Origin of the sequence: Prevotella koreensis (genome assembly GCF_003977605.1) — a bacterium.
GTDB lineage: Bacteria > Bacteroidota > Bacteroidia > Bacteroidales > Bacteroidaceae > Prevotella > Prevotella koreensis.
The window spans coordinates 2,465,286-2,580,628 of sequence record NZ_RYYU01000001.1 but is presented as its reverse complement, the minus strand read 5'-3'; the positions used below and the strand labels follow the sequence as shown (position 1 = coordinate 2,580,628).

At 45.1% G+C, this 115,343-nt stretch carries 87 protein-coding genes, 4 tRNA genes, 3 rRNA genes and 1 pseudogene (2 of these 95 cut by a window edge); 41 read left to right on the top strand and 54 right to left on the bottom strand.

The annotated features are described in order from the left end of the window. From rfbD to EHV08_RS10920, 3 genes are all read right to left on the bottom strand, one after another. On the bottom strand, window positions 1-801 hold the 5' portion of the coding sequence (gene rfbD / locus EHV08_RS10930) for a dTDP-4-dehydrorhamnose reductase (RefSeq protein WP_126679295.1). Its footprint begins 57 nt before the window's first position; only the first 801 of its 858 coding nucleotides appear in the window; the start codon lies at window positions 799-801; its stop codon lies off the left edge, out of view. 37 nt (window positions 802-838) lie between these two features. After that, entirely contained in the window at window positions 839-1,417 is a 579-nt protein-coding gene (locus EHV08_RS10925; RefSeq protein WP_126679294.1) for a DUF4924 family protein, read from the bottom strand. A 77-nt stretch (window positions 1,418-1,494) separates the two neighbouring features. Further along, window positions 1,495-2,163 carry a LysE family translocator gene (locus tag EHV08_RS10920; RefSeq protein ID WP_126679493.1) on the bottom strand — a complete coding sequence of 223 codons (669 nt, stop codon included), beginning with the start codon at window positions 2,161-2,163 and terminating at the stop codon, window positions 1,495-1,497. Between the two features lie 251 nt (window positions 2,164-2,414). On the opposite strand from EHV08_RS10920, the gene EHV08_RS10915 reads away from it, so the two are divergent. Continuing rightward, entirely contained in the window at window positions 2,415-3,395 is a 981-nt protein-coding gene (locus EHV08_RS10915; protein ID WP_126679293.1) for an ROK family protein, read from the top strand. Between the two features lie 192 nt (window positions 3,396-3,587). Here EHV08_RS10915 and EHV08_RS10910 read toward each other — a convergent pair whose 3' ends face one another. After that, entirely contained in the window at window positions 3,588-4,106 is a 519-nt protein-coding gene (locus EHV08_RS10910) for a hypothetical protein (protein ID WP_126679292.1), read from the bottom strand. 263 nt (window positions 4,107-4,369) lie between these two features. Here EHV08_RS10910 and porE point away from each other — a divergent pair, with 263 nt between their 5' ends. Continuing rightward, on the top strand, window positions 4,370-6,436 hold the full coding sequence (gene porE / locus EHV08_RS10905) for a PorE family type IX secretion system protein (protein WP_126679492.1): 2,067 nt from the start codon (window positions 4,370-4,372) through the stop codon (window positions 6,434-6,436). A 72-nt stretch (window positions 6,437-6,508) separates the two neighbouring features. Here porE and EHV08_RS10900 read toward each other — a convergent pair whose 3' ends face one another. From EHV08_RS10900 to EHV08_RS10885, 4 genes are all read right to left on the bottom strand, one after another. Then, entirely contained in the window at window positions 6,509-6,868 is a 360-nt protein-coding gene (locus tag EHV08_RS10900) for a DUF5056 domain-containing protein (RefSeq protein WP_126679291.1), read from the bottom strand. Continuing rightward, window positions 6,855-7,397, bottom strand: a complete 543-nt coding sequence (locus EHV08_RS10895; protein ID WP_126679290.1) for an RNA polymerase sigma factor — start codon at window positions 7,395-7,397, stop codon at window positions 6,855-6,857. The genes EHV08_RS10900 and EHV08_RS10895 overlap by 14 nt, the downstream gene beginning before the upstream one ends. A 1-nt stretch (window position 7,398) precedes the next feature. After that, window positions 7,399-7,584, bottom strand: coding sequence for a PspC domain-containing protein (locus EHV08_RS10890; protein ID WP_126679289.1), 186 nt, complete (start codon window positions 7,582-7,584; stop codon window positions 7,399-7,401). Window positions 7,585-7,761: 177 nt separating this feature from the next. After that, window positions 7,762-8,457, bottom strand: coding sequence for a DUF6249 domain-containing protein (locus EHV08_RS10885; protein ID WP_148108154.1), 696 nt, complete (start codon window positions 8,455-8,457; stop codon window positions 7,762-7,764). A 140-nt stretch (window positions 8,458-8,597) separates the two neighbouring features. On the opposite strand from EHV08_RS10885, the gene EHV08_RS10880 reads away from it, so the two are divergent. The 3 genes from EHV08_RS10880 to EHV08_RS10870 are packed head-to-tail and all read left to right on the top strand — an operon-like array spanning window position 8,598 to window position 11,304. Beyond that, window positions 8,598-10,007, top strand: a complete 1,410-nt coding sequence (locus EHV08_RS10880) for a methyltransferase RsmF C-terminal domain-like protein (protein ID WP_126679287.1) — start codon at window positions 8,598-8,600, stop codon at window positions 10,005-10,007. Then, complete coding sequence (locus EHV08_RS10875; protein ID WP_126679286.1) at window positions 10,004-10,798, top strand: thymidylate synthase; 795 nt, start codon at window positions 10,004-10,006, stop codon at window positions 10,796-10,798. The genes EHV08_RS10880 and EHV08_RS10875 overlap by 4 nt, the downstream gene beginning before the upstream one ends. 20 nt (window positions 10,799-10,818) lie before the next feature. Continuing rightward, a complete protein-coding gene (locus EHV08_RS10870) occupies window positions 10,819-11,304 on the top strand; it encodes a dihydrofolate reductase (RefSeq protein WP_126679285.1) in 486 nt (161 codons plus the stop codon). Between the two features lie 86 nt (window positions 11,305-11,390). Here EHV08_RS10870 and EHV08_RS10865 read toward each other — a convergent pair whose 3' ends face one another. Then, window positions 11,391-11,876, bottom strand: coding sequence for an Lrp/AsnC family transcriptional regulator (locus EHV08_RS10865; protein WP_126679284.1), 486 nt, complete (start codon window positions 11,874-11,876; stop codon window positions 11,391-11,393). A gap of 229 nt (window positions 11,877-12,105) precedes the next feature. Here EHV08_RS10865 and EHV08_RS10860 point away from each other — a divergent pair, with 229 nt between their 5' ends. The 6 genes from EHV08_RS10860 to EHV08_RS10835 all read left to right on the top strand — a co-directional run bounded on the left by EHV08_RS10860 (window position 12,106) and on the right by EHV08_RS10835 (window position 15,759). Next, window positions 12,106-12,912, top strand: a complete 807-nt coding sequence (locus EHV08_RS10860; RefSeq protein ID WP_126679283.1) for a MotA/TolQ/ExbB proton channel family protein — start codon at window positions 12,106-12,108, stop codon at window positions 12,910-12,912. 9 nt (window positions 12,913-12,921) lie between these two features. After that, window positions 12,922-13,398: a hypothetical protein gene (locus EHV08_RS10855; protein ID WP_126679282.1), complete on the top strand. Its 477-nt coding sequence runs from the start codon at window positions 12,922-12,924 to the stop codon at window positions 13,396-13,398. After that, on the top strand, window positions 13,299-13,994 hold the full coding sequence (locus EHV08_RS10850; protein WP_238988075.1) for an ExbD/TolR family protein: 696 nt from the start codon (window positions 13,299-13,301) through the stop codon (window positions 13,992-13,994). Before EHV08_RS10855 ends, EHV08_RS10850 begins: the two co-directional genes overlap by 100 nt. Continuing rightward, window positions 13,991-14,473 (top strand): ExbD/TolR family protein, encoded by a 483-nt coding sequence (locus EHV08_RS10845; RefSeq protein ID WP_126679280.1) that lies wholly within the window; start codon window positions 13,991-13,993, stop codon window positions 14,471-14,473. The genes EHV08_RS10850 and EHV08_RS10845 overlap by 4 nt, the downstream gene beginning before the upstream one ends. A 160-nt stretch (window positions 14,474-14,633) precedes the next feature. After that, entirely contained in the window at window positions 14,634-15,185 is a 552-nt protein-coding gene (locus tag EHV08_RS10840; protein ID WP_126679279.1) for a sugar O-acetyltransferase, read from the top strand. A 19-nt stretch (window positions 15,186-15,204) separates the two neighbouring features. Further along, on the top strand, window positions 15,205-15,759 hold the full coding sequence (locus EHV08_RS10835) for a TlpA family protein disulfide reductase (protein WP_126679491.1): 555 nt from the start codon (window positions 15,205-15,207) through the stop codon (window positions 15,757-15,759). 196 nt (window positions 15,760-15,955) lie between these two features. On the opposite strand, the gene EHV08_RS10830 is transcribed toward EHV08_RS10835, so the two are convergent. From EHV08_RS10830 to EHV08_RS10795, 8 genes are all read right to left on the bottom strand, one after another. Further along, window positions 15,956-17,407: a T9SS type A sorting domain-containing protein gene (locus tag EHV08_RS10830; protein WP_126679278.1), complete on the bottom strand. Its 1,452-nt coding sequence runs from the start codon at window positions 17,405-17,407 to the stop codon at window positions 15,956-15,958. Window positions 17,408-17,626: 219 nt separating this feature from the next. After that, entirely contained in the window at window positions 17,627-18,067 is a 441-nt protein-coding gene (locus EHV08_RS10825) for a DUF4348 domain-containing protein (protein WP_126679277.1), read from the bottom strand. Between the two features lie 335 nt (window positions 18,068-18,402). Beyond that, complete coding sequence (locus tag EHV08_RS10820) at window positions 18,403-18,843, bottom strand: hypothetical protein (RefSeq protein WP_148108153.1); 441 nt, start codon at window positions 18,841-18,843, stop codon at window positions 18,403-18,405. Window positions 18,844-19,136: 293 nt separating this feature from the next. Further along, window positions 19,137-19,224 (bottom strand) — tRNA-Ser (locus EHV08_RS10815). An 83-nt stretch (window positions 19,225-19,307) separates the two neighbouring features. Continuing rightward, window positions 19,308-20,210 (bottom strand): TatD family hydrolase, encoded by a 903-nt coding sequence (locus EHV08_RS10810; RefSeq protein ID WP_126679275.1) that lies wholly within the window; start codon window positions 20,208-20,210, stop codon window positions 19,308-19,310. A 33-nt stretch (window positions 20,211-20,243) separates the two neighbouring features. Next, window positions 20,244-20,942, bottom strand: coding sequence for a hypothetical protein (locus tag EHV08_RS10805; RefSeq protein ID WP_126679274.1), 699 nt, complete (start codon window positions 20,940-20,942; stop codon window positions 20,244-20,246). 144 nt (window positions 20,943-21,086) lie between these two features. Beyond that, entirely contained in the window at window positions 21,087-22,061 is a 975-nt protein-coding gene (locus EHV08_RS10800; RefSeq protein WP_126679273.1) for a polyprenyl synthetase family protein, read from the bottom strand. A gap of 59 nt (window positions 22,062-22,120) precedes the next feature. Then, window positions 22,121-22,840 (bottom strand): energy transducer TonB, encoded by a 720-nt coding sequence (locus EHV08_RS10795; protein WP_126679272.1) that lies wholly within the window; start codon window positions 22,838-22,840, stop codon window positions 22,121-22,123. A gap of 269 nt (window positions 22,841-23,109) precedes the next feature. Here EHV08_RS10795 and porQ point away from each other — a divergent pair, with 269 nt between their 5' ends. The 6 genes and pseudogenes from porQ (at window position 23,110) to EHV08_RS10765 (ending at window position 29,892) form a co-directional block, all read left to right on the top strand. Continuing rightward, on the top strand, window positions 23,110-24,060 hold the full coding sequence (gene porQ, locus EHV08_RS10790) for a type IX secretion system protein PorQ (protein WP_126679271.1): 951 nt from the start codon (window positions 23,110-23,112) through the stop codon (window positions 24,058-24,060). Window positions 24,061-24,320: 260 nt separating this feature from the next. After that, window positions 24,321-27,002, top strand: coding sequence for a DNA gyrase/topoisomerase IV subunit A (locus tag EHV08_RS10785; protein ID WP_126679270.1), 2,682 nt, complete (start codon window positions 24,321-24,323; stop codon window positions 27,000-27,002). After that, window positions 26,992-27,852: a DUF3316 domain-containing protein gene (locus EHV08_RS10780; protein WP_126679269.1), complete on the top strand. Its 861-nt coding sequence runs from the start codon at window positions 26,992-26,994 to the stop codon at window positions 27,850-27,852. Before EHV08_RS10785 ends, EHV08_RS10780 begins: the two co-directional genes overlap by 11 nt. A 4-nt stretch (window positions 27,853-27,856) precedes the next feature. Next, the gene (locus tag EHV08_RS10775) at window positions 27,857-28,861 is read left to right on the top strand and encodes a S41 family peptidase (RefSeq protein ID WP_126679268.1); all 1,005 of its coding nucleotides are present in this window, start codon (window positions 27,857-27,859) and stop codon (window positions 28,859-28,861) included. Between the two features lie 45 nt (window positions 28,862-28,906). Beyond that, window positions 28,907-29,728: pseudogene (locus EHV08_RS10770) on the top strand (ABC transporter ATP-binding protein); the annotation flags it as partial. Between the two features lie 82 nt (window positions 29,729-29,810). Next, window positions 29,811-29,892, top strand: a tRNA-Leu gene (locus EHV08_RS10765). A 172-nt stretch (window positions 29,893-30,064) separates the two neighbouring features. Here EHV08_RS10765 and EHV08_RS10760 read toward each other — a convergent pair. The 4 genes from EHV08_RS10760 to EHV08_RS10745 form a co-directional block, all read right to left on the bottom strand. Continuing rightward, entirely contained in the window at window positions 30,065-30,925 is an 861-nt protein-coding gene (locus EHV08_RS10760) for a 4-hydroxy-3-methylbut-2-enyl diphosphate reductase (protein ID WP_126679266.1), read from the bottom strand. A 75-nt stretch (window positions 30,926-31,000) separates the two neighbouring features. Continuing rightward, window positions 31,001-32,107 carry a methylmalonyl Co-A mutase-associated GTPase MeaB gene (meaB, locus tag EHV08_RS10755; protein ID WP_126679265.1) on the bottom strand — a complete coding sequence of 369 codons (1,107 nt, stop codon included), beginning with the start codon at window positions 32,105-32,107 and terminating at the stop codon, window positions 31,001-31,003. 114 nt (window positions 32,108-32,221) lie between these two features. Next, window positions 32,222-33,286, bottom strand: a complete 1,065-nt coding sequence (locus EHV08_RS10750) for a DUF1573 domain-containing protein (protein ID WP_126679264.1) — start codon at window positions 33,284-33,286, stop codon at window positions 32,222-32,224. A gap of 7 nt (window positions 33,287-33,293) precedes the next feature. Beyond that, window positions 33,294-38,798: an alpha-2-macroglobulin family protein gene (locus EHV08_RS10745; RefSeq protein WP_158676084.1), complete on the bottom strand. Its 5,505-nt coding sequence runs from the start codon at window positions 38,796-38,798 to the stop codon at window positions 33,294-33,296. 238 nt (window positions 38,799-39,036) lie between these two features. Here EHV08_RS10745 and bcp point away from each other — a divergent pair, with 238 nt between their 5' ends. Next, window positions 39,037-39,489 carry a thioredoxin-dependent thiol peroxidase gene (gene bcp, locus EHV08_RS10740; RefSeq protein WP_126679262.1) on the top strand — a complete coding sequence of 151 codons (453 nt, stop codon included), beginning with the start codon at window positions 39,037-39,039 and terminating at the stop codon, window positions 39,487-39,489. Between the two features lie 70 nt (window positions 39,490-39,559). On the opposite strand, the gene EHV08_RS10735 is transcribed toward bcp, so the two are convergent. After that, window positions 39,560-41,587 (bottom strand): TonB-dependent receptor, encoded by a 2,028-nt coding sequence (locus EHV08_RS10735; RefSeq protein ID WP_126679261.1) that lies wholly within the window; start codon window positions 41,585-41,587, stop codon window positions 39,560-39,562. Between the two features lie 342 nt (window positions 41,588-41,929). Between EHV08_RS10735 and EHV08_RS10730 the strand changes: the two genes are divergently transcribed. Together EHV08_RS10730 and EHV08_RS10725 are read left to right on the top strand one after the other, a co-directional pair. Further along, a complete protein-coding gene (locus tag EHV08_RS10730) occupies window positions 41,930-44,035 on the top strand; it encodes a prolyl oligopeptidase family serine peptidase (RefSeq protein WP_126679260.1) in 2,106 nt (701 codons plus the stop codon). An 826-nt stretch (window positions 44,036-44,861) separates the two neighbouring features. Beyond that, window positions 44,862-45,626 (top strand): hypothetical protein, encoded by a 765-nt coding sequence (locus EHV08_RS10725; protein ID WP_126679259.1) that lies wholly within the window; start codon window positions 44,862-44,864, stop codon window positions 45,624-45,626. 385 nt (window positions 45,627-46,011) lie between these two features. Here EHV08_RS10725 and EHV08_RS10720 read toward each other — a convergent pair whose 3' ends face one another. Continuing rightward, on the bottom strand, window positions 46,012-46,755 hold the full coding sequence (locus tag EHV08_RS10720; RefSeq protein ID WP_126679258.1) for a helix-turn-helix domain-containing protein: 744 nt from the start codon (window positions 46,753-46,755) through the stop codon (window positions 46,012-46,014). Window positions 46,756-47,011: 256 nt separating this feature from the next. Here EHV08_RS10720 and clpB point away from each other — a divergent pair, with 256 nt between their 5' ends. Continuing rightward, a complete protein-coding gene (gene clpB / locus EHV08_RS10715; protein ID WP_126679257.1) occupies window positions 47,012-49,612 on the top strand; it encodes an ATP-dependent chaperone ClpB in 2,601 nt (866 codons plus the stop codon). Between the two features lie 133 nt (window positions 49,613-49,745). On the opposite strand, the gene EHV08_RS10710 is transcribed toward clpB, so the two are convergent. The 12 genes from EHV08_RS10710 to EHV08_RS10660 form a co-directional block, all read right to left on the bottom strand. Then, the gene (locus EHV08_RS10710) at window positions 49,746-51,002 is read right to left on the bottom strand and encodes an acyloxyacyl hydrolase (RefSeq protein ID WP_238988074.1); all 1,257 of its coding nucleotides are present in this window, start codon (window positions 51,000-51,002) and stop codon (window positions 49,746-49,748) included. Window position 51,003: 1 nt separating this feature from the next. Then, window positions 51,004-53,184: a DNA helicase RecQ gene (recQ, locus tag EHV08_RS10705; protein ID WP_126679256.1), complete on the bottom strand. Its 2,181-nt coding sequence runs from the start codon at window positions 53,182-53,184 to the stop codon at window positions 51,004-51,006. Window positions 53,185-53,214: 30 nt separating this feature from the next. After that, window positions 53,215-54,444 (bottom strand): ATP-dependent Clp protease ATP-binding subunit ClpX, encoded by a 1,230-nt coding sequence (clpX, locus tag EHV08_RS10700; RefSeq protein ID WP_126679255.1) that lies wholly within the window; start codon window positions 54,442-54,444, stop codon window positions 53,215-53,217. Then, window positions 54,441-55,106: an ATP-dependent Clp endopeptidase proteolytic subunit ClpP gene (clpP, locus tag EHV08_RS10695; RefSeq protein ID WP_126679254.1), complete on the bottom strand. Its 666-nt coding sequence runs from the start codon at window positions 55,104-55,106 to the stop codon at window positions 54,441-54,443. The genes clpX and clpP overlap by 4 nt, the downstream gene beginning before the upstream one ends. Before the next feature lie 162 nt (window positions 55,107-55,268). After that, entirely contained in the window at window positions 55,269-56,624 is a 1,356-nt protein-coding gene (gene tig, locus EHV08_RS10690) for a trigger factor (protein WP_126679253.1), read from the bottom strand. A gap of 217 nt (window positions 56,625-56,841) precedes the next feature. Beyond that, window positions 56,842-59,940, bottom strand: coding sequence for a choice-of-anchor Q domain-containing protein (locus tag EHV08_RS10685; protein WP_126679252.1), 3,099 nt, complete (start codon window positions 59,938-59,940; stop codon window positions 56,842-56,844). 151 nt (window positions 59,941-60,091) lie between these two features. Then, window positions 60,092-60,673: a TlpA family protein disulfide reductase gene (locus tag EHV08_RS10680; RefSeq protein ID WP_126679251.1), complete on the bottom strand. Its 582-nt coding sequence runs from the start codon at window positions 60,671-60,673 to the stop codon at window positions 60,092-60,094. 16 nt (window positions 60,674-60,689) lie between these two features. Continuing rightward, window positions 60,690-61,628: a ribose-phosphate pyrophosphokinase gene (locus EHV08_RS10675; RefSeq protein ID WP_126679250.1), complete on the bottom strand. Its 939-nt coding sequence runs from the start codon at window positions 61,626-61,628 to the stop codon at window positions 60,690-60,692. A gap of 42 nt (window positions 61,629-61,670) precedes the next feature. Continuing rightward, window positions 61,671-62,279, bottom strand: a complete 609-nt coding sequence (locus EHV08_RS10670; RefSeq protein ID WP_126679249.1) for a thiamine phosphate synthase — start codon at window positions 62,277-62,279, stop codon at window positions 61,671-61,673. A 211-nt stretch (window positions 62,280-62,490) separates the two neighbouring features. Continuing rightward, window positions 62,491-62,628: a hypothetical protein gene (locus EHV08_RS11490; RefSeq protein ID WP_158676083.1), complete on the bottom strand. Its 138-nt coding sequence runs from the start codon at window positions 62,626-62,628 to the stop codon at window positions 62,491-62,493. A gap of 3 nt (window positions 62,629-62,631) precedes the next feature. Further along, on the bottom strand, window positions 62,632-63,456 hold the full coding sequence (gene lptB, locus EHV08_RS10665) for an LPS export ABC transporter ATP-binding protein (protein ID WP_126679248.1): 825 nt from the start codon (window positions 63,454-63,456) through the stop codon (window positions 62,632-62,634). A gap of 267 nt (window positions 63,457-63,723) precedes the next feature. Then, the gene (locus tag EHV08_RS10660) at window positions 63,724-64,287 is read right to left on the bottom strand and encodes a porin family protein (protein ID WP_126679247.1); all 564 of its coding nucleotides are present in this window, start codon (window positions 64,285-64,287) and stop codon (window positions 63,724-63,726) included. Between the two features lie 238 nt (window positions 64,288-64,525). Here EHV08_RS10660 and EHV08_RS10655 point away from each other — a divergent pair, with 238 nt between their 5' ends. Both EHV08_RS10655 and EHV08_RS10650 read left to right on the top strand, forming a co-directional pair. Further along, the gene (locus tag EHV08_RS10655) at window positions 64,526-65,272 is read left to right on the top strand and encodes an MlaE family ABC transporter permease (protein ID WP_126679246.1); all 747 of its coding nucleotides are present in this window, start codon (window positions 64,526-64,528) and stop codon (window positions 65,270-65,272) included. An 81-nt stretch (window positions 65,273-65,353) separates the two neighbouring features. Then, window positions 65,354-66,130 carry an ABC transporter ATP-binding protein gene (locus EHV08_RS10650; protein WP_126679245.1) on the top strand — a complete coding sequence of 259 codons (777 nt, stop codon included), beginning with the start codon at window positions 65,354-65,356 and terminating at the stop codon, window positions 66,128-66,130. 143 nt (window positions 66,131-66,273) lie between these two features. Here EHV08_RS10650 and EHV08_RS10645 read toward each other — a convergent pair whose 3' ends face one another. The 9 genes from EHV08_RS10645 to EHV08_RS10605 form a co-directional block, all read right to left on the bottom strand. Next, entirely contained in the window at window positions 66,274-66,672 is a 399-nt protein-coding gene (locus EHV08_RS10645; RefSeq protein ID WP_126679244.1) for a hypothetical protein, read from the bottom strand. Window positions 66,673-66,684: 12 nt separating this feature from the next. Continuing rightward, window positions 66,685-68,001: a ribosome biogenesis GTPase Der gene (gene der / locus EHV08_RS10640; protein WP_126679243.1), complete on the bottom strand. Its 1,317-nt coding sequence runs from the start codon at window positions 67,999-68,001 to the stop codon at window positions 66,685-66,687. Between the two features lie 47 nt (window positions 68,002-68,048). Further along, a complete protein-coding gene (era, locus tag EHV08_RS10635) occupies window positions 68,049-69,104 on the bottom strand; it encodes a GTPase Era (protein WP_126679242.1) in 1,056 nt (351 codons plus the stop codon). Between the two features lie 198 nt (window positions 69,105-69,302). Further along, window positions 69,303-70,313 carry a beta-ketoacyl-ACP synthase III gene (locus EHV08_RS10630; RefSeq protein ID WP_126679241.1) on the bottom strand — a complete coding sequence of 337 codons (1,011 nt, stop codon included), beginning with the start codon at window positions 70,311-70,313 and terminating at the stop codon, window positions 69,303-69,305. A 3-nt stretch (window positions 70,314-70,316) separates the two neighbouring features. Further along, complete coding sequence (gene rpmF / locus EHV08_RS10625) at window positions 70,317-70,505, bottom strand: 50S ribosomal protein L32 (RefSeq protein ID WP_126679240.1); 189 nt, start codon at window positions 70,503-70,505, stop codon at window positions 70,317-70,319. 21 nt (window positions 70,506-70,526) lie between these two features. After that, window positions 70,527-71,048, bottom strand: a complete 522-nt coding sequence (locus tag EHV08_RS10620; RefSeq protein ID WP_126679239.1) for a YceD family protein — start codon at window positions 71,046-71,048, stop codon at window positions 70,527-70,529. 378 nt (window positions 71,049-71,426) lie between these two features. Continuing rightward, window positions 71,427-72,866 carry a M56 family metallopeptidase gene (locus tag EHV08_RS10615; RefSeq protein WP_126679238.1) on the bottom strand — a complete coding sequence of 480 codons (1,440 nt, stop codon included), beginning with the start codon at window positions 72,864-72,866 and terminating at the stop codon, window positions 71,427-71,429. A gap of 1 nt (window position 72,867) precedes the next feature. Continuing rightward, a complete protein-coding gene (locus EHV08_RS10610) occupies window positions 72,868-73,227 on the bottom strand; it encodes a BlaI/MecI/CopY family transcriptional regulator (protein ID WP_126679237.1) in 360 nt (119 codons plus the stop codon). A gap of 245 nt (window positions 73,228-73,472) precedes the next feature. Beyond that, window positions 73,473-74,636 carry a sensor histidine kinase gene (locus tag EHV08_RS10605; RefSeq protein WP_126679236.1) on the bottom strand — a complete coding sequence of 388 codons (1,164 nt, stop codon included), beginning with the start codon at window positions 74,634-74,636 and terminating at the stop codon, window positions 73,473-73,475. A 211-nt stretch (window positions 74,637-74,847) separates the two neighbouring features. Between EHV08_RS10605 and EHV08_RS10600 the strand changes: the two genes are divergently transcribed. After that, window positions 74,848-75,402 carry a hypothetical protein gene (locus EHV08_RS10600; protein WP_126679235.1) on the top strand — a complete coding sequence of 185 codons (555 nt, stop codon included), beginning with the start codon at window positions 74,848-74,850 and terminating at the stop codon, window positions 75,400-75,402. Next, on the top strand, window positions 75,393-75,938 hold the full coding sequence (locus EHV08_RS10595; protein ID WP_126679234.1) for a hypothetical protein: 546 nt from the start codon (window positions 75,393-75,395) through the stop codon (window positions 75,936-75,938). Before EHV08_RS10600 ends, EHV08_RS10595 begins: the two co-directional genes overlap by 10 nt. A gap of 222 nt (window positions 75,939-76,160) precedes the next feature. Here EHV08_RS10595 and rrf read toward each other — a convergent pair. From rrf to EHV08_RS10570, 5 genes are all read right to left on the bottom strand, one after another. After that, a 5S ribosomal RNA gene (gene rrf / locus EHV08_RS10590) occupies window positions 76,161-76,273 on the bottom strand. Between the two features lie 286 nt (window positions 76,274-76,559). Next, window positions 76,560-79,465, bottom strand: a 23S ribosomal RNA gene (locus EHV08_RS10585). 224 nt (window positions 79,466-79,689) lie between these two features. Then, a tRNA-Ala gene (locus tag EHV08_RS10580) sits at window positions 79,690-79,763 on the bottom strand. A 31-nt stretch (window positions 79,764-79,794) separates the two neighbouring features. Beyond that, window positions 79,795-79,868 (bottom strand) — tRNA-Ile (locus EHV08_RS10575). A 145-nt stretch (window positions 79,869-80,013) separates the two neighbouring features. Next, window positions 80,014-81,544, bottom strand: a 16S ribosomal RNA gene (locus tag EHV08_RS10570). Together the 16S, 23S and 5S rRNA genes with 2 tRNA genes alongside form the textbook arrangement of a ribosomal RNA operon. A gap of 910 nt (window positions 81,545-82,454) precedes the next feature. On the opposite strand from EHV08_RS10570, the gene EHV08_RS11485 reads away from it, so the two are divergent. From EHV08_RS11485 to EHV08_RS10525, 9 genes are all read left to right on the top strand, one after another. After that, complete coding sequence (locus EHV08_RS11485; RefSeq protein ID WP_158676082.1) at window positions 82,455-84,071, top strand: AraC family transcriptional regulator; 1,617 nt, start codon at window positions 82,455-82,457, stop codon at window positions 84,069-84,071. Window positions 84,072-84,241: 170 nt separating this feature from the next. Beyond that, entirely contained in the window at window positions 84,242-87,316 is a 3,075-nt protein-coding gene (locus EHV08_RS10560) for a SusC/RagA family TonB-linked outer membrane protein (RefSeq protein WP_238988073.1), read from the top strand. Window positions 87,317-87,346: 30 nt separating this feature from the next. Then, window positions 87,347-89,059, top strand: a complete 1,713-nt coding sequence (locus EHV08_RS10555) for a RagB/SusD family nutrient uptake outer membrane protein (protein WP_238988072.1) — start codon at window positions 87,347-87,349, stop codon at window positions 89,057-89,059. A 33-nt stretch (window positions 89,060-89,092) separates the two neighbouring features. Beyond that, on the top strand, window positions 89,093-90,277 hold the full coding sequence (locus EHV08_RS10550) for a DUF4960 domain-containing protein (RefSeq protein ID WP_126679233.1): 1,185 nt from the start codon (window positions 89,093-89,095) through the stop codon (window positions 90,275-90,277). 84 nt (window positions 90,278-90,361) lie between these two features. After that, entirely contained in the window at window positions 90,362-92,704 is a 2,343-nt protein-coding gene (locus EHV08_RS10545) for a LamG-like jellyroll fold domain-containing protein (RefSeq protein ID WP_126679232.1), read from the top strand. Further along, window positions 92,691-93,314, top strand: coding sequence for a DUF1573 domain-containing protein (locus EHV08_RS10540; protein ID WP_126679231.1), 624 nt, complete (start codon window positions 92,691-92,693; stop codon window positions 93,312-93,314). Before EHV08_RS10545 ends, EHV08_RS10540 begins: the two co-directional genes overlap by 14 nt. A gap of 154 nt (window positions 93,315-93,468) precedes the next feature. After that, window positions 93,469-95,106 carry a DUF4980 domain-containing protein gene (locus tag EHV08_RS10535; RefSeq protein ID WP_238988071.1) on the top strand — a complete coding sequence of 546 codons (1,638 nt, stop codon included), beginning with the start codon at window positions 93,469-93,471 and terminating at the stop codon, window positions 95,104-95,106. Window positions 95,107-95,143: 37 nt separating this feature from the next. Then, entirely contained in the window at window positions 95,144-96,304 is a 1,161-nt protein-coding gene (locus tag EHV08_RS10530) for an MFS transporter (protein ID WP_126679229.1), read from the top strand. 4 nt (window positions 96,305-96,308) lie between these two features. After that, a complete protein-coding gene (locus EHV08_RS10525) occupies window positions 96,309-97,193 on the top strand; it encodes a carbohydrate kinase family protein (protein ID WP_126679228.1) in 885 nt (294 codons plus the stop codon). A gap of 183 nt (window positions 97,194-97,376) precedes the next feature. Here EHV08_RS10525 and EHV08_RS10520 read toward each other — a convergent pair whose 3' ends face one another. From EHV08_RS10520 to EHV08_RS10515, 3 genes are all read right to left on the bottom strand, one after another. Further along, on the bottom strand, window positions 97,377-98,567 hold the full coding sequence (locus tag EHV08_RS10520; protein WP_126679227.1) for a leucine-rich repeat domain-containing protein: 1,191 nt from the start codon (window positions 98,565-98,567) through the stop codon (window positions 97,377-97,379). A gap of 422 nt (window positions 98,568-98,989) precedes the next feature. Beyond that, a complete protein-coding gene (locus EHV08_RS11480) occupies window positions 98,990-99,166 on the bottom strand; it encodes a hypothetical protein (protein WP_158676081.1) in 177 nt (58 codons plus the stop codon). Window positions 99,167-99,180: 14 nt separating this feature from the next. Further along, the gene (locus EHV08_RS10515; protein WP_126679226.1) at window positions 99,181-102,771 is read right to left on the bottom strand and encodes a hypothetical protein; all 3,591 of its coding nucleotides are present in this window, start codon (window positions 102,769-102,771) and stop codon (window positions 99,181-99,183) included. Between the two features lie 645 nt (window positions 102,772-103,416). Between EHV08_RS10515 and EHV08_RS10510 the strand changes: the two genes are divergently transcribed. Next, entirely contained in the window at window positions 103,417-104,418 is a 1,002-nt protein-coding gene (locus tag EHV08_RS10510; protein WP_126679225.1) for a helix-turn-helix transcriptional regulator, read from the top strand. Window positions 104,419-104,668: 250 nt separating this feature from the next. On the opposite strand, the gene EHV08_RS10505 is transcribed toward EHV08_RS10510, so the two are convergent. Together EHV08_RS10505 and EHV08_RS10500 are read right to left on the bottom strand one after the other, a co-directional pair. Then, the gene (locus EHV08_RS10505) at window positions 104,669-106,684 is read right to left on the bottom strand and encodes a helix-hairpin-helix domain-containing protein (RefSeq protein WP_238988070.1); all 2,016 of its coding nucleotides are present in this window, start codon (window positions 106,682-106,684) and stop codon (window positions 104,669-104,671) included. An 82-nt stretch (window positions 106,685-106,766) separates the two neighbouring features. Further along, window positions 106,767-107,507, bottom strand: coding sequence for a M15 family metallopeptidase (locus EHV08_RS10500; protein ID WP_126679224.1), 741 nt, complete (start codon window positions 107,505-107,507; stop codon window positions 106,767-106,769). 169 nt (window positions 107,508-107,676) lie between these two features. On the opposite strand from EHV08_RS10500, the gene EHV08_RS10495 reads away from it, so the two are divergent. The 6 genes from EHV08_RS10495 to trkA form a co-directional block, all read left to right on the top strand. Beyond that, entirely contained in the window at window positions 107,677-109,362 is a 1,686-nt protein-coding gene (locus EHV08_RS10495) for a Na/Pi cotransporter family protein (RefSeq protein WP_126679223.1), read from the top strand. A gap of 62 nt (window positions 109,363-109,424) precedes the next feature. Next, window positions 109,425-110,102, top strand: coding sequence for a response regulator (locus EHV08_RS10490; RefSeq protein WP_126679222.1), 678 nt, complete (start codon window positions 109,425-109,427; stop codon window positions 110,100-110,102). 58 nt (window positions 110,103-110,160) lie between these two features. Further along, window positions 110,161-110,931: a DNA alkylation repair protein gene (locus EHV08_RS10485; protein ID WP_126679221.1), complete on the top strand. Its 771-nt coding sequence runs from the start codon at window positions 110,161-110,163 to the stop codon at window positions 110,929-110,931. A gap of 130 nt (window positions 110,932-111,061) precedes the next feature. Then, window positions 111,062-112,159, top strand: coding sequence for an Mrp/NBP35 family ATP-binding protein (locus EHV08_RS10480; protein WP_126679220.1), 1,098 nt, complete (start codon window positions 111,062-111,064; stop codon window positions 112,157-112,159). 170 nt (window positions 112,160-112,329) lie between these two features. Then, window positions 112,330-114,432, top strand: coding sequence for a 1-deoxy-D-xylulose-5-phosphate synthase (locus EHV08_RS10475; RefSeq protein WP_126679219.1), 2,103 nt, complete (start codon window positions 112,330-112,332; stop codon window positions 114,430-114,432). Between the two features lie 41 nt (window positions 114,433-114,473). Continuing rightward, a protein-coding gene (trkA, locus tag EHV08_RS10470) for a Trk system potassium transporter TrkA (protein WP_126679218.1) crosses the window boundary here: on the top strand, window positions 114,474-115,343 show its 5' portion. The gene runs 483 nt beyond the window's last position; the window shows 870 of its 1,353 coding nt (coding positions 1-870); it begins with the start codon at window positions 114,474-114,476; its stop codon lies off the right edge, out of view.

Genomic DNA, 115,343 nt, shown 5'->3' with positions numbered 1-115,343 from the left:
TTCGATGCTATATGCTTGCTTTATCTTGGTCTTGTCGAGCACCGAATATGCCGGACGTTTCGCCGCAGTGGGATATTCCGCAGTGTGTATCGGCAGCACCCGACACCCGTTTATTCCCGCGATGCGGTGTATCGCCTTAGTAAAATCATACCAAGAAATCACTCCCTCGTTAGAGAAATGGAACACACCGGGAACCACGCCCTTACTTATTGCAGTCATTATCACCTTGGCAAGATCTCGGGCACAGGTCGGAGTGCCTATCTGGTCGAATATAACCCCAAGTTGTTCCTTCTCCCTGCCGAGCCTCATCATTGTCTTAACGAAGTTGTTTCCATAAACGGAATAGAGCCACGCCGTGCGTATTATCATCGCCTTAGGGCAAAATATCCTCACGGCTTCTTCGCCTGCCAGTTTCGTTGTACCATACACTCCGGTCGGCATTGGTGTGTCGGTCTCCACGTATGGCGTATGTTTCGTACCGTCGAACACATAGTCCGTGCTCACCTGTATAATCCAACCGCCGCGCATTCCAACCGCTCCGGCAAGATAAGCCGGTGCTATCGAGTTCAGCAACTCGCACAGCTCCTTGTCGCTCTCGGCCTTGTCCACTGCGGTGTATGCGGCACAGTTCACTATTCCGTCAATCTCTCTCTCCTCCACCAACTTCTCTATCGCTGCCTGGTCGGTTATGTCAAGTTCGGCAACGTCTGTGTTTATCCAGTTATGTTCGGGATATTCTGCCTGCAATCGCTTCATCTCATTCCCTAATTGTCCGTTGCATCCGGTAATAAGTATATTCATATTCAAGTCGTAAATTCTAATTTTCAATACTCCATTTTCAACTGTCCATTTCCAGTCCTTCTTCCCTATCTTTCTTATAATAATCGGAAAGCATACCGATAAATGTAGTTATTTCCCTTATGGCATGCAGCGTATTCTGGCTTATCTCTTTCTTTTGCAAGCGCAGCATCATCGTTCCGTAAAGGGCGTTGAAGCATGTTTCTATCTCGTTTTCTTCACGTTCCTTTCCCGTCAGATGTCCCTCGTCTGTGTTTGCACCACGGTTACGCAGTTCCACGATAAATGGCAACACCTTGTAATATTCTGCGTTGTAGAAAGCAAATTTCGGACTTTCGAGCAGTTGCTCGTGGAGTTCTATGAGTTGCATCATCACCACCTTGTTTATTTGCAGGTGTCCGCTGTCCCTACAACCCTCTTGGTTTATCATCCTTATCAGGTCGCCATACCAGTCGGTCAGTTCTTCTTTCTTCTCCTCGTCATAGTCGAACTGCGATATATAATCGCGCCGCAAAGCGGTGAGCGAACAGCCATACGCACGTATGATATCCTCTACCTGCCACATATATAGCAGGTATTCGGCAATATTATCCTTTCTTAATTGTTGGGAAATAAACATTTGTATAAAAGAATTATATATAAAAGAATGTCCTCACCCCACTACCGACCGACTATAACCCACGCTCGGTCGTCAATTCATAAGTGCAGGTGATAGATATTGAAAATAGTCCCGAGCAGTATAAGTATCGAGAAAACGATTACGGCAGCACCAATTACGCGGTTGATGATGACAATCCCGCCGGTGGTGAAATTACCGCGTATCTTGTCAATAAGCCATGTCAGTCCGAACCACCACAGCAATGCTCCAAGCACTATACTCACATAGCCCACACACATCTCAAGCGGATGGTTGGGGACAACGAAGGCAAGTTGGGCATAACATCCCATGAACAGGAAGATAATCAATGGGTTGGAGAATGTCACGAAGAATGCCGTCACACCATTATGAACCAACGATCCTTTCTGTTTTCCGCTCAAATGCATCTTCTTTGTGGGATTGCTCTTAAAGCAATATAGTCCGAACGCTAACAGCATTATGCTACCGCTTATCTGCAAATAGAAAAGATTGCTGCCACGCTCTATGAACTCCATTACGAAACTCATGCCGAGACCGGTGATAAGGGCGTATATGATGTCGCTGACTGATGCACCGATTCCGGTAACAAAACCATACCAACGCCCTTTGTTCAAAGTGCGCTGAATGCAGAGAACTCCGACAGGTCCCATCGGGGCTGAAGCCAAGATGCCAATTAATATACCCTTGAACATCAAGCTCAAGATGTCTATATGGAAAGGTAATTGCATAATGGCTGCAAAGGTAAACATTTTTATTCAGAAATAGAAGATGAACAATAATTTTTTTATAAGCAGGCATTCAAAATCGCTGCAATTAATAATGAACAACTGCTTAATTGCAAGTTTTTTCTGTCGGAATAGCCAAAAGATGTTAACCCACGCGATTTAACACTACGTTAACCCTTATTATTTATCTTTTCTTTATTAACTTTGCCTTCAAGAAAGTGAAATAAGAAAAAAAACAATAATAGGATTCGATTATGAACGCACAGACAGACATCAAGCCGTATGTGATAGGCTTGGATTTAGGAGGCACAAACTCAGTTTTCGGTATAGTTGACGCAAGAGGCGAAATAAAAGCCACAACAGCCATAAAGACACAGGGCTATGACAGCGTTGAGGCATACGTTGACGCATGCGTTGAAACATTACATGTTATCATAGACCAAGTGGGAGGAATAGAACTCATCAAGGCTATGGGAATAGGTGCTCCTAACGCCAATTTCTATAAAGGCACAATAGAATTTGCTCCAAACCTTACTTGGGCACACGAGAGCATTGTTCCTCTCGGACAGATGTTCTCCGAGCGTCTCGGAGGGATGCCGGTTGGACTGACCAACGATGCCAATGCCGCAGCCGTGGGCGAAATGATATACGGAGTGGCACGAGGAATGAAGAATTTCATCGTGATAACTCTCGGAACGGGAGTAGGCTCCGGAATAGTAATCAACGGACAGGTGGTATATGGCAGCGACGGCTTCGCAGGCGAACTCGGCCACGTAACAATGGTTAGAGAGAACGGTCGTATGTGCGGTTGCGGTCGTTTAGGCTGTCTTGAGGCTTATTGCTCGGCTACCGGTGTGGCACGTTCGGCACGCGAAATCCTCGCCAAGACCGAAGAGCCTTCGCTGCTTCGCGAAATTGACCCCGAAACAATCACCTCGCTCGATGTTTCTCTGGCTGCCAACAAAGGTGATACCGTAGCAAAACGCATCTACGAGTTTACCGGCGAAATGCTCGGTAAGGCATGTGCCGACTTTGCCGCTTTCGCAAGCCCCGAAGCATTTATTTTCTTCGGAGGAATGACAAAGGCGGGCGACCTTATTATGGAACCGATAAAGCGGGCATACGAAGAGAACGTCATGAAGATTTTCCGCGGCAAGGCGAAATTCCTCATCAGCGGCCTTGATGGTTCCTCGGCAGCAGTACTCGGAGCATCTGCCATCGGTTGGGAGATATGATACCGCACCACGATGAATATCCTTTAGAAAAACAATTCATATCATTTTAGAAAGTAAAATGGGCGAGATTGCAAATCAATTTCGCCCATTTTGCTTTTCAAATTCGCCCATTTTGCTTTTCAAATTCGCCCATTTTGCAGACCAAAATCGGCCATATCACTTTTCATAACACAATAATGGAAGAGTGAAATACTAAATAAGTCTATACCATACGTAGTACTTACCATTCTTATACTCTGTATGAATCTCAAAACTTTGCTCATCTCCAATCTTTTTAGCAATTTCATTTGCCAATTTAAAAGCACTCCATTTATTAGTACAAGTCCCGGCAAATGTCCATCCCTGATTAGGCTTTGGGGCTTTATTAATTGTTTTATGATAAGTATTTTTTGTATTAGAATTCAGATATTCGAACGCCTCTCCAATTCCGGCAGCAAAAATGTACTCATCTTCTGACAATACCAATACTTCATTATTTTCCGAAAAAAAAAGGATATATCCACCATTGGAATACTTTCCATTTACATTCTCAATAATTTCAGTAAGAGCATCACACAATAGTTTTTCCATGACAGATGTATTGACACCATCTACATCTTCAGAAATTCTCTCAACATCTTCTGAATATGTATCATCCAAATCAGAAGAGCAACCAGTAATACATAGACCAAATACAAAAAGAACAATTGGTACTAATAAAAATTTTTTCATAGTTTTAAAAATTTATATTTTGCCTACTCTTTATGCTTTTCGGCATCTGCATATTATCATTATAAATTTGTCCCAAATATATAAAAAAACAAATACGAAACAATAACAATATCGCATTTTTAACTTTTATTGTACATAATAAATAATTACGGTGCTTTTTCAGCCTATCAATGCAGCAAGAGAAAAGTGGTATCGCAATGTAATATTCTACTGTTTCGCTCGTTAAATAAGTAATGAATAATAATATAACGAAGAGAAAGCGAATGGCGTGGAGCACGACAAAGTGTGTCGTGACGGTTCTCTTGTGCATGATTACGGTGTCATGCGGAGTGGAGCATGCCATGAAGAAAGGCGACAAATACTTCGCAGTGGGCGAATATTTCGATGCCGCAACGCAATATAAGAAAGCATACCAGATGACACCGCCCAAGGAAAGGGAGGCAAGAGGAATGAGGGCGAAAAGACTCGCAGAATGTTACGACCGCATTAACAGCACACAGAAGGCTATCGCGGCTTACCGAAATGTGATAAGATATAAACAAGACGAACTGCAAACACATATTGACCTCGGGCGACAACTGTTGGCGAACGGCAACTACAAGGAGGCGGCAGAAGAGTTGCGAATGGTGCTCGATTCGGTGCCCGACAACACTTTGGTACGCAGCCGACTGAAAAGTGCTACCACGGCGGCCGACGAGAAGAAGCGCGGTTCGCGCTACACGGTGAAGAAAATGGAGGTGTTCAACTCGCGAAGGGCGGAATATAGTCCGATGCTCTTCGGCGACCAATACGAATATCTGTATTTCACATCGACGCGCAACGAGGCCGAAGGCAACGAACTGAGCGGAATAACAGGTACCAAACCGGCTGACATATTCATGTCGAAGAAGGACGACAAGGGCAAGTGGAGCAAGCCGGAATCGGTAGCGGGAGGTCTGAACAGCGAGTTTGACGAGGGTGCATGCTGTTTCTCGGTTGACCAACGCATGATGTATCTCACGCAATGCGCCGTTGACCCGACATATCCGAGATATGCAACCATCATGACAAGCAACCGCGCCGATGCCGCATGGGGAAAGCCTTCGGTGCTGAACCTTACACACGATACGCTCTCAAGTTATGCCCACCCTGCCCTGTCGCCCGATGGCAACTGGCTGTATTTCACAAGCGACATGCCCGGAGGTAAAGGCGGATTTGATATTTGGAGGGTACGACTTACACCGTCAGGACCCGCCGGAGTAGAGAATTTGGGCGAGCCTATAAACACTGCGGGCAACGAGATGTTCCCAACCTTCCGACCCAATGGCGACCTGTATTTCTCGTCAGACGGGCATACCGGCATGGGAGGGCTCGACATTTTCATAGCAACAATGAAGAACCGACGCATCGTATTGGAACATCCGGGCTACCCGTTGAACTCGCAGGGCGACGACTTCGGAATGACATTCGAAGGTCCTCACAACCGTGGTTTCTTCTCATCTAACCGCGGTGACGGTCGCGGTTGGGATCATATCTACAGTTTCGAGAAACCGGAGATTGTGCAGACGGTGAAAGGCTGGGTTTATGAAATGGACGGATACGAACTTCCTGCGGCAGAAGTCTATCTCGTAGGTGACGACGGTACGAACAAAAAAATCAATGTAAAGGGCGACGGATCGTTCACGGAAGTGATAGAACCGAACGTGCAGTACATGTTGCTTGCCGCCTGCAAGGGTTTCCTTAACCATAAAGAGGAACTGAAAGTTGCGCCGGTGGAGAAATCGGAAGAATACACCCTGCAATTCCCACTGGCATCAATACGCGTACCGGTGCTCATCGACAATATCTTCTATGACTTCGACAAGGCCACACTGCGACCGGAATCCACGGCGGCACTTGACGAACTTGTGAAGATGCTCAACGAGAACCGCAACGTGACAATAGAACTGAGTTCCCACTGCGACTACCGCGGCAGCGCGGCATACAACAAGACATTGTCACAGCGGAGAGCAGAGGCGGTGGTCAACTATCTCATCGCACACGGAATACCCAAAGACCGACTGACACCGATGGGATATGGAAAGGAAAAACCGAAGACCATTAGGAAGAAACTAACGGAGAAATATACGTGGCTGAAAGAGGGCGATGTGCTGAACGAGGCGTTCATAAAGAGCCGTAACGAAAAGGAACAGGAGGTGTGCAATCAACTTAATCGTCGCACCGAGTTCATCGTACTGCGCACCACTTACGGAATGTTCGACGAGAAAGGAAACTTGAAAAATCCGCCGCAACCTAAACAGAAAGAAGAAATAGAAGACGGTGATGACGGATTTGAGATCATAATGGACTGAAACCGGATTTTCGGAAAAGACATAAATAAATATTCCGGCATATATGTTGATACACGATATATGCCGGAATATTTATTTCCTTTGTTCTGCCAAGGAATAGCCGAGAAACATGCTTATCACGAGCATTGCAACGATGTATGGAACAAAGTTTGTTTCGGCAAACTGCTTCAAGTCTATGCTCAAAAGCATACTCTTGGCAAGCGCGTAGAGCGTTACCCAACTCTTGGTAACGACCAAGAATGTCACGCCTGCGACCACACAAATACACGTCCAGATGCGGTTGAGCCTGTTGCTGCGCTCCGGCAGTCGCTGCATCACCCGCTCCGTGAAGCCGTCATCGGCAACTTCGATGGTATTCTCGGCGAAGAACGCACCCAGCAGGCGGCTGTCATCGTCAAGGTCTATGCTGTTGTTTTTCTTATCTTTTTCCATATCCGTTCTGTCTTAGATAACTTGCGAGTTTCGTTTTTCCACGCGAAAGATGCGACTTCACCGTACCTTCCGCCATATTCGTTATGTGAGCTATCTCGTCTATCCGATAGCCATCAATGAGTTGCAGGGCAACACACGTGCGCTCGGTGGGCTTCAGCAGACTCATCGCATCATATATATCAAGGTTCAACTGCATATCGCGTTCTGACGAAGCAGTGCCCGAAACAGTGCAATTGTCTATATCGTCGGTGATGCGATTAGCACGCCGGTAGTCGTACATAACATTGTATGCAATTCTGAACAGCCATGTTTTGAACGACGATTTACCTTGAAAAGAAGATATTTTCATGTATGCCTTGACGAAAGTATCTTGTGCAAGGTCGTCGCATAGTTGGCTGTCGCCGAGCGTCTGGGCGAGGAAAAAACGCCTCACGGGCGACTGATATTTCCTCACAAGCGCATCGAAAGCACGCTTGTCTTGAAATACAGCCACCCGAGACACGAGTGTTATGTCGCCCATTCTGTTCATATCAGGGTTTCTCCGGCATTATAATCCACAATATCGGATAGAGAAGAACACCACTGAAAGCAGTGAACACGGTCAACCCTGCATATATCAGACGCACCACCGTGGGATCCATATCAGCATATTCGGCTAATCCTGCGCATACGCCGCCCAACATTCTGTCGTTAGATCGATAGAGTTTCTTTACCATAGTCTTATTTTTATATATTGAGATTATTATTATTTGATTGTGAAACAGGGTAAATAAGAAAGGAGGAAAAGAGGGAGTGGTAATTTACCAAAATCAACATTTATTATTCCAAAGACAAGTACACAAAACACCGCTCTCCCTCGTCTCTCCTCTATTATCGTTCCTTAATACGGCCTATCAGCCGATATTCTCTCCATTCTTCGGGTCATTATCCTCTTTCTTCTTATTCGAAGTCTTGGATATAACTGCCAATCCCGAACCATATATCAGCACTAACCAGCCGATTCCTGCAAGTCGATAGGCTCCGAGGCAGTAGCAAAGCACCGCTATACCGAGACCGATGAAAACGTTCTTCAATCCTCGCTGCCATTGCTCGTCGGCAGTCTCCACCGTTTTCTTAATGATGTTCTGCGGTATCGGTTGTCCCGACATCAGTGCCATGCGGGCAAGTCTTTGTTTCTCATTGTGATGATTAATGATAAGATATACCATAAAACCAAAGAACACGAAAGGTGCAATGATAGAGATGACGGCCACAATCGCTATCAGAATTGCAACCACAATTCCCAATGCTCCTACACCGAAAAGTCCGGTGAGTATTTTCGCCAGAGCTTCCACATCATTGTCACCCAATTCGAAATGCATGTTTTGCGAATACGCATCATCATCGTCTATAGAGTCGGCATAAAGCGAATCGGCCTGCGCAAGCGATGTGGTGTCGCTATAGGCAATAACACCTGCCGTGTCTTTATCAATCATGTCGATTGGATGATTACGTACCTTGGCATAGTGACTTCGTTTTGCCGACAACGGCATTGCAAACATCAACGCCGCGAATAAAAAAACTATCAGTCTGTTCATTTCCTTTTTCATTTTGTTTGTTATACATCTGTTAGACGCAAGTCGGAACAGAAAAGTTGCAGCAAAGATAAACTTTTTTAGGCAAAATAGCATAAAAGTTTCATTATTAGCGCGATTATACGTAACTTTGAAGCCCAAAAGAGCAAGCACCGATGCTACCCGAAGATTTCATAAACATAACACGCACCACGTTTGGCGAAGACCTCTGGCAGATTTATCTCAGGGCTTTCGACGAACCGGCACCTGCAAGCATCAGACTGAACACCGATAAAATAGCGGTCGATGGCATTGCCTGCGGAGCGGAGAGAGTGGCATGGTGTGACAACGGATATTATCTGAAAGAACGCCCGCAGTTCACTTTCGATCCGCTGATGCACGCCGGAGCATATTATGTTCAGGAGGCATCGTCGATGTTTCTGCACCATGTAATGAAGCATATCGTAGGCACGGAGCCGGTGGTTATGATTGATATGTGTGCCGCTCCGGGTGGTAAATCTACTGCGGCGAGCACCGTTTTGCCAAAGGGCAGCCTGCTTGTAAGCAACGAACCGGTGCCACAACGCGCAAGCATACTTGCCGAAAACATACAGAAATGGGGCATTGAAAATGTCGTTGTGACAAACAACCTACCGCAAAACCTGAGCCGAACGGGCATCATGGCAGACATTGTGCTTTGCGATGTGCCGTGCTCGGGCGAGGGAATGTTCCGCAAAGACGAGGGCGCGATTGCCGAATGGAGCTTGAGAAACGTGGAAAAATGCTGTTCGTTACAACGCGAAATAGTGAGCGAGGCGTGGCAATGCCTGAAACAAGGGGGCACGATGATATACTCTACATGCACCTTCAACACCCGCGAAAACGAAGAAAACGTGAAGTGGATTTGTGAAAACCTTGATGCCGAGATTGTGGATATTCCTACCGAAAAGAAATGGAACATCACCGGCTCTCTGCTCGCAGGCTTCGACAACAGCGTCTATCGCTTCATTCCGGGCATGACACGTGGCGAGGGTTTGTTCATGGCCGTGCTAAGGAAAAACGGTGATTGTACCCAAAGATTACCAAAAATGAAACTGCCGGCAACCAACGAAAGACTGCCGGAAGAATGGATAGAGCACCCGGAAAACTATATAATCGAGAACTCGAAACAATGCCTTACGGCAATGCCAAAACAATGGTATGGATTGATGAAGCATCTTTCAAGCACGCTCAAAGTGGTGCATCAAGGCGTCAGACTCGGCACAATGAAAGGCCGAGACATAATTCCCGACCAGTGCCTCGCATTATCCACGGCATTGCGTCGCGATGCTTTCACACAGGTAGAGATTGACCGTAAAACGGCAACTGACTATCTGCGCAAGGAGGCTGTGACGCTGCCTGCCGACATAGAGCGCGGCTTCGTGCTATTGACATACATGCAAATGCCACTCGGTTTCGTAAAGAACTTGGGCAACAGAGCCAATAACCTGTATCCTGCCGAGTGGAGAATAAAGACAACACACATTCCCGAAAACGTGACAGACGTTATCGGACAGGTTATAGAAAACAAGAAACAGAGAATATGAAACAATACCTTGACATACTTAATCGTATTCTGACAGAAGGCGTTAAGAAAGAAGACAGGACGGGAACAGGAACATTGAGCCTCTTCGGAACGCAGGCACGATATGACCTGCGAGACGGTTTCCCGCTGCTGACAACCAAGAAACTGCATCTGAAGTCTATCATACACGAACTGCTTTGGTTTCTCAAAGGAGACACGAACGTGAAATACCTGCAAGAGAATAGTGTGAGAATATGGAACGAATGGGCAGACGAGAATGGAGAACTCGGACCGGTTTATGGTCATCAGTGGCGGTCGTGGCCCGACTATCAGGGAGGTACAATAGACCAGATAAAGAATGTTCTCGAGCAGATAAAGAACTCGCCCGACTCGCGACGCATGATAGTAAGTGCATGGAACGTGGCAGAGGTGGAGAAAATGGCACTGCCACCGTGCCACACGATGTTCCAATTCTACGTGGCCGAAGGCAGGTTGTCACTGCAACTCTACCAGCGTTCGGCCGATACTTTTCTCGGTGTGCCGTTCAACATCGCCTCCTACGCACTGCTGTTACAGATGATGGCGCAGGTAACAGGACTTGAAGCGGGCGACTTCATCCACACCACCGGCGACACCCATCTTTACCTTAACCACATAGAGCAGGCGCGATTGCAACTGACAAGAACACCGAGGCTGCTGCCAAGAATTGAGATAAACCCTGACGTAAAAGACATCTTCGGATTCAGATACGAAGACTTCCGACTCGTAGGATATGACCCATGGGAACACATAAAGGCCGAGGTATCGGTTTGAAAAACTATAAAACAAACAGAATGAGAATATCAATAATCGCCGCAGTGGCACGAAACCGCGCCATCGGAAAGGACAACAATCTGATTTATCGCTTGCCAAACGACTTGAAACGTTTCAAGCAACTAACAACCGGTAACACCATAATAATGGGCAGAAAGACATTCGAGAGTCTGCCGAAAGGTGCACTGCCCAACCGCCGGAACATAGTGCTGACACGCTCTGACGCAACATTCGCCGGCTGCGACACCTATCGCTCGCTCGACGAGGCACTGAAAAACTGTGCCGACAACGAGGACATATATATAATAGGTGGTGGCTGCATATACGCACAGTCGATGGAGATGGCCGACCGGCTATGCCTCACCGAGATTGACGACACACCGGAAGGGGCAGATACATTCTTCCCCGACTACAGCGAATGGCATGAGACATGGCGTGAGAATCACGATAAGGACGAACGCCACGAACAGAAATACGCTTTCGTGGACTACGAGAAAAAGAAATAATAAAATGAGTTCTGCAACAACCGCAGAACTCTTTTTATTTATACCTACGATTCAATTCAACGTGGAATTACATAACTCGCATGTTGTTAAAATTCATCTTCATCACAAGACATATCCAATATCGGCAACTGACGTTTGAACGCAGTGGTAAATGAAATGATTGACTCGCTGCGTGCAAGACCCAACGGTTGCAACCTGTCATGAATGATATTTAGCAGATGGTGATTGTTCTTGGCATATATCTTTATGAACATGTCATAGTCGCCGGTTGTGTAATGACACTCCACTATCTCCGGAATCTGCCTCAATTCGTTCACCACATCATCGAACGATTCGGGCGTTCTGAGATTGATACCTATGTAAGCACAAGTATCATAACCGATTTTCTCTGCATCGATGATGAACTGCGAGCCTTTCAACACTCCTATATCCGTAAGTTTCTGAATGCGCTGATGAATGGCAGCACCGCTGACATTGCACGTGCGTGCCACCTCAAGGAAAGGCACACGGGCATCTTCCGCAATCATGCGCAAAATCTTTTTGTCTAACGAGTCTAAACTATGATGTCCCATTTTTTATTTTTAATTCCGCTACAAAGATAACAAAAAAATTCTTTTTTCAAGTATTTTGTGTTGGTTTTTCATTTTTTTTGTATATTTATTGCTTTTAGTAAATTGTCATAAACAATATGGGAATGGCAAAAAAGAATTAATTATTTTTGTAGTACGAGTGATTTACACTACCTTTGCAACATATATAAACAATGTTAGGAAGATTAAACAGCAAACTCATAATACAACCATGTTAAGAAGAATAAAGATTGTATTGATATTGCTCACGCTGTCTGTCACGGTCGGAATGGCACAGACAGACAGTACGGCAATTACCGACAGGCTCGACTCATTGGCAAATGCGCAATTGATGATTGGCGTTGACAGCGATTATGCTGACGTGGCAATGCAACCACAGTCGCTGCACAAAGAACTAAAAACAAAGTTTATCGAAGGCAATGCAGGCTTCATGGCACTCGTGGCTTTGGCTTTGGTCTTGGGACTGGCATTCTGCATCGAGCGCATTATCTACCTCACTCTGAGCCACATCAACGCAAAGAAACTGATGGAAGACATCGACAAACGGGTGGAACAGGGCGATATAGAAGGAGCCAAAGAGTTATGTCGCAACACGCGCGGGCCTGTCGCTTCAATATGTTATCAAGGACTTCTGCGCATCAATGAGAGCATCGACGAGATAGAGCGTTCCATCGCTTCATACGGTTCGGTGCAGTCGGCAAACCTCGAAAAAGGCTGCTCGTGGATTACACTGTTCATTTCCATTGCACCGTCACTGGGATTCCTCGGTACGGTGATTGGCATGGTGATGGCGTTCGACCAGATGCAGATAGCCGGCGACCTCAACGCCACCGTGGTGGCAGCAGGTATGAAGGTGGCACTGATAACAACAATTTTCGGTATCATCGTGGCACTTATACTGCAAGTGTTCTACAACTATATTCTCTCTAAGATTGAGCATCTCGTGAGCCAGATGGAGGAGTCGGCGATAACGTTGCTCGACATAATAGTGAAGTTTAAAGCAAAAAACATCAAGTAAGATAGCAAAATGCTGAACACTAAACGCATTTCAGGTCGCGTGCTGATGGTGCTCGTAGGCATCATTGCAGCGACTTTCTGCGCTTTCTTCTTAATCGGTTACGATAATCCGTACGAAGAAAATCCCACGTTCAACGCGCCGCAACTCACACCTGTCATCCTTCTGTTGGCGTGCGTGATGACCGTAGGAGCAGTTGCACTTGCGGTCGTTTCGCTCGTGATGACATTCCGCCGGCGCGACAAGTCGGCCGCAGTGGTCAACAACGTGCCGGCAGCACGCATAGCATATATGGTGGCAGGAGGTGTTGCACTTGCTCTAGTGCTCACATTCCTAATCGGTTCGTCAGCACCAATGAGCATCAACGGCTCACCATATGCACATACACTATGGCTAAAGACGGCCGACATGTTTATATATACAGTCATAGCAATGCTCGTTGCGGCAGCAGTGGCAGTGGCCGTTTCGATGCTGAAAGTGAAAAAATAAACGTCATTACAGAGAGGGCATACCACCGGTTCGCGCCGGCCTACACCCACTCTCAATCATCTAACAACAAGATGCGGATATTCAAAAGAAGGCGGGAAGTGCCTTCGCTCAACACTACATCGACGGCTGACATTTCGTTCATGCTGCTGATTCTGTTCCTCGTTACGACATCGTTGGATGCCGACAAGGGACTGCAACGGCAGTTGCCACCGATTGATAACCGTGAAGAGATGAGTATTGACGTGAATCGCGACAACATACTGCAACTGCAAATCACGGCCGACAACCGGATAATGATAGACGACAAGCCTACATCGCTATCGCAGTTGAGAAAAATAGTGACTGACTTCGTGGCCAACTCTCCCGACCGTGCAAGGCATATCATCTCGCTGAAGGCCGACCGCGCCGCTACCTACGACGTTTACTTCAAGATGCAGAATGAAATAGTGGCGGCATACCGCACGCTGAGAGACGATGCCGCACATAAATACTACCACCGCTCTTACGATGAATGTAGCAACGAGCAACGGGAGAAACTGCGCGAACTATATCCGCAACGCATAGCGGAGGGATATGAAAACAACAACAGAGAATGATTTTCCGCAGACATAAAAAAGATGTACCCGGGTTGAACACGGCATCGCTGCCCGACCTCATTTTCACAGTCTTGTTCTTCTTCATGATTGTGACTCACATTCGGCATGATGCTCCGAAGGTGGAATATCGCATTCCACAAGGTACAGAACTGCAAAAACTCACAAAAAAATCGGCCACTACATATATATATATAGGAAAGCCGATAAAACCGTTGCAGAGGAAAGACGGAACTGCCGTAAGGGTGCAGATGAACGATAAATACGTGACTCCGGAGGAGATAACCGACTATGTTATTGACGAACGGAGTCGTATGTTGCCCGAAGACCGCGGACAGATGACAGTGAGTCTGAAGGCCGACCGCAATGCCGATATGGGCACGATAACCGATGTGAAACAAGCACTGCGCAAGGCTAATGCGCTGCGCATCAGTTACTCGGCAGAGAAAGGAGAGGCTGCGACACGCCCTAACGATAGGTAAAAGCAATGCTGCGGCATTGCAATTCAGCCCAAATTGAAATGTAAAATCGCCCATTTTGCTGACCAAATTCGCCCATTTTGCAAAGCAATTTCGCCCATTTTGTTTTCCGATAAGAAAGGTCGTGTGGCGCGAATGGGCAATTAATGGTTTTTTATCAAGTATGACAGAGAAAAAGAAGATGCTCAAAGGCATGGTTTATTCGGCAGTCGATCCGCTGCTGAGAAAGGAACTCAACGAGACAAGGGTTCGTCTGTGGGAATACAACAACCTGCATCCGAACCAAACAGAAGAACGTAAGGCGATGATAAAGAATATTCTCGGAGAATGTCACGATGATGTACTGATAAACCAACCGTTCTACTGCGATTTCGGCAAGAATATCAGAGTGGGCAGGGGATTCTTCTCAAACTTTAATCTGACAATACTCGACGAAGCGCCGGTAACAATAGGCGATGACTGCTTCATAGGGCCGAACGTGGGTATATATACCGCTTGCCATAGCACCGACCCGGAGGAGCGCAACACCCGACAGGAATGGGCCGAACCGGTGACGATAGGCGACAGTGTGTGGATTGCAGGCGGCGTAACGATTCTTCCGGGTGTGACGATAGGAAACAACGTGACCATTGGTGCGGGCAGTGTGGTGGTGAACGACATTCCGGACAACTCCGTGGCGGTGGGAAATCCGGCTCGGGTAGTAAAGAAGGTTTAATAAAAAAACAATGATAGAAATGAAAAAGCAATTATTAATGGCTCTGCTGATGCTCTTCACAATCACTGCATCGGCACAGAAGAGTGAGAATAGCAAGTCAGTAAAAACACCCGATGAAAACGGATATATCGTCTTCGAGGGAGATGAATGTCCCGATTTCAAAATTAAAATGACTGATGGACGTGAGATTCAACTATCGTCACAGAGAGGTAAGGTGGTGATGCTGCAGTTCACGGCTTCGTGGTGCGGAGTGTGCAGAAAGGAAATGCCGTTCATTGAGAGCGATATATGGCAGAAACACAAGGACAATCCTGACTTCATGCTGATTGCCATCGACCGTGACGAACTACTCGAAACGGTGCTGAAATTTGCAGAAACAACAAAGATAACCTACCCTATCGGCCTCGATCCTGGTGCCGACATCTTTGCCAAATTCGCCATTCGCGATGCCGGCATAACTCGTAACGTGCTCATCGACCGCGAAGGCAAGATAATAAAACGCACCCGCCTTTTCAATCAGGAAGAGTTCGCATCGCTCGTGAAGGCCATCGACAATGAATTGAAAAAGGATTAAGCATCAGAGTGATGACTGATATTTGAGAAAAACAAATAGCCCTCGAAAGTTATACGAGAAACTTTCGGGGGCATTTCAGTATAGTAAACTTTTCTTGTTTTTAGTATAAGTTTGACGAATTACAAATCAATCAAGTTCACTTACACTTTATATCAACAATAAAGTATTCACAAGAATGAACATTCAAACAGTATGCTTATTCCTTTATTATTTTCGTTGGTTTGTCATTGACATATACCATATAAATTCCGGCCGGTAGGTGCGATACGTTGACGCTGTTCGTATTTGCAGTGCGGAGCAATTCCGCTCCGGATACATTGAATATGCGTATGATGTTGATAGGTTTATCAGAAGTTATGTGAAGAACATCCTTCACAGGGTTCGGATAGATGGTAACATCAGACGTGTTTTCCGTTTGGTATATACCGTTTGTGCACTGTTTGGTACCTGTAAAACCGGTAATCTCGGTATTATTGAAATAATATACGACTCTCCAATTCTTTGAAATGGCATTGTTACCATTAGCAGCAAGTGCAACACTGTTGTCATCAGAAGAAGATTTTGATACAATAGCAATTCTTCCTGACGCATGTCCATTTCTTTCAGGCAATGAGCAGAAAATGTCGTCAAGTGCTTCGGTAGTGAACTTATTGTCATGACAAACAAAATCTTTCAACTCCGTATTTTGGCTCACGTCAATTGATTCGAGAGAGTTTCCATTACAATACAGCCATTCTAACTCTAAATTATTACTTACATCAAGAGAGGTAAGATTATTATTGTAGCAACGCAAATTTTTCAATATTGTATTTTTGCTCACGTCAAGAGTTCCAAGAGGGTTATCGAAACTATACAACCATTCCAGTTTCGTGTTTTTACTTACATCGATAACTTTAATATTGTTGCCTGAGCAATTTATTCCTGCCAACTCTACGTTCTTTGTTACATCAAGTGCATTTAGTAAATTTTTATAGCAATTTAACTTCTCCAACAATACATTTTTACTTACATCAAGAGATTCAATCTTATTTTCGGAACAATCCAGCACCTTCAATTGTGTATCGTTGTCTATATCAAGAGAGGCGATGGAGTTTTTCAGACAAAACAACTTTGACAACTGTGAATTATTACTTACGTCAAGCACCGAAATCTTATTTTCGGAGCAATCCAGTTCCATAAGTTGCAAATTCTTGCTTACATCAAGTGAGTTAAGAGAATTGTTGAAACATCCTAACACTTTGAGTTGCGTATTTTGGCTTAGGTCAAGTGAGGCTATGGAATTGGCGTAACAATGTAACTCCTGCAACTGTGCATTGTTTTTTGTTTCCATGCCCGTAATGTTTTGCATATTGTTGCTGCAATCAAGTTTTTGCACATCGCCGTAGATAGTCATAACATCTCCATCAGTTTTAAAGTCTTGCCATTCTGTCCAAGTATCATTTACTGTTATTGTCTTCTCGTTGAAGCCACTCACTAACTTTATTTTCGTATCAGGTACATCTGCACACAGTTTTAAGTATATTTGCTTTCTGCTCTTTACATTCATTGTGATGTAACGAGACATATTAACATCCTGTGCCCACATTGATGGGATACCACACACTATCGCCAAAAGGACAATAGAAATTTTTCTAAAAACATTTTTCATATTATACTAATTATTTGGTTAATAAAAAAGGTTATTGCAATCTCTTTCATAGTATTTCTCTCTTTTTGCATGTTCTTCACAATGAAAAGACTGCGACAAATTTAATGAAAAAAAACGAAATATCAAAAGAATAGCAAAAATATACAAACAAATAGGTATTCACGGTTGATTGTGAATACCTATTTGTTTTATAAATAAAGCAAACTGAAATCCAAAATATTACATGGAATAATCTGCAATCTCATACAAGAGCCATTGGTCATCAACTTTTTTGAACAAGAAGTCAATATTTAATCCGGACTCTTTCCCTCTTACTTCTACCGCATTATTTTTCTCATTAATTTTCACATTGACTTCCTCTCCACCCATTTCCGTATCGCAGATATTATTGTAAAGCCACTCTTTCTCGTTTATAAAAGATACGTTTGTTTCATCATCCTCTCGCGAAACATTGGATACTTTAAGAGGGTACGAGATGTGTTTCTTTTGGAAAACAGAGTCTGAAGAAAACTTCTCTATAAAATCAACAAAATCATCTTTTGTGTTCTCTCTGTTCTCCGACGACTGTATTTGTTTTCCATCACAAGCAGATTTTTTATCATTTGTGCATTCGCATACCAAGCACAATAGTACTAAAAAAGCATAGACAACTGTTTTCATTCTTCTTTAATTTTTAAACCTTATTTGTTAATGTTATCAGTAATATCCTAAGCAACACCGTGTTACCCAAGATCTTGTCGTACCGTCAATACCACATATCTTAGTGTTGTGAAAAGATAGTAGTAAAACTAAATACAACGTGACAAAGATAGTAATAAAATGCCATACCTCAACCAACTTCCCACAGTATTTTTCAATAATGGTTAAAATTGATTGCGTAAAGAGAGTATCAATAGTAACTTTCGTAATAACAACACCTTTAAATTGTTGTTGTCGGATAACTTTATATGTTTAATAAATTCTCCTTATCTACGCATGATGAGATAAAAAAACTTTCATTCCACACCTATCACGTTTGGGATTTCTTCCAAAACACCATCTTCATTAAAAACAAATCTTATCCATGATTTGTCTGCCTGTTCATTAACTTTGCCATTCAAACATCCTGCAGTTAGGTAATAAATAAAAACTATGTTTTTTTCTCCAACATATTTCTCATTGTAAGGACCAAAATGATTTAGAAATGTTGTAGTATCCTTTCCCAACAAATCAAAATCTAAAATAATCCTTTCCGCGATTTCTGGTGTCCTTTTTTTAAGGCATCCGCAACTATCTTCTTTCCATATTTGTTCATACTCATTAGCCTCCAAATTTTCATCTGTCATATACTTATCATTCTGTGATAATAATGATTTGTTACTATTACCATTACTACATTGTATGAAATATAAATTTAATACTAATAATATTGTTGACAAAAAAATAATCCTTTTCATATTTATTGATAAGTATACGAACAGAAGATTTATTATAATAATTCCCAAAACCGCTCAAATAAAAATCATACATATTTCTATATATACACTTTTAAGCGCAGAAAAGTGTATCAAAATTACATTTTTCCGCAGTTATTTGTGCAAAAATAGCATTTTTAAATGAAATGAACAAGTATTCGGATAAAAATATTTTATGCTGCTAACGCGCCATACCATTTAGTCATCGTGATATAAAAACAAAAATTACCTACTTGTAATCAGTAGATAATTTCTGTTATGTTTGCTTTTTATTGCGGAGAGACCGGGATTCGAACCCGGGAAACGCTTTTGACGTTTACACGCTTTCCAGGCGTGCCTCTTCAGCCACTCGAGCATCTCTCCTTATGTTTCGGGGTGCAAAATTACGGTTTATCTTTCAGAAATCAGAACGTTTACGGATATTTTTTTATGCCATAATCGTTTTTTTAGGATATTCCGAAGACACGATGCACATTTTCATTGGTCTGCCGAGCCACTTCTTCCTCACTAACTCCGAGACTCTCTGCCAGTTTCTTCAGCACATGAACAACATACGCACTTTCGTTGCGCTTACCACGCATCGGCACAGGTGCCATATAAGGACTGTCTGTTTCAAGTACTATTCGAGACAACGGGACTTCATGCAACACTTCCGGCAAATGACTTTTCTTGAATGTCAGTACGCCACCAATGCCAAGAACAAAGCCGTCAAAACGTAATAACTCCTCGGCCTCATAATTGTTTCCGGTGAAGCAATGGAACACACCTCCGGGGAGTTCTTTCGCATACTTTTTTAATATACTCACCATTTCATTCTGCGCTTTTCGGCAATGTATCATCAATGGCAGACGAGTTTCAACAGACCATCTCACCTGCTCCTCAAATGCTTCAAGTTGCTCTTCGGCAAACTCACGACTCCAATAGAAATCCAATCCTACCTCTCCGATTGCGATGAATGGGGAGCAGGGAGCGATGAGCGTTCTTTCTTCGCTTTGCTTCGAAAGCGTCTCCTGTCGGAGCCGAGCGGAGGGTTGAGGGTTGAGCGATGAGGGTTGAGAGTTGAGCGAGAAGGATGAGGATAGTTTTTCGTAGATTTGGGCAAGTACTTCCTTATAGTCTGAACGCACTTCCTCCGGGTGAAGCCCAATCATCGGATAACAATAATTAGGAAATTCACGGCTCATTGCCACCACCCTATCAACGGATGGCAGGTCAATGGCGGGCAAGAAAACCTTAGATACACCGGCCGCACGCGCCCTTTCAATCATTTCTCGGCGGTCTTCCGCGTACTCTTCGCCATCAAGATGGGCATGGGTATCTATGCAACCGACCAAAGCAATATTTGACATTTCAATTTCAATATTTCACTTTTAATATTCCACTTAATAAAGATGTTCCTCGTGACGGCGGTAATAATACACCACACCGTATTTCCTACACTCGGCAAAGCGAATTTCCGGAGGTTCGTTCTCGAAATGTTTCTCTATCTGATTCCATAATTCGAGCAATATCTCATCTACTTCGGGACGTAGTTTTTGAATATTCTCAAGAGCCTTTGCCGACTGTTCTTGCAATATCTTCTGTGAGCCATAACGCTCGCGGAAAATATCGAGATGAGTGGAAACCATGCCTATCGTGGGGTTGTAGATTGGACGACCACCCATTTTTACACGTTTTTTCTCTCCCTCAACGATTTTCTCTCCCCACGTGATAACACTCTCGGCAGCCTTCAGTGACGGCACAGCAGTCTGTGTCTCGCTCATGCCATAGAGTGGAAGTGTCGAACGCTTCATCTCTCCACGCTCAATACTCATCAGCAACACTTGAATGAAATGACTGACATACATTGTGGCATTACGCATCAGGTTATCCATTTTCGGCGAATGTCTTGTCTGTGCCGCCATTCTCACCTTATATTGCTGGCATGCCGTGAGCAGTCTGTCGTATGCCGGTTGTGCGCGATTCAACGTTTTCCAGTCGATGAAACGGTTCTGCACGGTATATACGTTATTATTCTCAAGCACTGTTTTCAGTGCTTTAAGTCGTGCAGTGTCTGTTTTGGGAAGACGGCGATAAGGCATTTCTTAATGGGATATTAATTATTTAGAATTGAAAGTTTTCATTCACAGGAAATCTCTGACATTCGTTTTCACTCGACGTTCTGCTCTGCCACGAGAGAATATACTTTCGGAACAAAGCGAAGAACGGTGGACAAAAACAGAATATCATTTTTCCCTTTTCATCATATCATTGGTGTAGGACACAAGTTCGCGCTTTCGCTCTTCGGGCAGATTGACACGCTCCAGATAGCGTTTGCTCTCCTTAAAATAAAACTCGATCTTTTCCTTTGCCATTCGGTCGATGCCTATCTCATTGTATATCCGTGTAACGGCAGCAATCTTTTCATTTGCATCAAAGTCCGTTGCAGCAATCCATTTCGAGAGTTCGGCCTTCTGTTCTGCCGTGGCATGGTTGAAAGCATTTATCAGCATGAATGTCTTCTTATTGCTCGTGATGTCGCCTCCGATAGCCTTTCCGAACACGGCAGGGTCGCCATACACGTCAAGGAAATCGTCTTGCAACTGAAATGCAAGTCCTATCTGCTCGCCGAACTTATACAGGTTTTCCGCATCTTCGGCAGAAGCGTCGGCAAGAATGGCTCCCATCTTCACCGCGCAAGCAAGCAACACACTGGTTTTCAGTCGTATCATCTCGATATACTCTGCCTCCTTAACATCGGTGCGATTCTCGAATTCCATGTCATACTGTTGTCCTTCGCCAATCTCAAGTGCCGTTTCCGTGAACAACGAGAGCACTTCCGGAAGTTTCTCTTTAGGGCACTGTGCCATGCGCTCGTATGCCAACACCAGCATCGAGTCGCCCGACAGGATTGCCGTATTGGCATCCCATTTCTTATGCACGGTTTCGTGTCCGCGTCTAATTTCGGCATTATCCATGAGGTCGTCGTGCAGAAGCGTATAGTTATGATATGTCTCCAAAGCGCATGCCGATGACAGTATGGTTTCCGGATTGTCTTTATACATATTATATGACAACAGCATTAACACCGGACGCACTCTCTTTCCTCCCATCGAGAGCACGTATTCTATTGGTTCATAGAGTCCTTTCGGTTTGCGTTCGTATTTCAAATTAGCCAGATAGGCATTTACCGATTTAAGAATTTCCGCAGATGAATACATATTATTTATTTAAAGGTTAAAAGTTTAAAGTTAAATTAACAGAGGTCGATATTTCAACATCAAATCTTGAATACCACCGGTATGATGAACAATGTACGACACTTTCTGCCATGATCTTCGCCCGGAGTCCACTTCGGCATCATGCGCATAACACGCAGAGCCTCGCTATCGAGTGCCGTGCCGGCCGACTTCGTGACCTTGAAATCGCTTAGCGTACCGTCACGGTTTATTATGAACTGCACCATTACCTCTCCTTGTTGTTTCTGACTTAAGGCCTGCGACGGATAGCGAAGATTCTTCGTAAGCCATTTCATCAGTTCCATAGGGCCGCCCGGAAACTCCGGCAAACGCTCCACCACCTGAAAGTTCAGTGGGTTGTCATTGTTGCCATCGAGCGTGGGAGCGGTAGGGTCGTCGGGTGGTGCCATTTCGTTTTTGGCATCCTCCACATCCGAGTTTGTGATGTCGTTCTGAACTTTATCTTTCTCCTCCGGGAGGTCAGTAGCCACTTCTTCATCAACAACGTTCAGCATCTCTGTCAATGCCGGTGTTGGTGTTGCCGGTGCTGGGACGTTATAATCCTGTTGTTCTTCGGGCGGCATCATCTCATAGTCTTGTGCCATTTCATCAAATTCGGTATCGCCGGCCTCATCGCCAATAGGATTGGAAGAATACTCCAACGCCACCAAAAGCAGCGACAGCGCAACTATCAAACCGAGAATGAATGCCGTAGGTCGGTGGCGTTCAAGGTCGGCTCCGGCCGATTTCTTCACTTCCATTTATCTATCCGAATTATTATTATCAGAACAACTTACAGTTATCTACAACCAATCGTCATTTTCTAATTATCCTTTCCAAAACACTAAAGTCTGTTTTTCTGCGTTATTATATAGTCTGTTGATGCAGGAAACTGCATTATGACAACCGCAGAAAGTTAAGAATAAGACCGTAGCGAACGTCCAGAACGCCTATTCGCATAATTTTTCTGCAAAAATAACACTCTTATCTGAGAAAAGATATAACTTTGTATTAAAAATATAGAAAGCAGATGAAAAAAGTAGTTTTTTCCCTTCTGACAACCCTGATATCTCTCTTTGCCGTTGCACAGGAGAGTCAAACGGGATATAATTTCCTAAGACTTCCGGTAAGTGCGCATGCCGGTGCACTCGGAGGCGATAACATAACATTGATTGAGGACGACCCTTCGCTGATTTTCAATAATCCGGCATTGCTTGGCTCGGTAAGCGACAAGAGTGTAGGGCTCAACTTTATGACATACATGAAAGGGGCATTCACGGCAAGCGCATCATACAATAAGACTATCGGCGAACGTGCCACGGTGGGGGTAATGGGGCAATTCGTCAACTATGGTTCGATGAAAGAGGTTGATGAAAACAATGTGCAGACCGGCGAGTTCTCAGCAAAGGACATTGCCGTAAGTGGTGCTTTAAGTTATGAACTTACCGAAAGGATTGTGGGAGGTATCACGGCAAAGTTCATAACATCTCACATCGCAGGCTACAACTCTATCGCCATGGGAGTCGATTTAGGAGTGAACTATTACGACCCTGTGCGCGAATGGTCGCTTTCGGCAACGGTGAAAAATCTTGGTGGACAACTGAAAGCATACGATGATAATTATGAGAAAATGCCGATAGACATACAGATTGGTATGTCAAAACGTCTTGTTGGCTCACCTTTCCGTTTGTCTGCGACATTGGTTGACCTTAACCATTGGAACAAAAAATTTACCAATCACCTCGTGGCCGGCATAGATATCATCTTCTCTCCACAATTTTATGTTGCTGCCGGATATAATTTCCGACGTGCTGAAGAGATGTCTATAATACCTTCAGGAGAGGATAATGGAAGCAGTCATGGAGCAGGTTTGTCATTGGGAGCAGGAATTATGCTCGAGCGCTTCAAACTGAATCTCTCTTATGCCAAATATCATGTATCGTCAAATTCATTGATGGTCAATGTCGCATTCTGTATATAGACAGGAAGACATAAAGAATTTAGACATAAAGACATAATCTCTTTGACAGAAAGACATATTTGAAGACAAAAAGACAAAAAGAACGAATTATAAATATTCTTTTATGTCTTTATGTCCAAATTCTTTATGTCTAAAATCCTTTATGTCTTTATGTACAAATCCTTTATGTCTTTATGTCCAAAAATATTTATGTCTTTATGTCGTTTATTACAAGGATATTTAGTAAATTTGCAGGCAAAACGACAGAAATGTAACCTATCATGGATGACGACATAAAGGATATTGAGCAAAAGGAAGTACACACAGACTATCAACCGGTAAACCGCTTCGATGCCACCGCAGTGCATCACCTCAGCGGAATGTACAAAAATTGGTTTCTCGATTACGCCTCATACGTAATACTCGAACGTGCAGTCCCGCACATCGAAGACGGCTTGAAACCAGTGCAACGACGCATTCTGCACTCGATGAAACGCATGGATGATGGGCGATACAACAAAGTTGCGAACATCGTAGGCCACACCATGCAGTTCCACCCGCATGGCGATGCCTCTATTGGCGATGCACTTGTGCAACTTGGACAGAAAGAACTTCTCGTTGACACTCAAGGAAACTGGGGAAATATCCTCACCGGTTCGTCGGCTGCAGCACCGCGATATATCGAGGCGCGGCTATCCAAATTCGCTCTCGATGTGGTATTCAATCCCAAGACCACACAATGGAAGATGAGTTATGACGGTCGCAACAGAGAACCGGTTACACTGCCGGTAAAATTCCCTATGTTGTTGGCGCAAGGTGCCGAGGGAATCGCCGTGGGTCTGTCATCCAAAATTCTGCCGCACAACTTCAACGAACTCTGTGACGCAGCGATAAGTCACTTGAGCGGAGAAGATTTCGAACTATACCCCGACTTCCCCACAAGCGGAAGCATTGATGTCACGAAATATAACGACGGACAACGTGGTGGCTCGGTCAAAGTGAGGGCCAAGATAGAGAAACTTGACCAAAAGACACTCGTTATACGTGAGATACCATTTTCAAAAACGTCGGAAACTCTTCAGGACTCGATTGTTAAAGCCATAGAACGAGGAAAGATAAAGGCACGCAAGGTTGAAGACCTAACGGCTGCAGAGGTGGAAATACAGGTTCATTTGGCTCCCGGAGTGTCAAGTGACAAAACAATAGATGCGTTATATGCTTTCACAGATTGCGAAGTCAGTCTGTCGCCGAACTGCTGCGTAATAGAGAACAACAAACCATGTTTTCTCACCGTCAGTGATGTGTTGCGCAACTCTGCCGACCGCACAATGGGACTACTCCGCACCGAATTAGAGATACGTCGTAACGAATTGGAGGAACAACTGTTCTTCGCATCGCTTGAGAAGATTTTCATAGAGGAACGCATCTATAAGGACAAAGGATTTGAAACGGCAGAAAACATGGATAAGGTTGTGGCGCATATCGACAAGCGATTAGAGCCTTTCAAACCAAAATTGATTCGCGAGGTGACACGCGATGATATAATGAGGCTCATGGAAATAAAGATGCAACGCATTCTCAAGTTCAGCAAGGACAAGGCTGACGAACTCATGGCACGCATAAATGCCGAACTGAAAGAGATTGCACATGACCTTGCCCACATGACCGAAGTTACAATAAACTGGTTCAAATTCATAAAAGAGAAATACGGAAAAGACCATCCAAGGCGCACCGAGATACGCAACTTCGACACAATAGAAGCGGCAAAGGTTGCCGAGGCGAACGAAAAACTATACATAAACCGAGCAGAAGGATTCATAGGTACGGGGCTGAAAAAAGACGAGTTCGTCTGCAACTGTTCCGACATAGACGACGTAATACTGTTCTATCGTGACGGTTTGTTTAAGGTGGTTCGCGTGGCCGACAAGATTTTCGTGGGCAAGAACATCATACACGTTGACATATTCAAGCGTGGCGACAACCGGACCATATATAACATGGTGTATAGAGACGGAAAAGCGGGGGCTTATTATATGAAAAGATTCTCGGTTCCGGCAGTGACACGCGAGCGCGAATATGACCTCACAAAAGGTACGGAGGGCAGTAGAATAGTGTATTTCACTGCAAATCCTAACGGCGAGGCAGAGATTATAAAAGTGGCTTTGCAACCATCGGCATTCCGCAAGAAACTGTTCATGGAGAAAGATTTCAGCGAGATAAGTATCAAAGGACGCGGCGCGGCAGGACGACTATTGACAAAAGTGCCGGTAACTCGTATCACACTGAAAAGTCACGGGCATTCTACTCTCGGCGGACGTAAGGTGTGGTTTGACGAAGACGTACAACGACTGAACTATGATGAGCACGGACGCTATCTTGGAGAGTTTGATGATGACGACCGTATCTTGGTGGTTCTTGACAATGGTGACTTCTATTCCACCAATTTCGATGTGAACAATCACTACGAGACTAACATAAAGGTAATCGAGAAATTCGACCCCGACAAGGTATGGACAGCCCTGCTCTTTGACGCAGAGAACAACGGTTACCTATATCTGAAACGCTTCACAATGGAGGCGAAAAAGAACAAACAGAACTATCTTGGAACCGAAGAAGGGTCAAGAGAGGTTCTGCTGACAGACCAAACCTATCCGCGAGTGAGAGTGACATTCGGAGGAAACGATGCGTTCCGCGAACCGATGGAGATAGAAGCCGAGGAGTTTGTGGGCGTAAAAGGATTCAAGGCTCACGGAAAACGCGTAAGTACATGGGACATCGAAGGAGTGGAGGAACTTGAACCGCTGCGCCTTTCGGAAAAAGAGAGCGAAGAAATGCCCGACGAAGAGGAGAGTGACAATAGCGAGAACGCTGCTGTAGAAACACCGAAACCCACTGAGACAAAAGAGTCGAAACATAACGAGGACATAACGGGGCAACTAAGACTTTTCACAGATGAAGAATAGATACGTCATATCATTAATTATGATGTCGGTATTGTTGATGTCGGCATTACATGTTTCTGCCCAAAACGAGGGGACAAAACAAAGAACAGACATCATAAACACCAAACTCGTAGGTATCGGTGCATCACAAATTCTCGACACATACATATCACCGGAGCATTACAACGGCATGGAATTACGCTTCATCGACAATACTGTGAGACGTAAAACAGCAGGTCTTGAATTGCTCGAACCGACTGAAATGTTACCGACATACCGCAAATGGAGTACTACAATAACTCATCAGGCCTACCTTGCCTCTACATCTACGAGGAGTGATAACAGTAACGATATTACCGGACTATACACTATATCCATAGGCAGACTACGTCATTGGGATATGCTTGCCAACAGGCTGCACGTCAGAGCAGGTGGAATGGGAGAGGTGGGAATAGGATTCTTATACAACACTCGGAACGGAAATAATCCCGGACAGATAAGACTCGGAATGAATATCGCGCCGACAGCAACCGCAGAATATGACTTCAAGGCTTTCGGTAAACGGATGACATTGGGGTATGAAGTGCAAGTGCCTTTGCTCGGACTGATGTTTACGCCACATTACGGACAGTCGTACTATGAGATTTTTACACGTGGCAATTACGATCATAACATAGTAGTGACTACTCCATTCAACGCTCCTTCGCTAAGGTATGCACTGACATTGCAACTGCATTTGAAGAAAATATCCCTCAATGTGGGCTATCTCGGCGACTTCAAACAGTCCGACGTTAACAATCTGAAAAATCACAGTTACTCACATCTCGTGGTAGTCGGTTTCACCAGACGGTTCCACATCGTAAACCATTAACGCAATGAAACACATCGTTATATATCTCACAATACTCGGAATGTTGTGCTCATGCATAGATGAAGAACAATATTCCGACACGCCACGCGGCAACTTTGAGGCACTATGGCGCATATTCGATGAGCACTACTGTTTCTTCTCATATAAGAACAAGCAGTATGGATTGGACTGGAATAAAGTTTATGAGAAATATTCACCGCAATTTACCGATGACATGTCGGAAGGACAGATGTTTGAGGTAATGGCAAATATGCTGTCTGAACTGCGCGATGGTCACGTTAACATATATAGTAATTTTGACATGGCACGCAATTGGTCGTGGCACGAGAACCATCCGCGTAATTTCAGCGACTCGCTTCTGCGGGCATATATGGGGACAGATTATATGATTGCATCGGGCATAGAATATCGCACACTTGACGATAATATAGGATATATGCGCTATGGTTCGTTCTCGCGAAGTATCAGCGATGGTAATATGGATGCCGTTTTTTCACATCTCGCCACATGCAACGGACTGATAATTGACATCCGTGACAACAGTGGCGGTAATCTTTCTACGACAGAGAAATTTGCTGCACGTTTCACAAACAAGGAAATTCTTGTTGGCTACATGCAACATAAGACGGGACGCGGACATGATGATTTCTCGGAAATGAAGGAACAAAGACTGAAGCCTTCGGCCGGGATAAGGTGGCAAAAGCCGGTGGTAGTACTGACAAACAGGCACGTGTATAGTGCTGCTAACGAGTTCGTAAAGTATATGAAATGTTGTCCGCAGGTGAAAATCGTGGGCGATAAGACTGGCGGAGGTGCAGGGATGCCGTTCTCGTCGGAACTTCCATGCGGCTGGTCGGTGAGATTCTCTGCATGCCCTATGTATGACCGTGACCGACAAAGCACCGAGTTTGGAATTGAACCTGACTACAACGTTTCCCTGACAGATGCTGATTTCAAGAAAGGGAAAGACACTATTATTGAATTTGCCCGCCGATTACTTAACGAATAGAGCGAGACTCTGCATCCAATATTTAATACTTAACTTTCAAATTAAATGATTGTCTTAGAAAATCTTTCCATAGGATATGTTGCAAAAAACAACAGAAAAATTGTCGTGGAAGATATTAATGCCAACCTGCTGGAAGGCGAACTAACATGCCTGATAGGTCCTAACGGCATTGGAAAGAGTACTCTGCTGAGAACACTTAGTGCTTTCCAACCGGCAATAAAAGGCAGCATAGCAATAGACGGGAAACGTCTTGATATGCTTACAGACAAAGAGGTGTCACGGCAAATAGGAGTTGTGCTGACCTCAAAACCAAGGGTGCAAAACATCACGGTGACAGAACTTGTAGGTCTCGGTCGCTCACCATACACAGGATTTTGGGGAACACTGAACAGCAAAGATCGTGATATAGTGGAAGATAGCATCAGTAAAACCGGCATAACGCATCTTGCCGAACGCATGATTCAAACTTTGAGTGATGGCGAACGACAGAAAGTGATGATTGCAAAAGCATTGGCACAGCAAACTCCGGTAATCTATCTCGACGAACCAACGGCATTCCTTGATTACCCCTCAAAAGTGGATATGTTGATACTGTTGCGTAACTTAGCGCACGAAACAGGCAAAACAATATTTCTTTCTACACACGACCTCGAACTCGCACTTCAACTCGCAGACCGACTTTGGTTGCTACACCCTGCAACAACCGAGTGCAAGTCGAAAAAGGATGAGCAAATGGAAAGAAATGAAGAAAAAACGATATTGCAAATCGGAACGCCGGAAGAATTGTCAAAAACAGGTGCGCTCGCCTCTTTCATAGAACGTCCCGGCATACACTTCCACCCCGATACACTCACAATCAGCGTGGATAAATAAAATAATCCGCGTATAATTTGGATTTTCATAAAAAACACACTACCTTTGCACCACGTTTCTAAAAAAGAACGTCCGCGCGCCTGTGGCGAAATTGGTATACGCGCCAGACTTAGGATCTGGTAACTTCCGTTGTGTAGGTTCGAGTCCTATCAGGCGCACAAATAACAAACAAAAGAAATGCGTTATTAGGCTAACAATAAGCCTTTTAACGCATTTCTTATTTTATTCCGCTTCTATTTCAGCCCACATATCAATCACTTTGGATACTTTAATACGTTATTAAACTATTCTTCTTATTACAATGTAGGATAATGTAAGCCAAAGATTGTCTCATTGATTTGCCAAGAGGATTGCATCACGACATTTCTCCATAAGCCATTTCGGAGTGCTTGTTGCTCCACAGATACCAACAGAATTAATTCCTTTAAGCCACGAATGCTCTATCTCCTCGGCACTTTCTATCAGATGACTATTGGGATTGACGCGCCTACACTCATTGAAAAGTACCTTACCATTACTGCTTTTTCTTCCACACACAAAGAGCACAAGGTCGTGACGTTTGGCAAAAGCACTGACATTGGGCATGCGATTGGCCACTTGGCGGCATATAGTATCGAAACTTTTGAAATCGGCTTCCGGTGAAATATTCTCCTTAATATACTCTATGATGCGCTGAAACTCATCGAGCGACTTTGTTGTCTGCGAGTACAAATAAATATCTCGGTGCATATCAAGTTTCTTAACATCATCGAAATTGGCAATCACTATGGCATGATTACGTGTCTGTCCCACAAGTCCGAGCACCTCGGCATGCCCAGGTTTACCAAAAATAACTATCTGCGCATCGGTATTTGCGCTATATTGTCGATTAATTCTTCGCTGCAACTGTAACACCACCGGACAAGTGGCATCTATTATCTCAATGTTGTTACGCTTGGCCAATTCGTATGTTTCCGGCGGTTCACCGTGAGCACGCAACAACACTTTGGCATCATGTAACTGCTTCAATTCATCATGGTTGATAGTAACAAGACCCATATTGCGCAACCTGTCACACTCCATACCATTGTGCACGATGTCGCCAAGGCAATAAAGTATCGTTCCTTTCGCAAGTTCTTCCTCTGCCTTACATATTGCCGTTGTCACTCCAAAGCAGAATCCGCTGCCACTGTCAATTTCTATTTGTAACATTTTTAAGGTAGTTTGACGAGATAACTAAATGAGATTCCTTTCAATGATATCCTATGACTTCAAGATGATAACACTCTATTTCTCTTTGCGCAACAGGTCGAAATACATGCTAAGCAAGTCAGCGGCTGCGGCGAAACTTGTTTTCTCTCCATTCAGCACAGACTGCTCAGAGCGAAGAATGCTCTCCTGCACCTGCACATTGTTGTAGAACGAATTGCGCAGGTTCTCATTTATACTTTCATACATCCAGTATTTTGCCTGTTCGTTACGTCTGTAATTGAAATAACCGTTATGCTTAACAAAATCTATGTATTCATAGACCATGTCCCATATTTCCTTTATTCCTGTTCCGTAGAAACCGCTGTAACAAAGCACTTTCGGCAACCAACCGCTGTCAGGCATAGGGAAGAAATGCAGCGCATTGCGGAAATTCGTTGCCGCCATCTGACATTTATCAACATTGTTACCATCACATTTGTTTATCACAATACCATCGGAAATCTCCATGATACCACGCTTTATGCCTTGCAATTCGTCACCTGTTCCGGCAAGTTGTATAAGCAAGAAGAAATCTACCATTGAGTGACAAGCGGTTTCGCTCTGCCCCACTCCGACCGTCTCAACAAAAATCTTATCGAATCCGGCAGCCTCGCAGAGTATAATAGACTCACGTGTCTTACGCGCCACACCGCCCAACGACCCTGCTGTTGGCGAAGGACGAATGAATGCATCGGGGTGAAGTGCAAGTTTCTCCATACGTGTCTTGTCCCCGAGAATACTACCTTTACTTCGCTCCGAACTTGGATCAATGGCAAGCACAGCCAATTTTCCGCCTGTACGCTCAAGAACATGAATTCCGAACTGGTCGATACTTGTACTCTTTCCTGCTCCCGGTACACCGCTGATACCTATTCTTATAGAACTACCGCTATATGGCAAGCACTTCTCTATCACCTCCTGAGCCTTCTGCTGATGAGCCGGATTGACGCTCTCAACAAGTGTTACGGCCTGACTCAGTATCGTCACATCTCCCTTTATGATACCGTCCACCATATCTCCGACAGAAATCTCACGGCGGCGGAAGTGTCCGCGTTTCAGATATGGATTTACTATCGAAGGTTGCTTAACGCCGGAATTTACCGTTAAACCTTTATATTCTTCGTTATTTTCAGGATGCTCCATTAATACTTAAGTTAAAACATTGAATTCTATTCATAATTATATAAGGTAAGCAGATTCTCAAAAGCAACCGCCCATTACCTTATCTTGCATTTGTCTCATCTCACTCCCTGCCAATCATTTCTCTACCTTGACATCAACCACAATCTTGGCATTCGTCGGGTCGTTAGTTATCATCAACACGCGAGGCATTGCACGCAAGTTCTTCATAGCCTTTGCTTCGGCCGTGACTTTCAATGTGGCCTTATCTCCCGGTTTCAACCTTGTCTTGCTGAGTTGCACGCTCAAACCTGCCGTGAACATCTGTAGCGACGAAATGTCAAGTTCGCTCTTGCCTATGTTCTCAAGTGTTATCGTGCCACTTTTTTTCTTCTTTCCGCCAAACTTACCAAGGTCAAGCGTAGTATTCTCCATGCGAAGTTTCGGAGCATTGCGCATTTGTTCTTCAGTGAGTTCGTTGAATGCCGGCAGCAACACCACCGACACGTCTATCGCCTTATCCCGACTAACCTTGTCACCCGGTTTCATTCCGAGAAATACCGAGGTCTGTGTAAGTCCGAAATCACGCACATTATTTGAATTAAGCGTAAGTTCAACAATACCCTGCCGGCCTGGAGGAATGGTAGTTGGAGAAACATTTGCGATGAGATAATCGGGCAGATGCATCACTACAGGAGTTACCGGCTCGCGACTGGTATTCTTCAGGTGTATGCGCTTCATGGGCATTTCTCCACGGTTCACATTATCAAACTCCACGTTATTCACGTCAGCCTGAATAGAGCCAAGTTTCTCTGCGAAATCACCGGAAAATGAAATGTCTCCTTCTGCCACCACGCCCTTAATTGTCAGATAGTATGGTTTCTGCGAGGCATTGCTATAAACAGCCAACTGCTTGCTGAAATGTCCGAGTTGACGAGCATCGTATGTGGCCGAAATAACGAAACTCTCACCGTCGGCTATCGGCTGTCGCGGGAAACTCACCGTTGTGCAACCACAGTCCGGACGCACCTCACTGATGCGCAGTTGCTGTCCTTTATTTTTCATTTCAAAGTTCACCGTAACCGGTTGTTCGAACTTAACACCACCGCAGTCAACTATCTTATGCCGCGCCGAAATTTCCTGTGCCGATACTCCTGTTGCGGCAATCGCCAGCACAGTTGCCATAATTAATCTATTGTTCATAATCTTTTTATTTCACTGTTATTGTGAATGCCTTGCTTCGCCCGAAGAACTCCGGCGAGTAAGCACATTGCACCGTACATGTACCGGTGGTATATTCACCGGCACGGTCTATATAATATTCTGCCTCAACCACATACGTTCCTTTCGCCATACTGTCGAAGTAATAATTCGTAGTGTAATCTTTTGGAGCGATGTAATATCCCCAATGATAACCGCTAAGTTGGTTTATAGGTTCAAGACATGCTGCTCTCTTATCAATCAACTGCACGAAATCATAATCACGATCGGCTTTTATCGTTATGCGCACTTTCACCTTGTCACCAACTTTCAGAGTGTGCAAATTATCTATCTTTTTATCTTCGGCAGTGACAAGTTCGCGTTTCACCGTCAATCCGGAAGAAGTCTCGGCAATATCGGTTGCCGGTTGCATGAACTGTGCATATACCGCTCCCCATGATGTGCCCTCCGAAGTCTTCGAAATCTCAAGTTGTTTTGGAGTCTCTGCATCAATCACGGTCTTCACATATCCCAGTCCGGCAGTTTCTTTCGACGTACTTATATTATGGTTATCTACCGTAAAAGTAGTCATTTCTCGTCCTTCAATAGCCTTATTGTTACCATAAAGGAATGCGAACACGGCATTGACACTGTTTATATAAGTATCCCAAGCCTGCGTGTGTTTCTCTGTCAGCAGCCATCGGCGCATCTCTTCAATGGTTTGTTTGTCATCCGGTGCCACAATTTGCAATGCTTCTATCACTGCTGTCTGTGTCGGTATGCGATAATCAAACCAACTGTAATGAGCGCGCGGAGTCTCATAGTATCTGCCTTTCTCTTCGTTATAAACAGTATATTCCTTAAGACTCTTTATATATTCTGCCGCCTTTTCCGTCTGTCCGTCCTTGGCAAGCACAACAGCCATAAATGCCTTTGCATAAATGCTTTCCGACAGTTTCTGCTTGCTCAGATAATTTATAATATAGTCTTTTGCTTCTTTCTCTTCCTGAGTGAGTTCCACACCGGAAACCAGATTCATATATGCCCATTGCAGTGCATAATAGTCATTGATGATTACCGGCTTGCCTTCCTTTTCCATTTTTTTTAATTCCTTCACCTTTTCTATAACGATATTGCTAAGATAATCGTTGGCAAGAGCGAGAATGTGAGCAGTATTTTTCTGCGAACCAATAAGTACATTGAGACGCGTGAGCAACTCAACCACCTCGGCTGTCATATATGGCGACCCCCTCATACCTTTCCACCAAGAGAAAGAACCATCTGAGTTTTGCAACACTTTCAGACCGTAAATGGCCTTTTCGAGTCGTTGATTTATGTCTTTATCATCAAAGAATCGTGCTATCTCACGCTTCCTCTCACTCTCATTTTTGGCATCGGCCACCCACGGTGTCTCGTCAAGTACAAGAGTTTTCAGGTCTTGGTTTTTCTCCAATTGTGATGCGAGCGACTTTTCATTGCCTGCTTCCTTTTGCCACTCTTTGAATACTTTTTCAATATTAGGCGATTGCTTCATAATAGACAAGCCGAGAGAGTTGGCGTAATAAGAAGCAGCAAGAGAAATTGCGTTATTCTCATTCACGTTACCTACGAACGGTATCGACTGTATCATCAGCCACGCCGGATTATTTGTATATTCGAGAGTATATTTCCGATTACTTATATCCTTACCCGAAGGTATCATATTAGCAAGGTCGATATTCAATTTTCCGGGTTTATGCTGCGTTATAGGCAGGGTATTTATTACCATTTCATTAGAGGGCAGAATTGGCAGATAGTGCTGCTCGCCATCGCTGAATCCCTTGCCTGATGCCGTTATGCGGCATATCAACAGTGAGAGGTCTTTTACTTTCAACTCTCTCTCCGGTTCGAAAACAAATGTTGCCGAGCCAGTTTTTCCGGCTTCAACACTGAATTTTTGCGTACTTTCTACAACCACCTCCTCCGTTTCCGGGTCGAGAAGTTGCATCGTTACCTCTCCTGCAACGTTCTTTTCTGACGTATTGAAAATTCTTGTTGAGACCGTGGATTTGTCACCCATACGTACAAATCGCGGTATATTTGGCTGAACCATTACTTTCTTCTTTGCAACCGCAGATCCGCTGAAAGTGCCGTAATTCATTTCCTTATCGTGAGCAAGCCCTCTCACTTTCCATGTCGTTACGCTTTCCGGCAATGTGAATTTCAGACTCACGTTACCTTTAGAGTCGGTTATAAGCATTGGAAAGAAGAATGCTGTTTCGTTGAAATTCTCACGCACCGAAACCGTCTTCTCTCCTTTTTTCTTTTCTTCTTTATCTTCCTCCTGCTTTTCTTCTTTATATTTCTTCTGCTCTATTTCTTTATTCTCTTCCGATGATCTTTCTTCTTTTACCATCGGAACTATGTCCATTAGGATTTCTTCCGAGACCTCTTCCTTATAGTTCGCACTCAATGCCGGCATCGTTCTACGCATGCCGCTTCTTGTCAATTCAACATATCTGCCGGAATGTCTTATTCCTCCTAATGACAATTCTTCAAAAACAGAGAACGACAATTCTTCAAATTCAAGTAGGCTTTTATCCAACCCATACGAGAATAAGAACGATGATATATATGGGTACTTCCATTGAGTGTGTGATGCATTTCTTACAAATGGTAGCGGAAGCCTCATATAGTATGGTGCTATTTGTTCGAGACTCTTGTCATACATCGTTGCCATCAGTTGTGCACGGGCTGACTTTCCGTCAGGTTTTTGCACACTCAGCGTCCATTCTTCTTTCTGTCCCGGCGTAAGTCTGTCGCGGAAAGTTGTCCATTTCACGTTAAGATCTTTCACCGGTAAAGGTTTGCTTATTCTATGGCTGTGCATATATGCCTCACCATTCTTCACCCATACATAGTTCAACAAGATGCCCGTACCATACTCATCTTTATATGAGAACTTACGTGTATTTATTGCATTGCTCAACGCCATTGTTCCGCTTTCAAGTACTTTATTCTCGGATATAATGGTGTAAAGCACGTGTACATTCTCGTCAGACGAACCTACCATCACGCCCACCGTCTTGTCATCTCTCGGGAAAGTATTGTCTGTGGTATAGAACCAGTCGTGTGTTTCTTCATAAGGTGTCTTGTCATCAATCGAGAATATAATGAATTCGCGCATCCTTACCTCCCCTTTACATTCTGCTTCCATTACGTGTTTTCCGGAAGCCAGCGACGTAAGGTCGAGTTTTATCGTTTCGTTTGCCTTCACCATCTTGGCATTTTTTCCGTCTATGGTATATTTCACGTCTCCCTCCAGTTTGTTTCCTGCGGCATTGTATAAAGAGAACACCACACTGTTCAGTTTCTCTTTAAGTTCCTTTTCCGGAAGATTGAAGTTGAAATAGAACTCCTTAGAACCAACAGACATTGAAATGTCACCCTCGTGCGACTCGCCCGCAGCATCAGTAACTTTGGCACTTACGATGTAACTATACACATTTTCACTTCCTTCCGGATAGATGAAAGCCAAAGGGATTTCAAATTCACCATTATCGTCAGCCACTATTTGACCTTCAGCAAGTTTCACTTCGTCCTCATTATAGTTGCGCCACCAGCCCCACCATGCCTGCCTGCGCTTCACGTTGTATGAAACCTTTGCACCTTGCACCGGCACTCCTGCATAACTCTTGGCGCGTCCTTTAACCATTATGGTGTCGCCAATCTTATATCCTTGTTTATAATCATCAAACTCCACCTCGAACGTCGGGCGTTTATATTCTTCCACCCTTATTACATGATTTGTATTAAACTCTTTTGAACGGAGATAGAAATGCCCCGTAAGTCCTGACGAAGGCAGCACGAAATCGGTAGAAGCCATACCGAACTCATCGGTAGTCAATGCCTTTTCTCCTATCACTTCTCCATTCGCATTTCGCAGTTCAAGCACGAAAGGCGTGTCGTTCAACACCTTCGACTCATCACCATTCTTTACCGTATAGGCAAGAGTTGCCACATGCACTGTCTGCCCCGGTCGGTATATCGAACGGTCGGTATAAATCTCCATGAGCGTTCTATCCCACGGTGCTTTGTAATCAATGAACTCATATTGATTGAGTTCTTTTATCGGAAAGGCATTCTCATTCTCTGTTGACATGCCGACATACGCTTCTTCGGGAATATCAGAAATTATCACCTCGCCCTTCTCGTCTGTCGTGTAATAATTGTATGATTCGTCGTCTTCATACTTATCTGAAATAGCAACTTTCGCATTTTGCACAGGCTGACCACTTTCACGATCGAGAACAACAAACCTTATATTCTTGTTTGGCAATCCCAACGATACGTATGTAAGACTTGTCACATTGAAACTATAATAAGCCTTTTTCTTTCCCATTTCCGGAGTCTCCACCTCCATTATATATATACCGGCAGACAATCCATCAACGGAGAGTGTATCTTCGAAATACTCGTATGGAGGCCTTTCGTTGTATGTCAGAGTCTTTTCAAAAGCCAATGTCTCATCATACTTATTAAGCACATCACACTCATCCAATTCATCTATAACATCTTTGTATTCTTCCGGAGAAATGTCAATACGATAAATACGCGCCGTCAACCCTCGCAGATTGCGCATATCAAAAACCAAATCGAAAGGTTTGTTCGGATATATAATATTATAATGTGAACGGACTGTGAATCTTGGGGTAGTTATTTCTGTGAGCATATTGCGCAACTCATTCGCTCCCTTCCAATTACCCCATCTGTTTATGGCATCACGAAGAAAATCATATTCGGCTTTATCGCTATCAAAATGTTCTTTCCCACGAAGCACTGCGGCCGCACCACAGACCTCAAGGTCGCCATAACGGGCAATCAATGAATCAAGAAGGGTTATCTTTTCATTGTCATAAAACCTCCTTAAGCCCGCTCCAAGAGCATAACTTTCAATATCAGCATGCTCCCAGGTTATCATTTCCAAAGCAGACAGGAATGCGGCCTCACGGTTTCCATGCGAATCATAATACTCATTCAATGTCTTCATGTCTCCCGCTTCGAAACCTATTATGCTCAGAAGGTCATGATTGAAATACTTACTGTCAACGCCCTTCACTGTGAGCGGTTCCATCTCTGACGCTTTATGCCGTGCCAGCAAATCAGGATTTGCCAGTGCCTTGGCATAATATTCACGCGATTTCGCAAATTCTTCAGCATTATATCTATATGCCTCCTTATAAAAATTGCCGAGCGCACAATAATATACGGCAGCAAGAGCAGGGTCGCTCTTCTCCGCCATAAGGGCTGCATTTTTGAATTTCTCTATCTCCACATCGGCAGAATCGGGGTTCACTTCCGTGACAAGCCCCGACCTCATTATCTGCGCCTTGAGCAGATTGCCATAGGATTTTTCACGCGAAGCCTTGGCGATTACCTTGTCGAGCGCGGAAATTGCGCTCTGCGGAAGATCTTTCTCAAGTTCATTCTCAACAACTTTCCATAAAGAATTATAACTCTGACCGAATACGAACATTGGTAGAACAAATAATACGACGATCGTCAACAAGATTGATTTTTTCATAAATTTACGTGTTTATACGTATAATGCAAAGGTATATAAAATATTGCACATCACAAAACTTGTTTATAAGTTTTTTATGAACGTTATGAAGTATCAAGAAAAATCCTTATCTTTGCATTTACATTTTAAGTCACGGCAAAACATCATTGTGACTATACAAACATAAAATTCACTTAAAAACAGAAAAGAAATGAACATCGGAGACAAAGCACCGGAAATTCTGGGACGCGACCAAAACGGTAATGAAATCAGACTGGCAGACTTTGCCGGGCGCAAACTCGTACTGTATTTCTATCCTAAAGACAGTACAAGCGGATGTACGGCGGAGGCGTGTTCGCTGCGCGACAACTACACCGAACTGCGCAAACAAGGATATGAGGTGGTGGGAGTGAGCATTCAGGACGAGAAATCGCACTTGAAATTCATTGAGAAAAACCAACTTCCTTTCAACCTGATTGCCGATACCGACAAATCTCTGAACGAGAAATTCGGAGTGTGGGGCGAGAAAAGCATGTACGGCAGAAAGTATTTCGGCACGTTTCGCACCACTTTCATAATCAACGAGGAAGGCATCATCGAACGAATTTTCCTTCCTAAGGAGATTAAAACAAAGATTCACGGGGAGCAGATATTGGGCAAATAGACACCCTGATATTCCCGAAAATGAGATATGCCGCGCCTGTTCGATGAGGCTCGAACAGGCGCGGCGTTTTTTATTTCAATATCCCGGCATCTCGGTCTTTAAGATTTATTCTGCGCCGGATGTCGAGGTATTTTCTGCCATGCTGCAGTTTCAGCGCGACACTCAGACTGACATAATTCCCTGCATCGGCATCACGTATTGTGGTTATCTTGTGCAGGTTTACGTTCATTTTTTCTGCACGGTGAATCATCGGATGGGCACGGAACGGATTACGGCAGTTGAGCGACAGTGTCAACGGTCCCGTCCGGTAGCCGGCAACAAACTGCGCCTCGACACCATTGCGCCCTCGTGTTTCACCTTCCATCCACCTGAAGCCCGTTTCGGCGTATGCCGTCAGTGTCCATTTGCCGAGATACGCATTCAGCGAAGCCACTCCCATGAACGATGTGTAACGATGACGATAGTCGTCGCCTTTATTGTCGCATTCGAAAATCTGTGCACTCGCTGAAGCCACGAGTTTATGTGGTATGATGTCATAGCGTGCGTATGCCATGCCCATAAGCAAGTTGCAGTGGGGTTGATTGGTCTGTGTGTCGATGAAGATATTGTCTGCCGTGCGTATTGTTCGGCGCATATTGCTGTTAGGGTTCAGTTTCGCATAACCTTGCAGCATTGCCATTAGTCGCGGTTTGCTTACCGTCAGTCGCAACACATGCTCTATCACCCTGTTAGGTTTCAGGTCGGGATTGCCCACCACCATCTCCATCGAATTGGTGCGCAACGCCACATCATTGATAACAGCAATCTGTGACATATGTTGATTGCAGTCGAAAGTGTAACTCAACTGCCAACCTTCCCAAAGCGGATAAGCAATATCTACTTTCGGGCGCAGCACGAAATGATGGTTGCTGTGTTTCCCCTGCCGGTAATATCTGTTGCTGCCACCTATGCCGACGGTATATTGCAAACGTGCCAGACTACCGCTTATCTGTCCATAAAGATATTGCTCCGAACTTCTGAACAGCGAGCGTGCCGAGGCATCGCCTGTATATCTGTTGTCTGTAAGTTTTCGGTTATATTGCATACCTAAGTCTATGGTGAACGGTTTCAGAATATTCTCATAAATGGCCTCACTCTTCAACGACCACACCCTACCATCAACATTATATATATAAGGTGTTACCTCATCATCATATTCTTCACCGTCACTGTCGATATTCGTCACTACCGCACTTGCCGTAATGTTCTGATGGCGTTTGAAGTCACGATGATAATATATGTCGAATGTTGAGTATCGGGAATCGCCTATCGAACGTTTATCCGTGGGAAGTATTCCGTTGTCCAACATTCTTTTTCTGTATATCCTGCTACGTATGTCATAGTATGACAGTCGCGATTGCAACACATACGATGTGTCGGAGATACTATATGACAGTTGGGCGGAATGGCTCGCATTTCTGTTTCTGTTTTCCAAGTCTTGCCTTATTATTGTTTTCACCGTACCGTCATTCAACACATAATCGGCAGTCTCTTTTGTCATTACTCCTTTCATGTCGGAATACCCAAAGGTATAATTTGCACCGAATTCACTCTTTCCTATATTCATACGTGCGAAGACATTCTCAGAAAGATTACGCATCATAAGGTCGTAGTCCTGTTCGGTGCCTAATACATAGCCGCTTCTTGCTCTTTTCGTAATAATGTTTATCACATACACCACGTTCTCGCCATAGCGCAAACCGGGACGGTCGATATACTCAATCCTCATAACGGCATTCATGTCAAGCGCCAGCATGTCTTGCTGTGTTGCAGGTACACCATTTATACGTAAACCGACTTCTCCTCTATTGTCAACGGAACTTATTCCGCGCTTCAACACATCGACGTGAATACCCGGCAATGACAGTTTCTGAAGCAAAGAATAACCGTTGCTCGAACTGCGCAGTTCTTCCTCCGAGGGATAAATCCATTTACCATCGCGCTTATCTGTCGCACGCCTTCCGCTAACCGTAACCTCACCTATCTCGCCTCCCTCTACTTGTGCGGAGGCTGTCATAGATGCCATAACTAAAAATAACAGAATAAAAAACTTTTTCATATCTTTGCAATTTTTCCGCAAAGATATGGCCTTTCACGCAAACCATTGACAGACATTCACTGACATTTGGCTGACATTTGAGTGACAGACTGACATATCACACCTTTATTATTATACAACTTAGTCAGATTTTATCAGATTTGTTTGGATATGAATGTAGTTCTGTGTACTTTTGTGGCACAAGCATTAAGGATATGAAATAATATGAGAACTCCGGGATAAATCCCAAATCGGTAATCAAACTACAATCACCATCATTCCCTTATTGAATTTATAAATTCAAAAAATATTAGTATCTTTGTAGCGATTGAAAAATAGAAATAACATAAACCTAATAACAGAATGAAAAAAATTATCGTATTGTCGGCACTCGCACTGACAGCAGCAACAATGAGTGCACAAAGCATTATCTATCCGAAAGCACCGAAAGACGGCACTGTGGACACGTATTTCGGCGTGGAAGTTTCTGACCCTTATCGCCCCTTGGAAGCCGACCGCAGCCAAGAAACAACGGCATGGGTAGAGGCTGAAAACAAAGTAACCAACGCTTACTTGGCGAAAATACCATTCCGTGCAAAACTGTTGAAACGCCTGAAAGAGGTTGCAGACTTCGAAAAGGTAGGCACGCCGTTCAAAAAGAACGGCAAATGGTATGTCTATAAGAACAACGGACTGCAGAACCAAAGTGTGCTATATCAAATGGACGACTTGAACGGAACGCTCCACGAGTTTCTCGACCCTAACAAACTGAGTGACGACGGCACCGTGGCACTGCAAAACACATCCTTCTCGAAGGACGGAAAGTATATGGCTTACGTCATATCGCGCAGCGGAAGCGATTGGCAGGAAATATATGTAATGGACGTTGCAACGGGCGAACTGCTGACCGACCACATAGAATGGGCGAAGTTTGGTGGTCCGCAATGGTGCGGTAACGGCTTCTATTACAGTGCCTACGATGCTCCCGAAAAGGGCAAGGAGTTCAGTTCCAAGAACGAGGTGCACAAGGTTTACTACCACAAAATAGGCACAAAGCAGAGCGACGACGTGTTGTTCTACCAAAATCCTGTTCACCCGCTACGCTTCTATTCGGTGTCGGTGAACAAGGACGAAACCATAATGTTCCTGTATGAGAGTGGTGCCGGTTCGGGCATGAACTTATATGTGCGCGACCTTCGTGTACCAAACTCACAGTTCATACAGATGACTTCCAACATGGACTTGCAGTACAGCCCCATCGAAACCATCGGAGATAACATCTATCTGCTCACAAACGATGGTGCACCACGTGGTCGAGTAATGGTCGCCGACATACACAAGCCGGGCTTTAACGACTGGAAAGAACTCATCGCTGAAAACAAAAGCGTGCTCGAGGATGTGCAGTTTGCCGATGATAAACTCGTGCTTACATACAATCAAGATGCCGCTACCCACCTATATATATATTCTACAGACGGCAAACAACTAAACGAAATAAAACTGCCTACCGTAGGACGCGCTTATTTCAGTAGCAAACGCGGACAGAAAGAATGTTTTTACGGTTTCTCTTCGTTCACAGTTCCGAACAGCATCTACCAATACGACATCGCCGAAAACAAGAGTACTTTATACGCTGCACCGAAGGTTAAGTTCGACCTCGATAAATATATCACCCAACAAGTGTTCTTTATCAGTAAGGACGGAACGAAGATCCCGATGTTCCTAACACACAAAAAGAACTTGAAATTAAATGGCAAGAACCCCGTACTGATATATGGATATGGTGGTTTCAACGTGTCGTTGCCTCCAAATTTCTCGTCAATGCGCATACCATTCCTCGAAAATGGCGGCATCTACGCACAGGTTAATCTGCGTGGTGGTAGCGAATATGGCGAAGAATGGCACACTGCTGGTACAAAAATGCAGAAGCAAAACGTGTTCGACGACTTTATTTCGTCTGCCGAATGGCTCATCACAAACAATTTCACAAGCAAGGATCACATTGCAATTATGGGCGGCAGCAACGGCGGACTCCTCATTGGTGCATGTATGACACAACGCCCCGACCTGTTTAAAGTCTGCATTCCGCAAGTGGGCGTAATGGATATGCTGCGCTACCACAAGTTCACCATCGGTTGGAACTGGGCACCTGACTACGGCACAAGCGAAGACAGCAAGGAAATGTTCGAATACTTGTACGCCTATTCGCCACTGCACAATCTGAAGAAAGGCGTTAACTACCCTGCAACACTCGTAACAACCGCCGACCACGACGACCGTGTAGTGCCCGCACACTCGTTCAAATTTGCAGCAACCTTGCAAGATTGTCAAGGCGGCACTGCTCCTGTTCTCATCCGTATCGACAGTAAGGCAGGGCACGGTAGCGGCAAACCATTGGCAAAACAATTGGAAGAACAAGCCGACATCTACGGTTTCATTATGAAACACTTAGGTATGAAATTTAAATAATAAGGGTGTATCAAAACTCTAATATGAACACTCCAAACAGTTACTAATTGTAACTATTCACCATAAAAGAGCCATATCAAACTTTGTATAAAAGTGCTGATATGGCTCTTTTCATTTGCCTTTGAAAGGAAATTAGCATCTGCGCAACCATTACATCTTGACGTAGCCCGCTACGCCATCGATAGAAATACAAACAACTTGCTCGACTATCAAAGAAAACAACCGTTCTTATGCTTGGACAGAAAAATATCGATGTTTTTATGTGCTTTATGCTCTGTTTCAGCGACATTGAAGATACTGTATGTCCGATTAGAGCAAGTCGGCAAAAATAAAAATGTCAGATTTGAGCAAGTTTTTGTCCGATTAGAGCAAGTCTGTTTGGGAAAAATCATATAACTTTGCAACAATAAAAGGCGAAACAATGACTGAGTAGCATCAAGAAAAAGAAAGAAAGGTGTATCACTAACAATAACAGCAGTGGACATTTCTGAACTTTTTGTAAGATTGCTTGTAACGCTTGGGGCACATTTAGGTAATGGTCAACTCTGAATTGAATTCCCGCAAAGATGAGTTTGCCCCCATACCCGAAATCGCGAACAAGGACTTGGTTCGAAGATTTAGCAGTCGGAAACGAAGGTAAAGTGCTCTATGCCCTTGGAAAGTGGCCATTGCGTCATCATTATTCCAGAGGAAACGTATTGGAAGGAGTTTCAAAAGAATAACCAAACTCTCAACTCTCTCTTCAGTACCCATGTAAACAGAGAACCTGTAATGATGTGTGGAGAACTATCAACAATAAATGTTTAACCATTAAAAACAAAAAGTAATGAAAACTAAAAAAAATGAGAAACTAAATGTGACATGCAAGATGCTTGCACTCGCAGCAGTAGTGATGATGATGAGCGTAGTATTCACCGCCTGCTCGGGTGATGACGATGATTCAAAGCCCAATCCCGATACAGTCGAATACGTGGATCTCGGTCTGCCCAGCGGCACGAAATGGGCTACCTGCAACATTGGTGCCAAGCAGCCAAAGGAATATGGCGACTACTACGCTTGGGGAGAAACCAAGAGCAAAGAAAAATACGATTGGAGTACTTACAAGTGGATGAAAGAGGGAGAAGCCGACTGGAAACACATCAACAAGTACACCGTTAAAGACAATCAGACCGGTGCTGACTGGTACAAGAAATTACGATCCTTATATGAGTTCATCGGTGACAACAAGGAAACCCTTGAAGACGTGGATGACGTAGCCACCGTCAAACTCGGAAAGCCATGGCGTACACCGACCAAAGATGAATTACAAGAACTTATATCTGAATGTAATTGGGCGTGGATAAATGACAACGATAAAAAAGGCTTTGAGATAAAAAGTCGGCGTAACAATAATAAAATCTTTATGCCTGTCGCCGGCTTCCGCAAAGACTCCGAAATCTTAAGTGCAGGTAACGTGGGGTTCTACATGTCGAAGTCGATTGATACAAACAACAGTTCTAAGTGTGAATACCTTAACCTCAATATTGTTAAATCCTTCATTTCACAAGAGTCTCGTTGCTTTGGGTACTTAGTGCGCCCGGTGCGCAAATAAATTCAAGAAGCAAGCCTGTCAATAGGGAATGATAGGGGTTGTGACCTGATAACCAATCAAAGACAGAGATATTCAAATAGTGGCAAGTGACGGAAATACTTGTTTTTACGATTTATACGCGAGTTCTTATTCCGAACTCGCGTATATCATTTTCTACGATTGTGTATAACATAGATAGGAGTATGTATTCCATCACATTTCATCAAGATATTTTTATAGTATGCATCCATATCGAGCGAGATACTTACTGCGAAACCTCGGGCATCTCCACCTTATGCAGTGCAGGTTGAGCAAAAGTATAGACTATGAATACAATGCAAAAACAAGTGTGCTTTGCGAGAAAGCAATATCATTTGCCACTAAATCAGAAATAATGGATTAAGAATCAGTTCCGAACAATCAGACGATAGGCACGCCCACGCAAACTTTCTATTTGCAGATTGGAGCGTTTCTCAACGACCGGTTTAAGTCGTTTTATCAATGTATAAAGCGTTTCCGAGGCATCTTCTTTCTTTGGCCAAAGCGCATTGCAGATATCAGTCTTTGTGAGCAAGCCGTCTTCCGATTCATAAAAGAGTGTCATCAGTTGATGTTGCATTGGGGTGAAAGTAACTTCACGACCTGCCGCATCATAAAAAACACCGTTATTTTCGTTCAACACAAGACCTGTACTTTTTTGTTTGGCATTGAACGTCGTTTGTTGCGACACATCGGCAATCACCGAATTCATACCGACCAACATCCGCTCACCACGTAAGAAAAAATGAAGAGCGCAACCAAGCCCCCAAAGCAATGACGCAAAAGCGAGAAGAGCGGAGAGACGTTGGTCGCTGATGCTCCATATTGCCGCCACAGAACATTCGGCACGATAGGCCATGCGGTCGTGCTCGGCAGAACATACCACTATCTTGCTCGACTGTCGCAGTTCGGCCTGTGGGATATTGCTGCGGAACAGAGCCACAGTATCGGGAGTGATTACTGTTGACTGCTGCATGGCCAAGGCCAGACTGAGAGCCTCGTTCAAATCGCGCTCGGCACGCTTGTTGGCATCATTATAACTACCAACGCTTGCCGCAATACTCGACACGAGGAGCACGGCAAATATCAATACGGAATGCCATCGTTTCATTATATCTGTACTTTAGGTTAGCCGTTAATGCTGTTTGTTATGGTGCAAAGATACGAAATAGTTTGCAAAATGGGCGAAATTACAAAGCAAAATCGCCCAAATTGGTCGACAAAATGGGCGATTTTGGTCGCCATTTTGTGCTAAATCGGAATAAGCATGACAATATTTCACACAATAATGCCAAATTGTCAGAAAATTGATTAGGGCACATCATTTGAACTTATGATAACAGAAACTTAAAAGAAAGGAGATAATTATGACACTTGACAATTTCACAATCAAAGCACAAGAGACTGTTCAGGAAGCGATGAACATCACACAACGTGCAGGACAACAGACGCTTGAACCGACTCATCTGCTAAAGGGTTTGCTCACAAAAGCAAAAGACATCACCACCTTCTTGTTCCAAAAGACCGGTGTGAACGGTGCGCATGTGGAGCAACTCGTGGACAGCGAACTGAGTCACCAACCGCGAGTGCAGGGCGGACAACCGTATCTGAGCAACGACACGAACATGGTTCTGGTGAAAGCGGAGGAAATTTCGAAGAAAATGGGCGATGAATTTGTAAGCGTGGAGCCGATAATTCTCGCACTGCTAAGCGTGGACTGCACCGCCTCACGCATACTGAAAGATGCGGGAATGAACGAGAAAGACACGCGCAAGGCTATCGAAGAACTGCGCAAAGGAGAGAAGGTGAACAGCAGATCGGCCGAAGACAACTATCAGAGTCTCAGCAAGTATGCAAAAAATCTGGTGGAAGATGCACGTGCGGGGAAACTCGACCCGGTGATAGGACGCGATGAGGAAATTCGCCGTGTGCTGCAAATTCTGTCGCGAAGAACAAAGAACAACCCTGTGCTTATCGGCGAACCGGGTACGGGAAAGACCGCCATCGTGGAGGGACTTGCCGAACGAATAGTTCGCGGTGACGTGCCGGAGAACCTCAAGGACAAACAACTTTATAGTCTTGACATGGGTGCATTGCTGGCCGGTGCGAAATATAAGGGTGAGTTCGAGGAGCGTCTGAAGAGTGTAATCAACGAGGTTACGAAAAGCGAGGGACGCATAATTCTTTTCATTGACGAGATTCACACGCTCGTGGGAGCAGGCGGAGGAGAGGGCGCAATGGATGCCGCAAACATCTTGAAACCGGCACTCGCACGTGGTGAACTGCGCTCGATAGGTGCCACAACGCTCAACGAATACCAGAAATATTTCGAAAAAGACAAGGCTTTGGAAAGACGTTTCCAGACGGTAATGGTTGACGAACCGGACGAACTGTCGGCAATAAGTATATTACGAGGACTGAAAGAACGGTACGAGAATCACCACAAAGTGCGCATACAAGACGATGCCTGCATAGCAGCGGTGAAACTGTCGGAACGTTATATCAGCGACCGTTTCCTGCCCGACAAGGCGATAGACCTGATGGACGAGGCTGCCGCAAAACTGCGTATGGAACGCGACTCGGTGCCTGAAGAACTTGACGACACCATGCGACAACTGAAGCAATTGGAGATAGAACGCGAGGCGATAAAGCGGGAGAACGACGAACCGAAACTGGCATTGCTCGACAAGGAAATCGCAGAACTGCGCGAACAGGAGAATCATGCACGTGCGAAATGGGAGAGCGAGAAGGCTTTGGTAAACAAGATACAACAGAACAAGCAGCAGATTGAGCAACTGAAGTTCGAAGCCGAGCGTGCCGAGCGCGAAGGCGACTATGCCCGGGTGGCTGAGATAAGATACAGCAAACTGAAGGCATTGGATGACGAGATAAACAATTTGACGCAGCAACTGGCAAATCAGGGGGACAACCGTATGGTGAGAGAGGAGGTTACGGCCGATGACATTGCTGAAGTGGTGAGCCGCTGGACGGGTATTCCTGTAACGAGAATGCTACAGAGCGAACGCGAGAAACTGCTGCATCTTGAAGAGGAACTGCACCGCCGCGTGATAGGACAGAACGAGGCCATCACAGCCGTGAGCGATGCCGTGCGCCGCAGCCGTGCCGGTCTTCAAGACCCGAAACGCCCCATAGCATCGTTCATTTTCATGGGAACGACAGGCGTTGGAAAGACCGAACTGGCAAAGGCTTTGGCCGAATATCTGTTCAACGACGAACAGATGATGACACGTATAGACATGTCGGAATATCAGGAGAAGTTCAGCGTGAGCCGCCTCATCGGTGCTCCTCCGGGATATGTGGGCTATGACGAGGGCGGACAACTCACAGAGGCGGTGCGTCGCAAGCCTTATTCGGTGGTTCTCTTCGATGAGATAGAGAAGGCTCACCCCGATGTTTTCAACATCCTGCTGCAAGTGCTCGATGACGGCAGACTCACTGATAACAAGGGGCGGACGGTGAACTTCAAGAACACCATAATAATAATGACCTCAAACCTCGGCTCTCAATACATACAGAGCGAGTTTGAGAACATGACCGAAGCGAACCGTGACGAGGTTACTGAAAGGACGAAGAAAACGGTAATGGAGATGTTGAAAAAGACCATACGACCGGAATTCCTAAACCGTATAGACGAAACGATAATGTTCTTGCCTCTGACCAAGGAAGAAATCACAGATGTGGTGAGACTTCAAATTGGTGTGGTACAGAAGATGCTTGCCGAACAAGACATTCGTCTCGAGATGACACAAGAGGGCGTAAGTTTCCTCGCCGGTGTCGGGTTCGATCCGGAATTTGGTGCACGACCTGTGAAACGTGCCATTCAGCGGTATGTTCTAAACGACCTCTCGAAACGCTTGCTCGCCGGAGAAGTGAATCGCGAAAAGCCTATCGTGATAGACAGCAATGGCAAGGAACTGATATTGAGGAACGCATCAGACAAGGAATAGGAGCAATGGAAACATACTCCGTTGCGGAATAAAAACAAAATTACGGTCATTTACGCTAAACTTTTTTAGACGTAAATGACCGTAAATTTTTCGTGAGTTGCATTCTCCAAGAAGATTGGGAATGAAAACCTTGTCAATTAGTAAGCCTAATCGGCACGGACACGCACATTTCTGTGTAATCGGCACGGGTGAGATGTGCCTTGACGTTGAAGCCAAGACGCACGTTGCCAAAGTTCGAGAACGTGTAGTAAAGACCGATACGCTCATAATATGGCTGCTCCAAAGCCTTGGGTTTAAGCCCCATGTTGCGATAAAGATACCAACCGATGCTCATTGCTATCGATAATTGCCGATAGAAAACTTCATGCTTCGCGGCGATGCCCACAGACCAACGACTGTACTTGTCGGCCTGTTGCCAATTCTTCTCCATCTCTTTTAAGTCATCGGCATAACGCCCATAGAAGACATCAAAGCCGATGCCTGACGCCCAACGGCGTGCATAACGACACATCAAGTCTGCCTGAGCCGACCATGTGACATACCTATTGAAATGGTTTTTGCAATAATCGGGCGAATCGGGAGAGGTGTAGAACTGTGTGAGTTGGAACTCCTCATTGAGAGCCTTTATGCCGACAGATGCCGAGAAATTCAAGTAAAAATAACGTTTGAAAGGTTCAGGGCGGTAGTCGTTGCGATGTTCCACCACCTCATTGTAATAAGGATAATAAACCAGTCCGACAGCAGGTCCGAAGACATTGGCACCCTTGTTAGGCATATTCATCGAACCATTGCTGTGATGATAATAGTCTATGCCGGCACGTATGCCCCACTTCGGCATCACACGATATGTGCAATGAAATCCGGCACCGAAATAAACCAGCCATCGCGAACCGATGAGCAGATTGTCTATGGCATCCCGATTGTTCCATTTGCGATGAGAATAGCCAACGCCCATGCTTATCATATAGTCTATTTCCCAACGTCGGGTGCGCAACAAAGGACGATTGAACGTAGCGTATGCAGTGACTATATTTCCAAGGCGAGACTTGTAATCGGCCGGCACATACTGCCCCCATTCAGGGTCTTTGACGCGTTGCATGCGCACTCGATGATGATCGCTGTAACGCAATCCGAACGAGAACGACGGATAACCATAATCTGCGGCGAAGGCATCGCTGTCTTTCGGCAATGCACTATATGTAAGAGCAGCACCGAATGAGGCCGTACCATCTTCACGCATGAACTTCTTCTGATAATCGTCTATCGACAACACCGTTCCGCTACTGACAGAAATCTCTGCACCAAAATGGCGCAGAGAGTCACGTTCCGTTGCTTCGGCGAGCATCGGTATAAGCAAAAGCGAGGTCAATATCCTGACAAATCGGGACATATCAGTTGGCCTTTTCAGAAAGGAATTTCACGCGTACAAGGCGCACCTCATCCTCTTCGTATTCGTTACCGAGTTCTTTCATGGCCACTTTAAGGTCGTCTGTTTCACTCTCCATGAAATAGTCGTATATGTCTTCAATATGCTCTTCGTCCATTACTTCTTCAAGGAAATAGTCGATATTGAGTTTCGTGCCGCTATATACGATAGCATCCACCTCGTCAAGCAGTTCGTCAAAATCGATTCCTTGGGCGTTGGCAATATCGTCAAGTGCCATCTGCAAGTCAATGCTTTGTATTATTTTCACTTTCAGCATGGACTTCTTGGCAACGGTACGAATGCGCAAATCCTCCGGTCGTTCGATGTCATTCTCCTCACAGTGTTTCTTTATCAGTTCCACGAAAGGTTTTCCGAACTTGCGTGCCTTGCCTGCCCCAACACCCTGAATGTTCTGCAACTCTTCAAGCGTTATGGGATATACGCACGACATTTGCTCAAGCGAAGCATCCATAAATATTACGTATGGCGGCAGACCGACACGTTTCGACACGTCGCGGCGCAGTTCTACGAGCATCTTATATAGCACCGGATCCAGCGCACCACCGTGTCCCTCGCTTACGGTATCGTCCTCGACAAAGTTGAATTCATTGTCCAATACGATCTGGAACGGCTTCGGTTTCTTGATGAATTTCTTTCCTTCGGATGTAAGTTTCAGCAGTCCGTAGTTCTCAACGTCTTTTCTCATGTAGCCGGCAATGATTGCTTGGCGTATCACAGGGTTCCATATCTTCGGGTCTTCATCTTCTCCTGCACCGAAACATTCCAGTTCGTGATGTTTGTGAGACACGATGTCGTCGGTGGGACGTCCTTTCACAAAGTCTATTATATAGTCTTGCATGAAATTCTCTTTCACCGCAGCCACGGAGGTAAGTACTATCTGAAGAGCGTTCTGAGCCTCTATCTTGACCTTCGGATGCAGACAGTTGTCGCAACTGCCACAGTTCTCACGCTCATACTCCTCACCGAAATAGTGCAGCAACATCTTCCTACGACACACCGAAGACTCCGCGTATGCGGCTGTCTCTTGCAACAGTTGTCTGCCGATGTCCTGCTCGGCCACGGACTTGTTCTCCATGAACTTCTCGAGTTTCTTCAAGTCTTTGTTGCTGTAAAAGACGATACAAAGCCCCTCTCCGCCATCACGTCCGGCACGTCCGGTCTCCTGATAATATCCTTCGAGGCTCTTAGGTATGTCGTAGTGTATAACGAAACGCACGTCGGGTTTGTCAATTCCCATACCGAATGCAATCGTTGCCACGATGACATGAATGTCCTGCATGAGGAAATCGTCCTGTGTCTGCGAGCGCGTGGCACTGTCGAGACCGGCATGATAAGGTGCTGCCTTTATATCGTTAGCACAGAGTATCGCGGCCAATTCTTCCACTTTTTTCCTCGAGAGACAATATATTATTCCGCTCTTTCCGGCATGCTGCTTAACGAACTTCACTATCTGCATGTTCGTTGCCTCCTCGCTCACCTTCGGTCTTACCTCATAATAGAGATTTGGACGATTGAAAGAACTCTTGAACTCGGCAGCATCAACGATACCGAGACTCTTCTTTATGTCTGTTCTAACCTTGTCGGTGGCAGTTGCAGTGAGTGCAATTATCGGTGCACGGCCTATCTTATTTATTATCGGACGTATGTTTCTGTACTCCGGACGGAAGTCGTGCCCCCACTCCGAAATGCAATGCGCCTCATCTATCGCATAGAATGAGATCTCCACACTGCGCAGAAATTCCACATACTCATCCTTGGTCAACGACTCCGGAGCAACGTAAAGAAGTTTAGTCTTGCCGTTCTTTATGTCGTTCTTTACGAGATCTATGGCCGATTTATTAAGCGAAGAATTGATGTAATGAGCCATTCCGTCCTCCTCGCTCAGACCGTTTATCACGTCAACCTGATTTTTCATCAATGCTATCAACGGTGATATTACAATCGCCGTGCCGCCCATTATGAGCGATGGCAACTGATAGCACAAGGACTTTCCTCCTCCTGTTGGCATCAGCACGAACGCATCTTTGCCATTGAGCAGGTTGCGGATAATCGCCTCTTGGTCTCCCTTGAAAGTGTCAAAGCCGAAATATGTCTTCAGCGGTTCAATAAGGTTAACTTCTTTCATAGCATAGTTTGTTAGGGTAGCAGTTAGCTTTCAACTCTCAAGTTTCTGCAAGTGAGCCTTTTCCAACTGCTTCCTTGCATAGTCGATAGTAACGACAAAACTCTTCACATCTTGCGACGGAACATCAAACATCGCATCCATCATCACACTCTCAACAATCGAGCGCAGTCCGCGTGCACCGAGTTTGTACTCCATCGCCTGCTCAACGAGATAGTCGAGCGTATCTTCCGGGAACTTCAGTTTTATACCGTCCATCTTGAACAGTTTCTCATATTGCTTAACTATGGAGTTCTTCGGTTCAACAAGAATCTTGCGAAGCGCATCACGGTCAAGCGGATTGAGATAGGTAAGCACCGGCAAGCGGCCTATCAATTCAGGTATCAGTCCGAACGATTTCAAGTCCTGCGGCAAGATATATTTCATCATGTCGTCCTTGTCAATGTTCCTCACGTTCTGCACCGAGTTATATCCCACCACGTGGGTATTCAGTCTCTGCGCAATCTTACGTTCTATACCATCGAATGCTCCGCCGCAGATAAATAGGATGTTGCGTGTGTCAAGATGTATATAATCTTGGTCAGGGTGTTTTCTTCCGCCCTTTGGTGGCACGTTGACGACAGCCCCCTCGAGCAATTTAAGCATGCTCTGCTGAACTCCTTCGCCGCTAACGTCGCGCGTAATCGACGGGTTATCGCTCTTACGAGCAATCTTATCAATCTCGTCGATGAACACAATACCACGTTCGGCAGCAGCCTGATCGTAGTCGGCAACCTGAAGAAGTCGGCTGAGAATGCTCTCCACATCCTCACCCACATATCCCGCTTCGGTGAACACCGTGGCATCGACGATGGTGAACGGCACGTCTAACAACTTGGCGATAGTGCGTGCAAGGAGAGTTTTACCGGTACCGGTGCGCCCCACCATTATGATGTTGCTCTTCTCTATCTCCACCCCACTCTTGTCTGCCGGTTGCTGAAGTCGCTTGTAGTGGTTATACACAGCCACCGCCAAGAAGCGTTTGGCCTCATCCTGTCCGATGACATATTGGTCGAGATGAGCCTTTATATCGTGCGGTTTGGGTACCTTCTTGAGTTTGAATTTATCGGCTTTCGCTTCCTTTACCGCCTCCAATAGTCCCGAACTGAGCAATATGTCGTGAGCCTGTTCCACACAGTTCTCACAGATAAATCCCGTCATTCCGGATATGAGCAATCTCGCTTCGTTCTCGTCTCGCCCACAGAAACTACATCTTTTCTTCATTTCTTCTTCGTCAGCACTTCGTCAATCATTCCGTAAGCCTTGGCCTCCTCCGCATTCATCCAGTAGTTGCGGTCGCTGTCTGCATACACTTTGTCGTATGGTGTGTGAGAATGTTCGGCTATGATGGTATATAGTTCTTTCTTGAATTTCAGTATTTCCTTTGCCTCTATCTCGATATCAGAAGCCTGTCCCTGCACTCCTCCGAGCGGTTGGTGTATCATCACTCGGCTATGTGTCAGTGCAGAGCGTTTGCCTTCCTGTCCGCTCACGAGCAGTACTGCTGCCATTGAGGCCGCCATTCCGGTGCATATCGTCGCCACATCGCTCGAAATGAACTGCATCGTGTCGTAGATTCCCAATCCCGCCGTAACGCTTCCGCCCGGCGAATTTATATATATAGAAATGTCTTTTCCGGGGTCTGTGGAGTCGAGATATAGCAACTGCGCCTGCAAGGTGTTTGCGGTGTAATCGTCAATCTGCGTTCCGAGAAATATTATACGATCCATCATGAGACGAGAGAACACGTCCATCTGCGTCACGTTCAACTGTCTCTCCTCAAGTATATACGGGTTAAGATACTGCGACTGCAACTTAATCACATCGTCAAGAGCCAGTCCGTTAATTCCAAGATGCTGTGTAGCATATTTTCTAAAGTCGTTCATATTTTCCTATTCTTTTATCCATGAAAAAAGAGATTATCGACTTTTTTCATGCTCTTTGTAATTACAAAGTTATGAAAAAAGTCGATAACCCCCTAATATATCAGAAAAAAAATCCGTAAAAAATGTTATTTCAGGCTTTTTCTTTTATTTCTCCTATTTATATTATGCCTCGAAAAGTTTGTTGAAATCATCAAGAGAAATTTCTTTCTCGTTGAGTTTGACAATCTTCTTGAGTGCTTCGGTGAGTTTGCGGTCAATGCTACGGTCAACGAGGTTGTCAACATACTCTTTCTTCTTCAGCATGTCGGCAGCATAGTTCTCAAGATACTCGTCGGGCACATTGTTCATACCATACTGTGCGAACTGTGCGCGTGCGGCCTCTTTGGCAGCCTCCTTGATGTCCGCATCCTCGATTTTCACATTGTTTGCAGCCACAAGTTGCTCCTTGATGAGGTGCCATGTGAGTTCCTTTATGCTCTTCTCGTAATTCTTCTCAACGAAGTCTGCACCCTTATCCTTATTGTTGTTCAGCATCACGCGCTTCAATGTTGCGTCGGGATATGTGAGTTTGCCCACCTTGTTCTCGCAGTATTTGCGCAGGTCTTGCAAGAAACGGAAGTCACTGTCTGTAACAAACTGTGCTTTCAAATCCTGTGCGATGCGCTCGCGGAAAGCCTTCTCATCGGCGATATTGCCCTCGCCATACACCTGATCGAAGAGTGCCTGATTAACCTCAGCCTTCACATAGCGTGATATTTCGGTAATCTGATAACTGAAATCGGCAGTTATATTCTCAGCCTCCTCACGTGAAACCTTCAACATTCCCTGTATTTCGGCAGAGCCTTCCGGGTAAGCCTTCTTTGGATTGAACGTTATCACGTCGCCGAGTTTCGCACCTTGGAACAAAGCTTTCTGCTCCTCCACCTTGATATATTCAGGCATCATTATGGCAGCCTCAACGCTGATGCCACCTTCCTTGGTGTTGCCTTCTGCATCGAGTTCGCGCATATCGCCCTTCAGCATGTCGTTAGCCTGATATTCCTCCACCTTATCGTAGTGTCCCGAACGTGAAGCATACATGTCTATCTGACGGTCGATAATCTTATCGTCAACAGTGATATTGTAGAAATCTACAGTATCTTTCTTTGTTATTTCAATTTTGAACTCCGGTGCAACGGCGATGTCAAAGACGAAAGTGTAGGGTGCCGGCTTCTCGAGATCCACCTGTACCTGCTGCTCTGACGGCATTGGTTCGCCCAGCATCTGCACTTTGTTCTCACGCACATACTTGTAAATCTCCTCGCCCAGCAAGTTGTTTATAACATCCACTTTTACAGCGTTACCATACTGGCGGCGCACCATGCCCATAGGTACCTGCCCCGGACGGAATCCCGGAATATTGGCACGCTTGCGGTAATCCTTAAGTTGCTTTTCCACCTTTTCGGTATAATCAGCCTCTTCTACTGTCAAGGTCATCAATCCATTTACCTTGTCAGGATTCTCAAATGTTACTTTCATTTGTATTATTTAAATCTTTGATTATTACTAATTTCACGAATTGAAATGCAAAATTACGCATTATTTTCGTAATAATATAATATCAATATGAAAAAATTTGTTTTTTTAACCATAAGGCATTATAACATATAGCCAGACAGATGCGTAAGAAAAGGAAAAGAGGATATGGCGATTCACTCCATATCCTCTTTACTTTTCAACACTTCATTTCAAAATGTTACTTGATTATTATCTTCTGAATAGAGACAACTTTCGTTCCGTTCATTTCCTTTACGATGTATATACCCTTGACCGACGGACGGACAGTACCGAGCGCGTGACCACTGATGGTAAAGTAATACTTCGTGAAGCCCTCTTCCACTGCACTTGCAGAATCGATGCCGGAAGTAAATTCTGCCGTTACAATCCAGCCCTTGGCCTTTGCCTGTTCGATGTTCGCGCCCGCAGTTCCCGGCATTTCGCTGATGTTGAGTTTACGACCCCAAGCCTCGTTGTTCACGTTGATTTCAACATTCGATACATCTTTCAGTACATCGATGATTGCATTTAGAACGTCAACCGGCAACTTATTATTCTGTATTAGGACACCCTCCAAGTTCAGATTCTTTGAAAGGTCGAGCGTTGTAAGTTGATTTTCCTCGGCCTCAAGACGCTGCAAACTCTTGTTATTAGAGAGATCGAGTTCGGCAATGTTGTTCTTGCCACACTCCAACCAATAGAGATATGAGTTATTCTTCAAATCAAGCGTGCTTATTGCGTTGTTATCAACTTTCAGCCACGACAGATTTGGTTGCTTTGTAACATCAATAGCTGAGAGTTGGTTGCTGCCAAGTTGAACCTGAAGGAGTTGCTTATTGTTAGACAAATCCACTTCTGAAATACGGTTATTGTTTGCAATGAGCATCGACAACATAGACTGTTGCGACGTATTCAACTCCGTGAGATTGTTGTCACTGACATTAAGCCATCTAACGTTCGGGCACTTTGATATATCAACAGCCGACAATTTGTTCTTGAAAAGATAAACTCCTTCCAAGAATTTGTTCTTCTGCAAGTCAATAGAAGTGAACTTATTATCAGCAACACTGAGAGTCTTCAGGTTTACGCAAGGCGTTACATCGATTTCATTCATTTCATTAGAGAAAGCATAGATATTCTCAAGATTAGCCAAATCCTTCAGATCCAAGGACGTAATTTTGTTCTCCGTGCAACTCAAATCCGAAAGAGCCGGCAGTCCCGTAACATCCAATGCAGTCAGACTGTTGCGCGAACAATCAACCTGAGTGAGAGCATCATGTTTCGGCAATATCAGTTCTTCCACCTTATTATCAGCACAGTCAACCTTTGAAAGTTTTGTCATCTCGCTGCAATCGATGGTTCCGGCGATCTCGTTCTCGTGACAGTCGAGCACGCGTAGCAACTTACAGTTCTTCACATCGAGAGCGGTAATCTTGTTTTTCTCGCAATAAATGCCGGTAAGATTGAGGTTCTGTGTAACATCGAGTGCGGTGAGTTGGTTTCCTCCCAACTGAATACGACTTAGCGTAGGAGCACGTGTTATGTCAACAGCCTGCAGATTCTGATTTGTCGCAACGAGTATAAGGATGTTGTCACCATAGATTTTCACCTCTTTACCCAAGGTGGTATGCGTGATGTAAGAAGCCTTGCTATACTCCTGCAAGTTACCGTCTCCCCAGTCAATATGGAACACCACACCGTTGCTTCCGCCCGTTCCCACGGTCACTTCACTGCCTGCTTCGGCATAGGTGAGCGTAATGTTCGGCAATTTCTCTGCCTCACGTTCGTATGCTCCCTTGTCTATTGCAGAGCCTGACACGCGCGGATTGCCCAGTATGTCGGTTTCTTCAACGATACCTTCTGTCGCTGTTCCGGCATCAATAAACTCACTGCCGGCAGCCAATGTCCAGTTGGCAGCCTTCACAGCCACAGTGTCTGCCGCCGTCTTTGCCACTCCGTTGAATGTGGTAGGATTGGTGAAGTTAGTCTTGTCGGCATTCGGATTGCCAATGGTATTGAACACTTTCAGATTTTCTTCAGCATTACCTTCAATTCCGATATTGGCAATTTCACTTTCAGCACGCAACATATTGTTCTGCACCGTGCAGTTGATTACACGACCATCTTTTATGTAAATGCCGCCGCCACTGAACGCAGTGTTGTTGAACACCACCGAACCGAGCACATCGCCACTCTCGTTATAGATGCCGCCACCTTTACCACCGTTGCTATCGCCCATTTCAATCATGTCGGCATAGCAGTTTGCCACAAGGTTGTAAGACGCAACAGACTTGTTATATACACCGCCACCGAGCAGTCCGCGGCACTCGTAAACAACGTTACGTTCGGCCTTTCCGTCATTGTAGATGGCACCACCCGAACCGCCGTAGCAGTTGTTGAAAGTGCAGCCTGTGACCGTTCCACCGATATTATATACCGCACCACCGTTTTCAAGCGCAACACAGTCCTCGAAATCGCAGTTGCTGATGGTCACATTCTTTGCATAAACGGCACCGCCCAAACCTCTGCCGTAACTTGAGTGGCTATAGTTGCGGGCGAAATAGCACTCGGTAATTGCTGCATTTCCGGAGCCGACCAAATACACGGCACCACCATTGGTGTCGCTACTTCCTGTGGATTCGTTCTTGAACCAAGCCGAATTTTCAACCACCTTACATGCTTTCAACGTAATGTTTCCCTTCGCATAGAGTGCGCCTCCCGCTGCTTTCGACTTATAATCATTCGCATGTGCGCCTTTAAGTGTAAGTCCGTTGATTTCTGTGGCATCCACAAGTTCGCCCGCAGCATAGAGCACATGATGGTAATTGTCTGCCGTTCCGGGTATAACACTATTCTCCACATGCCACGCATAGCGATAAGTAGTGGCATCCTGGAACTCTCTCACCCATATATCAGCCACATCGTCATCGGCACTAAGTATGGTTTCGTTCACGAAATCGTAGGCTTTTCCGCCCTCTTTCAGTGCACGTTCGGTCTTGTCGGCCTCTGTTCCGGCAAAACCTCCGTAGATTGACACGCCACTCTTCATTATGAATGCGCGGGAAAGCGGTCTTGAACTTTTGATGAGTTCTTCGGGAGCGTAAACTCCGGCGGCCACCCATATCTCATCTCCGGCGGCCGATTCGTTAATGGCAGTCTGCAAACTGCCCAATGCCGAAGCCCACGACGAACCATCGCCGGTGCTTCCGCTCTTCACGTAACGCACCTTTGCCTCCATCGGCATGGCAACAAAGAACAGTGCGAACGCTACTGATAAAAGTAAAAATGTTTTTTTCATAATATTTATTTTATTAAAAATGTTTTTCGGTTATTAAACAAATTCCACCAACCAATATTCCAATAATAATCATTAAGCAACGACATCGGGACAACTTTAAATTATCCCGATGCCTACTTATAGGAATAAAAAACAGAACGAATATGAAGTACTATTCGATGTGGTCGGCAATGAACTCTTCGAGTTCGGTACCTGTCAGGCCTTCAGAAAGTATGCGTCCTTCGGAGTCGATAACCAGTATGTGTGGAATAGACTGCACATTATAAAGACGCACAACCGGACTTTTACCGCCTTTGAGGTCAGAAACCTGTACCCATTTCATCCCCATTGACTCCACTGTGTTTTTCCAGTCGTCCTTGCTTTCGTCAAGCGACACGCCCACTATGCCAAGTCCGTCTTCTCCATATCTGTCGTAAATATCAACAAGATTGGGCACCTCGCGCATGCAAGGCGGGCACCAACTTGCCCAGAAGTCAAGAATCGTTATCTTGTTCTTCTTTACCTCACTCATCAGATTTACTTTCTTGCCTTTAATATCGTCAAGAGTGAAATCCTTTGCCATCTTCAGTTCGGCAACAGCCATCGGCTTAACGTCTTCATTGCCGACGGTTTGTTCCTTCACTTCGTTAGCAGAATCATTACTATCCGTTGCAGGCTTACCCGGAACATTGCATGAACACACTGCAAACGCCAAAGCCATAAACACGACTGCGAGAGAGTATCCCTTTTTCATAGTGACATTATTATATTTAGATGATATACTGGTCGCTGATGCTCTTGTTTTCGAGCACTCGGCGTATAGTCTCGGCGAACATGTCGGCAACGCACAGTTGCTTAATCTTCGAGCAGTTTTGATTATAAGGAATCGAGTTTGTCATTACGATTTCCTCAAGAGTACTGTTCTGCACACGCTCGCTTGCCGGACCGCTCATCACGCAGTGGCTTGCACATGCTCTTACGCTTTTTGCGCCCTCTGCAATCATCACGTCGGCAGCCTTGGTGATTGTCCCGGCCGTATCAACCATATCGTCAACCAGAACCACATTCTTTCCCTTTACCTCACCAATAATCTGCATGGAATCAACCACATTTGCCCTCGACCTTGTCTTGTTGCAAAGTACGAGCGGACAGCCAAGATATTTTGCAAACGTGTTAGCCCTCTTGCTACCGCCGACATCAGGCGATGCAATAACCAGATTGTCGAGATTAAGACTCTGCAAATAAGGCAGAAGCACGCCCGAAGCATACAAATGGTCAACAGGCACATCAAAAAATCCCTGAATCTGGTCTGCGTGCAAGTCCATTGTTATCAGGCGGTCGATACCGGCAGCGTTCAGCAAGTCGGCCACAAGTTTCGCACCGATACTCACGCGCGGTTTGTCTTTTCGGTCCTGTCGTGCCCACCCGAAATACGGAATCACCGCATTGATGCTCTTTGCCGATGCTCTCTTTGCCGCATCAATCATAAGCAACAATTCCATGAGGTTGTCCGAAGGCGGGAATGTGCTTTGCACGAGGAACACGTCACGGCCTCTGATGGATTGCTCGTACGAAACGGCAAACTCTCCGTCAGAGAACTTCGTCATGACAAGGTTTCCTAATTGGCAACCCAAACTCTTGCAAATCTTTTCTGCCAGATATTTGGTGTTTGTGCCCGCGAATACCATGAAAGAATTTTGGTCTATCATTTGTTATCTATTTTGAGTTTGAAAAAAGTATTATCAAGCCACCTAATCCACTATTTTTTTTATTTTCACAAAGTGATTCAGCAAGTCTTTATAGTCTTGCTGTTTGTGTATATCAAAGCGTTTCCATATATCTCCGCAAATCACTACACCACCGAATCCCAACTGCTTTATTTCCTTAATATTGTCAATATTCAACCCTCCGAGCGCATACACATGCTTATCTATCAGACCCTGTTTGCGCGCATCAATGAGTTCTTCGGTTGTGAAATCGCCCTTTCTGCCGGTCTCCGAATTTTCGGTTGCGATATGCTTCAGGAAAACATATTCCGACTTTTTCTTTGCCTCCTTCAGTTGGTCGATAGCGGTGCATGTTCTTGAGAACTTTCCATTATATCCCTGTGGCAACGATGCCGACGGGTCATCTACATGAATGCCTCTGAGTCCATATTCGTCTTTCAGATAGTAATGGCCATGCACAACCATCTTCTTGTAATACTCCTCCGGAATCAGCGACAACAGCCTTTCGGTGAATACCGGTGACGAATCCGGCTTATATACATGAAGGAAATCCATACCTTCCTCAAGAAGGTTGGATAATATTTTGTCTTCTTCCACAAAGAATGTGGGCTTGGTCATTAAAATAAGTTTCATTTCATGTTAAGATTACGCCCTGCAAAGGTATGAAAAAAAATTTGATAAGGCCACATTTTGCAGATATAAATATTTGATTATGATTTTCAATTTAGCCCAAATTGCTAACCAATCTCGCCTAAATTGCCAACCAATTTCGCCCATTTTACTCTGCAATCTCGCCCATTTTACTTTTTAATAGCATTCATTCCTGCCCGCAATACATTTTCCCCTACGCGTTCATCGCTCCTCCCTGCTTCGACACAAGACGCTTAAAAGCAATAACAGAACACTCATCGCTCATCGCTCCGCTCGGCTCCGACAGGAGACGCTTTCGAAGCAAAGCGAAGAAAGAACACTCATCGCTCAACCCTCAACCCTCATCGTCCATCCTTCTCCTCTTCTCTTCATCAATCTGCTGGAAGTCTTTCTGTCGCAGCACAAATCCGCTACCGAGATATTTCTCACGCACTATGCTGTTCTCGGCGAGTTGTTCCGGAGTGCCTTGAAAGAGTATTCGACCTTCGAACAGCAGGTAAGCGCGGTCGGTGATGGATAGCGTTTCCTGCACGTTATGGTCGGTTATGAGTATTCCGATGTTACGATATTTCAGTTGCCAAACGATGTGCTGAATGTCTTCCACGGCAATCGGATCGACACCGGCAAAGGGTTCGTCGAGCATTATGAACTTCGGGTCGATGGCAAGGCATCGCGCTATCTCTGTCCTACGGCGTTCTCCACCCGAGAGTCGGTCGCCGGTATTCTTGCGCACTTTCTCCAATCTGAACTCACGTATCAGACTTTCGAGTTTTTCGAGTTGATATTTCCTCGTGGTCTTTGTCATCTCGAGCACCGACATTATATTGTCTTCCACACTCATTTTGCGGAACACGCTGGCCTCCTGCGGCAGGTAGCCTATGCCGGCGCGTGCTCGTTTATATACGGGATAGTCTGTTATGTCGTGAGCATCAAGAAATATGTGCCCGGCGTTTGGCACCACAAGTCCTGTCGTCATGTAGAACGATGTGGTTTTGCCGGCACCGTTCGGCCCGAGCAGACCCACAATTTCGCCCTGTCTGACGTTGATTGACACGTCGTTAACCACGGTTCGTTTGCCGTAGCGTTTCACCAAACCCTCGGTTCTCAACACCGCATCGCCCTCGCGGTAACTGCCGTTTACGTTTATCGTATCGCTCATATCTGTTCCAAAATAATCGTAATCATCAATGACACAAAATACTTGCCCATCTTGATTGTCAAATCATATAATATGTTTCAGAATGCAAAAGTACAAATTATTATTAATTTGCAAGCATTTTTCCGGCATTTTTCGGTAACGTCATCGTAAGTAATTCGGGTTTTCTTTTACGCCTTATTAAGTTTTCGTGAAACAAAAAAGCCATATCTGCAATTCTTTACGAAAAGCAGATATGGCTTTTATTGTTATGCGATACTAATCTATTTCTTAGAGATCGAACTTGTAACCAAGTGTCAACTGAATAACGCTGTTGCGTGTCTTTGTTGCATCTGATTCATTAACATTAGTAACACCGAAGTTGTAACGAGCGTCAATAACGAAATCTTCAATCTCGTAACTTGCTCCAACAGGGATGCTCAAGTCGAAAGATTTATAAGCTTTCTTCACATCAAGTTTATCTAATTTTGCACTCATAAGGAATCCCGGCTGAACACCAACCTTAAGAGCAAAATTCCTTGCAACATAGAAATTTGCAACAAGAGGAATATTGAAATACTCTGTATCAATATTTGGGAGCGGATCATCAATAGCACATCCCTGCATTGCATAGTTCAAACCTGCTGCAAGACTGAGAAGATCGGTTGCCTGATATTCTACTTCCGCACCTGCAATGAGTCCTAACTTCATATTTGCTCCTTTAGAATCTTTACCTGCAAATGTAGTAAGAGTTCCACCTACCTTAGGCTGTATTGAAACCGAACCAATTGAATGCTGTGCGAATGATGCAACCGACGATACCATCATCAATGCTGCGATAAATAACTTTTTCATAATTAATTAATACTTTAAAAATTGGTAAATTGTATTTATTTAATTCGCTACAAAAGTAGACAAAAGATTCTTTATGAACAAATATTATGACATCTTTTTTTAAAAACTCCACAAAAACAACAAAAAAAAGATAAATTAGGACAATACAAATGCGAATAAAAGAAAAACAATACGGCAAAAATGCCGTTATTCGGTCGATTTTAATTACTTTTGCAAACAATTTCATTCAGACATCAATATGTTTATAAAGAAATATCTTACCATTTTCGGACGATACCTCATGCTCATGGGACGCGTGTTCTCAATGCCTGAACGCATGAGAATGTTCTTCAAGCAATACACTAAGGACATGACCCAGTTGGGTGTTGACTCCATAGGTATCGTACTGCTTATCTCGTTCTTCATCGGTGCCGTTATCTGTATTCAGATGAAGTTGAACATACAAAGTCCGTGGATGCCACGCTGGGTCAGCGGCTACACCACACGCGAGATAATGCTTCTGGAATTCTCGTCGAGCATCATGTGTCTGATACTTGCGGGGAAAGTGGGCTCCAACATAGCCTCGGAGTTGGGCACGATGAGGGTCACGCAGCAGATTGACGCGCTTGAGATAATGGGTGTCAACTCTGCGAGTTATCTCATTCTGCCCAAGATTTTGGGAATGATAACAATGATGCCATTCCTCGTTATTTTCTCGTCGGCTCTCGGAATAGTTGGTGCTTACGCCACTGCCTATTTGGGGCATGTGCTCTCGCCCGACGACCTCACACTGGGTTTGCAGCACGACTTTAGGGCATGGTTCGTGTGGATGAGTATTATCAAGAGCATCTTTTTTGCTTTCATCATCAGCAGTGTTTCTTCTTACTGCGGATATTCGGTGGAAGGCGGCTCGGTGGAAGTCGGCAAGGCCTCTACCACTGCGGTGGTGAGCAGTTCGGTACTGATTCTTTTTTCAGACGTGTTCCTCACACAGTTGCTTTCATGAAATTAAAGTAACGGAGGTCATGGCAAGGCGATGCTCACTTTTATCGCACACCTCCTTAACTCAATAAATCAAGACAACAATATGATTGAGATAAAGAACCTGTATAAATCTTTCGGTGACAAAGAAGTACTTAAAGACGTTAATGCCACTTTCAGTAACGGAAAGACCAATCTGATTATCGGTCAGAGCGGATCGGGAAAGACTGTTCTGATGAAGAACATCGTGGGATTGCTTGAACCCACATCGGGCGAAATACTCTACGACGGACGCGACTTCGTGGCCATGTCAAAACGTGAGAAGGTGATGCTGAGACGCGAGATGGGCATGATTTTCCAGAGTGCTGCCCTCTTCGATTCCATTCCTGTGTTGGAGAATGTAATGTTCCCGCTCGACATGTTCTCAAGCATGACATTGAGAGAACGCACGAAACGCGCCGAGGAATGTCTCGACCGCGTGAACCTTCTTGATGCGAAGGACAAGTTTCCCGGCGAACTTTCGGGAGGAATGCAGAAGCGCGTGGCAATAGCAAGGGCAATAGCCCTGAACCCGAAGTATCTCTTCTGCGACGAACCTAACTCCGGACTTGACCCTAAGACGAGCCTCGTAATAGATGAATTGCTGCACAGTATCACGCAGGAATACAACACTACTACTATCATAAACACTCACGACATGAACTCGGTAATGGGAATCGGTGAGAACATCATATTCATATATAAAGGCAACTCGGCATGGACAGGCAACAAGGATGAGATAATGACATCAGACAACAAGAAACTGAACGACTTCATTTTTGCCTCCGACCTATTCAAGAAGGTCAAGAAAGAGGAGATGCGCGAACTGCATGACAAGGAATGACAATACAAATATAAAGAACGAAAATACCGGAAACAAGACAGAGATTTATGTCTTATTTCCGGTATTTTCGTTTCTATCGCATTAACTTCTCGACCCGCAAAGCGTCTATATGCCACTCATAAGACATTCCCTAATTGTCTTCCTCAGCGTATATACCACCTGCCTTCACGCTCAACCATCGGCACAACAACATCCTCTCGCGTGCTGTCGGCATAGCACATTCTTAGTGTCACCAAAGCCGTTGGCGAAAGACGGTCAAGTTGGCAGTCGGCAACCTCCACCGCAACCCAGCCGCCATTGAGTGCTTTCTGCTGCTCGGCAAACGTCTTGGCATTAAGAATAAGTTGGCGACGATAACCGGGCGGCAGACTGTCCGGATAGTTGAGAGCATCAACATATCCATCGTAGTTGCCTTCGATGAGACGTTCGTAATAACCTTTGGCAAAAAGTCCGGCAGCATTCTTTTCCTTTTCAGCGTCACTGCCACAACCAATCGCTGCGAACATCACTACAAGCAGAACGGCATATATCAGTTTGCGCATTGCTACGAGATGTTATTTCTGTCTTATGAAAATGTTTATCGGCGAGCCGGTCAGTGTCCAGTTATCACGTATCTTGTTCTCAAGGAAACGCTTGTATGGTTCTTTGATATACTGCGGCAGATTGGCATAGAACACGAAACTCGGAATCTGAGTATCCGGAATCTGCGCACAATACTTTATCTTTATGTACTTTCCTTTTATCGATGGCGGCGGTGTAGCCTCGATGATAGGCAACATCACCTCGTTGAGTTTCGTCGTTCCAATCTTCGCCTTACGATTGAGGAACACATCCTTCGCCGTTTCAAGTACCTTGAAAATGCGCTGCTTGGTGAGCGCAGAAGCAAAGATTATCGGGAAGTCGGTGAACGGAGCCATGCGGTTTTGTATGGCATTCTTGAAAGTATCTATTGCTTTCTGACTCTTGTCCTCCACGAGATCCCACTTGTTTACGACCACAACCAGCGACTTATTGTTCTTCTGTATCAACTGGAAGATGTTCATGTCTTGGGTCTCAATACCTCGCGTGGCATCAATCATCAGTATGCAGACATCGCTATTCTCAATGGCGCGTATCGAACGCATCACGCTATAGAACTCAAGATCTTCCGTTACCTTATTCTTACGACGTATGCCGGCGGTATCAACGAGATAAAAATCGAAACCGAACTTATCGTACTTCGTATATATACTGTCGCGTGTTGTACCTGCAATTTCGGTCACTATGTGACGGTCTTCTCCGATGAAGGCATTTATCAGGCTGCTCTTTCCGGCATTAGGTCGTCCCACCACGGCAAAGCGCGGGGTATCGTCGAGGAAGTCGTCTTCGTCTTTTGCCGTGGGCAGTTTTTCGAGTACGAGGTCAAGAAGGTCGCCGGTACCGCTTCCGGAGATGGCACTTACGCACTGCGGTTCGCCAAGTCCGAGTTTGTAGAACTCCATTGCATCGAACTGTTGAGCACTGTTATCCACCTTGTTGGCAACCAATATCACCGGCAGGTTTGTGCGTCGCAGTATCTTTGCCACGTCTTCGTCCCAGTCGGTGAGTCCGTTGTCGGTATCTACAAGGAAAAGTAGGAGGTCGGCTTCTTCTGTTGCCACCATTACCTGCTTGCGTATCTGTTCCTCAAATATATCATCGCTGTTTACCACCCAGCCGCCGGTATCAACCACCGAGAACTCCTTGCCACACCATTCGCACTTGCCGTATTGACGGTCGCGCGTGGTTCCGGCCTCGTCACTGACAATTGCGCGACGACTCTTGGTGAGCCTATTGAAAAGCGTTGACTTACCAACGTTCGGTCTTCCTACTATTGCTACTAAATTTCCCATATCTTCTTATCTTTCTTTATCCCGTACATTACGAGCCTGCCACACTCCTATCCCGGGTTATATCCAAAATTATTCAGTTCTCTTTGGGACGAACGCCAATCCTTGTCAACCTTTACAAAGCATTCCAGATAGATGCTCTTGTCGAAGAATCGTTCAAGCGACTTGCGTGCCTCGGTGGACATCTTCTTGAGCGCAATACCCTGATGCCCGATTATGATGCCCTTCTGCGAGTCGCGTTCCACATAGATTACGGCACTGATGCGGATTATCTTCTCGCTTTCCTTGAAACTCTCCACGGCCACCTCTACCGAATAGGGTATCTCCTTGTCGTAGTATAGGAGTATTTTCTCACGTATTATCTCGCTCACGAAGAATCGTGCGGGTTTGTCGGTGAGTTGGTCTTTGTCGAAGAAAGCCGGGCTTTCGGGCAGCAGTTCCTTGATGCGCTTGAGCAGAATCTCCGTTCCGAACTTGTTCTTCGCAGATATAGGGAGTATCTCGGCATTGGGCAATAACTTGTGCCACAGTTCTACGATGTCACCAAGGGTGGTGGTGAGGTTTGAGTGTTGAGCGTTGAGTGGTGAGCGTTGAGCGTTGAGCGTTCTTTCTTCGCTTTGCTTCGAAAGCGTCTCCTGTCGGAGGCGAGCGGAGTGTTGAGCGTTCTGAGGAGATGATTTGTGGATAGGTTTTGAGTTCTCCACATTCTTTTCCTGTCCGGAATTATCCGTACCAAGTACATCAATCTTGTTTATCAACAATATGACAGGCTTCTTCATCTTCTGCACTTTCTCAAGAAAATCCATGTTCTTCTCCGGCTTCTCCACCACATCGGTGACATAAAGAAGCACGTCGGCATCGGCAAGTGCACTCTCAGAGAAAGCCAACATCGACTCCTGTAACTTGTAGTTAGGCTTCAGTACTCCCGGAGTATCGCTGAAAACAATCTGCATATCGTCGGTATTGACGATGCCCATGATGCGGTGGCGCGTAGTCTGCGCCTTGAAAGTGGCAATGGAAATGCGCTCACCTACAAGTTGGTTCATCAGCGTTGATTTGCCGACATTGGGGTTTCCCACGATATTTACGAATCCTGCCTTGTGCATATTGTTGTATGTTATATTATCGTTTTTAATCTAAAAAAACGCATCTTATTAAATTATTTAATAGGATGCGTCTTTCATTGGGGGTATAATCCTAATCGTTGATGCGGCATGTGATATGAAAAAACGTGCCCCATTCAGCAATTTATCATGCCTTGCAGACTATTTATATGTTTTCACGAAGCCCGCATTTTTTCATTTTTACTTTGTCGCCGGACTGTCGTATGCCCACTTGTAGTAAACTGCGCCGTGTACGAACCCTGCTCCGAAGGCTGTAAGAATGAGATTGTCGCCCTTCTTCAACCGGTTCTCATATTCCCAGAGTGCCAATGGAATTGTGGCGGCACTGGTGTTACCGAAATGCTCGATATTTACCATTACCTTCTCCATAGGCATTTCGAGACGTTTTGCAACGGCCTCTATGATGCGTATATTTGCCTGATGTGGCACAACGAAGCGGATATTATCTTTATCCAGACCGTTGCGCTCGGCTATCAAGGCGCAGTCGTCACTCATATTGGTCACTGCATAACGGAATACCGTGCGACCCTCCTGATAGAGGTAGTGCAGACGATGATCCACCGTGAAATGGTTCGGAGGACAAACCGAGCCGCCGGCTTTGAGATGAAGGAATGGCAAACCTTTGCCATCGGTACGGAAGTGAGAGTCGAGCACTCCGATGTTCTCTTCCTCCGTTGCTTCAAGAAGTACTGCGGCCGCTCCGTCGCCGAAGAGGGCGCAGGTTTGTCTGTCTTTGTAATCGATAACCGACGACATTTTGTCGGCTCCTATCACAATGATTTTCTTGTGGCGACCACTCTGTATCATCATCGCCGCGGTATCAAGTGTATAGATGAAACCGCAACATGCTGCCCATAAGTCGTACGCAAAGGCATTCTTCAGTCCAAGTTTCCCAAGCACGATAGAAGCCGTGGATGGGAATTTATAGTCGGCTGTAGAAGTGGTAAGTATCAAGGCATCGATTGAATCGGGGTCAACACCCGTTTTCTGCAACAACTGCTTCGCAGCCTTGCGAGCCATGTAACTCGTTCCAAGTCCTTCCTCGTTGAGGATGCGACGTTCCTTGATACCGACACGCGATATAATCCACTCGTCGTTGGTGTCAACCATTCTCGACAGTTCCTCATTGTTGAGGACATAGTCGGGAACATAGCCGCCCACACCGGTGATTACTGCGTTTATCTTTCCCATTTTTTATTCAACAGTTTCGTCCATAACAATCGCTATCTTGCCACGGTAGTAGCCACAAGATGGGCATACGGTGTGATAGATGTGGTAAGAGCCGCAATTAGCGCATTTTGCCAATGTAGGAGCCACTGCCTTGTCATGAGTTCTTCTTTTAAGTGTGCGAGTCTTCGACTGCCTTCTTTTAGGATGTGCCATAATCTTTTAATATTTTAATGTTTAATCTTTTAATTTCAACAATTCGCTCCAACGGGAATCCATCGCGCCGCCGGACTCCTCATCACTGCTTCGGTCAGATGACAGTTCTTCCAGAACTTTTGCCATGACAGGGTTGCACTTGCCGGGTGCATGCACATGTCTGATGGGTATTGCCAACGTGATAAACTCATAAACGAGCCACGACATGTCGAGTATTCCTTCGTCCTCTGCAACAGTCACGACATCGTCTTCCATCGTATCTTCGCTACCGTACTTCACTATGATATGGTTTTCTGTCTCTATGGGCAGAACCATTTCTTCCAAGCACAGGTCGCACGCAACGACAACTGAACCTTCAATGCGTGAAGTAAGGTCGAAAAAGCCGCTCGCCTTGCGTATAGACAGCGACACATGCAAACGACCGCCATTCACTTCCTGACCGCCCAAAGCCTCGAAAAACGCGCTGTCAAGGTCGTTCTCGAAGACGCTCAAACCTTCTTGCAGACTCTTTAAGTCAATTCTAAGAGACTCTAAGCCATTCATTTACGTTGCGGCATGCCTCTTTATGGGCATACTTCGGGGTGCAAAGGTACAAATATTTTTTCATTTAGAAACCTTTATCATTGTTTTTTTACTTTTTTACTCATTTTTTATCGTTGAGCGTGAAACCTTTAACCGTATTAGGTCTGACAATGGGCATATTGCGTATTCCGGCAAATCAATTTGGGCGAATTTGGTCAGCAATTTGGGCGAATTTGCAAACCAATCTCGCCCAAATTGGTCGGCAAATTCGCCCAAATCACAAACCGTGAGTATAATAAGTTGGTATTCAAAACCAAACCTATATTTGGCTGATTTTGAATACCTACTTACGAGCAGTTACTTAGTTGTAAAACGGCAACGTCTTTCTTGGCCTTTTTTCTACATGGCTTTAGATGCTGCCTCCGGATTTGCTTCTTCACCACCTTTATCTTCAGTAAGTTTGAATGAGATGGGAATAGTGTATTTTACATTGACCGGCTTGCCTTTATGCATTCCCGGAGTCCACTTGGGCATTGCACGAACAACACGCAGTGCTTCGCGATCTAATTCGGGCGAGACGCACCTCACAACGACAGGGTCTTCCACTTCGCCCGTCTTGTTGACAACAAACGCCACAATAACGCGACCTTCAATATTGTTTTTTTCGGCAATATCAGGGTATTTGATATTTTTTGAAAGGAAATCAATCATTCCTTCTATCCCTCCGGGGAAAGTAGGCATGGTCTCCACCACCTCGTATGCTTTTTCCGGTACACTGTCTTTCCTTTGTTCAGCACCGGGCATTATGTCCGCCTGCCGGGCATCGACAGCCTGCTCCCCACTCTGCAGCGAGGTTATGGTGGCAACCTTGTCTTTCCCCATTCTTATCATTCCCTCGCTTTCAACTTCTGCCCTATTCATGGCTTGTTCAACTTTAGGGCTGGCAAATGCAACTATCGCAACGGTTGCAATGGGCAGCACGGCAAGGGCTTTCGCGCGCTGCCAAGGATTTGTTCTTGTTTTTTTCATCATAGTAATACGTTTTTTTAATGAATTATGATTTAAATTGTTTGCCATAGAGAAAAGATGTTCTCCTACGGACTTCTTTATAAGCAGCATCTGATACTGCTTGGCATCGATACCTCTTTTTATTACGGCCTCGTCGGCTTCATACTCATGAATGTTCTGCAGTTCTTGTTTCAAAAGCCATGCAGCGGGATTGAACCACTGAAAGACAAGGATGAAATTGCAGAATGCCACGTCCCATGAATGTCCCAAACGCACATGTGCCAACTCATGGTTTATTATCTCGCGCGGATTGTCGTGAAAATCTTTAGAACCCATAACGATGTTTCTGAACCAAGAGAATGGAGAGATGTCATCGTCAACGACAATAATACGTGACTTATCAATTACTTTATCGAAATCATTCAGTGGCATTCCGTCATGCTGCAATGCCGACGAACCGACCATCCGGCCTCTCCTCATAAGTTTGCCAAGTCTGACGAGCGACACTACCTCTCTTGCCAGAAACAGTACTACTCCAAGCAAATAGACCATGAATCCCCACTGAACCGGCGAAAGACCCATGCTCTCATCATCGCCAACAGCACCCGTAACTACGGCCTGCTCGATGACAATCAACCCCTTGGCTATTCCAATCTGCGTCTCGGTGTTTATCTTTATCAATGGCAGTAGCATCGACAACAGCAAGGAGGTGAGGATTGCAATGCGGTTGAAGCGATGGAATGTGTCACGGCTGAGCAACATCTTATACGCAAAATAGAATGTCACCATGCACAGACTGACCTTTATTGAGTAAATGAAAAGTGTTGCCATACTATCCTTTTTCTACCATTCTTATTAGTTCTTTCAAATCATCGACACTTATCTTCTCATCTTTCACGAGAGTGTTAACAGCGTTAATATAGTTTTTACCGAAGAATTTATCCACGACATTGTTCAGCGTCCCCTTGCTGTATTCTGCCTTTGTGATTTTGGCAAAATAAACATAACTGCGGGCGGTAATGGCACGATGAGCAACGAAACCCTTTTCTTCGAGTATCTTTACTAAAGTGCTGAGCGTGTTTACGTGAGGCTTTGGCTCGTTATAGAGCGTCTGCAAATCTGATATTTTCATCGAGCCTTTCTCCCATAAATGGTTCATTATTTCTTCTTCCTTATTTGTCAATTGTCTCATATCTTTTCTATTTATCAAGGTTTTTTTCCACATTCTTTCAGTTAGTATGATTGAATAATATTTATATTCATATCGCAAAGTAAATAAAAAAATCGTCACATAACTAAAATTATTAGTTAAATGTGACGATATGGGCAAATTTTTAACTAAAATAATTAGTTATATGGTTTTTGTTAACATAAAAAAAGAAGTAGGTATTCAAAATTACAAACTGTATATAAGTTTATTTTTTGAACACCTACTTCTTATTTTTTGAGTTCTATACGGAATGTGGTTCCTTTGCCTATCTCGCTGTTGAAGACATAAATTTTGCCTTTATGATATTCCTCAACAATGCGCTTGGCAAGCGATAAGCCAAGTCCCCAACCTCGTTTTTTGGTAGTGAAACCGGGCTTGAAAACATTTTTCATGTTCTTTCTTGATATGCCTTTACCTGTGTCACTGATTTCGATTATCACCTTGTCTTTAACCTCTTCCATGAAAAGTGTAATCGTTCCGGAACCTTCCATCGCATCAACCGCATTCTTGCATAGGTTTTCAATTACCCACTCGAATAATGAGGAATTGATTTTAACGATTATGTCTTGCTCCGGGAAACGACTGACCATGACAACTTTGTTGGAAGTGCGCCGGTCCATATAATCCACAACATGTGTCATTACCTCAAGAAGACTTGAAGGCACCGGCTCGGGTAATGAACCTATTTTTGAGAAACGCTCGGCAATTAGTTGTAAACGCTTTACGTCTTGTTCCATCTCCGGTATCAAAGCATCGTCCGGATATGTTTCTTTCAATATCTCCGTCCATGCCATCAAACTGCTTATCGGTGTGCCCAACTGGTGCGCAGTCTCCTTGCTCAAACCTACCCATACCTTATTCTGTTCGGCTTTCTTCGATGTGAGAAGGGCGAATATGGCTATGACAACAAAAAGCATAACAAGACCAAGAACCCAAAACGGATAGACATTAAGTCGCCGCAACATTGTGCTCTCATCATAGCATACTTCAATATAGTCGCTATCTGAAATTTCATCAAGACCGATGCGTATGCTGCGACCGGCTTTTTTCATGAGAAGACCCTGCTCTGTAACATAAGCGAGGGTATCGTTATAGGTCTTTCCTTTAACTTTAAGATTTCTGAATATTTGGGCTTGACCATCACTGTCGAGAACTACAACGGGGATAGTATTGTTCTCATCTATGACTTTCAACACCAAATTCATATCTGTGTTTTCATCTGCTTTGTTCAAAGCCCTCATCGCTTCTGCCCATACCTCCATCTTATTCCGTTCTTCGGAAGCCAAATCCTGAACCAAATAACGAGATACCAACAAACTGACCACCGCTATAATTATAGCAGCAACAACAAGAAATATCTTGACCTGCCGAATCCTATCAGTTAATTGCATATATAAAAAACGAACAATACATAATTATATTGTACTACACAAACAGAAGAGCAATATAAAACTAAACTTTTATAAACCAAAGCAGAAGTTTTACAAAATTTATTAGTAATATTGCATTTACTGTTAGACTCTTTAACTCTACAATCATGAAAAAATATCAAAATTCAATGGAATCGTTATAAAGAACTTCTTTGTTATGCAATTTATATATTTGAAGAAGATTGCCAGTAAATATGATATAGAACTGCCCGAAGTACCTCCTAGAACAAAATACTTTGACAGATGTATGTATTATGTTAAATTATGCAACATCTTATGCGAATTCGCGAATGAAAACAAATTGACTCATGCCGAAATGTGTGCATTCCTTTACGATTATGAGATTAAACTAATAAAAGAAGAAATGGAAACAGAAACTGCTTCATGTCAACAACTACCAAGACCATTACAGGCATGGTTTCTTGTGGGAACGTACCGAGAGGGAGAGCGAAATATGACACGAGGATTTTGGCAAGGTAATTCTGAAACAAAAAAAGGAGATGTTCTCGTATTTTACGAGAAATCTCCGGTTAAGTCTATTAACTCTGTATGGAGAGCGCAAGAAGCCGGTGTCATTGACCCCTTCTTCTTATATTACAGCAATACATACATTGGCAACAAGCAAGAAATTCCGCCTATATCTTTAGAAGAATTGCGCAATGATACTTACTTTAAAAATCATAAGTTAGTCCATAAGCAATTTCAAGGTGGAAGTGGTTGGCACTAAATGCAGAGGATTATAAACAGTTAAAAAGAATTCTAAAGAAAAAGGACTTTGATATTAGTTTATTACCAGAGTTAATGGCTCATGAAGCACCTCAAAATATTGATTATTCAGAGAAAGAGTCTGCTGTTCATAAATATCAAGTTATTCCATTATTAAATTCTATGGGATGGACTGAAGAGAATGGCGAGATTCTTAATCAAGTAACTCTTCATCTTGGACATGGAGAGTTCTCCAAAAGAGGCAGGACTAATGTTTCGTTACATCCATTTGGAACAGGTTTAAAGAAAGCCAGAGTTGTCATAGAAGAAAAATACTGGATGGAAAATGAAGTTCAGATAGAAGAAACATTTATTCAAGGTGCTTCGTATGCCAACCTTCAGAAAGCAAATGTACTTGTTCTTTGTGATAAATACCAAATAATTGTATACCCAATTGGATGTGATAACGATTTCCATTCACACCAAAGGATTATATTCTATTGGGATGAAATATCTCATCCGGATAAATTCAACGAACTAAAAAAGTTGTTAGCATAACCGGTAGTATAATCTAAAATATGTCAAAGATCAGATTACACTACTAAACATCCATCTGCAAAATGTCCAGATACCCTTATGTTATTACATACGTTCTTCCCTATTATTTTACCTATATATCAATACATACATTCTTCTCTATCTCCTCAAAATCTTTCTTCTGCGCCAAAACAACAAAGTGTCCCTCCGACCATTTACGGTCAAAGGGACACTTCAATTTAAAGAGGGCGGCGACCTACTCTCCCGCATTGCATTGCAGTACCATCGGCGCAGGCGGGCTTAACTTCTCTGTTCGGAATGGGAAGAGGTGGAACCCCGCAGCAATAGCCGCCTAAACATTTCGTTGCGAACACGAACATTGAAAATAATCTGATGAATAATCCATATTTCATCAACACTAATTTACAAAGCCGCGACGTATAACGACAAATGGGCACAAGCAAGAGTAAATGATAGTCATTATCACAATTTTTGACTGTTTGTGAGAATAATAAATATATAAATTATATATATAAAATACATATAAATAACATATATAAAATACACATCAATAATATATATACAATACATATGATAACATATAAATATTAATCACACACCTGAAAATAGAACTCTCATACGAAACGAAAGTCTCGGGCAATTAGTAAGGCTCGGCTTTGGCGTCACCGCCTTTACACCTGCCTCCTATCAACGTCATCGTCTATGACGACCCTCAGGGAGTCCTAATCTCGCGGACGGCTTCGCACTTAGATGCTTTCAGCGCTTATCCGTTCCAGACGCGGATACCCGGCGGTGCGGCTGGCGCCACAACCGGCAGACCGGAGGTCTGTCCAGCACGGTCCTCTCGTACTAGTGCCAGATCCACTCAAGACTCCTACGCCCACGATAGATAGAGACCGAACTGTCTCACGACGTTCTGAACCCAGCTCGCGTGCCACTTTAATGGGCGAACAGCCCAACCCTTGGGACCTTCTCCAGCCCCAGGATGTGACGAGCCGACATCGAGGTGCCAAACCACCCCGTCGATATGAGCTCTTGGGGGGGATCAGCCTGTTATCCCCGGAGTACCTTTTATCCTTTGAGCGATGCAGTTTCCATACACTTGCACCGGATCACTATGCCCCAGTTTCCTGCCTGCTCGGGGTGTCCCCCTCCCAGTCAAGCGCCCTTATGCCATTGCACTCTGTAAGGCCGGTTACCAATCGGCCAGAGGGCACCTTTGGAAGCCTCCGTTACGCTTTTGGAGGCGACCACCCCAGTCAAACTGCCCGCCAAGCAGTGTCCGCGCATCACGCGTTAGACCTCAGACAGCCAAAGGGCCGTATTTCAAGGATGGCTCCACACACACTGGCGTGTATGATTCAAAGCCTCCGGCCTATCCTACACATCGGATGACCAAGGTCAATGCTAAGCTACAGTAAAGGTTCACGGGGTCTTTTCGTCCCATCGCGGGTAATCGGCATCTTCACCGATACTACAATTTCACTGAATTCATGATTGAGACAGCGTCCGGATCATTACACCATTCGTGCAGGTCGGAACTTACCCGACAAGGAATTTCGCTACCTTAGGACCGTTATAGTTACGGCCGCCGTTTACCGGGGCTTCAATTCAATGCTTCACCAAAAAAGGCTGACATCTCCTCTTAACCTTCCGGCACCGGGCAGGTGTCAGGCTGTATACATCATCTTACGAGTTGGCACAGCCCTGTGTTTTTGTTAAACAGTTGCCTGGACCTATTCTCTGCGCCTCATATTTCTATGAGGACCCCTTATCCCGAAGTTACGGGGTCAGTTTGCCTAGTTCCTTAACCATGAATATCTCAACGCCTTAGTATGCTCTACCCGACTACCTGTGTCGGTTTGCGGTACGGGTACCCTGAAGATGATGCTTAGCGCATTTTCTCGGGAGTTTGATTACCCACACTATCGGATTGCCCCGAAGGGCGTTCCGTACTATCGGGCTTCGGCTCCGGATACGGACTTACCTGCATCCGTCAACACCTTTGCCCTTCAACGTGCTATTCCGTCAGCACGCGGTGGTGTCACTTCTCCGTCAGCGCATCGCTCAACAGGGCAGTAACGGAATATTAACCGTTTATGCCATCGCCATCGCCGTTCGGCTGAGACTTAGGACCCGACTGACCCCGGGATGACAAGCATTGCCCGGGAAACCTTGGTCTTGCGGCGGGGGGGATTCTCGCCCCCCTAATCGTTACTTATACCTACATTTGCTTTTCCAAACGCTCCAGCAGAAATCGTCTCTCTGCATTCTACGCACATGGAATGCTCCCCTACCGATACTTTTATTATTTACTATCCCGCGTCTTCGGTATCTGCCTTATACCCGATTATTATCCATGCGCGGACCCTCGACCAGTGAGCTGTTACGCACTCTTTGAATGAATGGCTGCTTCCAAGCCAACATCCTGGCTGTCACCGGGACCACACTTCGTTAGACTAACTCAGGCAGAATTTCGGGACCTTAGACGGCGGTCCGGATTCTTCTCCTCTCGGGCACGGACCTTAGCACCCGCGCCCTTACTGCACCGCAACGGCGCATGAGCATTCGGAGTTCGTCAGGACTTGATAGGCGGTGAAGCCCTCGCATCCTATCGGTCGCTCTACCTCTCATGCGGTAAACGGCACGCGGCACCTAAATGCCTTTCGGGGAGTACGAGCTATCTCCAAGTTTGATTGGCCTTTCACTCCTACGCACACCTCATCCAGAAGCTTTTCAACGCTTATTGGTTGGGGCCTCCATCCCGTGTTACCGGGACTTCACCCTGGGCATGCGTAGATCACTTGGTTTCGCGTCTGCCAACACCGACTATGCGCCCTCTTCAGGCTCGCTTTCACTGCGGATACACCTCTCGATGAGGCTTAACCTCGCCGGTGACGGCAACTCGTAGGTTCATTATGCAAAAGGCACGCCGTCACACAACATTTGTGCTCCGACCGCTTGTAGGCGCATGGTTTCAGGGACTATTTCACTCTCCTAATAGGAGTGCTTTTCACCTTTCCCTCACGGTACTCGTTCACTATCGGTCTCACGGGAGTATTTAGCCTTACCGGATGGTCCCGGCGGATTCGCGCAGGATTTCACGTGTCCCGCGTTACTCAGGATACCGCTACGCTCTCGCTCGCTTCGGATACCGGCCTGTCACCGTCTGTGGAGCAACTTTCCAGATGCTTCTCCTCACAATTGAGATACGACAGCGCGGTCCTACAACCCCGAACATGCGTTGCCACATGAACGGTTTGGGCTCTTCCCCGGTCGCTCGCCACTACTGGGGGAATCATTAGTTATTTTCTCTTCCTGGAGGTACTAAGATGTTTCAGTTCCCTCCGTTTGCCTCCATGACCAATATGTCAGGGATACCGGACCTTCAGACCGGTGGGTTGTCCCATTCGGAAATCTGCGGGTCAAGGGATATTTGCTCCTTACCGCAGCTTATCGCAGCTTATCACGTCCTTCATCGCCTCCGTGAGCCTAGGCATCCGCCATGCGCCCTTTTCTACTTTCTGATTCGCAATACACGGAACATAAGTTCCGAGCAGCTCATACTTTCAGCTGTCAAAAGTGAAATCGTCTTTTGTTTACCCGACCGCCAAAAAAGACGGGGGAAAGACGGATACGGAATGACATGCAGATCCTCTAAAAAAAAAGAAAAACACGGCATTGCCGAATCATTCACTGTCTTGCTTGTGTACCAATATGTCAAAGATCATCGCCGAATAAACGGCATAAGTGGAGAATAACGGATTCGAACCGTTGACCCCCTGCTTGCAAAGCAGGTGCTCTAGCCAGCTGAGCTAATCCCCCATAAATAAGGTGGTATGCCGACTTCCCCGGGTAGTCCCAGGCAGACTTGAACTGCCGGCCTCCACATTATCAGTGTGGCGCTCTAACCAACTGAGCTATGGGACTCCGTGCATCAAACCGAATAACGGAACAACGCATATCCCCTATCGAAAAAGACAGAGAAGAAAAGCGGTACAAGGAAGCGCTAAGGAAATAGAAATACATAAACCGATACAGTAAAATATACCTCGAATATCGACATCCTCTCCAGAAAGGAGGTGTTCCAGCCGCACCTTCCGGTACGGCTACCTTGTTACGACTTAGCCCCAATCACCGGTCTCGCCCTAGGCCGACCCTCGCGGTCACGGACTTCAGGCGCCCCCGGCTTTCATGGCTTGACGGGCGGTGTGTACAAGGCCCGGGAACGTATTCACCGCGCCATGGCTGATGCGCGATTACTAGCGAATCCAGCTTCGTGGGGTCGGGTTGCAGACCCCAGTCCGAACTGAGGCAGGTTTTGGGGATTGGAGAACATTTGCATGCTCCCGACTCGCTGTACCTGCCATTGTAACACGTGTGTAGCCCCGGACGTAAGGGCCGTGCTGATTTGACGTCATCCCCACCTTCCTCACACCTTGCGGTGGCAGTGTGCGCAGAGTGCCCGGCATCACCCGATGGCAACTACGCAGAGGGGTTGCGCTCGTTATGGCACTTAAGCCGACACCTCACGGCACGAGCTGACGACAACCATGCAGCACCTTCACAGAGACCCCGAAGGGCATCACCATCTCTGGATCTTTCCTCTGCAATTCAAGCCCGGGTAAGGTTCCTCGCGTATCATCGAATTAAACCACATGTTCCTCCGCTTGTGCGGGCCCCCGTCAATTCCTTTGAGTTTCACCGTTGCCGGCGTACTCCCCAGGTGGGATGCTTAACGCTTTCGCTAGGCCACCGGCAATTTATCGCCGACAGCGAGCATCCATGGTTTACTGTGCGGACTACCAGGGTATCTAATCCTGTTCGATACCCGCACCTTCGAGCATAAACGTCAGTTGGGATATGGTACGCTGCCTTCGCAATCGGAGTTCCTCGTGATATCTAAGCATTTCACCGCTACACCACGAATTCCGCGTACCTACGGCCCACTCAAGCAAGCCAGTTCGCGCAGCAGGACCGTGGTTGGGCCACGGCGTTTCACTGCACGCTTGACAAGCAGTCTGCGCTCCCTTTAAACCCAATAAATCCGGATAACGCCAGGACCTTCCGTATTACCGCGGCTGCTGGCACGGAATTAGCCGGTCCTTATTCATGCGGTACCTGCAATATCTCACACGTGAAACATTTTATCCCCGCATAAAAGGAGTTTACAACCCATAGGGCAGTCATCCTCCACGCTACTTGGCTGGTTCAGGCTTGCGCCCATTGACCAATATTCCTCACTGCTGCCTCCCGTAGGAGTTTGGGCCGTGTCTCAGTCCCAATGTGGGGGGCCTTCCTCTCAGAACCCCTACCGATCAAAGCCTTGGTGAGCCGTTACCTCACCAACAAACTAATCGGACGCATCCCCATCCGCTGCCGAAAAAAACTTTGCCCCGAATCGGATGCCGTCAACGGGGATTATGGGGTATTAGTCCGGCTTTCACCGGGTTATCCCCCTGCAGCGGGAAGGTTGGATACGCGTTACTCACCCGTGCGCCGGTCGCCATCACGGATCGCAAGCAATCCGCATGATGCCCCTCGACTTGCATGTGTTAAGCCTGTAGCTAGCGTTCATCCTGAGCCAGGATCAAACTCTCCATTGTAAAATGTCTGATTATAATAATTAATGACACAAAATAAACAATGTGCCATAATAATAATGTCTGTCTCAAGAATGTACAATATCCGGTACAATTTAATTGACGGTTCATGGACACCATCGAAATGACAAAAGCATACGACGGCATTCCTATTTACCAAAGGTCATGAAAAATCATAACCTCGCTTCTTGTACTACTTCTCTGTCTTATTGAAATCTATCAAAGAACTCTTTATTTATATGCTAAGCATCTATTTTTAGAAGCGAAGCGAATGCAAAAGTACAACAATTCCAAATACCCTCCAAACATTTCCAAAACATTTTCTAAAAATTTCTCAAACTTTTCTTTTTAATTTACAATCAAGCACTTTTTTACGAGTAGTCGACCCCAAAAAACGCATTGGATTCAAAATTGAAGCAATATCAATTAGAAAAAGAAAACGACCAAAAATTATGCTCTTAATTCATTCTATTATAATATATATGTACGCGCGTGACAGCTAAAGAAAAAATTCTTATATTGCTCATAAGATGTCGGAATATTGATTTAAAATTAATATTTTACAAGAAAGCTATAAAATGCAATTTTCTACAAATTGAAAAATTCACAAAAGTCTAAACATACAGAACTTATTAGGTACAGAACAAACGCCCTCATAATAAACAGAAGCCCATACTCTAAATAAAACTTAAAATCTTCAAATAGTATGCACAAGAGTCATTGTTTTTATGTAACTTTGCTATAGAACTTGAAATATGGATTATTGAATTAAAATAGGTTCGTGATAGAGTTGCATAATCTTTTCGAATCTAACTGCAACATTTATGATTCATAAAAAATCTTCTTAGAAAAATTAAGGTGTGTGGGTAATTTCACCTACTGTTATAAAGTTGTAGCAGATATGATACAAAGAATGAAAATACTTTATACAAGTATAATTATTGCCACCGTAACATTATTCATGGCTTGCAATAAACCTGTTGCACACTATACGATTGGAGTGTCACAGTGTTCTGAGGACATCTGGCGTAACAAACAGAATGCTGAGATGAAGATGGAAACCTATTTTCACGACAATGTGGATTTGAAGTTTACGGTTGCTTATGATAGCGATAAAAGACAAGTGCAACAGATTGACAGTCTTGTAGATAGTGGAATAGACTTGCTGGTTGTTGCTCCTAATCAGGTGCAAACTATTTCACCCGCCATTGACCGTGCCTACGACAAGGGTATCCCAATTATAGTGTTCGAACGAAAGACCAGTTCGCAGAAATACACGGCCTTTATTAGTGCCGACAACTATGAGATGGGTAAGTTGATGGGCGAGTACATTGTTTCACGTCTGGGAGGCAAAGGAAATGTGTTGGAGATTATGGGATTGAAAGGGTCATCGCCTGCGATAGAACGGCATAAAGGCTTTATGGATGCTATCAGCAAGGCATCAGGCATAAAGGTTGTTGGTTCGTTGCAAGGCAACTGGACCGAGCCGGAAGCTTACGAGATCACTCGCCAATGGCTATCAAAAAACAAAAATTTAAGTATAGATCTTGTTTTTGGGGCAAACGACCGCTCTGCAATGGGAGCACGTCGGGCAATACAGGCCTTCCACCCACAAGAGGAGGCCAAGAATGAAATTCTTTTTTGTGGCATTGATGGTTTACCGGGTAAAGATGGCGGTATTCAATTAGTACGGAATGGATTACTCGATGCCTCATATATCTATCCCACACATGGCGACCAAATTATCAATCTCGCCATGAGTATTCTGGAGGGGAAGCCTTACAAGAAGGAAACTATGATGATGTCGGCAATCGTAACTCGTGACAATGCTAAGGTGTTGCAGATGCAGGGGGGAGAGATTATGCGACAAATTGACCAACTGGACAGGTTGCACGACAAGGCAGACAGTTATTTGCATGAACTTGGCACACAGCGTCTTGTCAACTGGCTCTCTCTCAGCACCATCTTCTTATTGTTGGTGGTATTCGTCCTTTTCTATCTATATTATCTTCGCAAAATCAGCATGCAGCGCGAACGTATGGTAAATACGCTATGGAATATGGAAGGAACCGAACCGCAGCAGACTTTTAATCTCTCAAAAATAGAGAAGAGTTCTGATAATCTTTCTGAAGGAGAGAAGGACGACAAGACAACCTCTACTCCACTTCCTTCGGGAGATGCCGGCGGTGGAATGTTCCTCTCTCGGTTTCGCGAAGTTGTGGAAACGCGCCTCAACAACAGCGAAACAAGTGTTGACGACTTGGCTTCCGACATGAACCTTAGTCGTGTACAACTATATCGAAAGATAAAGGCGATCACAGGTTTATCTCCAGTAGAACTATTGCGCAGTGCCCGTCTTGCTCGCGCATACCAGTTCCTCCTTACCACAGACAAGAACGTGTCAGAAGTGGCCTATTCTGTTGGATTCACAGCCCCAGGTTATTTTACTAAATGCTTCAAAGAGGAATATGGAATAGTTCCTGGCGATGTAAAAAAGATGGATAATGAAGACCTGAAAAAAGGAAATTAATATATATATATTGTAATAATTATCGTTCATTCCACTGCAAAAATATTTCATTGCAACATATTTTGCATGGGATGAACGATTTTTTTATTCTTAGGATATGTTATAGCAGTACTTTTGCGACACAAAGATAAAATGAATCTAAAATTGCTAACAAAAAAAATCATTCGCAAATGGAAAAACAGAAAACATTTTCAGTTCTGAGCTTGACACGCCGACTGATGTTGTCACTGTTCTTAATTCTGGCAAGCACCACAATTGCTATTGCGCAGACAGAGACAAGTGGTAAGATTATCGACAACACAGGCGAACCTATCATCGGAGCATCCATCATGGAGAAAGGCACATCTAATGGTACCACCTCCGACATCGATGGTAACTTCAATCTAAAAACCTCACCCGGTGCGAGAATTGTAGTTTCTTTCATCGGATTTGAATCACAGGAACTACCGGCTACATCGGGCATGAACATCACTCTGATCGATAATGCCAAGGAACTTAGCGAGGTGGTGGTCACAGGTTATCAAATGCAACGCAAGGCCGACCTGACCGGTGCTGTGGCGGTGATGAACATGAAAGGTGCCAAGAGTGAAAGCAATCCCAACATGCTGAACTCTATGCAGGGCAAACTGCCAGGTGTTAACATCGTGACCGATGCTGCCCCAGGTGGTGGCGGTGCCAGCATTCGCGTGCGTGGTATGAGTACGGTCAACGGTGCATCTCCTCTCTTCGTTATTGACGGTGTAGCAACCACCGAAAACCTCAACTCGCTTAACGCTGCCGATATAGAGTCGATACAAGTGCTGAAAGATGCATCTTCGGCCTCAATTTATGGTAGCCGTGCCGCCAATGGTGTGATTATCATTACTACAAAGAAAGGTAAGGGCGACAAAGTAACCGTAAATGTGAACTACACCGCATCGCTCAACACCATTGCCAAACAGTATAAAGTACTTGATGCCCAGCAATGGGGACAGGCTTATTGGATTGCAAACAAGAATGCCGGACTCCAGCCCTCTCATCCCTTCTATGGCAATGGTGAAACCCCGCAACTTGTCACTAATCTGGATGCTGCGGGCAAGGTGCGCGCGGGCAATACAAACTGGCAGGACGAGGTATTCTCATCTGCTTGGACCAATAATCTCTCGGCCTCTGTCAGCAACAGCACCGACAAAGGCTCTTACATGCTCTCAGGAAACTATATCAACCAAAACGGATTGATGAATTATACGTTCTATCGCCGATACACCGCTCGTATCAATACCACATATAATATAAATAATATATTCAGTGTGGGAGAAAACTTAATGATTGGGCAGTGGAACGAACGTGGCTTCGGCACCGGAAACGACCGTGGCATTCCCTACACTGCCATGCGTCAACATCCCGCAATCCCTGTGAAAAACATCGATGGTATTTGGACTAACCCTATGCAACTTAGCGGCTCAGACATTGCTAATCCCGTACATGAACTATACAATAGACGTGACAACTCCAACGAGTCGTGGCGCATCTTCGGCAATGCCTACATCGATATCAAGCCTATTGACGGCCTGACATTGAAGTCAAACCTTGGTATTGAGCACACGCAGTTCTTTAACAAAAACCTGGTACGTCGTATTCAGCCTTCAGACATGAACAGCGTTTCGCGTGACTATGGCCAGGGCGACACATATACATGGACTAATACTGCCAACTACATGCCTACCTTCAAGGGTTTGCACCATCTGAACATATTGCTTGGCTCAGAGTTTATCAAATATCGTTATGAAGACCTGAACGGTGTTAACCGAGACTATGCTTTTGAGGACGCAGACTACATGCAGATTGGTGTTGGCGGTGGCGAACAAACCATTGGTGGTGGTAAAGGAGAGTGGGCTTTGTTCTCTCTTTTCGGCAAGGTGGATTATAACTATGCTGACCGCTATCTGCTCTCTGCAACATTGCGCCGTGACCAGACCTCGCGTCTGTATAAGGAACACAACTCCGGCATCTTCCCAGCCTTTTCTGCTGCTTGGCGTGCCAGCGAAGAAAAGTTCTGGCCAAAGAACAAGTTGGTTCGTGATTTGAAAATTCGTGCCGCTTGGGGACAGAATGGAAACTCTGCCATCAGCGACAACTATGCTTACTACACCCGCTATGTCTACAATCTGAACCACGGCTCTTACGATCTCAATGGCACAAACAACAGTGTAGTTCCCGGCATCGTGGCTGCTAGTAGTGGCAACCGCAACTTAAAATGGGAAACAACCACTCAGACCAATCTCGGACTCGATGCACAACTCTTCGATGGTGCACTCAGTCTTTCGTTCGACTATTTCTGGAAGAATACCAAGGACATGCTCACTATTCCGCCAACACTATCAGTGGAAGGCGAGGGTGCAGCCATGTGGATGAACACCGGCGAGATGAAGAACAACGGTTGGGAACTCACAATGACTTACAATTCACCGCAGTATAGCGATTTCTCGTGGAATGGTACGCTGAATCTCTCGCAGTATAAGAACAAATTGGTTAAGTTCAACGATGTAGTGACCTCTCAGGGTGGCGACTATCGTCTGATGGTGGGTCAACCCATGGGCATCTACTATGGCTACATCTGCGATGGAATATTCCAGAATGAAGACCAGGTGTCTAACCACGCACAGCAGCAGGGTAAAGGTGTTGGTCGCCTCATCTTCCGCGACATTGATGGCAATGGTGTGGTAAACGAACAGGACCGCTGCATCATCGGTGACCCGAATCCGGACTTTGCGATGGGCTTTAACCTTGATCTGCACTACCGCGACTTCACACTCTCGGCATTCTTCTCAGGAGAATTTGGTTTCGACATCTACAACACCACGCGTCGCCAGCTCGAATTCATGCACTATGGCGGTGGCTCAAGCACCAACCACGGCGCTGACATCCTGAATGCATGGAGCCCTACCAACACCGGCGCAACAATTCCCGCCCTGACTATGGTGGACAACAACAACGAGACTCGTATGTCTAACTATTTTGTTGAAGACGGTTCCTATCTGAAATTGAAGTACCTGAAACTTGCCTATCAGTTGCCTAAGAACATCGCAAGCAAACTATATGCCTCAAACATCAGCGTCTTTGGACAAGTGGAAAACATTTTTACTATCACCTCCTATAAGGGACTTGACCCCGAGGTTATTCTCGGTGGATATGGCGCACGTGTCGATAGCGGTCTTTATCCACGCGCCAGAACCTTCACACTGGGTCTGAATTTAACGTTTTAAGTTACAGTAAACAAAATAAATAAATTAGTCATGAATACCAAGATATATAAAGCATTCATTGTATTTTGTATGGGTTGCGCCTCTGTCGCAACAACCACAAGTTGCACCGACATGCTCGACCTAGCCCCTCAAGGTGAGTTCACCTCCGAGCAACTAACCGATGAGAGCATCAAAGGTTTGATGTCTTCTGCCTATCAAGGTCTCGAGGCCCACTTCTTTGACAATAACAATGCAGCCTTTGCCGGCCCTATTACCAATTGGGTGTTCGACGTTCGTTCTGACGATGCCTACAAAGGCGGAGAGGGAGTTTCGATGGAAGCCAACATTCATCAGTTGGAGATTCAGAACATCACCAGCGACAATGCCACATGTCTGAATAAATGGGAGAACAACTATCTCGGCATTGCCCGTGTTCACAAAGCCATGCGTGCAATCAACGAGGCCTCTAATGTGAATGATAAGGAAGCACTACTGGGCGAACTGAAAACCCTACGCGCTTGGTTCTATTTCGATTTGAACCGCATTTTTAAGAGCATTCTCTACTTCACAGAGAATGATGATCCGAAGAAAATTCCTACTGGCAATATGAGCAAAGACGAAATCTATGCTGCTATCAAGGCCGACCTTGAAAGTGCCTTTAACACAATGCACGAAACGCAAGAGCAACCCGGTCGTTTCACGAAATATGTAGCTGCAGCGTTGTTGGTAAAAGTTAATGCTCAGACATCCTCATGGAGCGAAGTTGAAAAATGGGCTAACGTGGTTATTCAGAGTGGCAAATACGAGCTCTACGACAATTTTGCTGACATGTCGAAACTGGAGTTCGACAACAAGAAAGAGAGCATCATGGCCGTGCAGTTCTCAACAGCCAACAACAATATGCACGTAAACTTCTGCAACCTGCTCAACACCACTCGCTCTGATGGCAACCTTTTCGGTTCGGGCGACGACTTCTTTCTGGGTTCGCAGAATTTGGTCAATGCTTTCCGCACAGATGCTAATGGTCTGCCCTATCTCGATGGAACTTTTAACAATGTTCGTGTCACCAGCGACTACGCAGGTTCTGTCGATCCCCGCCTCGATCTTACAGTAGGTCGAATCGGTCAGCCTTTCCGAGGCCATATCTATACTCGTGGCTGGTGTCGCGACTATAACACCTATGGCGAGTACTCGGGCAAGAAAGGCCTCATCGACCCATCTAGCCCCGACATGGTAGAGGGCTTCCCATGGGGAGCCAGCGGTCTTAACTTCATTCTTATCCGCTATGCCGACATCCTGCTGCTCAAGGCGGAGGCATTGGTCGAACTGGCTGCGGGCAATAACGCACAACCAGAAATTGACATTGATGGTCGGTTAAGAGAGGCTCGCGACATAGTGAACAGCATTCGTAAGAAAGCCGCTCGCAGCATTGACAGCAACTACAGACCTATTGACCTCGACCCATTTACAGCCAATTATAACATTGGTCTTTATCCCACCGACTGGGATGGCAATCTCTACTGGACCAAAGAACGCGCTCGCATGGCAGTACGTATGGAGCGCCGACTGGAACTTGCAATGGAGGGCCAGCGCTGGTTCGACCTTGTGCGCTGGGGTACTGCGGTCACCACCGTCAATAAATACATGCAGGAAGAGGCAACGCTGCGTTCCTACTACGCCGGTGCCAGCCTTACCAATGACGAAATCTATCTGCCAATACCTATCTCGCAGATTGAAAACTCTAACGGATTGTACAAGCAATAATTTAGAAAAATACATAAAAGAAAATCAAAACTTATGAATATAAAATCATATAAAAGCATAGTTGTATTCAGCATCCTCTCTATCTTTTTTGCAGCATGTTCGGAAATAGAGTATGAACCGGCAAACTATAGTGAACCCGTAAAAAATCTCATAGCCGAGTACACGCAGGGGCATCGTCAGGTAACTCTTCGCTGGGACAATCCCACCATACAGGGTCAGACCGGCATTCAGATTATCAAAGACAATATTGATGTCATTCAATTAGACGAGGTTGTGAACAGTTACTTCATAAAAAAGGCCCCTACTAACGTTGATGTCAGTTATACGGTGAAAGCTCGCTACAGCGACGGACGAGTTTCTGAGGGTCAGACCGTGCGTTTCAACATCGCCTACGAAGTAAAAAAAGGCGATTCTAAGTTTGCCATGCTTCTGCCAAACGACTATGCTACCGGATCTGTAGACGAAAAGGATGCCGCCGATTGGTTCACGAAAAACTATGTGAACAAGGGCAAGGGCATCATCCTCACTCCGGCTACAATCGACGACCTTGACATCGAAGAAGAGTCAGTATGCTGGGTGATGTGCGACCGTATTGGCATTGGTCGCGGATGGGAAAAGCTGCCCGGAGACCTGGCCAATACTGCGACCATCGAGGCACTGAAAGCATTCTGTCACGATGGTGGTAATCTCTTCCTCACCAACCATGCCACACAACTCACCGTTGCTCTCGGTCGTATTGATTCCGGCTATGCCCCCGGCATCTTCGGTGATGGGGCGGGAGGCGAGAATCCGGACATCTGGGGTGTACATCCCATCATTGGAAACGTTGAAGGACAGATATACGACCACAGAGACCACGAAATATATAGTGGTATGACTTATGAACCAAGTCTCTATGCCGGAATATACTGCTTTGAAGGTGCCGGTGTAAAGGGCGACCATAACTGTATGTGGGATTTGAATGCCTACGGACTGGCACCCAATCCTAATGTTGTAAAGGCATGGGAGGAACTCACCAACTCAACCGTACTTGGCACATGGAACCATGTTGTGGACTATTGTTGCGCAGGTATTATAGATTTTGCTCCAACCACCACCTTTGCCGGACGCATTCTTGCCGTAGGCCTTGCTTCTTATGAGTGGAACATTGGAAGAGAGAATGATAAGCAAGCAGAACTGGAAAAGTTCACTTCCAACTGTATTAACTATCTGAAATAATGGGATAAATGTATCGAACTGTCTGGCAAATTGCTTTTGTCAGACAGTTTCTTTGAAACATTGACAAATAAAACTTTCCTAATCATGAATCTAAAAAATTATATACTGTTCGCATTGGCAACAATATGTATTGAAGCCTTTGGGCAGAATGTTGTAGCACATTTCGACATGTCACTCAACAATGGTAACATAGTTGAGAAAGTAACCAACGACAGTTATCTTGTCAACTCGCAGTTGCCACCATGCACAGTGACAGGTCTTGATGGCGAGGCACTGCGATTCGATGGATATAGTAATTATGTGAAGGCAGCACTACCCACTTCGGCTTTAAGCACCGAGTCACTGACATTGAGCATAATGCTTGCCGCCGAATCCTATCCGATGATGCAGACAGATATAGCAGAAACTACCCCAACGTTTGCCACTATATGCGGAAATCTCGATGAAACAGCAAAAAAGGGCTTTGCACTGCAACTATCGTCACAGGGCGATTTGCGTCTTGTCGTCGGGGTGGCTTATGGCTCCGGCTATATGATTGTTGTAGATGGCAACGAAAAACTTCCTCGTGGAAAGTGGAACCAATTATCTATGGTGTTCGACAAAGATGGTAATGCTGTGACACTTTATCTTAACGGAAATAATATAGGTTCGAAGAAAGTCAACAAATGTGCTCTGAATCATTCTGAAAACCACTTCTGGATTGGTAAGGATGCCACAGAAAAAAAGTACGGCCCGTTTCTTATTAATACTTTCTGCGGAGCCATTGACGACATAGCCATCTATAACAGCATTACCACGCCATCGCCTTTCACACCAACGATTGCCGGTCTTGCTTTTCCGCAATCGCGCTATGAAAACGACACCTATCATGCTCTCTGGCGACCACAGTATCACTGCATGCCCGGCGGTTCGTGGACTAACGAATCTCACGGTATGATTTACTCAAACGGTCGCTACCATGTTTTTTCACAAAAGAACCCCAACGGCCCATATATGTCGCGACTCCACTGGGGACACTATTCTTCTGACAATCTGTATGATTGGCAGGAAGAACCTATTGCCATATATCCCAGTGAAAAGTTCGACATGAAAGGTTGCTGGAGTGGTTGTGTTTATGAGGATGGTGGTACACCATACATTATTTATACTGCCGTGGATAATGCGAAGGCACGCATTGCACAGGTGAAGGCCAAGGACGCAACGCTCGTGGAGTGGACAGACAAGAAGGTCGTCATCGACGGACGTTCTCCAGGACTAAGCGATGATTTTCGCGACCCCTACTATTTCGAGGCAAATGGCCAGAAGTTCGTCATAGTTGGTACCAGCAAAGACGGACTCGGCGCATGTACCTTACACCAACTTAAAAATGGCACATGGACCAACGATGGCTCCATATTCTTCCAGTCCACCAATTCTTCGATATATGGTACTTTTTGGGAAATGCCTAACCTTACTCCTCTCACTACCCCCGAAGAAGGTAAACCCACTAAATGGCTCTTCACCTGCACCCCATTAGGACTTAGCTCCGGCACGCGTACACTCTGCTGGGTGGGAACAATAGGAAAGGACGGAAAGTTCACACCGGATGGTGGTATCAGTAATGTGCAGTACTTTGAAATGGGTGGAATCAGTAAGAATGGTTATGGTTTACTATCGCCCACAATCTGTCAGAAAGAAGGTAAAACGCTACTCTTGGGCATCGTCCCCGACAAGGTTTCTGCCGAACAGAATGCCCAAATGGGTTGGGCTCACACCTTCTCTCTACCACGCGAAATCAACCTTTCTGCCGATGGCAAACTGGTGCAAAAACCTTTTAGCGGACTCACAGCCATGCGCACTGAAATTGCTGTGGAAAAGAACTTCACACTGATTGGAACAGAAAAACTTTATCCCGTCAGTGGCAGGCAGATAGAGATAAAGGGCGAGTTTACCGTGGGTAATGGCATTTGCGGTTTTAATTTCCTAAAGCACGACGACAAGCAGGCGCAGTTGAGTTATGATGCTTCAACGGGCACTCTGAAACTGGACTACACCACATTGAATCGCTTGAAAAACGATGATGGTCTGTGGACGGTATCTCTACCGAAGAAAGTTTCTGTGGGCGAGACATTGAAACTGCATGTATATATCGACGGTTCTATCATTGACATCTTCGTTGGCGAGGAATGGGCTTTCAGCGTAAGACTCTTCCCTACTGATGCCACTGCTATCGATGCAGAGGTGTTTGCCGAAACTTCTACACAGGTAAAGGTGAGTGCCTGGACATTAGATGCAAAACGAAAAACAAGCGGTATAAATCACCCCGACTTCAACCTATCTTCAAACGATATTTTTAGCATCTACGACCTTCAAGGCAGACACATCATCAAAGCACAAATAAAAAAAGGTATGTACATTAAAAACGGAAGGAAGTATGTTGTTCGTTGATTCGCTTGCCGTGATAGGCATAGCTACCATTTCTCTCGGCACAATTCAAGAAACTGATGGGGCACAGGAACGAACATTTTGGCTGCGCAATGCCGGAGATGAGTCGGTTGTGTTGTTGCAGGGTTACACGTCGTGTGTTTGCACCACAATAGTTTTTGATAAGGATGCCAACATCTCTCCTGGCGACAGCACTGCCGTCACGCTGCATTTTAATCCGCGTGGCAAGGGTGGAGATTTCGAGGAGGTGGGCACACTTCTATATGGAAGCGAAATGAGGAAAAAACAAGGCAAGAAACCACACCATATTCAGTTCGCCTTGACCGGTCGGTGCATCACCGGCGAAGAAACTCTCATGCGGCAGTTTCCCGTACACATCAATGACAACCTGCGTCTCTCCACAGACCGTTTCGATTTGGGTGTAATGCGGGTCGGTGAAACGAAAGAGCGCAACGTAGTAGTATTGCATAAAAACAAAAACAACTCACAAGAGCGTATCCCAATACATTTCACAGTTGATGCCGACAAAAAGAAGGGTATTCAACACATCGCCTATCCTATCATCGTAGATGGAACGGAAGTATCCATTCTGCTGGATGTTCTCATAAAATAATGGTAGAATTGTTTCAAAGAACGAAATATGTTAACCTTTGAAACAAAATTAGCAATCAAAATGCGTACTTTCCATTAATTTTGCCACAGAAAATTTAATAACTAAAAAACAAGCAATTATGTTTAACAGATTTTTAATCACGTTTTTATTAGCAATGACTTTCGTTTTTGCCAAAGCACAGCATCAGCCAATGATATTGGGCGAAAATCACGCCATGCTACGCATATCGTCTGACAAAACATATCTTTTGTTGCCCGTCCATGAGAGCGAAGAAAATGCAGAGATAGCAGTGCTGGACAATCATAATGAGGTGGTGAAACGCCTGAATGTTCGTTTAGCAGTTGACAAAGTGGATAGTTACGTACCATTGGATCTTTCAAAACTCAACACCGGACACCCGATGCTTCTTGATATCGTCTTTCATGGCGAGCGCAGACAGGTGGGTGTTATGAAAGACTTTGTCTGCTGGAAGACTATTAAGAATGCTGATGAGTTTGACACGACAAATCGTGAGCATTTCCGTCCTATCTATCACCACACTCCGCAGTATGGGTGGATGAATGACCCTAATGGCATGTTCTATAAAGATGGTGTGTGGCACTTGTATTTTCAGTTAAATCCTTACGGTTCACAATGGGAGAACATGACATGGGGACATTCTACCTCGCGCGACTTGATTCATTGGAATGCAGAGCCTCTTGCCATCGAAGCAGATGGTCTGGGAGCAATTTTCTCCGGTTCGTGCATCATACATGGCGATGATGTCATCGCTTTCTATACTACTGCCGGACGACACCAGACGCAATCGATGGCAATATCTAAGGACGGCGGACAAACGTTTACCAAGTATGACGGCAATCCGATAATCACGAGCGACAAGCCCGATTTCCGCGACCCTAAAGTGTTTTGGCATGAGGATACAAAACGCTGGATAATGCTTATCGCCGTAGGTCAGGAGATGCAGATTTTCTCTTCTACGGATCTTAAAGATTGGCAGTATGAGTCAGAGTTCGGTCAGGAATATGGAGCTCATGGTGGTGTTTGGGAGTGTCCTGATTTGTTTAAGATTGACAATAAGTGGGTGCTCATATGCAACATCAACCCTGGTGGTCTTTTCGGAGGTTCTGCCACACAGTATTTCGTGGGAGACTTTGATGGACACAAGTTCACTTGTGAATCAATGCCTAAGGTAATGAAATGGCTTGATTATGGTAAAGACCATTACGCTACAGTTTCATTCCACAATGCCCCGGACAATCGCCATGTAGTATTGGCATGGATGTCAAACTGGCAATATGGTAACAAAGTACCCACAGAACAGTTCCGTTCTGCCAATTCGATACCTCGCGACTTGAGATTATTCAACTATAACAATGAGAGTTACGTCAGTGTTATACCCTCAGAGGAGATGCTTGCTCTTCGTGGTGCTAAGGTGAAAAAGCCCACAGAAGCTTGCGAGATAGTTGTAGATGTTAAGGGGCAGACAGAAATTGTTCTGTCGAACGCGAGAGGCGAACAGGTTACTTTTGTATATGACAAAGCAAAAGAGACCTTCACCATGGATCGTACAAAGAGCGGTGACACCACTTTCAACGAGAATTTCCCTGCTGTTACGGTGGCACCAATCTTCGGACAGATGAAGCAACTACGTATTTTCATTGACCGTTGCTCTATCGAAGCATTCGATGCTGAAGGCAAAATGTCTATGACAAACTTGGTGTTCCCATCAGAACCTTATAATAATATAAAGATAAAAGGTGGCAAGGCAACCATCTATCAAATCTCGGAATAACATAATATAAAAAAATGACAAAAAACAAAAATCAAACATGGGTCAGAACAAATCCCTTTATCTTATCCCCGTGATGCTCTGCTTCTTCTGCATTGGCTTCGTGGATCTGGTAGGCATTGCCTCCAACTATGTAAAAGAAGACCTCTCACTAACGGACTCCGTTGCCAACGTATTCCCTTCACTCGTCTTCTTCTGGTTCCTTATCTTCAGTGTACCCACCGGCATGCTGATGAACAAGATTGGTCGTAAAAAGACCGTATTGCTATCGCTCGCCGTTACAGTAGTATCATTATTATTGCCGCTCTTTGGTGAGAATTTTGGGATTATGCTTGTTGCTTTCTCACTCCTTGGCATAGGCAACGCTCTGATGCAAACATCGCTCAATCCGCTGGTTTCGACTGTGATGGGAGGTGGCAATCTGGCTTCCACATTGACCTTTGGACAATTCGTCAAAGCCATTGCCTCATTCTCGGCTCCTTATCTGGCAACATGGGGTGCTACGATGGTTATCCCGGAATTCGGACTGAATTGGCGAGTGCTATTTGGAATATTCCTGATAGTAGGTGTGCTTTCTACCATATTACTTTGGGTGACTCCCATTGAAGAGTCGCCAATCGAGGGCAAACCCTCTACATTCGTGGAAAGTTTCAAACTCTTAGGCACACCTATCGTATTGCTATCGTTCCTCGGCATTATGTGTCATGTGGGAATTGACGTAGGAACAAACACCACTGCTCCAAAGATTCTGATAGAACGCCTTGGCATGAACCTTAACGAGGCTGCCTTTGCCACATCGCTTTACTTCATCTTCCGCACACTCGGTTGTCTTACGGGCTCTTTCTTCCTGCGCATACTGAAGATGCGCACCTTCTTCATTATCTCTGTTTGCATGATGGCTCTGTCTATGTGTCTTTTGTTCTTCGGACATGATAAATTGATTCTCTACACGGCGATTGCTCTTGTGGGTTACGGCAACTCAAATGTATTCTCCATGTGTTTTGCAACTGCTTTGGAGTCAATACCGGAGAAACAAAATGAAGTCAGTGGTTTGATGATTATGGGACTATTTGGCGGAACCGTGTTCCCACTACTTATGGGACTTATGAGCGACTCAATGGGACAAGCCGGCGCTGTGTTAGTAATGGCTGTAGGAGTGGTTTATCTATTTACTTATATCAAACAACTAAAAAAAGCATAGAATCATGAATCAGAAACGTTATGTTGTAGGACTTGGAGAAGTTTTATGGGATGTTCTTCCCGAAGGAAAGAAACTGGGCGGTGCCCCTGCAAATTTTGCCTATCATGCAGGACAATTCCTCGGCATGGATAACACCATTGCTATCAGCGCATTGGGCGAGGACAAGTTGGCAGAAGAAACCATTGAAGCACTGAAGAATAATAACTTGAAAAGCCTTATGCCACAAGTGCCCTATCCTACCGGAACTGTTCAGGTACAACTCGACGAACAAGGCGTTCCTACTTATGATATCAAAGAAAACGTTGCGTGGGATAATATCCCTTTCAACAACGACATTCAGGACATCGCACACAACTGCCGCGCGGTCTGCTTTGGTTCACTGGCACAGCGCAATGTGGTTAGCCGTGAGACCATACAGAAATTCCTCGAGGCCACACCTGCCGACTGTCTGAAAATATTCGACATCAATCTCCGTCAGCAGTTCTATACAAAGGAAGTAATCAGAGAGTCGTTGCAGCACTGCAACATACTCAAGATTAATGACGAGGAACTGGTGCTCATCGGACGTATGTTCGGCTATCCCGGCCTCGACATCGAGAATAAGTGCTGGCTCATTTTAGGCAAATATAACCTCGATATGCTCGTACTCACTTGTGGTACAAATGGTTCTTATGTCTTCAATCCCGGACAGATGTCATTCCAAGAAACTCCAAAGGTTCAGGTGGCAGATACCGTAGGAGCCGGCGACTCATTCACAGGTTCATTCGTAGGATCCATACTCAATGGCAAGTCTATACCTGATGCACACCATACTGCCGTAGAAGTAAGTGCCTACGTTTGCACTCAAAATGGTGCCATGCCTGAAATTCCACAACGATTGAAGGAATAGCCTTTTCTTGATTATCCCTAAAAATGAAGTTAACGATAGAAAAAGAAAGCCTATCGTTAACTTCATAATCATTTTTATTGGTGTCAGCTAAACATTATTCTTTTAATCTCAATCTGTCATTAGAACCCTGAACTGATTTTGTTCGATTGCCAGACAGATGTGCTGACGTTTCTGGCAGTATGATTACCTCACAACAACCTTCACTGTTTTACCATCTGAATATTTCACGATGTTTACACCCTTCGCAGGTGCAGTCAGCAAGTTACCACTCAACGAATATCTTGCAATTTCTGTTACGTTTCCTGCCGTTGTTTTATCATTAATACCGGTGGTCATTTCTGTAATCGTCATAAAGTTTGAAAATGCCGTAGCCTCTTGGTATAACTTTTTAGTTCCTCCGGGAACCATAAGTACACAGTTTTTATAATCCACATTAGTAAAAACATTATCACCTTGTGCTACATCAGTCGGGTTTGTAATATATGAACTGATAGTTTTCACTGCGGTGCAATTAGAGAATGCCAGGTTGTATATCTTTGTGACCGTAGATGGAATAGTGATTTTTGTTGCAGAATTACAAGCAGAGAAAGCACCGTATGCAATTTCCTCGACACCTTCAGGCATATTTATCTCCTCAAGTGCAGAAGCACCGAAGAAAGCCATTCGTCCGATTTTCTTCACCGTTGAAGGGATAACGAAAGATGTAAGGCATTTACAGCGAGAGAATGAAGATCTTGGAATCTCTTCAATGCCTTCTGCAAGCACTACATTATTAATAGAATCGCAATAATAGAAAGCAAATTCGCCAATGCCTTTTACAGTTTCAGGGATAGTTACAGATTTCAGTGCTCTGCAAGATTCAAATGCACTTTTACCAATATATTTTGCTACTGTTGGCAAAACTACTTCATTTAGTCTAACACATTCATAAAACATTCTTTCGCCAATGGTATCATTAGACGAATAAATCTCATTTCCGTCTTCGTCTCTTATATACGAAGAACCTCCGGAAACGATGTTCGCACCAGACAAGTCAATTTTTCGTAGCGACCCATGATCACCATATCCATAGAAAGACCTCGACAAATCCGTAAGATGTGCGATATCTGTGCCATTTATTTCACCTGTAATTATAATAACTTCAATAGAATTTCTGTCATATTTTTCCAGAGAATCATTCAATGCGCCTCCTTTTTCTAAGTTGAAGGTTACTGTTACGGGCTCTTTGTCAACCTTCAACATCGGACTTATGTGCTTGCTGTTTGTTCCGTTAATGTTAAAGCCAACCATTTCTTTTTCCGCACGAAAAGCATTTGTAGCATTTGTAGAAACTGTCGCCAGCGCAAGGGCTGCAATTGTAAATAGTGTTTTCATAAATATTTGTGTTAAATTCCGCAACCAGTTAATAACTAAAGTATTTCAAAAGATCTCATGCAACAACATGTTGCTCATAGTTTTGCCATTCCGTTTAACTTTCAAATCTTAGCGGTTGCGATACGAAGAAGAAAATTAAACTATGGGCAAGGCAAATATATAAATAAAACATGAAAAATCCAACACTTTGCAAGTATTTTTGCAAATATGATGGGTCATTTTCTTCTTTTCTTTGTTATCATAATAAAAAACCCCGAAAGTTTTTTGTTTAACTTTCGGGGTTTATATCAGTTTGATGTTCTCCACTTACTTAAAATAGAGTAAGCATTGCAAACATCTATGTTTCAAGAATAAGAACTTATCTTATTCATCACCTAATTATTTTCATATTATAGAACTTTACTTACAATGAAAATAGTTTATCAGTCATTCCAAGCATCGTAATGTGCAAATTCTTGCTCATCACCTTCCATGTCTTCATCAAAGAAATCATTGTTCTGCTTTCCATCAGCATGGTCGTTCCAACTTCCTTCGAGAATAGAATTCTGACAAGCAGCGTAAATCACTTCAATCAAAGGCTTAATATATATCTTTTTCATACGGCAGTCCTCCTTTATTTTACGATGATTTTCTTTCCATTAACAATATACACTCCTGCAGGCAATGTGATAGTACGCGTCTCCCCTGCCTTCATAGAAAGGCGATTGACCATTGTACCATCGGTTCTTAATACCAGAATCTGCCTATCGGTTGTAGTAGCGAAGGTCAGTGTTCTGCTTCCTACGATTACAGCCATATCAGGTTTCTCGGCAGCCTCATCGATACCCGTTGGAATATCATTCTCGCCATAGAGCACGTTCAACGCTGTCAAATCCTTGGCACCGGCACTACCTGAATACTTATAATAACTACGGAACGGATATACATACACATACTGTAAACTCGGATGCAGATTCTTCGAATTCAGATACATATTCCTTGAGAAGTAGAAAATCTGCTCATCCCTATTCACTTTCTTTCCAGAGTATGAGCCATAGTTCGTGAAATTATATGTGCTGCCTGCTATGGTACCTGTTGCCGACTCTCCCTTAAAGGTATAATCGCTTGCCATGTTGCTGTTCTTGGTAGAGATTACCTCGGCACCATACTGTGTAGCAATGAACGAGATTGCATTGTCGGTTGGAGCCTTTAGCACTTTTACCATATAAGGCACATTAGCCTCAGTCTTTGACTCGGTTATAGGAGAGAAATAGGCATTACCGATATAGTTGAGCGGAGTGTTTTCGTCCGATTCTGCTATAGCCAAGCAGTTGCTGGCATTCATCTTACTCACAGTGAATGAGCATAGATTGTCCCTGTTGGTATGTGTACCGGCTTGCAAATCCAAAGCGAACGGTAGGATTAACGTAGCATTGGCCACCTTGCCGTTCTTCGGGATGGTTATTTGTCGAGTGTAAGTAGCGTAGTTCTCGGCCGGCACCGTAATCTTATAAGGAGAATAGAACGGTTGGCGGTCGGTAAGTACTATATTCCGACATGAGAGGAAAGCACCGCTCAATTTCTTTTGGATATAGTTGTCCTCGTTAAAACTTGAGCGTACCGGGAAGAATATCAAGCAGTTCGGATTGAGTTCGGCCTTCATCGCGTCCATTTCTGTTTTTTCAGGAATATGGACGGAGTAGAGGTTGGTGTAGTCGAGGTAGAGCACCTGCTTACCTGTAGCCCCCACGCCGGCTAGTTCATTTATAAGTGCCTGTTTCATCATCGGCACAGTGAGATAAGCACTTTCGCTCGGGATCTCAGCAAGGGTCACGGCATCCAATGCCTTGAACACACCGCCATACATCGGCAGATCGGCTTCGGCACCGTTGTTGTAGCAAGTAGTGTTATAGAGTTTGGTCAGTTCACACTTAGCCACATAGTCCTTAGTCTCCAATTTCAGATCCATCAGATAGTATGCGTAGTATCTATGCTCCCATGCCGTGGTAGGCGCAATGTTCCAGCGTGTTTCGTCGGCAGTGAACAGATAACAGGGCTTCTCTTGGTTCACTGCAAGCACGATATTGCTTGAGAAGCTACCACCCTGGTCCAGGTATAGTGCCTCGGAGTAGGGATACTCTTCCAATGTCGTATTGCCACCTGATGTGTTGTTCGGATCAAGTGCGTCAATATTGCTATACTTGAATGGCTTGTCGCCACACATCTCACTATGAATCTTGTCAGCAGCCGGTTCGTTTCCTGTCGTGCTGTACTGCTGGCCATTGTAATTATTATAATAAGGTGACTTCACAAAGAAGTAACGAGCATGATGCGGGTCTGCATTACCATAAGTGTTATCGCCATACTTGCTGTACAGATTCTCGAAAGTGAAGCGGCACTTCTGCTCGCCACCGCCGAAGAAGTCCTGCGGCACATAGAAGATAAACTTACCACCCGACACCTGGAAGTCGTTGCTGGTAAACTGCTGCATCAGCGTAGGGCCATTATCTGCCAACGAGTGGCATACGATGTCTATAGAGTTGATGAATGGGTTGAGTGCCTCAAGGGTGAGTTCAAAAGTGATGAGTGCCTTGGTGTCCTCTGCTAATCCTTCAACTTGGAATTTGATGGCATCGTTGTTAAGATTTGTCAGTACTACTTCGCTATCATCGCCCTCAGTAACATTTACCGTTTGTGTCACATTATCCTTGTTGGTCTTGTAAATCTTCAAGGTATAGGGAGAAGGCTTAAATGCCGGATTCAGGACATTATTGTTAGGTGAAGGATTCCATGTTGCAGCATTGGCATCCGAAGTTGTCAACTGAGGATTGTTGGCATCTGTATGTACTAAGAACAAACTACCATACTTAATGCGGTTTCCACTAATAGAAAAAGTAGAAGCTTGGTTCGCATCGGTTGTACTATATACATAATAGATGTCTCCTGCTTTATGAACATAAAGATAATGATAAGAAGACCAAGATTTTCGCCTATTGCGCAACTTACCATCTGCGGTAAATTCCCAGGAACCTTGACTACGTCCCCATGTTGCATCTCGCCTTAAATATGAAGAGCCAAACCTGATGTCTCCACTTACTGATTGCCCAACACCATTTTCATTGACATACCCAGAACCAGCCTCGGTACCATAATGGTATTTAATCTTGGCACCTGTTATGCGGTAACCCAATGGAATATTGGTTCCGTCTTGTGATTTGGTTGAAGTAGGCGTTTCTATATAATAGGTATTATTGCCCAAGGCGTAATATAGGTTGTTACCGTTCTTCAACGCCTGAATAGAACCACTGCCTGCTGTTGTAGGCAGTTTCTTGTCGGCAGTTACCGCATCTTCCTGATAGAGCCAGTTCTGAGCCGTCAACTCCTTCACTTTATTAAAATCGTAACTATAGAAAGTCACTCCGTTTTTTGTATGAGGCTCAATCTTACCCAAGTCGAGTTTGCTGGTCATGAAAGCAGACCCAACCATATTCACCCCCTCGCTGATGATGTTTGTCGGCTTGCCGGGGTTGACGCTTGCATCGAATGCTCCTTCTGCTGTAAAGTAAAGTTCACACGACTTCATCGTAACTGCATAAAAGCCTGCCTTCGTATGATGCATCAAAAAATAGAGATTATTGCCCATGTCGGTTTCTGTCATGCTGGTGCGCTCAATCACATATTCTTTCGCTTCGTTCTGAGCAGGCATATTGTCAGTCTTCTTCTTATAATTATTAAAGTCGAAGTTTTTGTCTGTCTCATAGAAAACCTTGTCCATTCCGGTTACATTCAATCCGCCAATGCTTTCACCATTCTTATTATTTAATAATACGATGCGATAACCTGTAAAGCGATAGCCTTTTGGCAGCGAGATACCCATGTGGAACTCCGTAGTAAGAGGAGAACCCGACATGAGTACATAGAGATTCTGAGTGACATCCAAAATGATGTCACCCGCAGGATCTTTCAACACTCCACTCTCCGTAATGAGATTCTTATCCGACACCGTGAGTGTCAGAGGCAGTTGGTTGTGCCGCCACAGTGAACTCCAGCCATTCTGGAATCCTACTTCACCGTCATAGGTGAGACCGGCCACCAATTTTCCCGACGAAGGGCTGATGGTCACGTTTTGTGCGTGCGTTGTCAAGCACAGTGCAAATAAGACAAAGAAGAGTGTCAGTATCTTTTTGCACGTAGCTTTAGACTGAAATGTTTGATAATTGTTCATAATAGTTGATATTTTAATTATTGGTTAAAAAAATGCATATTTACCATATTTATTTCATACGTTTCCATGTATGGATACTCGTGCGTTCGTTCAAACTCTTGTTGACACTTTGCCTACCCTCATGGATTATGTACGCGAGTTTGTATTCTGCGGATAGAAATGAGATTGACAGTTTCGTCTTCTATCTGCTTGGCGGTAATCTTGTTCTTTGAAAAATGTTCTGCATAACATATATTTTTATATACTTTTTTTACATACTTTCTTTATTTTCGTTTTTATTTCGCATTTAAAATATAATTATTAGTGCATATTCATTAAATCGATAATTCGTCATTAGTGAATGTATCTGATTTTAATGCAAAGTTAATATGTTTTGAAATAAAAAGAGAAGCATAAAAAACAAACAATCGCAATGGTTTATAAAAACCAGTCGCAAAATATCGCAAAGATTTTATATTTTCAACAAATTTGATTACTTGACAATAGAACGATATAAAAAAACGGTATTCGACTTGATAGTTTTCCCACTTTTCCTTACCTTTGTAAAAGATAACTTACGCTTGATAATTTGTAACAAACTGTCATCGCCTTGTAAGCATTATCTTTTTAACCCAATATAATATAAAGAATATAAAGAATAAAATAATGAAAGAGTTATCCCTCGTTACTTTGTTAAAGAAATTCGTCAAAGAGCGCAGTCGCGACAACGAAGAGCACATCCGATTGCTGGTGTTCATGACGGGTTCGTCGCTGACGATCGTCCTCATGCTTCTACACCTCATTGGCTTTGTTGGTCTGGAACTACCCGTATTGCGGACTATCTCATTTTTGACAGTCTTGATCACCCTTACCTTCATCATGCTCTATTTAAATAGGTGGATTTCATTAGTACAGGCAATTTCCACCTATTCTATTATAGCGCAGATGATGGAATCCATCCGTATCGTCTATCTCGTCATCATTCGTCCGCCAGACTATGAGATGATGGTGATTGGCAACCAGATAGGTTCCTACACTATTCTGCTCTATCTCGTCTTGGGTTTTGTTCCACGAGCCTCGTTCTATGTTTTGGGCATTAGCCTTGGTACTCTCTTCTTTGCCGCATTTTATGGTAGTGGAGCCATTGGCCCGCAGTTTGTTCTGTTGTTCTCCGTGCTCAGTATCAGTACATGTCTGCTTTCCGCCGTCAGCCAACGTAACGCACGCGATATTCAGCAGGAAAACAAAAATTGGCAAACTTTTCAGACCAATATTTTACGGACACTCCGCATCACGCAGGAGGAGTTGGATGCTTTTCTCGAACTCTGCAAAGATCGGAAACCATATGAAAATTATGAATTTCTCCTTTTCGAACTGCTTGACGACCGGAAGAAACAGAACCTCCTTCGGGCGGCAGAGATGTTGCAGAAGAAATACGAGGCCGAACGGCAAGACTTCGCTCAGAAGTTTCCTACGCTTTCCAAAGTTGAACTTGAGGTGTGCCGACTGGTCGCTTGTGGCAAACCGGTAAGTGAGATAGCCATCATCACAGGAAAATCCATCAGCAACGTAAGTACGGTGCGTGGAAACATCCGTAAGAAACTCGGCTTAGATAGGAATACTGACCTACGTACGTTCCTTGTGGGAGATGAGAAAGAGAAGAAATAAAAGGTTTCGAACGGAGTAGAAAAAGCAAAAGGAAGTTAGATAAAGACCGGAACGAAAGAAAAGAAGGAAACTACGCAAGTTCGGGATAAAAAATCATCATAAAATTTTATATAAAAGACAAACTTTCATGCTGCAAATTGGGCGAAATTACTGACCAATTTGGGCGAAATTGCAGGGCAAATTGGGCGAAATTGGTTTGCAAAACGGGCGAAATTGCGAGCGGTTTATGGGTTGAGATGAGGATGGGACATCATAGTTTCAAGCGCAGTTGCAGGTCGAGGTCGGTCATTGAGGAGCGGTTTATCTTGCGGAGGCCTGTCCCGATGGTGTTTCTGTCGAAATAGTTTGTGGTGGCGAATTTTGCTATGAGCATCAAATTCTTGGAGAAATCGGCACGCACGAAAAGAGAATAACGTATGCCCTCGCCATAGAACGAAGGGAAGTTGAAAGAATAGAGAGGTCCTTTCTCATATACATATATGCGCGAGTCGAAGCCATCGGTATTGAAGTAGGCCACATTTCCCACCAACGAGAGCCATTGTAGCGGTTTCATCGTCACTGTTTCGCCGAGCATCCAACCGAAGTCATTATCCTTATAAGAGACATGAGACACGTCTGCCTGCGTCTTCGATGCCCACATTCCGCCATCATAACCCACGGCCACCCTACCCCGCTGCTCCACTCTGTTTGTGAGTGCAGTCTTCTTCTGATTATCTTTCTCTTTGATTTTCATACGATAACGTGCAAGAAAATCCCACCGTCCGCGTATGTATGAAGTCTGAACAAAAGCATCGTACGAGTGTGAAGCGAATGACGACTGAAATTTAGGCCAAGGGAAATAGGCCAAATCAAAATACCCATTCAGTCGGAAATTTGCCGACGGATGCCAGTTGACACCCATATAAACACCACTCTCATTCTGCACTTTCCCTCCGTCACTGAAACCGGCGGAGTAAAGCGAGTAGTATTTTTTCGAGTAGAAACGTTGCAATGCCACTATGTCCACATCGCCCGTAAGTCTGTAAGAAGCAGTGTTTATAGTTGCCATCGCACCACAATCGCCGGTCGCCGTTTCTCCCGACAGTTGCCACCTGTGGGAAGCATAGGCGTAGTTAATGCTCACGTTCCAGAAATTATTGCCTGCCGCATAGAAACGACGGAAAACGGAGGTAACGTTAGGACGAATGTCTCTCGACAGATGCGAGAATATTCCCGTTGCCCCGATGCGCCACCCGGCCTTATGGTAAGAAAGGTTCAGGCCGGCCGTAAAGACCGACGAATTGTTCTTCTTTTCCATCTCCTTCGTTGTCCGGTGATAGCCACTGCCAACAATCGTTGCTATCGTGGAATCCTTGTTCAGCGTGGCATCTATGTATTTGAATGACGCAAAAGCCGTAGCATCAAGACCTTTCACCAACCCCACCGTTGCCGCCACGCCTTGCAAATATCCGGTCTCCATTCGCGAAGAATGTGCACGAATGTTGTATGCCCTGCTGCCGAGTTGCTGCAGCGAAACGCTCTTCCCCAGCATGAAATCGTTGTTCATCACAAGTCCCATACCGAACCTTGCCTTATATCGCCCTATGACAAGACTCTTCAACCGCCCCATTTTGCGCAGTTGTATATAATAGGAATAGAAGTCATAACCCAAGGAATTGCCCTTCGCGAGGAACGGTTCTCCCGCATCTTGCGTCCCAAGCAGTCCCGCCTTGACATACTGACCATAGGAAAATGTGTACTTTATGGAATGCCCATACGGACTACCAAGATACCCATTATCGTCTCCTCGTCTTTTATAGAAAGGCACTTTTGCCGTTGCCAGCACTTCGTGTCCGCCATATTTCATTATGTTTCCCGGCTTAGGAAACCCTGCGCTTTCCACCTCGCCGAGCACCACAAAGTGCCGAAGCAGTTCGCGCCGGTAATAGTCGAGCGACTCGATCATTGCCAGTTCGCCGAGTGTTTTCATCGGGGCGTATTTATAAAGATACTCGCATATATCCATCACCTGCCTTTCGGTGAGAAAAGGAATGGTTTCGATGTCCTCGCGCGTTGCGGTGTTCAAATCGACAGGATGCTGTTCCAGTTCGCACAACAAGTCGTAAATCTCCTGCCATGATGCCTCCTCACTGTCTTCCATCGACAGTACATCATTGAGAAGAGACTCCCATTCGCGACTGTTCTCCTGTGCCACCAACACCGGTGCTTGCAGCAGAAAAAGCAGCGAAATCAATATCCGCGATATGCTATGGTAACCGGTTATCATTCTTTCAGACCGCAATACTAATCAACCTTGACTATTTATTAATATGAATACCATATAAGATTATTGTCTTAATCCCCATTCGCTACATCGAGAACTGAAAATGCTGATAGTCCTTCATTGTCTTCCAATCGCCTCCCCATATCGCTCCGGCTCTTTTAAAAAGTTTGTATGCGAGGTCGTTGCGGTCTATTTTATATGGTATATCATTACGTTTCTCTCTATCGTACGCATATTTGACACCATTCTGCGGCGACACTTTCCCTCTTCTCACATAAGGATTGTATCTCGGATTGATGTCAATAGCGAGTCCGTAGGCATGTTTAGAAAGGTTCACAGACCCCTCCACCTTACGATAGTTGAAGCATGAGGTGTTGTTTGCCTCCATCGACTTGTCATCGTCTGCCCCGTAATTATCGACGAGGAAAATGCTCTCAATGCGGTATTCCTGCAAATACAGTTCTTTGAATATCTCTATAACGCGCTCCGCCACAGCACTGTTCACCACCATTTCGCCGGTCTGTATATTCCCGTCTTTATTGCGATGCAACAGTCGCAGATAACGCAGATCTTTACGTTTCACGGGGCATCCCTGTCGCCATGACTTGCCATTGATACGACTCCACACATCCATGTCGATGTCGAGAATCATGAAACATCTTTCTATTCCGGCCTGCATCACGTCAAACTCACTGACAACCATTCCCGGTTGCCAGTCGTGGAGCATTTTTATACGCGGTTCATTCGCCTCCGCGTTTGTTGGGAACTGCACCGAAACCATTGCCACAAAGAGCATTAAGAACAAAAAACGAGCCTTGTCTTTCATAATAAAAAATGTTTATTCTGCGACAAAGATAATGCTTTTCCGGCGATTACGCAACAGGTATTGTAACTTCTTTTTAATATCTTTGAAAATATCTTGTAATATTTTTGAAAACATAGTGTAACATGACAGACGTAATTTTGCACTCGGAAATATTCAATCAAAATTCTATATGACAACAATTATAGCATTTCAATTATTAGGTTCGCTCGCCTTGCTAATCTTCGGTATGAAGATAATGAGCGAAGCGTTGCAGAAAATGGCAGGCCCTCAGTTGCGCCACATTCTCAGCGCAATGACCACCAACCGCCTCTCAGGCATGTTCACGGGTATGCTGCTCACCGTCGCAGTCCAGTCGTCTTCGGCAACAACGGTTATGACAGTATCGTTCGTCAATGCCGGTCTGCTCGCTCTCTCGCAAGCCATTTCGGTGATTATGGGTGCCAATATCGGCACCACTCTCACCGCATGGATAATGTCGGCGGGCTTCTCGTTCAACATAACCGACTTCGTGTGGCCGGTCTTCTTCATCGGAATCCTGCTCATCTACAGCAAGCGTTACCGATATATCGGCGACTTTCTCTATGGCGTAGCGTTCATGTTCTTCTCGCTTGGCATGATGAGTCAGACCGGCAAGACAATGGATCTCGGCCACAATCAGGCACTTATAGAATTCTTCTCATCGTTCGACACGAGCAGTTATTCATCAATTCTGATATTCCTTCTCATAGGTACGGTACTCACCTGCATCGTCCAATCGTCGGCCGCAGTAATGGCCATAACAATGGTTCTATGCACCAGTGGCGTGCTTCCGGTATATCTCGGCATCGCCCTCGTCATGGGCGAGAACATCGGAACCACGATGACTGCCAACCTCGCGGCACTCACCGCCAACACACAGGCACGCCGTGCGGCACTCGCACACCTTACTTTCAACATTATCGGAGTAATCTGGGTGCTCCTTGTGTTCTATCCTTTTGTTGATATAGCGTGCTCGTTCGTTGGTCTCGACCCGTCATCTTCTTCGCAGACCGTGGCCAAAGTATCGTTTGCGCTCGCCACATTCCATACGGCATTCAACATCACCAACACCTCACTTCTCATCTGGTTCATACCTCAGATAGAGCGTTTGGTATGCCGGATACTGCCGGAAAAGCCAAAGAAGGAGGAAGAGGCCTTCCGTCTGCGCTATATACAAGCGGGTATAATGAAGACACCCGAAATTTCAGTTCTTGAGGCACAGAAAGAGACAACGCTGTTTGCAGAGCGCATGAATAGGATGTTCGGCATGGTGCAAGACCTGACCAAAGAGACTGACAAAGAGAAATTCAAGGCTCTCTTCGAGCGAATAAAGAAATATGAGGACATCAGCGACAACATGGAAATAGAGATTGGAAAATATCTCGAACACGTGAGCGATGCCCATCTGAGCGACGACACGAAGGGCAAGATTCGCAACATGATGCGCGAGATAAGCGAACTGGAGAGCATCGGAGACGCATGTTATAACCTTGCACGCATCCTTCTACGCAAAAGTGAGAGTGCCGACGACTTCACTCCGGAACAAAATGCGGCCATCGAAAAGATGATGCGGCTCACCGACAACGCAATGAAACAGATGTTGGAGACGATATGCGGCAGGCGCGAAGAGGTGTCAATAGCCCCAACTCGTGACATAGAGCAAAAGATAAACGACCTGCGCGACGAACTGAAGTTGCAGAATACCACCGACGTGAACTCCCGAAAATATGGCTTTGCCATAGGAACGATGTTCATAGACGTTATCAGCGAATGTGAAAAACTGGGCGACTATGTGGTCAATGTGGTGGAAGCACGACTCGGAAAAGATGCACAATAAAACACATTTTCAACCGAATGTGCATTGTAATGCCATAAAAAATATGTAAATTTGCAGCCAAGATGAAAAAGATTTTGGTTGTTGACGACGAGCAAGCACTATGCGAAATTCTGCAATTCAATCTGGAAGCGGCAGGATATGAAGTTCAGACGGCAGGCTCGGCAGAAGAGGCGATGACACACACAATGACGGATTTTGACCTGATATTGCTCGATGTCATGATGGAGGGGATGTCGGGGTTTGACCTCGCGCGACTTCTTCGAAGTGAGGAACGCACCCGAAACATACCTATAATATTCATTACGGCACGCGACAATGAAGACGACCGCGTGACAGGTCTTGATATTGGCGGAGACGACTACATCCCCAAACCGTTCTCCATACGCGAGGTTCTGGCACGCATTGCCGCATTGCTGCGACGCACTGCGAAAACCGAAGAACAGCAGGCAAACCTGCTTGTATATGAGGGAATAACAATAAACCTCGACCTGAAGACCGTCAGCATCGATGGAGAAGATGTCGCATTCACCAAGACAGAGATTGAAATACTAAGCCTCTTCATGAAAGAACCGGGACGAATATTCAGTCGTAAGGAACTGATAGACATTATATGGCCTAACGATGTGATAGTACTGAACCGCACCGTCGATGTGAACATTACCCGTCTGAGAAAGAAAATCGGGAAATACTCAGACAGGATAGTGACACGACAGGGCTACGGATATTTTTTCAAGAAGTGACACAAGGGCATTATCTATTATCAATTGGTGGCTATAACATAACATATCCGGAAATACAATGATGAATAAGGCAAACGAAGTGATTAAGGCTTTGCGCAGCAAGTCTGACGAGAAGCAACGCCGCATACTTATGAAATTCTTCAAGACCGGCAAGGGTGAGTATGGCGAAGGTGATAAGTTTTTGGGTTTGAAAATGCCGCAGGTGCGCTCCGTAGCGGCAGAATGTAACGAAATGGGGCTTGACGAAATATACCGGTTACTGCAATCGGAATGGCACGATGCACGTCTTTGCGGACTGCTTGTACTCGTGGCACGATTCGGAAAACTATGTTCAAAAAGACTCATTGACAACGAAGAGGCCATGAAAGAACGTGACAAGATAGTGGAATTTTACATTGCGAACGCTGAGAGTGCCAATAATTGGGACCTTGTAGATTTGTCGGCACCAAAACTCTTGGGGTATTGGCTGCTGCTCCCTTCATGCTATTCTGAACAAGAAAAGATTGAGGCTGTGGATAATCTTGCCAACAGCGGAAACCTCTGGAAAAAACGTATATCAATGGTTTGCACATGGGGAGCATTGCAAAAGGGCAACCCCGCTTTCACGCTGCGATATGCCGAGCGACACCTGATGCACCACCACGACCTGATGCACAAAGCCGTTGGTTGGATGCTTCGGGAAATGGGAAAACGCGTCAGCATGGAACTGCTGCGCTCATTCCTCACCAAACATGCCGCCGAAATGCCACGCACAGCACTGCGCTACGCCATAGAAAAGATGAATGAAGACGAGCGAAAGCAATGGCTGAACGTGAAAAAGAAACTGTAAACGAAGTATGTTGCCACGCCATTATTACGCTTGGCAACAACAAGCATAAAGAATAAAAAAAGGCAAACCCCTTTGCCATTCAAGGAAAAAGCCGTAACTTCGCGGAAAATTATTAAAGTAAAGCAACAAGATGGACTTATATCCAAAACTTATAATGGATGCACTGGCTACGGTAATGTATCCGGGCACAAAGAAAAATCTCGTCGATAGCGAAATGATTGCGGACCAACCTGCCATTGACGGAATGAAGGTGAAGGTTATTATAGAATTCCCAAGGGAAACCGACCCTTTCCTGAAATCAACAGTCAAAGCGGCAGAGGCTGCGATACACTATCATGTTTCAAAAGAAGTGGAAGTGGAAATCGTGACCGAGTTCAAGTCGAAGCCACGCCCCGAAGTGGGCAAGATGCTGCCCGGAGTGAAAAACATCGTGGCAGTGAGCAGTGGCAAAGGCGGTGTGGGAAAGAGCACAGTATCGGCCAATCTCGCAATTGCCCTGGCACGTCTCGGCTATAAAGTAGGACTGTTAGATACCGACATCTTCGGACCGAGCATGCCTAAGATGTTCGATGTGGAGGATGCACGCCCATACTCTGTGCATGTTGACGGACGCGATTTGATAGAACCCATCGAGCAGTACGGCGTGAAACTGCTGTCAATAGGTTTCTTCGTAAATCCCGAAACGGCAACATTATGGCGTGGGGGAATGGCATCGAACGCACTGAAACAATTGATTGGCGATGCCAACTGGGGAGAACTCGACTATCTTATTCTCGATACTCCGCCGGGAACGAGCGACATACATCTCACTCTGTTGCAAACACTTGCCATAACAGGAGCAGTGATTGTGTCAACGCCTCAACAGGTAGCGTTGGCCGATGCACGCAAGGGTGTTGACATGTATCGCAACGACAAGGTCAATGTTCCTATCCTCGGACTCATCGAGAACATGGCATGGTTTAGCCCGAAAGAGCTCCCGGAGAACAAATACTACATCTTCGGAAAGGAAGGATGCAAGCAACTTGCCTCGGAATTAGGCGTGCCACTGCTGGCACAAATTCCGCTCGTGCAGGGTATTTGCGAAAGTGGCGACGACGGAAAACCTGCCGCATTGTCATCAGAATCCATGACCGGAATAGCATTTATCAATCTTGCACAGGCTGTTGTTACCGTCGTCAATCGTCGAAACAAAGAGCAAGCACCTACAAAGATAGTAAGAACAAACTAATGTGAGTCAATAATTCTCTTAATGAGATTTTTTTATTAACTTTGCAGAATGATATGTTTGCTACGGCAATATTATAATAAACCTGTATTCGACCGAGTCGTTGCAAAGGCTGAAACAAGGGATAGAATTAACTTTTAGCGTTTAATTTTTACCGTTTAACATTGAAAAGCGTGGAACAAGACGGATATAAGTTACTTACAAAGATAAACAGCGCGGAAGACCTGCGCAAGTTGAGCATAGACCAGTTGCCGTTATTGTGCAGCGAACTGCGCCGTGACATCGTGAACGAATTGTCGGTCAACCCCGGACATTTCGCATCGAGTCTCGGAGCGGTAGAACTTACAGTTGCACTGCATTATGTAATGAACACACCCGAGGACAGGATTGTATGGGATGTGGGACATCAGGCTTACGGACATAAGATATTGACCGGCAGGCGCGATGTGTTCTGCACCAACAGGAAATTGGGTGGCATACGCCCTTTCCCTTCACCCGAAGAGAGTCCATACGACACGTTCGCATGCGGACACGCTTCTAACAGTATATCGGCCGCATTGGGAATGGCAGTGGCGGCGGAGAGGTTGAGCGTTGAGGGTTTAGAGTTGAGCGAGGCGGACAAAGAACCCTCAACACTCAACCCTCAACGCTCAACACTCAACGCTCAACGCTCAACGCTCAACGCAAAACCAAGGCACGTCGTGGCCGTAATCGGTGACGGAGCAATGAGCGGAGGACTGGCATACGAGGGTTTGAACAACGTTTCAAGTTCGCCGAACAACCTACTTATCATTCTGAACGATAACGATATGTCTATTGACAGGTCGGTGGGAGGAATGAAGCAGTTGCTACTCGAACTGAACACCGGCGAGACTTATAACCGCCTGAGATACAAGGCTTCTCGTTGGTTGAAGGGCAAAGGCTACCTGAAAGATGACCGCAGAAAGGGGCTTATTCGCCTTGGCAATGCCGCAAAGAGTGCCATCAGCGGACAGCAGAACATCTTCGAGGGCATGAACATAAGATATTTCGGACCTTTCGATGGGCACAACGTTAAGGAGATTGTTCGTCTCCTACGCCAGTTGAAAGACATGGAAGGACCGAAATTGCTGCACCTGCACACAAAGAAAGGATACGGATATAAACCTGCGGAAAAACAGGCTACGATATGGCATGCGCCCGGAAAGTTCAATCCGGAGACCGGAGAAAGACAGAAAAACGACACGAGCAGCCTGCCACCGAAGTTTCAGGATGTGTTCGGAGAGACACTTCTGGAACTCGCAAGGCAAAATCCGCGCATCGTGGGAGTAACACCTGCCATGCCGAGCGGATGCTCTATGAATATCATGATGAAAGAAATGCCTGACCGCGCATTCGATGTTGGTATAGCTGAAGGTCATGCCGTGACGTTCTCCGGAGGTATGGCAAAAGACGGTCTGTTACCCTTCTGTAATATATATAGTTCTTTCTCGCAGCGTGCTTACGACAATATCATACACGATGTGGCATTGCTTAACCTGCCCGTTGTTATCTGTCTCGACCGTGCCGGACTTGTAGGCGAGGACGGCCCTACACACCATGGTGCTTTCGATATTGCAGCACTGCGCCCTATTCCAAATCTTACGATTGCCGCACCAATGGACGAACCCGAACTGAGACGCATGATGTACACGGCACAACTGCCCGACAAAGGCCCGTTCGTGATACGTTATCCGCGAGGCAGAGGCTCCGTTGTTGACTGGCGTTGCCCATTAGAGGAAATTCCAATAGGCAAAGGACGAAAGTTGCGCGATGGTGAAGATGTTGCCGTTTTGAGTTACGGCCCTCTCGGTGTTTCGGTTATTGAAGCGTTGAGCGATGAAGATGGAGCGTTTAGCGATGAGTGTTTAGCGTTGAGGGATGAGCGTGGAGCGTTGGGCGATGGGGAGAAACAAGACTCTGCATCAGGTCAAATGTGTACAGCAAAACATGCCCGACAAAAGAGCGTGGCACACTATGACATGCGCTTCGTAAAGCCTCTTGACGAGGAAATTCTTGAGGAAGTGGGGCGTAAATTCAAGCGTATCGTTACCATAGAAGACGGTTCGCGCGATGGTGGTTTCGGCTCTGCCGTACTCGAATGGATGGCCGACCACGGCTACACTCCGCACATAACACGTCTCGGTCTGCCAAATTCGTTTATCGAACATGGCACCGTGCCCGAACAGCAGCGAGTGGCAGGAATTGACGTGGAGAGCATAAGAAAAGCAATTTTTGGACTTGATAATTGCCAATAGGCAGTTCGCAATCCGCTAAAAGGAAATTTCATTTATACGAGATGAAGATTATCATAGCCGGCGCATACGCCATAGGAACACACTTGGCAAAACTGTTGTCACGCAGCAATCACGACACGGTATTGATAGACGAGAGCGAAGCGCGTCTTGCTGACATAAGTGGCGATTACGACTTAATGACCTATCTTGCATCGCCTGCAAGTTTCAAGACCCTGAAAGAGACAGGAGCACATGGTGCCGACCTATTCATTGCGGTAACGCCCGACCAGCATCTGAACATGACAAGTTGCATGATGGCTCACTCAATGGGTGCAAAAAAGACCGTGGCAAGGATTGATGACAACGACTTCATGGAAGAGAAAAACATTGAGTTTTTCAGGGGAATGGGTATCGATTCGCTAATCTATCCGGAAAATCTTGCCGCAACCGAAATCTGCAACGGACTGAAAATGAGTTGGGTGAGACAGCGATGGGACGTGCATAACAGTTCGCTTGTGATGCTCGGAATAAAGATGAGAGACACGGCAGAGATACTCAACCAACCACTGAAAGAACTCTCAAAACCGGAGACTCCTTACTATGTGGTGGCAATAAAACGTGGCGAAGACACCATAATCCCGCGCGGAGACGATGTGCTGAAACTCAACGACATGGTGTTTTTCATGACAAAGCGCGACACAATATCATACGTTCGTAAGATTGTAGGCAAAGAACACTACATCGATGTGAAGAACGTCATGGTGATGGGTGGCGGCATGACGGCAGTAAGAGCAATGGCAAAACTTCCGGAATACATGAACGCCAAGATAATAGAAATGAACGAGGCACGCTGCGAAGAACTAAACGAACTGATTGACAACAAGCGCGTAATGGTAATTAACGGTGACGGACGCGACCTGTCATTGCTCCGC

Coding starts and splice junctions, on each gene's coding strand:
- EHV08_RS10925 (WP_126679294.1), bottom strand. CDS start 1,417: ATGTTTATTTCCCAACAATTAAGAAAGGATAATATTGCCGAATACCTG.
- EHV08_RS10920 (WP_126679493.1), bottom strand. CDS start 2,163: ATGCAATTACCTTTCCATATAGACATCTTGAGCTTGATGTTCAAGGGT.
- EHV08_RS10915 (WP_126679293.1), top strand. CDS start 2,415: ATGAACGCACAGACAGACATCAAGCCGTATGTGATAGGCTTGGATTTA.
- EHV08_RS10910 (WP_126679292.1), bottom strand. CDS start 4,106: ATGAAAAAATTTTTATTAGTACCAATTGTTCTTTTTGTATTTGGTCTA.
- porE (WP_126679492.1), top strand. CDS start 4,370: ATGGCGTGGAGCACGACAAAGTGTGTCGTGACGGTTCTCTTGTGCATG.
- EHV08_RS10900 (WP_126679291.1), bottom strand. CDS start 6,868: ATGGAAAAAGATAAGAAAAACAACAGCATAGACCTTGACGATGACAGC.
- EHV08_RS10895 (WP_126679290.1), bottom strand. CDS start 7,397: ATGAACAGAATGGGCGACATAACACTCGTGTCTCGGGTGGCTGTATTT.
- EHV08_RS10890 (WP_126679289.1), bottom strand. CDS start 7,584: ATGGTAAAGAAACTCTATCGATCTAACGACAGAATGTTGGGCGGCGTA.
- EHV08_RS10885 (WP_148108154.1), bottom strand. CDS start 8,457: ATGAAAAAGGAAATGAACAGACTGATAGTTTTTTTATTCGCGGCGTTG.
- EHV08_RS10880 (WP_126679287.1), top strand. CDS start 8,598: ATGCTACCCGAAGATTTCATAAACATAACACGCACCACGTTTGGCGAA.
- EHV08_RS10875 (WP_126679286.1), top strand. CDS start 10,004: ATGAAACAATACCTTGACATACTTAATCGTATTCTGACAGAAGGCGTT.
- EHV08_RS10870 (WP_126679285.1), top strand. CDS start 10,819: ATGAGAATATCAATAATCGCCGCAGTGGCACGAAACCGCGCCATCGGA.
- EHV08_RS10865 (WP_126679284.1), bottom strand. CDS start 11,876: ATGGGACATCATAGTTTAGACTCGTTAGACAAAAAGATTTTGCGCATG.
- EHV08_RS10860 (WP_126679283.1), top strand. CDS start 12,106: ATGTTAAGAAGAATAAAGATTGTATTGATATTGCTCACGCTGTCTGTC.
- EHV08_RS10855 (WP_126679282.1), top strand. CDS start 12,922: ATGCTGAACACTAAACGCATTTCAGGTCGCGTGCTGATGGTGCTCGTA.
- EHV08_RS10850 (WP_238988075.1), top strand. CDS start 13,299: ATGGCTAAAGACGGCCGACATGTTTATATATACAGTCATAGCAATGCT.
- EHV08_RS10845 (WP_126679280.1), top strand. CDS start 13,991: ATGATTTTCCGCAGACATAAAAAAGATGTACCCGGGTTGAACACGGCA.
- EHV08_RS10840 (WP_126679279.1), top strand. CDS start 14,634: ATGACAGAGAAAAAGAAGATGCTCAAAGGCATGGTTTATTCGGCAGTC.
- EHV08_RS10835 (WP_126679491.1), top strand. CDS start 15,205: ATGAAAAAGCAATTATTAATGGCTCTGCTGATGCTCTTCACAATCACT.
- EHV08_RS10830 (WP_126679278.1), bottom strand. CDS start 17,407: ATGAAAAATGTTTTTAGAAAAATTTCTATTGTCCTTTTGGCGATAGTG.
- EHV08_RS10825 (WP_126679277.1), bottom strand. CDS start 18,067: ATGAAAACAGTTGTCTATGCTTTTTTAGTACTATTGTGCTTGGTATGC.
- EHV08_RS10820 (WP_148108153.1), bottom strand. CDS start 18,843: ATGAAAAGGATTATTTTTTTGTCAACAATATTATTAGTATTAAATTTA.
- EHV08_RS10810 (WP_126679275.1), bottom strand. CDS start 20,210: ATGTCAAATATTGCTTTGGTCGGTTGCATAGATACCCATGCCCATCTT.
- EHV08_RS10805 (WP_126679274.1), bottom strand. CDS start 20,942: ATGCCTTATCGCCGTCTTCCCAAAACAGACACTGCACGACTTAAAGCA.
- EHV08_RS10800 (WP_126679273.1), bottom strand. CDS start 22,061: ATGTATTCATCTGCGGAAATTCTTAAATCGGTAAATGCCTATCTGGCT.
- EHV08_RS10795 (WP_126679272.1), bottom strand. CDS start 22,840: ATGGAAGTGAAGAAATCGGCCGGAGCCGACCTTGAACGCCACCGACCT.
- porQ (WP_126679271.1), top strand. CDS start 23,110: ATGAAAAAAGTAGTTTTTTCCCTTCTGACAACCCTGATATCTCTCTTT.
- EHV08_RS10785 (WP_126679270.1), top strand. CDS start 24,321: ATGGATGACGACATAAAGGATATTGAGCAAAAGGAAGTACACACAGAC.
- EHV08_RS10780 (WP_126679269.1), top strand. CDS start 26,992: ATGAAGAATAGATACGTCATATCATTAATTATGATGTCGGTATTGTTG.
- EHV08_RS10775 (WP_126679268.1), top strand. CDS start 27,857: ATGAAACACATCGTTATATATCTCACAATACTCGGAATGTTGTGCTCA.
- EHV08_RS10760 (WP_126679266.1), bottom strand. CDS start 30,925: ATGTTACAAATAGAAATTGACAGTGGCAGCGGATTCTGCTTTGGAGTG.
- meaB (WP_126679265.1), bottom strand. CDS start 32,107: ATGGAGCATCCTGAAAATAACGAAGAATATAAAGGTTTAACGGTAAAT.
- EHV08_RS10750 (WP_126679264.1), bottom strand. CDS start 33,286: ATGAACAATAGATTAATTATGGCAACTGTGCTGGCGATTGCCGCAACA.
- EHV08_RS10745 (WP_158676084.1), bottom strand. CDS start 38,798: ATGTTCGTATTCGGTCAGAGTTATAATTCTTTATGGAAAGTTGTTGAG.
- bcp (WP_126679262.1), top strand. CDS start 39,037: ATGAACATCGGAGACAAAGCACCGGAAATTCTGGGACGCGACCAAAAC.
- EHV08_RS10735 (WP_126679261.1), bottom strand. CDS start 41,587: ATGAAAAAGTTTTTTATTCTGTTATTTTTAGTTATGGCATCTATGACA.
- EHV08_RS10730 (WP_126679260.1), top strand. CDS start 41,930: ATGAAAAAAATTATCGTATTGTCGGCACTCGCACTGACAGCAGCAACA.
- EHV08_RS10725 (WP_126679259.1), top strand. CDS start 44,862: ATGAAAACTAAAAAAAATGAGAAACTAAATGTGACATGCAAGATGCTT.
- EHV08_RS10720 (WP_126679258.1), bottom strand. CDS start 46,755: ATGAAACGATGGCATTCCGTATTGATATTTGCCGTGCTCCTCGTGTCG.
- clpB (WP_126679257.1), top strand. CDS start 47,012: ATGACACTTGACAATTTCACAATCAAAGCACAAGAGACTGTTCAGGAA.
- EHV08_RS10710 (WP_238988074.1), bottom strand. CDS start 51,002: ATGTCCCGATTTGTCAGGATATTGACCTCGCTTTTGCTTATACCGATG.
- recQ (WP_126679256.1), bottom strand. CDS start 53,184: ATGAAAGAAGTTAACCTTATTGAACCGCTGAAGACATATTTCGGCTTT.
- clpX (WP_126679255.1), bottom strand. CDS start 54,444: ATGAAGAAAAGATGTAGTTTCTGTGGGCGAGACGAGAACGAAGCGAGA.
- clpP (WP_126679254.1), bottom strand. CDS start 55,106: ATGAACGACTTTAGAAAATATGCTACACAGCATCTTGGAATTAACGGA.
- tig (WP_126679253.1), bottom strand. CDS start 56,624: ATGAAAGTAACATTTGAGAATCCTGACAAGGTAAATGGATTGATGACC.
- EHV08_RS10685 (WP_126679252.1), bottom strand. CDS start 59,940: ATGAAAAAAACATTTTTACTTTTATCAGTAGCGTTCGCACTGTTCTTT.
- EHV08_RS10680 (WP_126679251.1), bottom strand. CDS start 60,673: ATGAAAAAGGGATACTCTCTCGCAGTCGTGTTTATGGCTTTGGCGTTT.
- EHV08_RS10675 (WP_126679250.1), bottom strand. CDS start 61,628: ATGATAGACCAAAATTCTTTCATGGTATTCGCGGGCACAAACACCAAA.
- EHV08_RS10670 (WP_126679249.1), bottom strand. CDS start 62,279: ATGAAACTTATTTTAATGACCAAGCCCACATTCTTTGTGGAAGAAGAC.
- lptB (WP_126679248.1), bottom strand. CDS start 63,456: ATGAGCGATACGATAAACGTAAACGGCAGTTACCGCGAGGGCGATGCG.
- EHV08_RS10660 (WP_126679247.1), bottom strand. CDS start 64,287: ATGAAAAAGTTATTTATCGCAGCATTGATGATGGTATCGTCGGTTGCA.
- EHV08_RS10655 (WP_126679246.1), top strand. CDS start 64,526: ATGTTTATAAAGAAATATCTTACCATTTTCGGACGATACCTCATGCTC.
- EHV08_RS10650 (WP_126679245.1), top strand. CDS start 65,354: ATGATTGAGATAAAGAACCTGTATAAATCTTTCGGTGACAAAGAAGTA.
- EHV08_RS10645 (WP_126679244.1), bottom strand. CDS start 66,672: ATGCGCAAACTGATATATGCCGTTCTGCTTGTAGTGATGTTCGCAGCG.
- der (WP_126679243.1), bottom strand. CDS start 68,001: ATGGGAAATTTAGTAGCAATAGTAGGAAGACCGAACGTTGGTAAGTCA.
- era (WP_126679242.1), bottom strand. CDS start 69,104: ATGCACAAGGCAGGATTCGTAAATATCGTGGGAAACCCCAATGTCGGC.
- EHV08_RS10630 (WP_126679241.1), bottom strand. CDS start 70,313: ATGGGAAAGATAAACGCAGTAATCACCGGTGTGGGCGGCTATGTTCCC.
- rpmF (WP_126679240.1), bottom strand. CDS start 70,505: ATGGCACATCCTAAAAGAAGGCAGTCGAAGACTCGCACACTTAAAAGA.
- EHV08_RS10620 (WP_126679239.1), bottom strand. CDS start 71,048: ATGAATGGCTTAGAGTCTCTTAGAATTGACTTAAAGAGTCTGCAAGAA.
- EHV08_RS10615 (WP_126679238.1), bottom strand. CDS start 72,866: ATGGCAACACTTTTCATTTACTCAATAAAGGTCAGTCTGTGCATGGTG.
- EHV08_RS10610 (WP_126679237.1), bottom strand. CDS start 73,227: ATGAGACAATTGACAAATAAGGAAGAAGAAATAATGAACCATTTATGG.
- EHV08_RS10605 (WP_126679236.1), bottom strand. CDS start 74,636: ATGCAATTAACTGATAGGATTCGGCAGGTCAAGATATTTCTTGTTGTT.
- EHV08_RS11485 (WP_158676082.1), top strand. CDS start 82,455: ATGAAAATACTTTATACAAGTATAATTATTGCCACCGTAACATTATTC.
- EHV08_RS10560 (WP_238988073.1), top strand. CDS start 84,242: ATGGAAAAACAGAAAACATTTTCAGTTCTGAGCTTGACACGCCGACTG.
- EHV08_RS10555 (WP_238988072.1), top strand. CDS start 87,347: ATGAATACCAAGATATATAAAGCATTCATTGTATTTTGTATGGGTTGC.
- EHV08_RS10550 (WP_126679233.1), top strand. CDS start 89,093: ATGAATATAAAATCATATAAAAGCATAGTTGTATTCAGCATCCTCTCT.
- EHV08_RS10545 (WP_126679232.1), top strand. CDS start 90,362: ATGAATCTAAAAAATTATATACTGTTCGCATTGGCAACAATATGTATT.
- EHV08_RS10540 (WP_126679231.1), top strand. CDS start 92,691: ATGTTGTTCGTTGATTCGCTTGCCGTGATAGGCATAGCTACCATTTCT.
- EHV08_RS10535 (WP_238988071.1), top strand. CDS start 93,469: ATGACTTTCGTTTTTGCCAAAGCACAGCATCAGCCAATGATATTGGGC.
- EHV08_RS10530 (WP_126679229.1), top strand. CDS start 95,144: ATGGGTCAGAACAAATCCCTTTATCTTATCCCCGTGATGCTCTGCTTC.
- EHV08_RS10525 (WP_126679228.1), top strand. CDS start 96,309: ATGAATCAGAAACGTTATGTTGTAGGACTTGGAGAAGTTTTATGGGAT.
- EHV08_RS10520 (WP_126679227.1), bottom strand. CDS start 98,567: ATGAAAACACTATTTACAATTGCAGCCCTTGCGCTGGCGACAGTTTCT.
- EHV08_RS11480 (WP_158676081.1), bottom strand. CDS start 99,166: ATGAAAAAGATATATATTAAGCCTTTGATTGAAGTGATTTACGCTGCT.
- EHV08_RS10515 (WP_126679226.1), bottom strand. CDS start 102,771: ATGAACAATTATCAAACATTTCAGTCTAAAGCTACGTGCAAAAAGATA.
- EHV08_RS10510 (WP_126679225.1), top strand. CDS start 103,417: ATGAAAGAGTTATCCCTCGTTACTTTGTTAAAGAAATTCGTCAAAGAG.
- EHV08_RS10505 (WP_238988070.1), bottom strand. CDS start 106,684: ATGATAACCGGTTACCATAGCATATCGCGGATATTGATTTCGCTGCTT.
- EHV08_RS10500 (WP_126679224.1), bottom strand. CDS start 107,507: ATGAAAGACAAGGCTCGTTTTTTGTTCTTAATGCTCTTTGTGGCAATG.
- EHV08_RS10495 (WP_126679223.1), top strand. CDS start 107,677: ATGACAACAATTATAGCATTTCAATTATTAGGTTCGCTCGCCTTGCTA.
- EHV08_RS10490 (WP_126679222.1), top strand. CDS start 109,425: ATGAAAAAGATTTTGGTTGTTGACGACGAGCAAGCACTATGCGAAATT.
- EHV08_RS10485 (WP_126679221.1), top strand. CDS start 110,161: ATGATGAATAAGGCAAACGAAGTGATTAAGGCTTTGCGCAGCAAGTCT.
- EHV08_RS10480 (WP_126679220.1), top strand. CDS start 111,062: ATGGACTTATATCCAAAACTTATAATGGATGCACTGGCTACGGTAATG.